Here is a 94,041-nt window from a genome sequence, read left to right as displayed (position 1 = left end):
ACGCCTTAGCTAAGGCGTCCAATACTCTGAATCCTATGTTATGTCGGGTATTCTCGTATTCATAACCGATATTCCCCAACCCTACAATCAGATATTTCATCAATAAAACAGGTTTATCGATCGTTATTTAGCGGCAGCTTGCGCACCACGAGCGGCACGAGTCAAGTTAACCGCACAAACTACGGCATTCTTGGCGTTCATCAATTCCAAACCTTCGAAATGGAGTTCTCCCACTTGCAAGGTTTTACCCAATCCCAAATTGTCGATATTGATTACCAAACGTTCGGGGATATTGGAATAGATGGCTTTTACTTTCAGTTTTCTCATCGACAAACTCAATTTACCACCGGCACGTACACCCTCAGAGTGTCCTTCGAGTTGAACCGGAACTTCCATAACAACGGGTTTCTTATCGGATACTTCCAAGAAATCCATATGCAGAATAGCATCGGTCACAGGGTGGAATTGCAAATCTTTCAATACCGCCATCTTTTTTTCACCATCGATAGTCAACTCGACTGCAAAAATATCGGGAGTATAAACCAATTTACGAACGGCATCCTTAGTCACAGTGAAATCGGTAACGATAATACCTTTTTTACCACCGGGAAGTTCTACCAATTTTTCACAGGGTTTGAGCGCTCCCTGATAAGGCAATTCTACCAACTCGCCACCATTCAGCACTGCGGGAATCAATCCTTGCTTACGCAAACCTTTTACTGCTTTCTTGCCCAAATCGGTACGGGCCGTACCATTTAATTGAAATGTTTTCATCGTTGTGTTGTTTTGTGTTACTCAAAATTAAGCTTTCACTGCTCCTTAATTTCCCATCACACGGAATTTTCAAAAAGCGGGGCAAAGTTAACATTTTATTTTCTTACCCACAAGCCTTTACGAAATTATTCCTCTCGAAACAAAAAATCGGGGAAGCGTTTTTTCTCCGCTCTCCTTTCGCTATCTTTGTCACTATGAAGATAGGTGCTCGGCATAGCCAAATCGGAAATAGAATTTCCGTTTGTCTTTACACTCACCTTTTTGTATCTTTGCAATTCATAATAAAGAATTTAAACACACCAACCACCATGAAAGGAAAAATCTTGGTTACCGGAGGAACGGGATACATCGGGTCTCATTCCACAGTAGAACTGCAAAATGCAGGTTACGAAGTTGTCATCATCGACAATCTATCCAACTCTAACATCGAAGTACTCGACGGAATCGAACGTATCACAGGCAAACGTCCTACGTTCGTTCAAGCCGACTGTACCGATATGGAGGCTTTGCATCAGCTTTTTAAAGAGAATCCCGGAATAAAAGGGATCATACATTTCGCGGCGAGCAAAGCAGTGGGCGAATCGGTTCAAAAACCTTTGCTCTATTACCGCAACAATCTAATGTCTCTTGTTAATTTATTAACTTTAATGCCGGAATATGGCGTAGAAGGAATCGTATTTTCATCGTCTTGTACCGTTTACGGACAACCAGACGTTTTACCGGTAGACGAATCGGCTCCTATCAAACCCGCCTTATCGCCCTACGGCAATACCAAACAGATTTGCGAAGAAATTATTAAAGATACCATTCATGCCAGCGCTCCTTTCAAATCGATCATTCTCCGTTATTTCAACCCGATAGGGGCACACCCAACCGCCGAAATAGGAGAACTGCCCAACGGCGTTCCCCAAAACCTTATCCCATACTTGACCCAAACCGCCATCGGTATTCGCAAAGAATTGAGCGTATTCGGCGACGATTATCATACTCCCGACGGTTCTTGCATTCGCGATTACATCAACGTCGTAGATCTTGCAAAAGCTCATGTGACAGCCATGAATCGTATGCTTGAAAATAAATCGCCCGAAGCTATCGAGATATTCAACCTCGGTACGGGGCGAGGGGTTTCCGTGCTCGAACTAATTTCTGCATTTGAAAAAGCTACGGGGGTAAAAGTTCCTCACAAAATAGTAGGACGTCGAGAAGGCGATATAGAACAAGTGTGGGCTAACCCTGAAAGAGCGAATAAAGTTCTAGGCTGGACAGCACAAGAAAGCATCGAAGACACGCTTGCTTCTGCTTGGAAATGGCAATTGAAATTACGCGAAAGAGGTATTATGTAATGTATAATCATCTATCTTTCTAAAAAACAGAGCCTTTAATAAAGGCTCTGTTTTTTGTTTCTATCAAAGTTATCAGAAAGAAATATCCTCCTGTCTTATTGCATTATATTGCTTTTGTGAGTATGAAGATAGGCTGCGGTTCGGCATAGTCAAATCGGAAATGAGATTTCCGTTTGCATCTGCACTCGCCTTTCGCTATCTTTGCCTTAAACAGAAATAAGAAGATATGCCGGAGGTATGTATATTCTTTGGAATTATAATCAGTTTATAAATGCATCAACGACCCAAAATCCAGTATAACAACAATAAATAATTATTTTATATCTCTTTCGTCAAGCTAAACTCCTTATCGGCAAATAATTCGGCTAACCCGGATATTTGTTTAAACCGTAATAATTCGTCCTTATCCATACCAATATTCCGCATAATCCAGCTATCGGACATACCGGCTTTCGTCAACTCCGAAACAATTTCGCACATCAATTCGATACAATGCGTACCTCTCGCCCTATTATGCCGTATGGTAGAAGCCATTCTGTTCGAAAGGTCTTTATCTATCACCACCACCGGCAACAAACCCTTTTCCCTGTCATATATACGCTTGGAGGTTTTCATAACTTTATAGCGATGAAACCCGTCGACCAGTTCATACTGGTCTTTCTCCGGAATATAATAACACACACAGGGCATCGTATATCCGTCCTCCCAAATAGAAAGTTCGAGTAATTTCATCTCGGGCGGAGCAACAATATTCGGATTATACGTATTGGCGACCACTTTTTCCACGGGAACAGCAATCACATTGTAAACCGGACTTTTATACTCTTCCATTTTTCAAATCAATGCTTTATATTTTTCCATCACTCGTTCTTTTTGTTCTTTCTCGGCCTTATTCAAAGAAAAGCCCATGTATTTGCATGTATGATCGTTTTTAAGAATACATATACACATGCGTTTAAATGTGGGGAGTTCTTTAAATTCGGGGATATCAATATCGTCTAAATATTCCATTCGTACAGGTTTTTTCTCGGTCCTGTAATTGGAATGGTCACCTACGGTAATAGGAATTCCCATCTTTTCCAGCTTTCGAATGGTTTCATCTGCCAGACACCCCCCTTTATCCCGCCAGAAGTTCATACTCACCGACAATTTTCGCTGGTAATTTTTACGAGTGTTTTCCGGAAGCGTTTTCAACAAAAAATCCAAATATCCTTCCCATGTCATATTGGGTGGAAGTTTGATAGAATGCCAGCCCATCATAGATGTATTCCCATACAATCCGGCAAAATTCACCCCATTGACCCGACTTACCATTTTCCCCCACATATCCGGGTCTATCGCACGATACAAACGGAGGCTCGATATGGCCTGCGATATAAACGGGCTGGCCACCCTTTGCTTATCCAACGGGACCCCAGCTCGATAGTAGAGATCGTACAGCTTGTTATAATCCCAATGATACCGGCCGTTAGCGACCCACACGTCGGTCGTCAGCCAATCGTGTATGGGATAGGCATTGCAAATGCCATATTTCATCTCACGAATCCACTTCAAACCTTTATACTTCCTGTAATTCTTATCGCTATGAATCGTGCGCCAACGATTGAAACTTTCTTGTGTGCGAATGCCGATGAGACAACAAGTCCTGCGAGCTGCATTCCGCTTGTGCAACCATTCGGCGAACTTAATCTGAAACTCATAGTCCCATAAATCATCTGTATAAAAATCGAAGTCTTCTTTCGTATAACAGTTTTCTGGTTTTTCTCTTACCCATAACGGGCGCATAGAGTCCTCCCACGGGCGCCAATAGTTTTGATACATCGAAGCACACGTCGTAACCTTGAACGGGACGCAAATCCTATATACATCTAATATATCGGAATTAGATGCCAATACTCTGTCTACATAACGCGTCGTCTCCTCATATTGGACTTCATAGTCGATATGAAATACCCCCAATCTACGATTCAATTTATTCTGGCGAATATAATCGATACATAAATTAAGAAGCACACCGCTATCTTTTCCTCCCGAAAAAGAAACATACACATTATCAAAATCGGAAAATATCCGATTCAATCGCTCCAAAACGACTTCATACACACTGCTTCTCAGATTCTCCATTTGCCTCATACACCATTTTTACATACAATTTCCACGTTTTCAATTCAGAAAATCCACACGCCCGAAAGGCATCAACATGCCGAACATGAGAAATCGCATAAAGAGTGCAGTCTTGGGCAAACTCTTCTTTCGCTTTTTCGATAAGAGAAGTCAACAATTCGGAAGAATCTCCCGCCAAATAGTAATTATCGATACAAGCTCCCGCAGTTTTTCTTTCAACAGGCATAAAACCTTTTACCTCACCTCGTTCCAAAGCGATGAACCAAAGGTGTTTACGAGAGGTTTTAAACGGATAATTATTGTTCTGACGAATAATGGGAACACTCATAACTAACGGTGCAACAAGGGCATATAGCCGCGCATCTGTCCCCGGCAATTTTTCTACTATCATGGTGGAGCATTTTTGTGATTCATTCGAAACATAACATCGGTATGTTCCAAATGCCTCTATCTTATTTTAGTCACAAAAATAAAAAAAGAATGAATATATACAGCAACAAAAATGTCACAATTTCACTATAACAATAATATATAAAATACGATTTATCGTTATTCTATGGGCAAACCGTACATTTAAAATGTTTTAGAACATATCCATTTATATTTTTTACAACACCTAAAAACCTGTCGCGAACAAATTTTTTCACTTAAAAATCATACCTGTCTTATTCCCTTTGTAATCTTTGTTTATTCACAAAAAATTTTTATCTTTACCCATAATTATAAAACTTTCTTAAATAATCGTTTTTTAATTAGAAGTATTTCAATTTTAGAATTATTCTAATTATATTTGTACCAGAATTAAAAACACATCAAAAACAAAGAATGCTATGAGTAGTATTAAAGGAACAAAAACAGAACAGAACTTATTGAAAGCTTTCGCCGGAGAATCGCAAGCTCGTACTCGTTACACTTTTTTTGCCAGCGTAGCAAAAAAAGAAGGTTATGAACAAATCAGCGCCATTTTCATGGAAACAGCCGAACAGGAAAAAGAACATGCCAAAAAGTTCTTTAAATTTCTCGAAGGCGGTATGGTCGAAATCACAGCCTCCTACCCTGCCGGCGTAATCGGAACAACCGCAGAAAACCTGAAAGCGGCAGCAGAAGGTGAAAACGAAGAGTGGGTAGATCTTTATCCCGAATTTGCCAAAATCGCCGACGAAGAAGGATTCCCCGCTATCGCACACACATTCCGTAACGTCTCCAAAGTAGAAGAAGAACACGAGAAACGCTATCGCAAACTGTTATCAAACATCGAAAACGGAACCGTGTTCTCCGACAGCGAAGAAATCGAATGGCAATGCCGCAACTGCGGATATGTGTTCCGTGGCAAAAAAGCACCCGAAGTATGTCCCGCATGCGCTCACCCGCAAGCCTTCTTCGAACGCAAGAAAAATAACTATTAAAATTCAGTTTCAAAAATCTCAAAACAACCCATCGGTCTGCCCTTATCGGGTAGACCGATATTCTTTAATTATGGATATTACAGCATTACGAAACCTCACCTACGGGCTATATGTCGTAGGCACTAATGACAACGGCCGCCCTACGGGGTGTATCATAAATACTTGTTTTCAAGTAACCAGTGAAAATCCCATTGTCGCTATTTCCATGAACAAAAACAATTATACCCACGATATAATCGTACGACATGGGAAATTCAGCTTAGCTATTCTCGCAGAAGAAAGCGACACATCTTTAATCACTACTTTCGGGTTTCAATGCGGTCGAGACCGAAACAAATACACAAATTACGATTATGAGTGGCAAAACGATGTCCCCATCTTATCAGGGAAATTTTCGGGACATATTATCTGCGAAGTATTGCACATTGCCGACAACGAAACTCACGACGTAATTTTTGCCCGCGTCCTCAATACCATTCCCGACAATGGTACTCCTATGACTTACGCCTACTATCACCATGTAATTAAAGGAAAAGCTCCCAAAAACGCACCGACCTACATCAAGGAGGAAAATGTTTCCCCAGAAGATCCGAAACCAAACTCTGGAAAAAAGTACATTTGCGAAGTATGCGGATACATTCACGAAGGAGAATTGCCAGACGATTTCAAATGTCCGGTCTGTCAAGCACCGAGGAGTTGTTTCAAAGAAATTTGATTTACTATGAACCAAATTCCCGATCGAAAGTTCTATTTTCAATCGGGAATTTTTACTGTTTCAAAAGATAGGAACCACCGAGAACCCAATCTAATTCACCAAACTTGCTTTGGCTTATAGTTTACACTATCTTTGCATAAAATGCAAAACAGACGATATTATCTTTTATTAGAACTTTTAATCTTTACACAATGGATTTTATAATCGACAATCATCTGCAAGGCCTCGTTATTGGAATCTGCACATTTCTAATCATCGGAATGTTCCACCCCATAGTCGTCAAAGCCGAATACTATTGGAGTACTCGTTGTTGGTGGTTATTTTTATTTTTGGGGATAGCAGGCGTGATATCGTCTCTATGCATCGAAAATGTAGTTATATCGTCCTTGTTGGGTGTTTTTGCCTTTTCTTCTTTTTGGTCGATTAAAGAAATCTTCGAACAAGAAAAACGCGTGCAAAAGGGCTGGTTTCCCAAAAATCCTAAGCGGACTTACAAATTTTAAAGAGCATACCCATCATATTTAACGCCTTATCCTATACAATACTACAAAAAAGAGCTATCTTTGCAAGAGATATAAATAGATGCCATACTGGCATAATCGAGTGAAACATATCGATTTGCAAGACATTCTATTTTTAGATAGTGTTGTTATGAAGTATCTTTACGCAGTCTTTTTCGCGTTAGTATTCAGTGGCTTCGTCCTTCCAACGGCCGTAGCTCAAACAACTATGGAGAAAGAGATCTGGAAGATCGACGACAACCGTCAAAATGAACCCGTCCAAGAAGCCCCCATAGAGGTTTCGAGCAAGGACGGAAGCATTTATATTCGTACCCCACGCAAAGTACAGGTAATAGTCTACACGATATTAGGACAGATCGTAACCGACCGGACCATCAATCCCGGCCTCTCTGAATTAAAAATAGGTGTCCGAGGTATTTATTTAGTTAAAATAGAGGGACAAACACAAAAGATTGCTCTTTAATATATCCTTTTTACTTCAAATCGATATTACAAAAATAAAACCTTAAACATTGTTTCAATATTTCATGAAATAGTTTAACTTTGTCCCTATAAAGTTAAACTTAAAAACCGAAACAATGGAAAGTATCGATTGGTCAAACCTGTCATTCGGCTATATGCCTACCGACTATAATGTACGGTGTATTTACAAAGACGGGAAATGGGGCGACATTACAGTTACCAGCTCACAAACATTCGAAATACACATGGCGGCCACTTGCCTTCATTACGGACAAGAGGCATTCGAAGGAATGAAAGCCTTTCGGGGTAAAGACGGAAAAATCCGCATTTTCCGTATGGACGAGAATGCAGCTCGCTTGCAAAGTTCCTGCCGGGGAATCATGATGCCCGAACTGCCCACAGAGAAGTTTAACGAAGCCATACTAACCGTAGTCAAGAAGAACGAAAGGTTCGTACCTCCCTACGAAAGCGGAGCTTCACTCTATATACGCCCATTACTAATAGGAACATCGGCACAGGTAGGAGTCAAACCGGCCAAAGAATATTTGTTCATCGTCTTCGTATCTCCGGTAGGTCCTTATTTCAAAGAGGGTTTCAAACCTACCCCTATGGCGATACTCCGTCAATACGACCGCGCCGCTCCACTCGGAACAGGACGCTACAAAGTAGGAGGAAATTACGCAGCCAGTTTAGTGGCTGGCGAAAAAGCCCATGAACTGGGATATTCCGCCGTACTCTATCTGGACGCCAAAGAGAAAAAATATATCGACGAATGCGGCCCGGCCAACTTCTTCGGCATTCGGGGAAACAGCTATATCACCCCGAAATCGACGTCCATTCTCCCTTCAATCACCAACAAAAGCCTCATGCAACTTGCCGAAGACATGGGCATGACGGTAGAAGTACGACAAATACCGGAAGATGAAATCGGGACATTCGACGAAGCGGGAGCTTGTGGAACAGCTGCCGTCATCAGTCCTATCGCCCGTATAGACGACCTCGATGAAAACAAATCGTATATTTTCTCCAAAGACGGTAAACCCGGACCTATTTGCGAAAAGCTATACAATAAGTTACGCGCTATACAATATGGCGACGAACCCGATACTCACAAATGGATTACTATCGTAGAATAACTACAAGATTATACAACGGCAGCCCGGAGAGACACTCTTTCGGGCTGTCGCTTTTATAACACATTTTTTCAGTGACAACCATGAATATCCAACAAATCTTCGAAAAATACTATCAACCCGGAACGCCTCTTTATAACAGCGTATGGTCCCATAGCAAACTGGTTGCCGAAAAAGCCCTGAAACTAGCCCAAGCCCACCCGGAATTAAATATCGATTCGGACTTTGTTTACGAAGCCGCCATGCTTCACGACATCGGTGTATACCTCACCCATGCTCCTTCGATTTACTGTACAGGAGAAGAGCCCTATATCCGTCACGGCATTATAGGAGCCGAGCTTCTTCGAAACGAAGGATATCCCAAACACGCTCTCGTTTGTGAACGACACACAGGAACCGGACTGACGGTCGATGACATCGTCTCCCAAAACCTCCCGCTTCCACACCGTGACATGTGCCCTATAAGTCTCGAAGAAAAACTCGTTTGCTTCGCCGACAAGTTTTATTCGAAATCTACTCCCGACCAAGAAAAACCGTTCGATAAAGTTCGTAAAAGCGTTGCTAAATATGGCGATGCGTCTCTACACCGTTTCGACGAAATGGCCACTCTGTTTTTATAGAAACCTACACAATCAATAAAAAGAAGATACTCTGAACATTGAATAAAATATATTAAATAAAGCCCAAACGCCGATAAGTCATGGAAAATGTGTATTTTTGCGAGTTGATTACAGATTGACAGCCGGATGCCAAAAGACAGCAAAAAATACGCTATACTTTTATCTCTTCTATGCTCCTCACTGTTTGTGTCGCTCATCGCACAAGACAGGCATCCGTCTTATAGCGAAGTGACTTCACTCGATTCCACCACGAGCAAAGATAGTGCTACTTTATTATCAAATAAACCGATAACACTTTTAGACAGTATTTCCAAAGATTCGTTACAATCGGATTCGTTAGGAGTCGATTCGCTTGCCAATGATTCTGTCTCACCCAAGAAAAAGAAAGCCGGTTTGACTTCGGTTGTCGATTACAAGGCCAACGATTCTATCGTTTTCACCCACGGTAACGAGGTGTACATGTATGGAAAAGGGGTAGTACAGTTCGATGGCATGGAGCTCAACGCAGATCAAATCGAGATGAACATGGACAGTAGCTTAGTCTACGCCGTGGGTCGTCCCGACTCTGTGGGAGATATAGTGGGCCGTCCCGTTTTCAAGGATAAAAGCGGAGAGTACGAATCGGAAACCATGAATTATAATTTCAAGACAAAAAAGGGATATATTACCAATATTGTCACCCAACAAGGCGAAGGTTACTTGACAGGCGGACAAACTAAAAAAATGGAGAATGACGAATTCTACATGAAAAGCGGACGTTACACGACATGCGACAATCACGATCACCCGCACTTTTATCTGCAATTAACCCAAGCGAAAGTCCGTCCCAAAAAGAATATCGTAACGGGGCCGGCTTATATGGTACTGGCCGATGTTCCTCTTCCCCTCGCCATTCCGTTCGGCTTTTTCCCTTTCACCGAAAAATATTCATCGGGTATTATCGTTCCCACTTTCGGAGACGAACTGGCACGAGGATTTTATTTGCGTGACGGCGGTTACTATTTTGCCATCAACGATTACATAGACCTTGCACTGACCGGTGAAATTTACACAAAAGGTTCATGGGGTATCAACGCCCGTTCGGCCTATATCAAACGATACAAATATTCCGGTAACTTCGATTTGAGTTTCATCACAACCATTACCGGAGATAAAGGGTTGCCAGACTATTCAAAAATGAAGAACTTCAAAATAGCATGGACCCATACCCAAGACACTAAAAACAACCCGAACATGTCGTTATCGGCAAGCGTTAATTTCACAACCAGCGGATATACCCGAAACGATTTGAACAGCTATTACAATTCCAACAGCTTTACCGAAAACACCAAAAGTTCTACGGTAAACATGACCTACCGTATTCCTAACTCGTCATGGAGTTTTTCGGCAACCGCCAATATCACTCAACGTACGCAAGACTCGACACTAAATGTTTCTTTCCCCAATTTAACCGTGTCAATGGGGCAAATTTATCCATTCAAACGGAAATCGGTCGTGGGCAATGAACGTTGGTATGAAAAAATACAAATGTCGTATAGCGGTCGTTTCCAAAACTCGATTCTCACCAAGCAAGACCAGATACTTAAATCGAATCTGATTAAAGACTGGCGAAACGGTATGTATCACAACATTCCCATATCGGCGACTTTCAATGTGTTCAAATATCTCAACCTGACTGCCAGCTTCAACTTTACCGACCGTATGTACACCAACAAAGTTATGAGAGAATGGGATACTCAGCAGTCAAAAATAGTTCAAGACACAACCTACGGATTTTACAACGTATTTAATTATTACGGTTCGTTAAGCGCAGATACCAAACTGTACGGATTCTACAAACCGTGGAAAATATTCGGCGACAAAGTACAGGCCATACGACACATTTTCACTCCATCTATATCGTTCAGCGCCGCCCCCGATTTCAGTTCTCCCCGATATGGTTTTTGGAAAACACTTTCCTACGTAAACGAACGAGGAGAAACGGTGACCGAAAAATATTCTCCTTTCTCAAACGGAATATTCGGCACAGTGTCACAAGGGAAACAAGGAACAGTATCGTTCTCGGTATCGAACAATTTGGAAATGAAAGTCAAATCGGACCGCGACTCGACAGGAGTTCGCAAAATATCCCTAATCGAAAACCTATCGGCCAATATGAGTTATAATATGGCTGCAGACTCCATGAAATGGAGTAACCTGAACACCTCTATACTCATTAAACTAACCAAAGGGTTTAACCTACAAATGAGTGCGACATGGGATACCTATACTTATCAATTGGACAGTTACGGAAACCCTGTACGAGTGAACAAACCCCGGTGGACCGTAGGCAAGGGATTAGGCCGTTTGTCCAGTACAGGAACATCTTTCTCCTATACCTTCAACAACGATACTTTTAAAAAGAAGGACAAGAAAAAAAACGACAACAAACAGCCTCAACCACAACCCAATACACTGCCACCCGACCCGAATGAAGAGCCGGAAGACGATACAGCCTCGGAAGAATCGGACACACAATTCGGGGCCGACGGTTATGCGATTTGGGAGGTCCCGTGGAGTCTATCTATCAACTATTCGGTCAATTACGGATATGGGTCTTTCAACAAAAAGAAAATGGAATACAACGGCCGGTTTACCCAAAACCTAAGTTTTTCGGGGAATATCAACTTTACGAAAAACTGGTCTTTTAACTTCTCGGCCAGCTATGATTTCGACGCTAAGAAAATCGCCTATATGAACTGTAACATCACCCGAGATTTGCATTGCTGGTCGATGAGTGCCAGTTTCGTCCCTGTGGGACCTTACAAATCATACAATTTCCACATTAGCGTGAAATCGTCTTTATTGCAAGACCTCAAATATGACAAACGAGGAAATTCTTACAGCCGACTCGACTGGTATTAAACCCGGTCGCATTTGTCGCAACCCGTAAAAACCAACACATTTATAAGCTATTTTACCAATAACCATGCAAACCGACAACGATCTTATACTCGACCATTTGAACGACCCGATATTTCATCTCATCGGTGAAGTTGCCGATGAGATGAATCGCCCGTGTTTCGTCATCGGAGGATATGTACGCGATATTTTTCTGAACCGACCGTCCAAAGACATCGACATCGTAACCTTAGGCAGCGGTATAGAACTCGCCGAGGCTGTAACGACCAAACTGGGGAAACGGGCCCACCTGTCGACATTTCGGAACTTCGGAACAGCACAAGTAAAATACAGTGACCAGAAAGAAAATATAGAGATAGAATTTGTCGGAGCTCGAAAAGAGTCATACAGCCATGACTCGCGTAAGCCGATAGTCGAAGACGGAAGCCTGCAAGACGACCAGAACCGAAGAGACTTCACCATCAATGCTTTGGCTCTTTGCCTGAACAAAGAGCATTGGGGCATGCTCGTAGATCCATTCGACGGCATGAACGATCTGAAAAAGGGAATTATTCGCACCCCCCTCGATCCTGACATTACATTCAGCGACGACCCCTTACGCATGATGCGTGCTATCAGATTTGCCACTCAGCTAAATTTCCACATCGAGAAAGAGACATTCGCAGCCATCGAACGAAACCGAAAACGAATCGAAATCATTTCGAAAGAACGCATCATCGACGAACTCGGCAAAATCATACGTTCGGATATTCCCTCTCGGGGATTTATTTTATTAGACGACTGTAAACTGCTGCCTATCATTTTTCCCGAAGTCGCCGCACTCAAAGGAACAGAAACAATCGAAGGACGAGGACATAAAGACAATTTTTATCATTCGCTCGCCGTCCTCGACAATGTGGCACTGCGCAGCCGCAACGAATGGTTACGTTGGGCTGCACTACTCCACGACATCGGGAAACCACGTACCAAACGCTATGATTCCCGCCTGGGTTGGACATTCCACAATCACAATTTCATAGGAGAAAAAATGATTCCCGGTATTTTCCGCAAAATGAAACTACCGCTCAATGAGAAGATGAAATACGTACAGAAACTCGTAGGATTGCACATGAGACCTATCGTCCTCGCCGAAGAAGTCGTTACCGACTCGGCCGTAAGAAGACTCTTGTTCGATGCCGGCGATGACATAGATGATTTGATGCTTCTTTGCGAATCGGATATTACCTCCAAAAACAGAGAAAAGGTGAAACGATTCCGCGACAATTTCGAATTGGTGCGAACCAAACTGCGAGAAATAGAAGAAAAAGACAGCATACGCAATATGAAGCTCCCGATACGGGGAGAAGAAATCATGGAAACCTTCGGGTTACCGCCGTCCCGTCCCGTAGGTGAAATTTTATCGGCTATCAAAGAGGCCATACTCGACGGAAAAATTCCCAATGAATATGAACCGGCACGACTTTTTATGCTGGAAACCGCTGCAACAATGAATTTATTTCCGACAAAGAAATAATATAATATCAATTTTGCCGCAAATACAACACCAATAGCATACAAACAGATACATTTTTATCATTTTTATTGTAAAGTGGAAGTTTTTATAAGAAAATGCTTTCATTTTACGTATTTTGTATTATCTTTGCAACGAAATCAAAGAGAAAGATTACATATTTATAGAGACTTTCCAAAACTCAAAAAACATACTTATCAATGAAAACAACAGAAGTATTGAGCGAATTAAAACGCCGTTTCCCTAACGAACCGGAGTACCACCAAGCTGTGGAAGAAGTGTTATCGACTATCGAAGATGTGTATAACGAACATCCCGAATTCGATCGTTACAACCTGATCGAACGGTTGTGCATTCCCGATAGAATGTTTTCATTTCGGGTAACTTGGGTCGATGACAAAGGTCAAGTCCATACCAATATGGGATATCGTATCCAACACAATAACGCCATCGGTCCGTATAAAGGAGGCATCCGTTTTCACTCATCGGTCAATCCTTCGATCTTGAAATTCCTTGCTTTTGAACAAACCTTCAAAAATGCCTTGACTACTTTACCTATGGGCGGAGGAAAAGGCGGATCGGATTTCAACCCCAAAGGAAAATCGGACATGGAAATCATGCGATTCTGCCAAGCATTCGTTACCGAACTTTGGCGGCATATAGGCCCAGATACCGACGTACCCGCCGGTGATATAGGTGTAGGCGGTCGGGAAGTAAGCTACATGTATGGTATGTATAAAAAGCTGGCCCGCGAAAATACCGGGACATTCACCGGAAAAGGTCTTGAATTCGGAGGCTCACTTATTCGCCCGGAAGCCACAGGATACGGAAATGTATATTTCCTACTCGAAATGCTTAAAACCAGAGGAATAGATATTAAAGGGAAAGTAGTCACCGTATCGGGGTCGGGAAATGTCGCTCAATATACGGTGCAAAAACTTATCTCCCTCGGAGCCAAAGTTGTCACCATGTCCGATAGCGACGGTTATATCTACGATCCAGACGGAATCGATGAAAAGAAACTGGCTTACATCTTCGAACTGAAAAACCTCTATCGAGGACGCATTCGTGAATATGCCGAAGAATATGGCTGTAAATATGTAGAAGGAGGACGTCCGTGGGGAGAAAAATGCGACATAGCCATGCCTAGCGCAACACAGAACGAGCTAGATGGCGACGATGCCCGTACCCTGCTTGCCAACGGCTGTTTCGCCGTTTCGGAAGGTGCAAATATGCCTTCTACCCCCGAAGCTATCGAACAATTCCTCGCAGACAAAATTTTATATGCTCCGGGTAAAGCCGCCAATGCAGGAGGTGTCTCGGTAAGCGGATTGGAAATGACACAAAACTCAATGAAAATAAGCTGGACAGCCGAAGAGGTAGACCAAAAACTGAAACAAATCATGCACGATATTCATGAACAGTGTACCCGCTACGGTAAAGAAAGCGACTCTTATACCAATTATGTGAAAGGAGCCAATATCGCCGGGTTCATGAAAGTAGCCAAAGCGATGATGGCACAAGGGATATTGTAAAATAAACACATAAAAGAGGCAAAAAAGGAACTTATCGTAAAGTTCCTTTTTTTATTCGTAAAAGAATATAGCCTAAATGAGAAGATTCTCCCATAAAAGACTGTCCCAACTCTTATTAATAAGAAATCAGAGATTATCAGAACGGATATCCGATAGCCAAGTGGAATGCGAGACTGTTTTTGAAAGAAGTCATATTATAATATCCTTTCTTTCCGGTATCATAGGGTGCATGTATCCCGATACCTAAATCTCCCCGTAAAACAAGCATACCGATATCGTAGCGTAATCCTATACCTGTACCGAGAGCTATATCTTTGAGAAAAGTTTTCCGGTCGAGTTCTCCACCAGGACGTTTCGGATCTTTTTTCAATAGCCAGATATTACCAGCATCGACGAATGCCGCACCGTGCAAATCGCCCCAAATGGGAAAACGGTATTCGATATTCGCTTCGAGCTTGAAAGTACCTGTCTGGTCGAAATATCCGTCGACATCGTCTTTTGCCGGAATATAACTTCCGGGACCGAGCGAACGTATAGTAAAAGCCCGTATGCTGTTCGCACCTCCGATATAAAATTGTTCGCTGTACGGAACTTCTTTGGAATTTCCGTATGCATGTTCCGCACCTATAAACAACCGGGTCGCCAACCAGTGTTCGGCACGGAAACGGTGATAATATTTCATTTCGGCACTTCCCTTTACGAATTGAGAAAAACTGCTGCCAAAGATATGTTTCTCCCCATGCTGTCCAAAAAGCGATGTTATCCCACTAAGGATATTTCCAGCCGACATTCCCATGAACTGCCAGATAAAGCGGTTATCCACTTCCCGGCCGTATGAGGTGTCGTAAGTATAGGTGTAACTCGAAGAAGGAATGAACTGATCTCGGAAACTGAGGGCAATGGCCGGATTCTCTTCCATCGTTTTATCGAACGATTCGGTCGTATTGAGCAGTTTTGTATATACCAACTTGAATGGCGTAACCGAGTGTCCGGCCCGCAAGGAGGTACGATAGTCGTATGACATCGAACCGTTGAAAGAGACCATACGAAAATAATGAGGCCGATTCATCAAGTTTGCCCCCAATTGGAACCGAGTATAAGCGGGATATTTTCGGGTACGGGGTAGTTGCGGTAGAAATCCCGGCACGATACGGGGATAGGTTAATGACGAATTCAAACCCACTTCGTAAGAGTTGAATAGCGAAGCCTTACCATGCTGCGAGCCTCCGCCTGTCTGCCACTCATAACTCCCGTTGAGTTTGACCGAAAGTTTTTCACCGCCCCCGAACACGTTGTTGTGATTAATACCGAAAATAAGTCCAGGGCCTATATAGCTGTTCGATTTAGACGAAACATTGGCTTCTATGGTCGCTTCGAGTGGCACGTCGAACGTCGCCTGTATCATTACATCGAGGGAATCTTTTCGTATCAATGAATCGAGAGGGGTTACTTCGACAGCGACAGTACGGAATATTCCTAACCGCCCAAGATTGGATTGCGTCTCATTTTGGGTCGCAATCGAATAGATTTCGCCCGGTTTGAAGGTAATATTTTTGGGCAATACCCATTTCTTCAATCGTATAGGCTTGTAATAAGCGACAGTCATGCGAGGGTAGCGAATGGTATCGGGAGTTCCGTCGCCGGTGGCACGGTTGAGTCGAACTGTTACATCTCCCACATAATAAGGTTTGAGCGCTTGTGCCGGAATCCCTTTTTTCAACGTCATTCTCAACGCCACTTTACCCGGAGACAACGTAGTGTCGGCAAGGTATTCGATGTATTCGGGGCGGAAATAAAAATATCCGTTATTTCTCAGTGCGGTAGTAATTCGGTTTCGCTCGAAAGATAAAGAATCGAGGCAATAACGGTCGCCCTTTTGTAAAATCGAAGAACTATTTATACTATCGATAAACCGAGTTACCGGAGTCGTAGGAGCCGGTAATTCTATGGTATCGAGCGTATAGGCTTCGGGAACTTCGATTCGATATTTAATGCGGGCTTTTTTAGGGTTCCGTTTGTTGTATATCAATTCATAATCGGCTTTCGCTCCGAAATATCCGTTATTTCCGAGAATGTCTTTGACTACCCTCATACGCAATTCGGGCTGTACGGTCGAAACAAGTACCGGCTCCTTGGCCAACTTCTCGTATATCCAGTGCTTCACCCCTTTTTCCCGCTTGGGTTCCATGTAATTCCACACCCACAAACCTATGGGAAACGGCGTGCGGATATAAGGAGAGAACAAAGGATTGTTGGGTGCGACGGAGAGAGTAGATCGAACGTCCGATGCAGCTGCATCGGCGATTTTCACACCTGAGTCGGGTATGATTTCCATTTTCTTTACGCCGGTATACAATACTTCATCATCGGCAATACGCTTTGTCGTGGAACAGCCAATCAGTATCAGCAATAGAAAAGCGGCGGTAAATACATTTCGGAATACTTTTTTCATAGGTTCACCCCCTTTCTGCTTTTCCGTGGTCGAAATAGCTCCATCAGATTGAGCAGCCTTTTCTTAACGACAAAACCGACACCGGTTTGAGTGATCTCTCCTTCGAGAATACTTTCATATCCCGTATGCCGGAATATTTTAATATACATGTTATCCCTTTGATTCAAATAATATTCGAGGGAAATGTCGTCTATGAAGTTCTCTTTGAAATTGACATCTGCGTTGTCGTCCGGGCTGAGGCTTCCGCCAATGACGACTTTCACCCTATTGTTAAACAGACTTTTAGCCGCCCTATAAGAATAATCGGTGCGAGTATTCACTCCCGAAGCATCGGTGTAGGAATTAATATCGAAAGACAAATCGATACCTTTCAAGTTATCCTGAGCCCATTGGTTCAATTCTTTTTGCAAGAATGCGTTAAGCGGATTACCCAATAAATCGGATTTCGTAGTCGACGTTCCGGGACCGGTATATGTATTATAAATGAGCAGGCTCATGGCTTGCGAAGCCCGTTGCTCGGCCGTGAGCGATGTCAACTGATTTTGCAGAGTGAGGTCTTCGGGTGCGGAAAGATCGAAAGAAACAGACAAATTTTCCAATGAATTTTTAATGATGATACTGATGTCAAAATTGACTTGCCGGGTATTTTTCTCCTCCTCGGAGATAGTCGTGCGTACGGTCTCGACAGCTGTAATAGACATTTGAGGATCGGCGATATCACCGTTCCAAGACACATAGCTTCCGTCTTGAATTTTAAACAATTTTTCCGATATGATAGGCGGGTTGTAACGGACGAAACCTCCGGTGAGATTGTATCGACCGGTGAAACGGCTGTCGCCCAACGTATTCATGGTATAGGCCAATTCCCCTCCGCCTTGAAGGTCTATCCGATTTTTTCCGTCCACCGAAAGATTCACACCCATTTTAACAGTGGGAGCAATGTTGATATTAACCAATATATCCATGCCCAACACACTGCTCTTTTGCAAAGTATCTTCTTCGGCTATTTCAGTACTGTCGTTGAACGAAACGAATGTAACGATATTGTTCTCTTGTTGTTGAAGAGCGAAAGGAGAATCTTGCATAACGTAGGTTACTTCCGTTCCCGTGAGCAACCCTACATTTCCCCGAATTTTCAGGGCATCAAGCGGACCGGTTACCGCCATGTCCATATCTGCGATAACCGAACCGTAAACAGTCGCTTTCGTACTTCTCGCCGATTTAACCGGTTGGAAAGCCGATGCATATAATCTCAAATCGGTAACGATTTTATCTAATTTTTTGAAATCGATATTTCCATCGATATGCAGTGGATTTTTATTCGCTCCCGTGATCTCATAATTGTCGAATTGCAAAACATTTTGTTCCACTCGAATCTGACTTTGAGGAAATTTCAAAGTGGCTCCCATCGATTTAGAATTAGCCACAGCTTCTTCCATCTGTATGTAACCATTCAGAAGAGGCGTATCGGTACTACCCGTAATTCCCATTTTCCCATTCAAATATCCCTGTAATTGCGCCATTTCGGAAGGGAGGAACGGATTGGCTGTCGCCAACGGGAACTCATCTATGGACAAGTTTAACCGAACGGGATTTTCTGCTTGATTGTCAAGAAGCCCATTCAACGTCAATACTTTCTTATCGTCTATTTCCAAATCGGCTTGTGCTTCCTGACGCCCCAAAGAGTCTAATTGATAATCGACGTTCAGATTAAAATTTCCCACACGTTGTTTCCCATAATATAAATCACTGATCCCCATACTACCGGATACTTCCGTCGCACTCTGCGGAAAGTTTACCAGCAAGTCGGCAGAAATACTTCCGTCGATTTGAGGAGAGAATGGCGATAAAGCCAACCACGGAGCTATCTCCATACCGTTTATATCGACTTTCAATGCCTCTTGATGAAAGAAATCATGTAATTGTTCGTTGTGTAAAGTCTTGATAATAAAATGCCGATCCTCGTGAGTGAGAGCTATGTTGGCATCGAAATGTCGCCCATAGTGGTAGGCAAAAAAATTGTCGGGATTCAATGTCCACGTTTCAAAGCCGATAATCGGATTTTTCGGGAAAAACGACACTTGAATCAATGAATCTAAGAAATCGGCTTGGCAGCCTATTCGGAATCCTTCTTGTCCTTGTCTGTTTTTTTGCACACAAAACAATTTAGTCGTATTCCCGGAAAGGAATCCGTTAAGGATTACAGAGGCTAACTGATCGAGGTTTCCGGGCTTGTTGCCGACTTGAAGAGAGTAATATAATCTTTCCTCCTTTTCACGACGCTCGAATAAAGAGAGTTGGAGGGTATCGATAGTAATCCCCCCGGTCGAAAAGCGGTCTATCTTACCCGTCGTATTCAATAGAGTATCGTTTTGGATATTCAAGTCGATTTGAGAAAATCCCATGTTCATTCCTTTGAGATACTGCTGTATGAGATTATTCCGCTTTGCGTTCGCATGAAACTCAAAAGGAGGCAGAACTTGATGCAACGCTTTCATATCCAATCGCTTTTCTTCTTGAACCGTAGCAATAATAGGTAACGACTGGTTCAGCTTTTCCAAGAAAGAGCTAAATCCTATACTCGAAACAAAATTCATAGCCATGTCTCCGCTTCGGACAGCGGCATTTATGTGCGTAGAGTCTGTTTCAGCCGAAATCGACAATGCATTGGTTTGTAACCTGCTGGTCGGCAAGAGGGCAGAAAAGTCACTTAACCGTATGTCTGCCCGATAAGATTCGCTCATGGGCGAAACATAGCCAGAAAGAGAAAGGCCGGTAGAAACCGAGCATGCTTCGGTTACCAGTTTCAGAGCTTCCAAATCGGTATGAATCTCGCCAGTCAAGTCGGCCGTATATTCTTCGGGAGACAGCGATCCCGATACGGAGAGTCCTATCAACAAATTAGGATCGGTACAAGTTATACCGCCACTCATTTTACCCCTATTCAATTTTGCTTCGATAGACAGTCCGGTATACCGGTAACCCGAATAATCCACGGAATCTATTTTCAAGTCGACAGTCGCATACATACTGGAATCCATCGGATTGTATTTTTCTCCTGAGAACCGGGTCGAAGCAGAGAGTACTCCCAAAGAATCATGAGGCAGGAACGAAGATAGAGGGAATCGATCTATCAGTATCCGTCCATCATATTGCTCTTTTTTAGTATTTAATCGAGCAAGGAGAGTGATGAGGCCATCGCCGGATTCGATTTGGGCTTTCGACCGGATCATCTCCGGTGAAAGTCGGGCATTACCGGTGAATCGGGTCGGCGGTATATGTATTTTTTTGCTTAGGGAGTCCGGCATTACATTCGCAAAGACCGGCGAATTTTTCAGGCGCAGCTCCCATTGGAGACTTCCGTTAATCCGATCTGCTTCGTGCAAATTTTGCACATTGCCTGTCGCTTGGCAAACGAATGTTCCCGGCAGGGATATATCGGCCTTTTCCAAATTTAAATCTCCCAATTTACCGTTCACCGAGATGTTTGAAAGAAAACCGGTCGACAACAACAACCCTCTGGTATAATTGTCGTATTCGGGTAATACCCGAATAATGTCCCCAATAGCGAGCTTAGCCTGTAATCGAGCTTCGACCGGTGTCTGTGAATTTTGTGTGAAAATACCGTTTCCAGCTTTAATCTGCGCCGAAATCTCGGATAAAGCAGTGTTCATCTGAAATTTTTGCAAGGAGATACCTGTCGAATCCATAGTAAAAGTTCCTTGTGTTCGAGTTACGGCTATCCCCGAACGTTCGGTGAACGCCAATTGTTTGATAGGAACGCATATTTCGCTTCCTCGATTATAGAGAGAGTCGATGGCAATCTCAATATTATCGAGAGAAAGATACCCGAAGTCAAGCCCTTTTTGGGGGATTCGGGTCGGCAAGGCATAAAGAGCATGATTCCGATGCAGCCGCAACTTTTGAATTTGTACGGTCCACGGCGGCGAAACGATTGTATCGGCATCATTTTCCTCCGGTTCTGCTTCATTATTTCCACTCCCCGGATAATAACGATAATCTCCTTTGTCTATAATCGCCTCGGAGACTCGAACCGATTGCCCGTATAAATCTATTTCTCCTTGCAAGAGTCTCGCTTTTTGTATCGAAGCATCCAAATTTTCGATAGTAGGTTTCATCTGCATAGAATAATGGATATTCGATAACCCTATTTCTCCTACCGAGATGCTCCAATTCAATGGAGCGCTTTCCGCAGAAACAGTATCAGGGGAACTCTCCGACAAGTTCAAAGTTATTTCCCCTCCGTCCAATCGGGTAGAAGGTAATGAGATGTGGAAATCTTTTAAATTAACGTTTGCTTTCTGTGTGGAGAATTGTTTTATGTTAGCCGATAGTAATAAAGTAGAGTCTGAATTCGAAAAACGAAAAAGTGTTTCGTTCAATGCTATTTTCTGGATTTGAACTTGTCCACGCAAAAGTGCCGCCGGGGCTACCCCTACTTGTATACTTGAACTTTGCAACAGCGTATCCCGACTCGAAGTCAGTAAAAGTATATCGTCGATTTGCAGTCGGAACGGGAATTTAAGAGACAACTTTCCTATGGAAAGCTCCATTCCTGTCGATCGGCCGACATAACCGCTAATCTCATTCTTTCCCCATCGTTGTACTGCCGGGATATAAATAGACAAAGGTAAAGTCAACAATAGCACTAAAAGTGAAATCAATACGATAGCAATATATTTTAGTGCTTTTTTCATTTTGGAGGAATTCTTTTTTGAAGGACTCTATATACACCTTATTTAACTGTATTCCGGTGGCTATTTTATAAACATTGGCACGACAGAATTTGTTTTTAGAATATACAGAAAACCTAAAAAACAAGGTAAATATATGAAAAATTATTTGTACCTCATTGCTTTATTTACAATGATCGCGTTAGGAATAAATTCGGGGCATGGCCGAATCAGAAAGCCGATCAACGACCGGAATACCCCATTCCTATACCGATGAGTTTATCGTAACGTACTCCCTGCGGCCGATGATAAACCTTTACTAAATATTCGTTTACCGTTTCATAATAGTTTCCTTCGATAGGGCCTGCCGAAGCGGTACTCCCTCCATCGGGCAAAAATAGGTATTGATAATTGTAAGAACCCTGTTTCAAGAGCAGGGTTTTCTCATATTTCCCAGAAGCAGGATTATAAACCATTTCGTTATAAGGGGTATACCGATGATTCGTCATTTCGCCATCGATATATATTTTTCCTCCCGGAATCGGATCGGAATCAAGCGTGAAATGCACGACGAAATAATCGGCTTCGGTATTGCTGTCGTCTGCCCCGCTTTGGCGTATGACGAAACGCCCGTTTTGGGTTTTATCATAAAGATAACTCGTTTGCGCTCTGGGAACAGACGTAGCTAACACGACGTGATAATATGGGTCGAAATAGTATATTTTTTCAACCCCTAATCCGGCATAACGGGTAGCTACCATTTCGAACCGACGAAATTCATTCCCCGCTTCGAATATCATATTGCGGTCATGACCGAAAACAATTTGATTCCCTTGTACCCTTAAAGGTCTATTTATAATAACCTCCTTATCCCGTCGGCTATTTTGAAGAATACTTATTTTCAATTCGTTATAAGGATTTTGAACCCGATAATTGTTGGTATTGAGAGCGACTTCTACCTGTTGATGTTCACGGTTATAATCTATATCGGTGCGAGACGTTACAGAAGGAGCAACCAAAACTTGGTTTTCGTAGACCGAAAAACACACTTGCAACAAAATATTTTCCGGTTCGTTTTCAGGATAAACCACAAGCACATAATTACCCGATACTTTAAACTGTACATCGGCATTAGGAAGCGTAATCCTGTAATGCACATAATGCGCGAAAGTCGCAGTAGAAAATTCATATTCTTCGACAGAATTCGTATTGAAGCCATCGAGATATTCCAAATCCGACAAGTCGGAAGGACGCCAATCTGCATTACAATGTATAAGACTGTATTGCAGATAAGTGACATCTTCGGCCAACTCATCGAACGAAATCGTTATGTGTTCGTCGGTATTCAATTCAATAATGGGAGGGAACAATTCCCTACCTTCCACCTCGGTCTGTATAGTTCGAAATCGATCGGAGAAGGCTTGTGTTTCATACGGTTCCGAACGATTTTGGGCCGTTGCAGAAATGCCTCCCAAAAGGACACAAACAGAAATAAGCAATTGAAAAATATAACTTGTTTTCATAACCATTCCATTATCGAGTTACTGATGCAAACATACGAAATTTTACGCCTATATCCTAATATATCCCTTACAGCCATCAATTCTATCGCAATAGAATGAAAATAATTTATAACTCGAATCATACAGAATGCCGTTCGACATGAAAAATAAATATATTTATTTTATCCTACATCTACCTTTCGTTATATTATTCTGTATAATATAGGATTCGTTTCGGCATAGTCAAGCCGAAAATATAATTTTCGCTTGTCTCTGCACTCTCCTTTCACTATATTTGTACCGTATTTTAAAATATAGTTGTGTATGAATTGTAAGTTTTTCACTATCGCTTGTGCTTTATTGTCAATGTCTTTCTGCTCATGGGCAAACGAAAATAAAACGGATTCTGTGGGTTACCAATTTACTGTAACCAAAGAATTGAAGACCAACCCGGTAAAAGACCAAAGCAGATCGGGAACGTGTTGGAGCTTCTCGACTTTATCGTTTATCGAAGATGATTTGTTGCGTCAAGGAAAGCCTGCGGTAGACTTATCGGAAATGTTTATCGTGCGTAACGATTATATAGAAAAAGCGATTAAATATGTACGCATGCACGGCGATATCGCCTTTTCGGCCGGGGGTAGCGCTTATGACGTGCTCTATATCATCGATAAATATGGCATTGTTCCCGAGGAGGTTTATACCGGTTTGAATTACGGGACAGACAAGCACCAGCACGGAGAACTCGACGCTATCCTCAAAGGTTATGTCGATGCTATCATTGCCAACCCCAACAAAAAACTTTCGACAGCATGGCTCGATGGATTCAAAGCCGTGCTGGACACCTATTTAGGCAAAGTTCCCGAGAAGTTTACTTACAACGGCGTAGAATACACCCCTCAATCTTTTGCAAAATCATTGGGTATAAAAGCCTCGGATTATGTTCCGTTGACATCATTCACCCATCACGATTTTTACAAACCTTTTGCCATTGAAGTACCCGACAACTGGTTATGGTCGGAATATTATAATATCCCGCTCAACGAATTGATGGAGACAATCGATTATGCCATCGATAAAGGTTTTACAGTCATGTGGGCTTCCGATGTAAGCGAGAAAGGATTCCAATATCTGAAAGGGTTTGCTGTGGTTCCCGTAGAGAAGAAAAACGAGAACCTGTCTGGAACCGAATTGGCTCGTTGGGTAAAATTGTCAAAATCGGAAAAAGAAGGAGAACTATATAAATTCGAAGAACCGGAAGAAGAACAATACATCGACCAAAAACTTCGACAAGAAGCATTCGATAACTACGAGACTACCGACGACCACGGCATGGTATTCGTAGGAACAGCCGTCGACCAGAACGGTACGAAATATTATAAAGTGAAAAATTCATGGGGTACGGAACAAATTTATGGAGGCTTTTTCTACGCATCAGAAGCATTCGTGAAATATAAAACTATGGATATCTTGGTCCACAAAGATGCTGTTCCCGTAAAGATTCTGAAAAAATTACATCTGAAATAGCACGATGAAACGGCTTCGTCTATCTGGACTTTTGCTGTTGATATTGTGTTTGTCTCTATTGGCTATCCCGTTTTGGAACGACCGAATCGTACGCCGTTATATCGACAAAATATGGTTACACCGGACGAACTCGATCGAGAAGTTGCACGAGTTTGAACAGGAGTATAAAAATTTTGAGTGCGACGTGCTGTTCCTCACCGATTCAGCGACATTCGAGATAGGGCATGACGAACCTTCGGGCGAACCGTTGAAGCCCTATCTCGACTTTTTAGGAGCTAACCCCGACCGAGAACTTTGGCTCGATTTAAAGAATCTGAACGAAAGTAACTGCATACAAGCCGAAACGACACTTACCGGACTACTGGCACAGAGAGATGTCGATAAAGATCAATTGATTATCGAATCTCGTGATTGGAAAGCGTTACATCATTTTACACAAGAAGGGTATTACACTTCTTGCTATCTGGATATTCCCCATATAGACGAATTGTCCGACGCAGAACGTTTACACAGACTGGATTCCATTCAACAAATAGCCCATAGCGGAGCTGTTTCGGCGCTCTCCTTTCCGGCTTCGTATTACGCTTTTCTAAGGAATCTGGATTTCTCGGTAGATTTACTCACTTGGGAACATCGTCGATGGGCTTGGCAATTACCCTTCTTTTCCCGATCAAGGGCGATTCTGAAAGACGGGAGAGTAAAAGTCGTTTTGGTGAAAGAAAAGGGACATTATCACAAATGAATCTTTTTATAAAAATAGGTCAAACACAATCGATATACCCACGCAACAACGATACAAAGCACGAGATACAATAACCCGGATATCTCTGGGGGAAGGGCTTGATCGTGCGCAAGAACTTGTTGCCGCACAAAAGCATGAGTTACAAACAGCGCAGCCGAAAGTTTTCCCATGAAAAGCAGAACGTTTTGAAGAGGTTCCTTTCTGGCAAGCGGGAGAACGGCAGCCACAGGAAAGAGGGCTAATATAGGACTAATCACCCATAAATAGCGATTGAATAAACTCAGAACGAAAAGAACGACTCCCAATGAAATCCATCTCCACGAAATATGTACAGGGTGACGAGACAGGAGAATGCCTACACAAAACACCGGTAACCACCCTATGCTGTTATAACGAAAAGCAAAAACCCAGTTATCCAACCCGAGACTAGACAACACAATGAGCAACGTCCACACCCCTGCTATAATACCCCATAGAACCTTGTCCGATGATTTCCGCAAGAATAATGCGTAAATAACATACAACTGAAATGCCATGCCGAAATACCACCACGGCCCGGCAATGATAAATCTGTCGGCAAGGCCGTTGGCCGTAAAAGTAAGCATAAACAACATGTCGGTCCAAATCTTGTTATTACCCAGATAGGCATAGGTAAAATGCGTATGCCCCGAATAACGGTCGAGGATAAGCAGTAGCGCCATAGGAACGAGCCATTTCCACAGTTGTATGGCTCGGCGCAAAATGATATACCATTTCGATTCCCCGCTGTGGTCATAACGTTTGGAAAGTCCATAACCACTGACAAAGACAAAAATCGAAACTCCGTAATGTCCTAAAAAGGAAAATAGTGATAAAATTATAATGCGTAAATTACCAGACAACATGGCCTCGGTAAAACGGGAAACATTTTCGGGAGCATACTTAAACTCACATTCTGGCGGAAACTCAGGAAACGTATGAAAATAATTATGTAATATAATCAATAAAATACCAATACCTTTTACAATATCCAGATTTTTATCCCGCGTAAATGTTCGTAAATTACCCCCCCCAAATATTCACATTCATTAGCATTATTTATATTCATTTACATTCATCAGATACAAAATAACATGAGATTACATTTCTTCTGATACCTCATTGAGCTTTTCACCGATCAATCGAGCAGCCGATGCTACATAATCGGCACAAGGGCGACGCTTGTAATACGTTTCGGTACGAGCCTCGGGAGTAGGACTATCGCTTTTATGGTCGAGTCCCAACAGCTCTCTGCAAATAATAGAACCGTTTAGGGCCTTCGATTTCTCTGCCAAATCCTGCACCGTGCTGTAAACGATTTTTCGTTTAGTCATATCCGAGGGAACATCATTTTTGTAAAATAACCCAGCAACCATAAACATGCCGCTAACTGCACCGCACACTTCTCTCAATCGTCCCATACCTCCACCCAACGGGGCACTGATAGACGCTGCCAAAGACGGGCTTATATCGAACAAATCGCAATAAGCCAACACAACGGCTTGCGCACAATTATATCCTTCCAGAAAAAACCGACGAGCCTTTTCCGCTCTTTGTTCTACATCTACTCTTTCCATACCGCTACCATCGAATAGGTTCGATTCCGTGAGCCTCTAAATATTGGTTAGTTTGACTGAAATGATGATTCCCGAAGAACCCCCGATGTGCCGACAAAGGCGAAGGGTGTGGAGATTGCAAAACAAGATGCCGACTGCGATCTATAAAATCGCCCTTCCGTTGGGCATACGATCCCCATAGGATAAATACCAAATGCTCCCGCTCTTCTGCCAATTTATGAATAACTGCATCGGTAAATGTTTCCCAGCCTCTACCTTGATGTGATGCCGCTCTGTGAGCCTCAACCGTGAGAGTAGCATTCAAAAGCAAAACTCCTTGTTGCGCCCATCGAGTCAAATTTCCACTCCGAGGAACAGGAATTCCTAAATCGCTCTCGATCTCCTTGAAAATATTTTGAAGCGAAGGAGGAAAAGGAATATGGTCATTAACCGAAAAACAAAGCCCATGTGCTTGACGAGGCTCATGATAGGGATCTTGCCCCAAAATAACGACCTTTACTTGGTCGAACGGGCAGGCGTCGAAAGCCGCAAAAATCTGACTACCGGGAGGATAAACCGTTTTAGTAGCATATTCGTGCCGTACAAAAGCCGTCAGATTTTCAAAATAAGGCTTGTCAAATTCGCTTTGTAAGCGTTGCTGCCAGGTGGATTCGATACGAACATTCATAATAGTCGAATAAGATTTTAACTATATCTGTTTGCAAAGCTACAAATATTTCTTACTTTTGCCACGCAAATGAAGAATTGTTTCTCATTTTTGAGTAGAAACAATCTAGCTTTTTTATATCGGCACCCGTAGTTCAATGGATAGAATAAAGGATTCCGGTTCCTTCGATTGGGGTTCGACTCCCCACGGGTGTACAACGCAAACAGCCTATCTGTAACAGATAGGCTGTTTGTTTTATCGAAAATACATAAGATTACCCAGAATTATTTTGATTGTGTTTTTTAACCCCTCCGTCCTACGGACACCTCCCCTATATTTTGCTGAACAAAACACAGGGGAGGAGGTTGAATACCCTTTTATCGCATTATTTATCGAATGAGATGGATCGTGTTCGTCCTTCTCCCCTGCCGTGTCGTAGCATTACAGGGTGTCACGTTAGCCATATAGAAGAGATATCCGCAGGACGGAGGAAGTTGAAAAGATTATATAATCTTTGATGGAGGGATCAGACGCATAAACGGACAATCTTCATTAATTTCCTACTGAGCCGATATCCCCACTAAATATCGACAAGCCTAACTTTTTTCTTTTATATTCACCTTCTTTCTGTTTTTATTCATCTGAATTTTGTAGTTTGAAACCGACTATGATTCGATACGAAAAATAGACAAGCTCATTTTGTCCTTCTCTCGGCTTACACTATCTTTGCACTATGGAAAATAAAATAGATTGGAGCCGTACAGATGGATTAATTTTCGATATGGACGGAACCCTGTGGGATGCAGTAGACACATATGCCCGCATTTGGAACGAAGTATTTCTGCGAGCAGGAAAAGAAGTTCACATCACGAGGGAAAGCCTCATCGGTAACATCGGTATTCCTATTCCTAAGATTTTGGCAAACCTCTTTCCAGAAATCAAAAACGAAGAGGCAAACCGTTTCTCAAAAGAGTTAGCGAAACATGAACCCGAATTATTGTCCCGTTACGGCGGTACACCCTATCCCGGCGTGGTTTCTGGATTGGAACAACTCTCCTCGAAATACAAATTGTTTTTAGTCAGTAATTGCGACACCCATACTTTACCTATTTTCATGTCTTGTATCGGGATAACCCCTTTCATCACCGAGGCCATTTCATTCGGCGACACACATAAACCCAAGGGTGACAACATGTTATTACTGAAAGAAAAATATCATCTGCAACACCCCCTCTATATGGGCGATATAGAAGCCGACGGGCGGGAAACTCATCGGGCAGGACTACCGTTCGTATATGCCCGTTACGGATTCGGACACACTGATGATTATGAATTAGCATTCGATTCGTTCGAAGATTTTACCAATTTCTTCTTAAAACTTAAATAAAAATGTATTCGAGTAATTTTCAACCCGAGTCTTCGTTACGGTGGAAGAGAGTACAGTCGGTATTACAGTCGATAAATGCCGATGCCGTTTTGTTGAATACGAACGCCAATCTATACTATTCTTCGGGCCGGGTATTCAACGGTTATACCTATATACCTTCGGAGGGTGAAGCGATTTATTTCGTTCGCCGTCCCATAGGGTTGAAAGGAGAAAATGTTCATTATATCCATAAACCCGAACAAATTCCGGCTTTACTCACCGAAATAGGACTACCACTTCCCCGCAAACTCGCAATCGAGTGGGATGCATCTCACGGCGATTTCACACGGTTATCCGCCGTATTTCCCGATGCAGAAATAACGAACGGCTCGGCTGTCATGCGGAAAGTTCGTTCGGTAAAAACCGATTACGAATTGGGGTTATTGCACGAGTCCGCCGTGAAACATGCCGAAGTATATCATCGTATCGAATCGGTCTATCATAACGGAATGACCGATATCGAATTACAGATAGAAATAGAACGCTTGTTGCGGTTGCACGGAAATCTGGGGCTTTTCAGAATAAATGGACAAAGCATGGAGATTTTCATGGGCAATGTCATTTGCGGCGATAATGCAGATACTCCCACACCGTACGATTTTGCTATGGGAGGAGCCGGATTGAGTTGCTCGATACCGGTAGGTTGCAATGGTTCGCTCATTCGTCCGGGCATGGCTGTGATGATAGACATGTGTGGCAATTTCACCGGATACATGACTGACATGACCCGAGTCTATTCGGTGGGGGAATTACCCGACCTAGCTCATCGAGCCCACCAATGTTCCATCGATATTCATCGTGCTGTAAGCCAAATGGGTAAACCGAGCGTAAAGGCGGCCGACTTATATAATCTAGCGATTTCGATAGCAAAAGAGGCCGGATTGGAAAATTACTTTATGGGACATACCCAGAAGGCCGGATTTATCGGACACGGTGTAGGTATCGAAGTCAACGAAGCTCCGGTCTTAGCTCCGCGCTCGAAAGATATTTTAGAAGGGAATCAAGTCATAGCTCTTGAACCGAAATTTGTCATACCCCATGTAGGCGCTGTTGGAATCGAAGATACCTATACGGTCACACCCGAAGGCATGAAGGCCATTACGAACGCTCCGATAGAAATAGTATCTTTATCGTAAAATATCTTTTTGAACCCTTCCGTCATTTCATGACACCTCCCCTATCGCACTTATAGTGCGTAGTGGAGAAGGTTAAAATGCATTATCCGTTATCCCCGCTCTATAAAAATAGGAACGAGGGTAAAGGATAAAGATGTAACCCCGCCGATTTTCTATCGTTGTGCCCTTTTTTCTCTGCGAATAACTTCGTAACTTTAAGCCCCTGAAACTAAATTTTATCTGTTTATGCAACCCTTTATTCATCTGCACGTTCACTCCCAATATTCTATTCTTGACGGTCAGGCTTCGATTCCGGCATTGGTCGATAAGGCTATACGCGACGGAATGAAAGGTTTGGCATTGACCGACCACGGTAATATGTTCGGGATAAAAGAGTTTTTCAATCTGGTAAAAAAGAAAAACGGAGCAACAAAAGATGCCATTAAAGGTGTACAGAAACGAATCGAAGCCATCGAAAGCGGTGCGGAAGAGGTAGAAGACAAAGAAAAAGAATTGGCCTCCCTGCAAGAAGAAAAGGCAAAACTCGAAGCCAAAATATTCAAGCCGATATTCGGGTGTGAAATGTACGTAGCCCGTCGCCGGCTTACCGACAAGGAAGCCACACCGAGGGAAATACGTACTACCGTAGTTAACGAGGTCGAGGGCTTTTCTATTCGTCGGGGAGCCGTCGACGAGGGTGGTTACCACTTGGTTGTCCTTGCAAAGAACCTGAAAGGTTATCACAATCTGGTCAAATTGGTATCGAAAGGCTGGACCGACGGATTTTATTCCCGTCCCCGTACCGACAAATACGAACTCGAAAAATATCACGAAGGGCTGATTGTTTGCTCTGCATGTCTGGGTGGAGAGATTCCGAGAAGAATCCTTACCGGCGATATTCAAGGAGCCGAGGAGGCTATCCTATGGTTCAAGAATATCTTCGGAGAAGATTATTACCTCGAATTACAACGCCACAAAGCTACCGTACCGAGAGCCAACCACGAAACATATCCGCTGCAACAAGTAGTGAACGATCGGCTGATAGAGTTCTCTCGCAAGCATGGAATCAAACTGGTATGTACCAACGACGTTCATTTCGTGGAAGAAGAAAATGCAGAAGCACACGACCGCCTCATTTGTTTGAGTACGGGTAAAGATTTGGACGACCCCAATCGCATGCTATATACCAAACAAGAGTGGTTAAAGACCCAACAGGAGATGAACGACATCTTCTCCGATGTGCCCGAGGCTCTATCCAATACGTTGGAAATTCTCGATAAGGTAGAGTTTTATTCCATCGACCACCCGCCTTTGATGCCCACTTTCCCGATTCCCGAAAACTTCGGTACAGAAGAAGAGTATCGGAAAAAATTTACCGAAGAAGATTTATTCAACGAATTCACTCGGGACGAAAACGGGAATGTCGTTTTGGACGAAGCCGCAGCACACAAGAAAATAGAAAATTTGGGCGGTTACGACAAACTGTATCGTATCAAGTTGGAAGCCGATTACCTGAAAGAATTGACTTTCAAAGGAGCGCACGAACGATACGGAGAGGAACTATCCGACGAAATTATGGAGCGAATCACTTTCGAACTTCATATCATGAAAACGATGGGTTTTCCGGGTTACTTCCTCATTGTACAGGATTTCATCAATGCAGCCCGCAGAGAACTCGATGTCTCGGTCGGTCCAGGACGTGGTTCAGCCGCCGGTTCAGTTGTCGCTTATTGTTTGAAAATTACGCAGATAGACCCTCTGAAATACGATTTGCTATTCGAACGCTTCCTTAATCCCGACCGTATTTCCTTGCCCGATATCGATGTGGACTTCGACGACGACGGTCGTGGGCGGGTATTGCAATGGGTAACTGAAAAATACGGAGCCGAAAAAGTGGCGCATATCATCACCTATGGTACGATGGCTACAAAATTGGCGATTAAAGATGTAGCCCGTGTCCAAAAACTACCGTTGCCCGAATCGGATCGTTTGACTCGCTTGATTCCCGACCGTTTACCCGAAAAGAACGGGAAAGCCCAGAAAATAAACCTGAAAAATTGCATCGAGAACGTGAAAGAATTGCAGGAGGCTTGCAATTCGAGTAACGAACTATTGGCCAATACGATGAAGTATGCCCAAATGCTCGAAGGAAACGTGCGTAATACCGGCGTTCATGCCTGTGGCGTTATCATCGGGCGTGACGATATAACCGATTGGGTTCCGGTGAGTACGGCCGACGATAAAGAGACCGGAGAGAAAATGCTCGTTACCCAATATGAAGGCAGCGTTATAGAAGATACCGGCTTGATAAAAATGGACTTTTTGGGATTAAAAACACTATCCATTATCAAAGAAGCCGTCGAGAATATTCGCCAAACTCGTCACATAGACCTCGATATCGACTCTATTCCTATCGACGACCCCAAGACGTACGAATTATACAGTGCCGGACGGACGACCGGAACATTCCAGTTCGAGTCCGCCGGTATGCAAAAATATCTGAGGGAACTGCATCCCACGACGTTCGAAGACCTCATCGCCATGAACGCTCTTTATCGTCCGGGACCTATGGAATACATACCGCAATTCATCGCCCGCAAGCATGGGAAAGAACCTATCGTGTACGATATTCCTATCATGGAAAAGTATCTAAAAGATACTTACGGAATTACGGTATATCAAGAGCAGGTCATGTTGCTCTCCCGTTTGCTCGCCAATTTCACACGCGGTCAATCCGACGGATTGCGTAAAGCGATGGGTAAAAAACTGAAAGATAAACTGGATGCGTTGAAGCCCCTTTTCATTTCGGGCGGCGAGAAAAACGGACATAAAAAAGAAGTACTCGAAAAAATATGGGCCGACTGGGAGAAATTCGCTTCCTATGCTTTCAATAAAAGCCATGCCACATGCTACTCATGGGTAGCGTTCCAAACGGCATATCTGAAAGCCAACTATCCATCTGAATATATGGCGGCAGTGTTGAGTCGAAACCTCAATAACATCACGGAAATCACGAAATTCATGGACGAGTGCAAATCCATGAAGATTCAAGTTTTAGGTCCCGATGTCAACGAAAGCCAGTATAAGTTCTCGGTAAACAAGAAAGGGAATATCCGTTTCGGATTAGGAGCAATCAAGGGAGTCGGCGACTCGGCGGTACAAGCCATTGTCAAAGAGCGCGAAGCCAACGGCCCGTATAAGGGAATATTCGACTTTGTGGAACGAGTCAATCTTTCGGCTTGTGGTAAAAAAACGATAGAGTCATTGGCTATATCCGGAGCCTTCGATTCATTCAAAGAAATTCATCGGGAAGATTTCACTGCATTGAACAGCAAAGGAGAAATTTTCTTAGAAACATTGGTACGTTACGGTGTAAAAGTACAAAACGACAAAATGTCCCAAGCTACGTCTTTATTCGGAAGCGTAGCTCCCATCGTAACGACCCCGCCCGAAATCCCACGGGGCGTGCCTCTCTCCGACATCGAGCGTTTGGACAAGGAAAGAGAGCTCGTTGGCATGTACCTCTCGGCACACCCGCTCGATGCCTATAAATTGGAATTATTGTACGGCTGCAATACCCGCATGACCGATTTGAAAGACCGAGAATCCCTCTTAAATAAAGAGTTGACATTCGGAGGAGTGGTTGTCGACTACCGAACGGGAATCGGGAAAAGAGGCGGCCAATATGGCTTCCTTAAAATAGAAGACTATTCGGGAGCCGAAGATATACCTTTATTCGGCCAAGACTTCATAGACTACGGAAAGTATGGAGCCAATAACGGAACTTTCGTGTGGATAAGGGCACGCTGTCAACCATCGAAATTCACCCCCGGCCGTATCGATTTGAAAATTTTGGAGATAAAGCTACTATCCGAATTAAAAGGTACTTTACTTAATTCCATCACAATCGAGCTACCGGCCCGATTGGTAAAAAACGGATTCATACAGACACTTTCCGAATTTATGCCCCCGGCACACCAGCACAAGGCAGAATTGAGTTTCAAAATATACGACTCGGAGTTGGATAAATCGGTACGGCTGAGATCGAGGCGCAAACCGACGATAACGGAAGAACTCATCGATTTTTTAAGCGAGAACGACGAGGTCTCTTTCAAAATAAATGAATAATCGTTTGCGACTCAACCAGAGATTACCTACTTTTGTTGTAAAATAAATTGAAACAATAAAACAGTAAAAAATAAAATTATGGCATTGAAAATCAATGATGAAAATGCAAAAGAATTGATTGCCTCCGGCAAACCGGTAGTTATCGATTTTTGGGCGGAATGGTGCGGCCCTTGTCGCGCAATCGCACCTTCGGTAGACGAACTTGCAGAAGAATATGAAGGCAAAGTGATAATCGGGAAATACAATGTTGACGATGACGCCGATTTAAGTGCAGAATACAGTATTCGCAATATCCCCACCTTGCTCTTTTTCAAAGAGGGTAAACTAGTGGACAAACATGTCGGTTCTGCTTCGAAAGCCGATTTGGAAGCTAAAATCAAAGCACTGCTGTAAAAAATCCGAAAAGGAAATCGCATAAACCCCTTGCCTATATGAATACAAGGCGAGGGGTTTCTTTGTCTTGGAATAGAGAATAGTTCTTTACCAGTTAAGATACTCTTTCAAAGTATTTACATAAGCTTCGAAAGCCTCCCTTCCTTTTTCGGTTATTTGGCACGATGTCCTTGTTTTCTTACCGACAAATTCTTTCCTGACCCGAATATATTCGGCTGCCGATAATTTATCTATCTGCACACTCAGGTTTCCGGAAGTCGACCCGGTCTTTTCTTTCAGATAAACAAAATCCGCCTCATCTACCGACAAGAGAATCGACATGACAGCCAACCTCAACTGCGAGTGTAACAATGGATCTAATTCTTTCAACATATCTTTTTACACTTTGCATTAAGAATATGTCCCGGAACAATCATCACGACGACAAACGATCCCCCGAAATAGAGCTGCCACACCATAGGCGTATGTAAAGAAGGCATAGTCATAAACATATAAATAGCCGTGACAAGCGCGAGCAACGGGAAATAAGTAAGGCTGGATTCCTTGATAACCAGACCGGTAATCGACGTACCCATACCACAATACAACAAAGCCAACGGCATCATCAACCCGAAATTGACACGACCGATAACAAACCCCAATACGATCATCGTCAAGACAGTAAGTACAAACAATGCTCCTATGACTCTCCATGTTTCGTTGATCATGCGGTCGGTATAAGTCACTACTTTCGGCCTATTTCTTTTCTCCCGTACGCTACTGACAAGAAATGGCAAAAACATCAAGAACCACCCGGCACTCCACGCACTGTTTCCCGTAAAGTAAACCAAAGCATAGATAACGATCGACAGAATAGCAGCCGTATAGCCATACATCAAAAATTTATTTCCACAGCCACTCCCGATGCTTTGTTTTGTAACTCGAATCATCTGAGCGATGAGTTCCAAACTCTCTTTCTCATTCATTTTCTGTTCTTCCATAAGTCGATTTTTAGATTTACAAATTGGTTTATTTTATAAACTATATAGCTATATACTCTCTTTTCATGCTATAATTACAGCACAAATATAAATCGGTTTATATTATAAACCAAATAATTTTCTAAAAAATTTTTATTATGATATATTTTTCATTGGCAAGAGAGACAACAGACCTTCTCTGTTATACAATTTTCCATACTCTAATAGATAAGAGAAGAAAAGAGATTTCGCTCTTTTCAACTAAAACATTTTACAAATCCAGCTTGTACAAAACATTTCTTTCATCTCGATTTATAAGTAAAGGAGAAACTAAAACAGTTCTGTCGATAATTAATGGATAATCTTTTCAACCCCCTCCGTCACTTCGTGACACCTCCCTAATATGACTAACGCCACACCCCGTAATGCTACGATTCGATAAATAATGCGATAGAAGGGCAGTAAGCCTTCTCCCTTATGTTTTGCCTTGCAAAACATAAGGGAAGTGACACAAATGAATAGAGGGTTATTTAAACTCCTCCCCTGTATTTTGTTCAGCAAAATATAGGGGAGGCGTCACAACGTGACGGAGGGGTTAAAAAACACAATCAAAATAATTCTGGGTAATCTTTTCAACCTCTCTCCTCAGGAACTACTGTTCCTTCGGTCTCTCCCCTATTGCTAACGCAGCACGAACAGAGGAGGAGGTTGAATACTTCTTTATCTTACCGGCAAAAATTACATGATAAAAGAATGTCGCAAAACTCCTCCCTGCCGTGTCCCGTGGCATTACGGGGTGTTTCCGAAGAAATATACCGTAGGGTGAGGGAGATTAATCCTTACAGTCAAAAAATCCTATATACTATCTTTTTTAACCACTCTCCTCGTCGCTACCGCTCCTCCGTTTCTCTCATATGGCTCCGCAACACAGGTGATGTATAGAAATTTAAGCAAGAATCAACCCTTCACCGAAATGTCCGGAATATGTTTATCGACAAGAGACTCATCGCTAAAATTCAAGTTTTCCCTTTACGAATTTTTTACTAAATCACTAAACCACCGACTCTATTTCATAAAAAAGGCGATTCCTTTGCAGGAACCGCCTTCATTGTTACTAACACAAAAAGAATATTAAAGTCCTTTCCCGTGACAATTTTTATATTTCTTACCGCTACCGCAAGGACAAGGATCGTTACGCCCCACACGTGGTGCAGCCTTAATCGGCTCGGTGACCCGGGGCTGTTGAGGAGCAGCCGCAGCGGCAGCCTGTGCCGACTGACCGGGATAATCGTCTTTTTGAGTACGATACTTGCTGTAATCTTCCCTTCGTTCGGGAGCTGCTTCACGCACATCTTGCGGTTCCTGAATATAAATCTGTCCCCGCATGAGAACAGCGATGGCTTTCCGGTTCATCGTCTCGACCATCTCTTTGAAGAGATTGAACGATTCGAGTTTATAAATCAACAGCGGGTCTTTCTGTTCGTAGCTGGCATTTTGCACAGATTGACGCAATTGGTCGAGCTCACGAAGATGCTCCTTCCAAGCCTCGTCGATCGTCATAAGCAGCACAGCTTTCTGGAATTGCTTAACGACCGATTGCGATTCGCTCTTATAGGCTTCGTTTATATCGCAAGCGATACCGAATACACGCTTGCCATCGGTAATGGGCACTCGTATCATACCCGTGGATAGTCCCCGTTGTTCCACAAACGGTTTTATATTCATGTGAGCAATCTCGGCCATACGGTCGCCTTTGCGCTTAAAGGTAGCGACAACGGCCTCATAAAGGCTGTCGATCACTTCGCTCTTTTTCATGGAGCGGAATTTCTCCTCATCGAAAGGCATTTCCACGGCAAAAATCTTGAACATCTCCATCGACAAGTCTTCGTAATCGCTCGTACCGTCATAGGTATCGGCCAAAGACTCTATCGTGTCATAGAACATATTCATAATATCGATGCCGATACGTTCTCCCATCAAAGCATGGTGACGCTTGGTATAAATCACATTACGCTGTGCATTCATCACATCGTCGTATTCGAGCAATCGCTTACGGATTCCGAAGTTATTCTCCTCTACCCGGCGTTGGGCATTCTCGATGGACTTGGAAACCATATTGTGTTCGATCATCTCGTCTTCTTTAAGACCCAGGCGGTCGAGCATTTTCACTACCCGATCGGTAGCGAACAGACGCATAACCGTATCTTCGAACGAAACGAAGAACACCGAAGAACCGGGGTCTCCCTGACGACCGGCACGACCACGCAACTGACGGTCTACACGACGGGATTCGTGACGCTCGGTTCCGATAATCGCCAAACCTCCGGCTTCACGCACGGCCGGCGAGAGCTTGATATCGGTTCCACGACCGGCCATGTTGGTAGCGATCGTGACCGTACCTGTTTGTCCGGCTTGTGCCACGATCTCGGCCTCGCGTTGGTGCAACTTGGCGTTCAATACATTGTGTTTAATCTTACGCAAAGTCAACATACGGCTCAACAATTCCGATATTTCGACCGAAGTCGTACCTACCAATACAGGACGACCTGCTTCTACCATTTTCACGATTTCTTCGATGACGGCGTTGTATTTCGCCCGTTTGGTTTTATATACCCGGTCGTTCATATCGATACGAGCTACCGGCTTATTGGTAGGAATCGTCACGACATCGAGCTTATAAATATCCCAGAACTCCCCGGCTTCGGTCTCGGCAGTACCGGTCATACCGGCCAACTTGTGATACATACGGAAATAGTTCTGCAATGTAATCGTCGCAAAAGTCTGCGTAGCAGCCTCTACCTTAACGTGCTCTTTCGCCTCGATAGCTTGGTGCAAACCATCGGAGTAGCGGCGGCCTTCCATGATACGCCCCGTTTGCTCATCGACGATTTTCACTTTATTGTCGATTACCACATATTGGTCGTTTAATTCGAAAAGGGTATATGCCTTTAACAGCTGATTCACCGTATGAACCCGTTCGGCCTTGATCGCGTAATCTTGCAAGATTCCGTCTTTTTTGGCTTGTTTTTCTTCGGGAGAAAGTCCTTGATTTTCAAGGTCGGAAAGCAGCTCGCTGATATTCGGCAATACGAAGAAATTAGGATCGTCCGATTTCCCGGTCATCACATCGAGACCTTTGTCGGTCATATCGATACCGTTATTCTTTTCATCGATTACAAAATAGAGGTCGTCCGTAATCTCAGGCATACGACGGTTGTTATCTGCCATATAGATAGCCTCGGTTTCGAGCAACAAAGGTTTAATACCCGGTTCGCTCAAATATTTGATAAGCGCCCCGTTCTTAGGTAATCCTTTGAAACAACGATACAACAGTACGGCTCCTTCCTCACGAATCTTTTTATCATCAGAAGCTATCTTAATCTTGGCTTCGGCCAACAACTTCGTAACCAAGTTTCGCTGCATCTTCACCAATTCTTCCACTTTGGGCTGGAACTGCTCGAACATCTGGTCATCGCCTTTGGGGGTAGGACCGGATATAATCAACGGCGTACGTGCATCATCAATCAACACAGAGTCGACCTCATCGACAATCGCATAGTTGTGCATGCGCTGTACCAAGTCGAGCGGAGAGCTGGCCATATTGTCACGCAAGTAGTCGAAACCGAATTCGTTGTTCGTACCGAATGTAATATCGGCGTTATATGCATTACGACGGGCTTCGGAGTTCGGCTCGTGCTTGTCGATACAATCCACCGACAAACCGTGGAACATATAAAGAGGCCCCATCCACTCGGAGTCACGTTTCGAAAGGTAGTCGTTCACGGTTACCACATGTACGCCATTGCCCGACAAAGCATTCAAGAATACAGGGAGCGTAGCGACCAGAGTCTTACCCTCACCGGTAGCCATCTCGGCGATTTTACCCTTATGCAACACGACACCGCCGATCAGCTGCACATCGTAGTGTACCATGTCCCAAACGACCTCGTTACCACCGGCCATCCAGTGATTGGCATAAATAGCTTTGTCGCCTTCGATATGTATAAAATCATGGTCTACCGCCAAGCTCCGGTCAAAATCATTTGCCGTAACCTCGACAGTTTCATTTTGGCTGAATCGACGCGCCGTCTCTTTCATCACGGCGAAAACTTCGGGAAGCGATTCGTCGAGAACATCTTCTATTTTTTTCAATATCTCTTTCTCGATTTTATCGATTTCTTCCCATGTAGACTCGCGTTTATCGTAATCGAGCGTTTCTACATGCTCTTTCAGTTCGGCGATACGTTTACGGTCATCGGCCACCGAATCCTGAATATGTTGTTTCACCACATCGATACGGTGACGCAACTCATCGTTCGACAATTTTTCAAGTTCGGGCGAAATAGCCTTTATTTTCTGAATGTAAGGCTCTATTTCTTTTAAATCGCGCTGCGACTTATTACCGAACAGCTTTTTTAATAAATCATTAAATCCCATATAAAGTATTTGTTTTATTCGTTAAAAATTACCTATAAGGCAAAGGTATAACATACCCTGCAAAAATAGTGCAAATTTTGCTAACTCCGCAAAAAGGAATGAATTAGTATTGTATTTCGGGAAGCGGAGCATCGGCCGAACCATTCGGCGAACGAATCCGCAAAAGGCGAGAAACGGTAGGAGCGATGGCCGTCGCACGCACCGGAGAAGTGATACGTACCGGCTTCACATCGTGTGCCAAAATAAAACACGGTGCAGGAACAGCATTGACACGAACATATTCGCGGGTATCGTTCGCATCCTCATAGACGACCTCCCAACCGGGACACAAATCCAGCACGAGATCACCCGACAGTTTGGGATAATAGCCGTTTCGCATGGCGGCGACACGATCGGTTCCATTACTCAGCAACAGACGTTGCGATGTATAAACGTCTTGTACCCCCGTCATCTGAATCAGAAACGAAGCTGCCCGATTACGCATTTCATCGGCATCGATATCACGCTCCTTAATCAGTTTCCGGTTCAAGAAAATCTGTCGATTCTGGTAACCTATCACCCAATCTCCTTGGCCGTAAAGAGCCATCAGATAAACATTCAGCAATGAGACTGCACGCCGGGGATAAAATTCTCCCGAAGGTATATTATAAATGGGCGACTCTTTCGCCTCCCCCTTGAAATATCCCGTAGAGGTCAAAAAAACGACCGTGTTGGCAAGACCCACTTTCTTGTCTATTTCATCGAGCAGACGGGCTATATCCCTATCCAGTCGCACATAAGTATCCTGCAACTCCAAGCCGTAGTCCTGTATGGTCTTGTTCAGATACACGCCGGCCGTATAACCGACATTCAGCATATCGAGGACACCACGGCGTCCCAAAAGTCCTTTATCCAAGAACTCCACGGCAACATCGGTAATCTCCTGATTAACCAAAGCCGTCGTCTTAAACTGCACGAACTTATCACGGCCGTCTCGGGCAAAAGTTCGTTTAAAAGAAAAATCATTCGTCAGATACGGTATGGCCGTATAACGGTCGGGCGTATAAACCGGAGTCCAAGAAAGCGTATCGATACGAGCCGATAAAGAACGCACATAATTGAATTGTTCGACATAAGCGGGAACATCACGATAATAAGTGGTCGTCGCCCACTTGCCATTCCTATCGTTAATCCAGAAAGCGCAATTAGCCGCATGTCCCGCACTGATAATAGACTGCTGTGCATCGGGCGCTACCGCATACACGCGTCCCAATCCTCCGCTCACGATTTTTACCTCGTCGCTGAGCGTCGAAGTACGAATACGTTCAGGTGAAAAAGTTTCATCGGTATAATTCCCTATCTTGGACGGGTCGTTCAGAATAAACTCTTCCCGCAGAAATGCCGTATTGAAAAAACGCTCCGACGGAATGCCATGAAAAAACGGAGTTGTTCCCGTATACAGAGTAGCCGTTGCCGAAGCCTTATCGATATTCGGGAAATCGAAAACCAAATTTTCACAGACAACTCCCTCTCGCATCAACCGTTTAAAACCCTTTTCCCCGAAAAGGTGTTGCAAGGCTTCCAAATAATCGGTACGCAGTTGATCGACCGTAATACCCACCACCAAACGAGGACTGTTGTCGGCAGACTGCACCAACGGTACGACCAGCAGAGAAAAGAGAATTGTCGCTAATACTTTATTTTTCATCTTTGTTTTTCTCCGTTTTTTTCAAACGAACGGATACCGCCAAATAGGTAAACGAACGAATTACCAATACCAACACTAACGGAAAAAATGCGGCATTAAACTGTTGTGGAATCCAGTGCCAAAGGGCCACAAATAACAACAACCCTGCAAAGTTAGCAAAATGATAGTATCTAACGATACTTTTAAGAGATTTAAACCAAATAAAAAGAGCCATCAACAGCCAAAAGGGATGCAACCAAAACGCTGAATAGTTGGGATAAGTCGCCGGGTGAACAGAAACGAACATAAGGAAAAACACGACTAAGCCGCTCAATCCGTAAATCGAAAACAAGACTGTATCGAATACCCGGGAATACCTTTTTCGGGAAATATCATATACCGACACAGCCGCGACAAAGAAGAAAAACAACCATGCGACGAAAAGGGGCGTCAAATAAAATGGTGTTTCGGGAGGACACGCCGGAACCTCAGGATCGTACAGCACCTCCGTTCGGCTCACCAACGGGACAGCCGCCGAGTCGGGACTCATTTGAACGACCGCCTCGGAAAAAGCTTTCTCTAATATTTCGGGACCGAACATTTGTTCCCGATAAGTCATCGGCCTATCCAAACCGCTTCCCAATGCCAAGTCGATACCGAAAATCAACCACGGGCAAATACCCGCATATCGGTCTATCTCCTCGCGAAAAGTAGGCAAAGACTCCCCCGGCTCTTTATATCGCACCTTGTTATCCAATACCATCTCTACCATATTACGAGGACGGGTAGCACAATTATCGAACAGGAAATTATACCGGTAAACCCGGTTCTGAGGCATGGCATTAACCAACAGAGCCTCGAATAAGGCTCTGCTTTGTATGGGTGTCAAGTTCAACACCTGTTCATCGACCTTCGATTCCCGAAACTGATAATTTAATAAGAAATCGGGAAAATCGTTTATTCCTAAACAATAATCGGTTTCACCTTTCGTAAACCGCCAGATAAAGCCGGGAACATCGAAATTAAACATGCCATAATTGAAAACATAATCGAAACCTCCGGGTCTCTGCTGTTTCACCCGCAGCGCCGTATGACCGAACAATTCATACACCTCCGTTCCGGGTCCGCAAGTCAATAAACTCACTTGTAAAGTATCGGGCAAGATTCCCGGTTTTGATTCCTGCGCTTGTATTTTCTCGTTGGAAAACAAGGCCACAAGAATAAAACCCAGAATTATACATAGTTTCTTCTTCATAAACACTCCACATTATTGCAGCAAAATCGGCGTAAAAGTACAACTTTCCATCTAATTACCTCGGTATGTAACTCTTTTATTTTCTTTGACTTTGATAAATTTCACATTTTTATTTCCACACTCTACCGAATAATTTTTTATCTTTGTTCGAAACACAAAACAGAGTATTATGAAAATCAAAGGTTTACTATTATCTCTATTCGTAACAAGCAGCTTACTCTCGATTGCACAAGACATAAAACTCCCCTCCCCGCAAAAACAGGGCGGAGAACCTCTCTTGCAGGTTCTCTCCAAACGCGCCTCGACACGCGACTTCGATACACAAAAGAATATAGACTCACAAACCCTTTCCAACCTATTGTGGGCGGCATGGGGATACAACCGAGAAGATAAGCGTACGGCGCCTTCGGCCATGAATCGTCAAGAAATTTCACTATATATCGTCACGGCACAAGGGGTCTATCTCTATGATGCCAAACAGAATAAACTGGCGGAAATCGCCAAAGGAGATTTCCGGGAAAACGCAGGCATGCAACCGTTCGTACACACTGCGCCTCTCAACATTATTTTTACTGCCGATTTGGAAAAAGCGCCGGGTAACGACATGATGTTCGTCGATTGCGGATTCATCTCCCAGAACATTTATCTCTATTGTGCCTCGGTCGGTTTGGGTACAGTCGTTCGCGGCTCGTTCAACGGCGATGAATTGGCAAAAATATTAAAGCTGAACGAAAAACAAAAAGTAGTATTGACCCAGACTGTCGGCTATCCGGCTAAATGATTTCTCCGGAAAAACCTTACATCATGCGACGGTTCTCATTTCTCTTTTTTACGATCGTTATATTCCTGTCTTTTTTATCTGGTTGCAAAGGCAAACAGGTCGAATCTGATTACCCGGAAAGTTCTCTTATAGATACATTCGAAGTAAAACAACAACCCCAACCGCGCACAACCGGCTGGAAAAAGAGTCCTGTACGATATTCCAGTTTCCGCAAACTATTCAACGACTTGAACGACAAACATCTTGCTGTTGCCAAAAAGAACGGGATAGAGCCATTGGAATCGCTCGATGATGCCCGGAATTTGGGATTCTGGAAACTTGCTAAAATAGACAGTTGTGAATACTACACCGTCGATAAACTGACTCATTCGATCCCATATCTGACTCCCAAAACCAAATGGTTGCTCATGAAGATAGGCAAAAACTTCCAAGACTCGTTAACGAACCGAGGTTCGGGAGGAAGACAAATTATTCTCACCAGCGCATTGCGTTCCGATGAATCGATAAAGTCGTTACGCCGGCGAAATACAAACGCCAGCGAAAACTCGGCACACCGTTACGGCACGACTTTCGACATAGCCTACAATCGATACAACGTAACCGACTCGACCTATTTCGTACCCTCCGACCGACTACGAATTTTACTCGGCGAGGTTCTGTACGATTTACGCAAAGAACACAAATGCTACATCAAATACGAAATACGCCAAGGCTGTTTCCACATTACGGCGAGATAAATCAAACGACAACCGTACAATCGACCGGCCTTTCGTGAAAAATTATTATCTTTGTCACAACGAAGATACGATGCGGTTCGGCATAGCCAAATCGGAAACAAGATTTTCGTTTGTCTCTGCACTCACCTTTCCGTATCTTTGAGGCGTTTAACAATAATCGACCGATGAAACGATATTTATATGCCCTGCGCTATCTGATTTCGATACATGTGTTGGGACTCATTCTCTTTACGGCATTCCGTCTGATCCTCTTCCTACAAGGGTACGAATATCTCATGGACGAAGAAATTTCGGTATTCACCCGTCTCGAAGCATTCGTCCGGGGATTGTGGCTCGACAATGTCGTAGCCTGTTATATATCGATTCTGCCGCTCGTTATCGTCTCGCTCTGTTCCCTGATAGGATATTTCGGTAAAAACCTGTACCGGGGAATCCATATCTTTTTCTCGGTCTTTTACGTCGTGGCGTTCGCCATATCGGCTGCCGATATACCTTATTTCGCTTACTTCTTCAAACACATCAACGCTTCCATTTTCAACTGGTTCGGCTACACCGGAACGACATTGGGACTTATGTTCGGTGAGTTCTCCTATATCGTCGCATTCGTCTTGTTTCTGTGTCTCTCTTTCCTTTTCGTCTTTCTCTCCCGAATATTATTACATCGGACTTGTCGCGATATACAAAGAGTATCTGCCGAAAAATTTCATTGGAAACCCGAGCTGCTTACACTCCTTTGCTCGACTCTTCTAATAGGAGTATGTTTATTCGGCATACGCGGACGCATGGGATACAACCCTATCAAAGTAAGTGCAGCCTATTATTGCAATAATACATTTTTGAACCAATTGGGTATAAGCCCCTCGTTCAATTTATTGCGCAGTTCGTTAGAGGCTTCCAAATCGGAAAATCGGGAAATCGATTTGATGGACGAGAAAGAGGCGATCTCTACGGTTCGCAGAGAACTGAATATCACGGACTCGCTTCCCGACATATCGCCCATTGCCCGAAAAATAGAAAATCCGGGACAACCCAGCAGCAAAAACGTAGTCCTCGTTTTCATGGAATCGATGTCGGCCGAATTACTGGGGCACTTCGGTAATCCCGAGCACCTCACCCCGTTTCTCGATTCAATAGCCGTCCGGTCGCTTTGCTTCAATCGATTTTTCTCGGCGGGAACTCATACCAACCATGCCATACACTCCGTCTTGTATTCCTATCCGGCTCTGATGAAACGGAATTCCATGAAAGGAGCCGTTATTCCTTTCTTCGCCGGACTACCCACCATTTTACAAGATAACGGATACCGTACGCTTTTTTTCATGACTCATGAGTCGCAGTATGATAACATGAACGGCTATCTGCGAACCAATGGTTTCGACCGCATCTTTGCACAAGAGGACTATCCGAAAGACAAAGTAGTCAACAGTTTCGGTGTCCAAGACGATTTCCTATACCAATACGCCCTGCCCATTCTCACAGAAACTGCCGACGAGGGGCAACCCTTTTTCGCTGTATTGTTAAGCATCAGCAACCACCCGCCGTATGTTATTCCCAAAGATTTCAAGACACACAGTAGTACCGACGAACATCGAATCGTCGAATTCGCCGATCATGCTTTAAAGGAATTTATCGATGAAGCGAAACAACAGGAATGGTTCGACAACACGATATTTGTCTTCGTCGGTGACCACGGGAAAATCGTGGGTACTCCCCGCAGCGATATGCCGCTCAGTTTCAACCATGTGCCACTTTTCATTTATTCGCCTTCATTTATCGAACCCCGACAGATAGAAGACCTCGGCGGACAAGTGGATATAGCTCCCACCGTATTGGGTTTGCTGAACATAGACTATACCGACAACGGATTCGGAGTAAACCTCCTGCAAGAAAAACGTAAAGCGGCATTCTTTACCTCCGACGATGCTATCGGATGCGTGAACGATTCACTGTTCTATATCTATAAACCCAAAGAAAACCAAGAGTGGTTGCTCTCGCAAGAAAGAGCTATCGAAAAGGGGGGCAATATCGACAATCCTGCCGTCTGCCAAGAACTGCGGGAATATGCCTTCTCCATGCTTCAAACCGCACAATACCTCATGAGCAACAACCTCACAGGGAAATATATAGGTTATCAACCCCGTTAAACAACCGACTGTTATGAATAAGATATTTTATACATTCGTTCTTTCGGCGCTCGTACTCCTTTCGGTACAATGTAACCCGAAATCCCAAGAAAGCGACGAACAACTCGAAAACGATTCTATCATCGAGTATGCCGAACTACTCTCTATTACCTGTCATGACGACTACACCGATGTAAAAATAAGCAACCCGTGGGACAGCGCCCGGTTGCTGCACCGATATATCCTCGTTCCCAAGACACAAAACGTTCCATCGAATCTACCGCAAGGAACCGTCGTAAGGACTCCGTTGTCCAATACATTAGTCTATGCCTCGGTACATTGCAGCCTGTTGGAGCAATTAGACGCATTATCGCAAATAGGAGGAGTCTGCGACCTCTCCTATATCAAAACGCCCGCTTTGCTCTCTCGTGCGGAAAACGGAAAACTGACCGATGCCGGAAATTCCATGTCGCCCGACATCGAACGAGTAATGTCGTTGAATCCGGATGCCATCTTATTATCTCCTTTCGAAAACGCCGGATACGGACGTATCGGGAAAATGGGAATACCCATTATAGAATGCGCCGATTATTTGGAAACTTCACCTCTGGGCCGGGCAGAATGGATAAAATTCTTCGGTCTGTTATACGGTAAAGAGGTCGAAGCCGATTCCATTTTTACGGAAGTCGAAAAAAACTATACCGAATTGAGAGATAAAATAGGTGTACTTTCTTCTGCTCCCGTTGTCATCAGCGAATTAAAAAGCGGTTCGGCATGGTATATGCCCGGCGGAAAAAGCTATATGGCCCGTTTTTTCAAGGATGCCGGAGCCGCTTACCCGTGGAGCGACAATACAGAAACAGGGTCTATTCCGCTCTCTTTCGAAACGGTATTCAACCGAGCAGGAGAAGCCGACATTTGGCTTATTAAATCGTTCCACGTGTCGGAGCTTTCCTATCGGACTCTGCAAAAGGAATATGCACCCTATGCAAGGTTCAAAGCCTTCCGGGAGAAAAAGATATACGGTTGTGACTCGTCCCGATGCAACTACTACGAAGAGACTCCGTTTCGTCCCGACCTGTTGTTACAGGAACTCGCTGCATTGTTCCACCCCGGCCTGTTCCCCGACTATCGATTCCGCTACTATCAACCGTTATCCGAATGAACGACAAACCGAACAAGCAACATGAACAACGGCTAATAGTCGTTCTCGTCCTGTTACTTTTGGCATTATGTGCCGCCAATTTATGGTTCGGGTCGGTACAAATACCGGCTTCGGCCGTATGGGATATCCTGTGCGGGAAAGAACCTGAAAAGGAGGTCTGGAAATTCATCGTGCTGGAATCCCGATTACCGCAAATGGCGGCGGCACTCCTGTCGGGAGCCGCATTGGCAATTGCCGGGCTGCTTCTTCAAACGGCATTCAACAACCCGCTCGCCGGACCTTCGATATTAGGAATCGATACGGGAGCCAGTTTAGGAGTGGCTTTGGTCATGTTATTTTGGGGAGGGACACTCGGCGTGTCCGAGGCAACCACCCTCACCGGATTCACCGCCATCATTGCCGGAGCTTTTCTCGGTTCAGTCACTGTATTAGGTACGATACTCTTTTTCTCGACCATTGTCAAGAACAACATCATGCTCCTCATTGTCGGTATAATGGTAGGCTATATTACTTCGTCGGTTATCTCTCTACTCAACTATTTCGCAACAGCCGAAGGGGTACACTCCTATACGATTTGGGGTATGGGAAATTTCAGCGGAGTCACCGGCGAGCAGCTGCCCTATTTCGCACTTTTCGTATCTGTCGGACTTATCATCGCAATACTTCTGATAAAACCACTCAATGCCTTGCTGCTCGGTGACCGTTATGCTGCCAATCTGGGAGTAAACATTAAACTCACCCGCAATCTGCTGCTCATCGTCACCGGTCTGCTCACGGCATCGACCACGGCATTCTGCGGCCCCATTTCGTTTATCGGTCTTGCCGTTCCTCATATCGCCCGACTGTTATTGGGGACATCGAACCACAATACCCTGTTGCCGATGGCCTTGCTGTGTGGAGCCGTAACCGCATTGCTGTGCAATCTCATCTGTATCCTTCCGGGAGAATCGGGCATCCTGCCCATCAATGCCATCACTCCGGTCTTAGGTGCGCCGGTGATTATTTATGTCATCATCAACCAACGAAAAATCCAATATTTCAACTGATGGAGGAACAGACAAACATATTATCGGCACAGCAGCTCTGCATCGGATATAAAACGGGGCACGGACACGTCAAGCAAGTTCACGGCGATCTGTCGTTCTCCCTACGCAAGGGCGAGCTCACCTGCCTGTTAGGCGCAAACGGTTCGGGCAAATCGACTCTGCTACGCACCTTATCAGCGTCCCAACCTTCGTTATCGGGAAAAATCCTGTTGAACGGAAACGAGTTGTCTGTCATGTCAGAGCGGGAAATTTCCCGCCAAATCGGGGTTGTACTGACCGACAAGACACAAACCGGAGGATTGACCGTATATGAGCTGGTCGCCCTCGGGCGGCAACCGCATACGGGATTTTTCGGGAAACTCGACCGACAGGATCGGCAAGTAGTGGACGAAGCTATCGAAGCCGTGGGCATCTCACACAAAGCGCACTCCTATATGGCGCAACTCTCCGATGGAGAAAAGCAGAAAGCTATGATCGCAAAAGTATTAGCGCAAGAGTGCCCTCTGGTTATACTAGACGAACCAACCGCTTTCCTCGACGTGGTGAGCCGCATAGAAATCATGACTCTGTTACACCACATCGCCACGGCCCAAAACAAAGCGATACTACTGTCGACTCACGACATAGAACAAGCGCTGGTGCTCGCCGATTGCCTATGGCTTTTACGGAAGGGGCACGGAATGCGTAGCGGAATAACCGAGGACCTCATTTTGAACGGAGAACTCGATACCTTGTTCGACCGTAAGGAAATTTGTTTCGACCGGGCGCATGGCAGTTACTACCCTTCGGTTCAATGGGAAAAAGAAATTGTCGTAGATGCGACGGACGAAACGCTTCTCCATTGGACAGTCAATGCTCTGAATCGTAACAATTACGGTTGCCGCATATCACCTTGCGAAGCCGATGCATCGCTTCCCCGCCTCACCGTCGAAAGAAACGACTCGCTGTCGTTACACACCGCAACGAACGAAGTGCGATTTACCTCTTTCGCCGCCTTCATTGCATACCTTAAAACACCGACTCAAAAGGGTTGAATGGATTCCGAAGGTTGAGCACTATCAACCATACCCGAAAAATAGCACGGAAAAGGGTCTCAAACTCCTCCTCTACACACTGTAATAACATGTCACCTTGTTCGTAAAACGGCAACCATAGACCGGGCGGCATTCTTTGGAGCGCCGGGAGCACCCAATCGCTCGGCAACAAGATCATATCCCGCCAACATTTTCTTTCGGGTAGTCTCTTCGAACAACGAAGTTAACTCTCGACGAAGATTCTCAGGAGTCGCCCGATAGCCCAATAACTCGCATACGACAGGACTATCGGCTATCAAATTAACCAACGAAACATACGGTACTTTCAAGATTTTCTCGAATGTTTTATAAAACAACTTGCCTCCTCCCAGTCGATAGCATACCACCTGAGGCACTCGCAACAAAGCGGTTTCGAGCGTAGCGGTTCCCGATGTGACCAATGCCACCCGACTCTGTTGAAGCAAACGATAAGTTTTGCCCCAAACAACTTTTACCGAACGGTCCTGCAAATAAGGAGCATATTGGTCGGGAGAAATACCGGGAGCCCCTGCGATAACCAACTGATAGTCGTGGAACGTTTTTGCGGCCTCTATCATTAAAGGCAGATTATGATCAATCTCGGCTACCCGGCTACCCGCCAGCAGAGCTATTATGGGCTTTTTTCCCAAGCCGCACTCCGCCGTAAAATCCTCGAAACTCTCATCGGCATAAGGCCGCACAGCCAATTCATCGACCGTAGGATTTCCTACATACTCCACCGTATAATCATGCTTGGCATAAAACGAAACCTCGAACGGAAGAATGGAATAAAGTCGGTCTACATACCGACGGATACTCTTTACCCTCCATTCCTTCCAAGCCCAAATCTTAGGAGAAATATAATAATAAACCGGAATACCCAAACGACGTTTCACATATTTGGCTATTTTCAGATTGAAACCCGGATAATCTATCAATATAACCACATCGGGACGAAATACGGCAATATCCTGTTTACACAAACGCATGTTCGCCAAAACTTTATCGAGATTCATCAACACCGGAATAAATCCCATATAAGCCATATCCCGATAATGCTTTACCAGCGTACCGCCACAAGAAGCCATCAAGTCACCGCCGAAAAAACGAAATTCAGCGTTCGCATCTTCCTGTTGCAAAGCTCTCATCAAATTGGAGGCATGTAAATCGCCCGAAGCCTCCCCGGCGATAAGATAATATTTCATACCCGATTAGGAATAATTGGTCACGTCATTCGACCCTGACAGCTGTCCCGCTACACGTAACCATCAACATACTACCCGATCCGCCGACAGTCTCATAGTCCAAATCGATACCCACCACGGCATTTGCGCCCAATGCTTCGGCCTGTCGAGCCATTTCTTCAAGAGCCGTATCTTTGGCCTCTCTCAAAACCGCTTCGTAAGAAGCGGAACGGCCTCCGAAAAAATCTCTTACCCCTGCAAGAAAATCACGGAACACATTCGCCCCGATAATAGTCTCACCTGTCACAACTCCCAAATATCTTACAATCTGTTTCCCTTCTACCGAAGGAGTCGTAGTCATTAACATAGCCATCGATTTATTCGTTATTTATCCGATTACAAATATAGCAAAAGGTGAGAGCAGAGGCAAAAAGAAATCACATTTCCGACTTGCCTATCCCGAACCGCAGCTTATCTTCGTACTTACAAAGATAGTGAAAGGAGCAAGTAGTACAAACATACTTGTTCTTTTTTATCGAGTTACATTCTATATTGCAATTACAAAATCAAAACGCCACTCTCCCGAAAGAAAATCGTCAGCCTTCCGCAATAAAGATGCACCGATATCGTTTTTATAATACAATGAAAGCGACAACTTTTGCTTTAATTTTACTGAGTATCTTGACAGGTACATGCCTGACGAGCTGCATCGATGACGATTTCACCACAAATCCGTCGCATGTACTCGCATTCTCCACCGATACGGTTGCTTTCGATACCGTATTCACCACGATAGGTACATCAACTCGTTCATTCCGCATTTACAACCGGAACAAGAAATCGTTGAACATCTCTTCCATCAAACTTGCCGATGCCGAACATTCGGGCTTTCATATCAATGTGGACGGTATGTCGGGCGATAATTTCACCAATGTCGAAATCCGAGGGAAAGACAGCCTATATGTATTTGTAGAAGCCAATATCGATCCTACCAATCAGGACAATCCCATTTTCATCGTCGATTCGATCGTCTTTGTAACCAACGGCGTCCAACAAGACGTAAAGCTGACTGCCTACGGACAGGACGTTATCATCAAAAGAGGGGAAACCTTCACGACCGATACCCATCTGACCGATGAACGGCCATACCTCATCTACGACAGTTTAGTCGTGGCTCCGGGAACGACATTACAAATAGAACCCGGTGCAAGACTGCATTTCCACCATAGAGCTTCGCTGTTGGTACAAGGGAAATTACAAGTCGAGGGGTCGATGGAAGCCCCCGTTCAAATACGAGGCGATCGACTCGACCGGCTCTTTGCAGACTTGCCTTACGACAATCTCGGCGGGCAATGGGGCGGTATCCGTTTTTATCCCGAAAGTTTCGGAAATAAAATATCGTACGCTTATGTACGAGGAATGACTTCGGGTATCGTATTGGATTCGTGCGCTTCGGAAGAGCCTCGTCTCGAAATAGCGAATTCCCGCATACGCAACTCGTCGGGTAACCTCATCACATCGGCATACAGCCGACTAAATTGTTGGAACAGCGAGCTTTCCGATGCCGGAGGAGCCATACTCTCGCTGACAGGAGGAATAGCCGATTTCACCCACTGCACGATCGTCAACTACTATTTCTACGACATTATCACCTCGCCCATCGTAAACATGAGCTATTGTGCCCCGGCCGATACGATTTCGGGAGGTCCCGCCCTTCTGCGAGCCCGATTCAACAACAGCATACTATACGGTAATACATCGGAAATTCCCTCGATCGACCTCACCGGCAGCCATGTATATTTCCGTTCCTGCCTCCTCCGTTCCAACGGAGAAGACGATGACAATTTCATCAATACCGTATGGAACGGACAACCGTTTTTCAAAGCCACTGGCGAAGAACATTACTACTACGATTATCGAATCGGGTCGGATAAATCCGATGCTATCGGGAAAGGAAACCCCGATTTTGCGATCTTCCCATTGGATAAAGATATGTATGGGAACCTTCGTTCCACGAGCGTGGATATCGGAGCTTATCAATACATACCACAAGAAATTCCCGAAGAATAGAGAATGCACATAACATTCAAAAATGCGCAAATAGCACCCTTTTCGGTCTTCCTCCTCTCTTAATAAAAGTTACAAAGTTCAATTACTCACCCTATTTGTATAACAAATTTCTTTTTTCTCTCTCATTTTTCTATTTTTGTAAGAGATATTAAAACCTCTTTCTAAATATTTGCAATCATGAGCGAAGAGATACGACAAATAGCGGAACGGCTCGTTGGCCTTAGAGATGCCTTAGACCTTCGACCCGAAGATATTGCATCGACCTGCAACATCAATTTGGAAACCTATTTAGGTTACGAGTCGGGCGAAAAAGACATTCCGGTCAGTTTTCTGCACCAGATAGCCAAGCACTACGGCGTAGAATTGCCGGCATTGATGTTCGGATACGAACCCCGAATGAACTCTTATTTCCTTACCCGAAAAGACAAAGGTGTCGCCGTAGAGCGTACAAAAGCCTATAAATATCAATCGTTGGCCGCCGGATTCGCCAACCGCAAAGCCGACCCTTTCATGGTCACGGTCGAGCCATCGGCTCCCGAAGCGCCATTCACGCTCAACACCCACCCCGGACAAGAATTTAACCTTGTTCTCGAAGGGAGCATGCATCTACGTATCGGAGAAAAAGAATTAGTGCTGAACGAAGGCGACAGCATTATATTCGACTCTACCCGTCCACACGGTATGAAAGCGATAGACCGACAAGTTAAATTTCTGGCGATCATATTTTAAATGATCTTTCCGTAACAATAGGTATTTCACAAACATCAAGTAAAAAGAGGGAATATTCCCACATAGTCATTATGTTAGAACGCTTTTTAGATAAAACGTCTTTCTCTTCACAGGAAGACTTCATGAAAAATTTTAAGGTAAAAGTTCCCGATTGTTTTAATTTCGGATACGATGTCATAGATGAATGGGCACGTATAGCTCCCGAAAAAAAAGCTCTGCTTTGGACCAACGATCAAGGAAAAAGAATAGATTTTACATTTGCCGATATTAAACGAGAAAGCGACAAAACTGCATCTTACTTCCAATCATTAGGAATAGGGCACGGCGATATGGTCATGCTCATTTTGAAACGAAGATACGAATTTTGGTTTTCTATTATCGCTCTTCACAAACTGGGAGCCGTATGTATTCCCGCCACTCACCTGCTGACCGAGAAAGACATAGTGTACCGATGCAATGCCGCCGACATAAAAATGATTGTATCCTGCGGCGACGGGATTGTAGTCGAGCACATCAACCGGGCCCGACCGTCCTCGCCTTCATTACAACGTTGTGTCTCCATCGGGCCCATCATTCCAGAAGGGTGGGACGACTTCCATAAAGGAATAGAATCGGCTGCTCCTTTCGTCCGTCCCGAATCGGTCAACACGAATGACGATATTTCACTGCTCTATTTCACATCGGGAACCACCGGCGAGCCCAAAATGGTCGCCCATGATTTCACTTACCCGTTAGGGCACATCATCACCGGCTCCTTTTGGCACAACCTGCACGAAGACAGCCTGCATTTGACTCTGGCCGACACGGGTTGGGGAAAAGCCGTATGGGGAAAACTATACGGGCAATGGTTTGCCGGGGCGAACGTGTTTGTCTATGACTTCGAAAAATTCAAACCGGCCGACGTACTCGAAATGATACATAACTTTCACATCACTTCGTTTTGCGCTCCTCCCACCGTATTCAGGTTTCTCATTCGGGAAGACCTCACCAAATACGATATTTCTTCTCTAAAATATTGTACCATAGCCGGTGAAGCTCTTAACCCCAAAGTATACGAAGAATGGCTACGGCTCACGGGTATAAAACTGATGGAAGGTTTCGGACAGACCGAGACGACTCTCACTATCGCCACCTATCCGTGGGTGGAACCCAAACCGGGATCGATGGGAATACGCAACCCGCAATACGACATAGACCTGCTCACAGCCGACGGACGCTCAGCCGAAGATGGTGAACAGGGACAAATCGTTATCCGCACCGATCACGGGAAACCTTTGGGACTGTTCAAGGAATATTACCGTGACCCTCAAAAAACGTATGAAGCCTACCATGACGGTATTTACTATACAGGCGATGTAGCTTGGCGCGACGAGGACGGATACTTCTGGTTCGTGGGTCGTGCCGACGATGTCATCAAATCGTCGGGCTACCGTATCGGTCCATTCGAAGTGGAAAGCGCTCTAATGACCCACCCCGCCGTAGTGGAGTGTGCCGTGACCGGAGTCCCCGATGAAATCAGAGGACAAGTTGTCAAAGCTACTATCGTACTATCGGCCGCATACAAAGACAAAGCGGGAGAAGCTCTTGTCAAAGAGATACAAGACCATGTGAAAAAAGTCACGGCTCCCTATAAATATCCTCGGGTTATCGAGTTCGTCGAAGAGTTGCCCAAAACCATCAGCGGGAAAATACGCCGAGTAGAAATACGAGACAAAGACAAAGTCTAATAACGTAAAACGATCGTCCCATGCAAATCAGTAACGATTGGTTCGTCGCCGAAACAGAATTTGAAAACAAGTCTTTAATCATACGAGGGAGACTATTTCTCGATGCCATCAGGCAATCGGGAAAATTCGCCACACGTATTGCTCTCGTATGGGAATATCAGGGCGATGAAAAAGGCATGCCCACCGAAAAAGAGACGCAAGCGCTCGATAGCCTCAACGAGAAACTGCGCGATATATTGGAAGAGAAAGAAATCGCAATACTAACCGCCATTCATATAGGAGGAAAAACCGCCCGCTATGAATATTACGGAATCTCAGCCGAAAAATTCTCCATCGTCTTGAACGAGACTTTCAGCGAATACCCGCCGCTGCCGATAAAAATTGGAGCGGAAAGCGACCCCGAATGGAACAACTACATCGAAACGATTCAACAATTCGCCATGCAGCCATGAGTTACAAACGTAAACGTATTACCGTAAAAATAGGGAGTAACGTTCTTGCTCGTCCAGACGGTACGCTAGACATCACCCGCATGTCGGCTCTCACCGACCAAATCGCCGAGCTACACAAAGCCGGAGTCGAAATTATTGTCATATCGTCGGGAGCTGTGGCATCGGGCCGCAGCGAATTGAAGATACACCGCAAGCTCGACGCAGTTTCTGCCAGACAATTATTCTCGGCTGTGGGGCAAGCCAAACTCATCAATCGTTATTACGAGCTATTCAGGGAACACAATATAGCTTGCGGACAAGTGCTCACGACCAAAGAAAATTTTTCGACCCGGCGACAGTACCTCACACAAAAACAATGTATGGAGGTTATGCTTGAAAATAAGGTTATCCCTATCGTCAACGAGAACGACACGATCTCGGTTACCGAGTTGATGTTCACCGACAACGACGAACTGTCGGGACTCATCTCTGCCATGATGGACTCCGAAACCCTCGTCATTCTCAGCAATATCGACGGTATTTACAACGGGGCTCCGGGACAAGCGGACAGTAAAGTCATACCGGAAATTCACCCCGGTCAAGAACTGTCGCAATACATACAGTCGGGGAAATCCTCTTTCGGGCGGGGCGGTATGCTTACCAAATGCAACATCGCCCGTAAGGTGGCAGACGAAGGTATAGAAGTCATCATCGCCAACGGCAAGAAAGAAAATATCTTGCCCGATCTTTTACGGGAAAACAGCTCGGCGATTTGCACGCGATTCATTCCCTCTGCCAACCCCATATCGAGCATTAAACGTTGGATCGCCCACTCCGAGGGATTCGCCAAAGGAGAATTACATATCAATGCCGGAGCCGTGAAAGCGATACACTCGCAACAAGCCGTCAGTATATTGCCGGTCGGAGTCACCCGTATCGAAGGAGACTTCGAAAAGGACGACATTGTCCGCATCATCGATCCCGATGGAAATTCCATAGGAGTAGGCCGCATTGCGTTCGACAGCGAAACAGCCCGAGAATTTATCGGACATCAGGGTGCGAAACCTTTCGTCCACTACGATTATCTCTATCTCGACTAACTTTAACGATTCCGATACAACTATACTCGAAAAAAAAGATTACTTTTGCTTTACACACATTATGAGCTATGACCGCCGATGTATCACATATTTTCGAAAACGCACGAGTCGCTGCCCGCAAATTGAATCTCGTCGATACCGAGACTATCGATAAAATACTTCTTGCCGTTGCCTACGAAGCCGAGAAAGAAGTCGATTACATCTTGCAGGAAAACTGTCGGGACTTGGCTCTTATGCCGAAGACAGACCCCAAATACGACCGGTTAATGCTCTCGCGGGAGCGAATTTTAGGAATAACCTCCGATATGAGAAAGGTAGCAGGGCTTCCCTCTCCATTGGGCAGAATATTGGCTTCATTCGACAGGCCCAACGGCATGCGCATCGAAAAAGTATCTGTACCGTTCGGAGTCATCGGCATTATCTACGAAGCCCGTCCCAATGTAACCTTCGACGTTTTTTCTCTTTGCTTGAAATCGGGGAATGTCTGTATTTTGAAGGGAGGTAGTGATGCCCAATATTCCAACAACGCTATTATCAACATTATCAACAAGGTGTTGATAAGTTACGGAATAGACTCTAACACAGTGACTTTACTACCTAACGGTCACAGCTTTACCGACAAGTTATTAACCGCCGTGGGACAAGTCGACCTTATCATTCCAAGAGGCAGCGGTCGATTGATAAATTATGTACGCGAACATGCGCTTGTACCGGTTATCGAAACTGGCGCCGGGATATGCCACACCTATTTCGACAGTGACGGAGATTTGGAAAAAGGCCGCAATATCGTGTTCAATGCCAAAACCCGTCGGGTGAGCGTATGCAATGCACTCGATTGTCTGATTATTCACAAGGAAAGATTATCCGACCTTGCAAACCTCTGTAAGCCGTTGTCTGAAAAAAACGTAATCATATACGCCGACCCGAAAGCCTATGGCGCACTTGCGGGGAAATATCCGGAATCCCTCTTGCAGCCAGCGACCGACGATAGTTTCGGGACGGAATTTCTGGATTATAAGATGGCCATCAAAACCGTCGACTCCTTTGAAGAGGCTTTGGCTCACATAGCCCGCTATTCCTCGAAACACAGCGAAAGTATAATCACCGAAAACGAATCTCACAAACAACGCTTCGCTCACGAAGTCGATGCCGCATGCGTATACACCAACGTGTCTACCGCATTCACCGACGGAGGACAATTCGGATTCGGGGCAGAAATAGGTATCAGCACACAGAAACTGCATGCAAGAGGTCCTATGGCTCTACCCGAGCTAACGACTTATAAATATATTATTTCCGGTAACGGACAAACCCGTCAATAAAACATTATGAGACATTTCACTAACGTACACGACCTCGGAGATTTAAACGCTGCTGTTAAAGAAGCTCTCGAAGTAAAATCCAATCGGTTTGCCTACAAACACTTGGGGCAGAATAAAACCTTGATGATGATTTTCTTCAATTCCAGCCTCCGTACTCGCCTAAGTACACAAAAGGCAGCTATGAATTTGGGCATGAATGTCATAGTTTTAGACGTCAATCAAGGAGCTTGGAAATTAGAGACCGAACGAGGTGTAGTCATGGACGGGGATAAACCGGAGCATTTACTCGAAGCTATACCGGTCATGGGGTGTTACTGCGACGTGATAGGCGTGCGTTCTTTCGCCCGGTTCGAAAGCAAAAGCGACGACTATGAAGAAAAAATTCTCAATCAGTTCATTCGATATTCAGGCCGACCGGTATTCAGCATGGAAGCAGCTACACGGCATCCATTGCAAAGTTTCGCCGACCTCATCACCATCGAAGAACATAAAAAAACAGAACGCCCCAAAGTAGTCCTCACATGGGCCCCTCACCCGAAGGCTCTACCTCAGGCCGTACCTAATTCTTTTGCCGAATGGATTAACCAAACCGATTACGAATTTGTCATTACCCACCCAGAGGGGTATGAATTAGCCCCTCAGTTCGTAGGCAATGCCCATGTGGAATATGACCAGCGAAGAGCTTTCGAGGGGGCAGACTTCATCTACGCTAAGAACTGGGCAGCCTATGCCGACCCACATTACGGACAAGTCATCAGCACAGACCGGGCATGGACGGTAGATAGCGAAAAAATGGCTTTGACCAATAACGCTTTTTTCATGCACTGTCTTCCGGTACGTCGCAACATGATTGTTTCGGACGATGTTATCGAAAGTCCGCAATCATTGGTAATCCCCGAAGCCGCCAATCGGGAAATCTCGGCACAAGTCGTACTGAAACGTATTCTTGAATCCCTCTAATTCTATACTTATGAAACGGCTTTTGACTTTCTTTCTGATATGTTTCTCATTCGTCGAATATACCCGGGCAGAAGATATTATCGACTATAAGTACTGGGACGAAGGGAAATTGACATGGGACGATTTCCAAGATACTCTCAGTCTCAAAGGAGTACCCTCGACTTTTAACGCTTTTCTGAGAATTGAAAAAACAGAAAAACGAGATGGCAATACCCGCACGATCCGTCCCGAAGCGCAAGCCTGTTTCGACAAACGTCATTCTTTCGCCGACCGGCAAATACAAAACGAGAACTTACTGCGATTGTTCCAGCTGAAATACGATTTGCTTGAAATGTATCGGCGAAGATTACAAACCGAATTAAATCTCGGAGTGGTGGGTATTGCCGCCGATAATCGCACCCGGCAATACATGGACCTATACACAGAACAAAGCAAAAAAGCAGAACAAGAAACCGAAAACGGACAGAACGAGATAAAGCTGCAAGAATGGGAGTTCTACGTAACCAAAGAACTGATCGAAAACCCGGCTCCGTCCATTCCTCGAATCTCTCCGCGGCGATTCGGATACGGGTTCTATTTAGGAACCGGCGCCTCTTTCCCGGTCGGGAACATCGCCGACTATTGGGCCCCTGCTTGGCAAATCAATGTCGGATTCGATTTAGCTTATGCCAATACGCATCTGCTCTGCGACTTTTCTGCCGGAACAGCCCGTACCCGTCAGGAAATTACAGTTTCCAACGGACAAATCACGGATACATGGCTTCGAAACGGACATAACACCTATACTTCTATATCCTTAGGTATAGGACAACAGCTTGTCTCCACCAAGTATTTCGCCCTTATGCCTTATGCCGGATGTATATGGTCGGGATACTCCGATCAAGCAAAAATTCAAGAAGGGAGAAACGAAAGAACGACATTGTCCTACACGAATTTTAATTGGACGGCCGGAATATGTTTCGACTATCGCTTCTCCACGACAATATCCCTAGTCCCTTCATTCTGGCGCGGTCATCGTGAAATATTTACCGCATCGATTCGTACAAAGCTATTTATCAATCGGGAGCAATTCCACAACTTCAAAATAGCACCCGATGACAACGGTAGCATGCTGAGAGGCTGTAAGCTGGGATTCTCGGTCGCTTGCCTCGGATTCAGCAGATTACTGCAAATCAAATAAAACTACATTTACGACATGAAACAATATCTCGACCTCTTACAACATGTGCTCGACCACGGCATCCTTAAAGAAGATCGCACAGGGACAGGCACTCACAGTGTCTTCGGTTATCAAATGCGTTTCGACCTGCAAGACGGATTCCCACTCCTCACCACGAAGAAACTGCACTTGAAATCGATTATCCATGAACTGTTGTGGTTTCTTAAAGGCGACACCAACGTGAAATATTTGCAAGAGAACGGAGTCCGCATTTGGAACGAATGGGCCGACGAGAATGGCGACTTAGGACATATCTACGGGTATCAATGGCGTTCGTGGCCCGATTATAACGGCGGACATATCGACCAAATAAAAGAGGCTATCCACACCATACAAAACAATCCCGACTCACGTCGTATCATTGTCAGCGCATGGAATGTGGCAGACCTACCCCAAATGAACTTACCTCCTTGCCATGCTTTTTTCCAGTTCTATGTAGCAAATGGTAAACTCAGTTTGCAACTGTATCAACGCAGTGCGGATATTTTTCTCGGAGTGCCTTTCAATATCGCCTCTTATGCACTATTACTCATGATGGTCGCACAAGTGACCGGGCTCGAAGCCGGAGATTTCGTCCACACACTCGGAGATGCCCATATTTACAACAACCATATCGAGCAAGTGCGGGAACAGCTTTCTCGCGAACCGAGAGACCTGCCTAAAATGAAACTGAACCCCGATGTAAAAAGCATCTTCGATTTCAAATACGAAGACTTTGAATTGACGGATTATAACCCTCACCCCCATATCGCAGGAAAAGTAGCCGTATAAGTATGAGTAAAATAGCATTAATCGCAGCCGTTGCCGAAAAAGGAGCCATTGGCCGGGACCAACAACTGTTATGCCACTTGCCCAACGACTTGAAACATTTCAAAACACTCACGTCGGGACATACCGTCGTCATGGGACGAAAAACTTTCGAATCATTACCCAACGGCGCTTTACCTAACCGCAAGAATATCGTCTTGACACATAACACGTCATTATCGTGGCCGAATGTAACTGTCGTCCATACGCTTGACGAAATACCGATACAAGACACGACAGAAGATGAAATTTTCATTATGGGGGGAGCGACACTATACAACGAAACCATCAAAATAGCCGACACGCTGTATATCACACACATTCACCATACATTCGACGACGCCGACACATTCTTCCCGACCATAAACCCGTCGGAGTGGAAAATCGCGAATTCGCAAGAAATGCCGGCCGACGAAAAACACGCTTATCCTTATACGTTTGTAACCTATACCAGAAGACGGATAGAAAACCGGGAATCTTCCGACAAATAACCGGGTCAATCCCTGTCGATCTGCCTCACATTCCCGTCATTGTCGAATTCCAATTCTACGAGAGGAGCCGTGTTCAACTCCACTTCATATCCCCAATCGTAACGAGCCGCTTCGACAATTCCGGCAGTAGGATACTGTGTAGCGACATAAGTCAACAAATTACCCGGCAAAATATCTATTTGTAAAGCCGACGGTAACACCTGCAAGTTGCCATCTACCTTTTGCCACCCACCGTCCTTATAGAATTTCAATTCGAATCCATTACTCAACCAAACTTTGTAACGGGGCTCTTCATTCTTCTTTTCGGCCTTAACTACCTTTACATCGGAAAAATAAGTACTAACAAATTGATGAACAGAATCAGGCAAGTATTGATAATCCACCCGTTCGTCCTCATCACAGGCACTCAATCCGGCAAGCCCTGCGAACAAAATAAAACTCCACAAAAACGTTTTCATAATCTCCCATTTTAATTTTTATCTTATAACAACATCGTTTGCCAATGGGTCGATTCCTTACAAAATTTAAATAGAATCATGTTACATATAAAATAAGCGAATCAGAATGTAACACTTTTGTAATACAAATCCAACATATTGCTATAAAAATCGGAAATCACAAAAATAATGTTAAATATAATCGTTTTTTCTTGGGTATTTTGTTTGTATATAAAATTATATGCGTACATTTGCAATGTGTTTTTCATGGTATTAGAATTAAGGTTAACAAAGATTGGTTGTCGTGATGACAATCAATTTTTTCATTTTAAACTGTTCCGTTTTTCATCTATACTTTCTCTCATATACTATCCAAGACACTCCATAAGAAATAAGCAGTGGTCTATCTTCTTCAAATGATTGTTGTATCTTTAAATTTTAGGTACATTTGTAATCAAAATCCAACCTTACTGCAATGAAAAAAGCATTATTATCCATCGCACTATCGGCATTTGTTTTTTCACTGATAGCGGGAACAGGACTTTCGGCCGATTCCCCGTTAACCGTATCGCAAGCTCTTGCCAAGAAGAATGACCGGAAATCCTATTATATAAATGGATATATAGTCGGAGAATACAGAGACTACTCCAACAATAAACACTTCTACAACATCGCACCGCCCTTCGATGGAACCTCGGCCTACCTCATCGCCGACGAAATCGATGAAATCGATTTAAGCAAGATGATGCCCGTACAAATCAAGGACTATGTCGATTCGTACAATTTAGATGAAAATCCACAATATTGGCGCAAGCAACTGACCATAAAAGGAACGTTAACCGATTACTTCACCCTGCCGGGAATTAAGAATCTCACAGATTGGATAGCACCCGGCGAAAATGTCACAGACGAAACGAAATACTGGAACTTTTATGAAACTTTTGAAACGAAAAAAGCCTATACTCCCAATAGCACTTTAATGTATGGAGGAGGAATCTATGCCAGTGCCGAAACATGCCGATGGAAATTCGTAGGCGCTACATACGGAGACAGCTCCAACGATATGAAATGGGATAATGCAGCAGCCCACCTACGCCTCACCGAATCGACCTCCGGCGAACCCGGATACATCTACATGCTCGAAGATAAAAGCAACGGAATCGGGTACATACGCTTATGGGCTGCCCGATACAAAGATGATAAAGGTTCTGGTTCTTTCGGTGTATACATATCCAATGACAAAGGAAAAACTTGGGAACCCATTCAAACCAGTATTCCAATCAAAAAAGAGTTGACCGAATACCAATTCAAAGTGATGCGTCCGGGAGAACTACGAATAAAAATAGGTAAAACAGAGAACTCGACGACTGGAATAGACATTGACAATATCCACATCAGCGACTATTATACGACGTCGTCCGTTGAAAACATGTTGTCTCCGACAAATATACGAATATGGAGTTCGAAAGGTCATCTTTGTTTCGACACAAAAATGCCCGAACAAATCGACATCTACCTGATAAATGGCACACTCGTTAAGACTGAACATATAATCGGAAGTGGCAACATAGCCCTACCTGCCGGATTCTATATAGTCTCGATAAAAAACACCGCTACGAAAATTATCGTACCATAAAATAAGAGAGCATACCCCAACACCGATATGCCCTCTTACACCAATTTCTATTCCCGAAATCTATTTTACTTCTTAACCGGTCGGAACAAAACGGCATCGGCCGCTACCACATTATCGGCTCCTTTATTCGATATTTCCACATAGGCATCCCGGCCTTTCGCTAAAGTGTACTTGCCCACATATACCCACTCGCCACCAGTCTGACCGACGACTTCCACATCATCTTTATAGATTTGCTTTTCTTCCATGTTCTTTCCATCGTAGACCCCAACCGAGGTATAAGTTGCAGCACTTTCTAATCGAGGGAAAAACATATATACCTCATACTCTCCTACTACTTGAACATCAGGTATATATTTCACTGTTTTGAGAGTATCACCCTTAGAATCATCTACCAAGAAATTCAATCCATATCCTCGGTAAGTATCGAAGTTAAAGTTCCAGACCCCATTTAGCTCAACACACGATTTATCATCGTTATCCACCAAGATTTCGGGGACACTTCCGTCGGATAGAGGGTCTGTTTTCAAAACTTCCTGCAATCGGGCTATATCCACATCTTGTACATCAATTCCGTTATCTATCGACAAACAGGCAGCCACAGCCGCCGACTGAGCCAACACCATAAAAACAGGCTCCATGCGGATAGACCCGTACGCAATATGCGAAGCCGAAAGGCATACCGGAACAAGTAAATTAGTAACTTCTCTGCGTTTCGGGGTGATAGCCCGATAAGAAATTGGATAAGGAGGAAAACCGCCAATCTCCACATTACCCTCGTTTTTCACCTCGCCACGAACAACGATTCGATCGCAATTATGAGAATCCATCGTATACGCAGCCCAACCGATAACATCGTCGACTACCTCTTTTCCTACACAATGATGTTCGGTCATCACCAAATCTCCTATCATGCGCCGTGCCTCCCTCACATAAAGCTGGTGAGTCCAATGATGATTATCTACATATTCGTCTTTCGGATATCCCCATTTCAACATCTCGATTCTCATAAATTCAGGAACCCGTTCATCATGTCCCAAGAAATAGAAAAGCCCTTTCGTATAGTCCTCATGCGCTTTCCATATCTCGGCTCTACGATCATAGTCGGCTTCGGGATAATCCCAGTTCATACCTATCATATCGGTAGAGATACCGCCGCCATTGTTTATATCGGTTTTGGAATTGGGCATCCGACTCCAAATAAAATAATCATATACCGACTTTCTCGGAGAGACTGCATGCAATCGCAGAACCAGTTCATACCGGGTAGAATCGTAGTTATCTGGCCTGGTGATAGGTATCATATTATTAGGATCATCGGTAAGACAAACTCTGAAATTATAGGCTTGTATTTTTTTATCGCCTGTTCCAATCGGTTGCAATACATCGTGACTGACACCCCAAATCAATCCGCTCGTCGAATCTCCCGGAACCACATACGGGTCTATCGGATCCCAAAATTGATGGCCTCGCATCATCTGAACACCATTATACGTCTCTCCATACACCGAGTTATCTTCTCGTCCCACAGTATAGGAAACCCCGGCATGAGCCATTAAATCTCCTTCATACGAACAATCGATAAAAACTTTGGCTCGTATCTGCTTATTCGTCTTGGGCGAAGGATTTTCCGAGTTTTCCACAACGATCTCCGATATTCGTGCTCCGTCTTTCTTCACTTCGTTCAGCCTATGAGAATACAACACCTCGACGTTGCCCCGCTCGACATAGTCCTTAAAAATATTTTCGGCTACCGATGGCTCGAATATCCACTGTTCGAACTTTCCGTAATGATTTCCTATCCTACGATAGAAATCCCGGGCCAGCCCCGTAACCACGAATTTATTGCCGATATCGGTATAACCAAGTCCACCCGATGTCATACCCCCCAAATGTCTACCGGGTTCTACCAGCAATACCGTCTTGCCTTCCATCGAAGCGGTATAAGCGGCAATGACACCTGCCGAAGTTCCTCCATATATACAAACATCTACACTCTCGGTATTCTTCTTACAACTAACCAAAAGCATCAGCGATATTATCGCCCCCCACAGACCTAAACGTTTCATATATCTACCTGTTTTTATATTATTCTTCTCATTTTATCACTTCAATCTCGACAGCCCCCTTTATATCACGGGAAGAAGATGCCACTTGAAGAGTATATTTGTCGGGTTCTACCACCCAGCGAGAAACCCTATCGTCATACAAAGCAAAATCTTTCACCGGAATTTCCAAAGTTACAGTTTTCTCTTCACCTCTATTCAAAAACTGTTTACGAAAACCTTTCAACTCCTTGACCGGCCGCGATAACGAAGGGCTATCTTGACTCACATAAAGTTGCACAGTCTCGGCGCCGGCCATCGAACCTGTATTCGTAATCTTTACCAGCACCTTAACGGTATCGGCCTCGGCATAGACTTTTCTGTCTGTTGAAACTTCGCCATATTTAAATTCTGTATAAGACAGTCCATACCCAAAAGGGAAAAGCGAAGGTATCTTCCGAGTATCGTGCCAACGGTAGCCCACAAAAATATCGTCCATATAATAAATTGTCTTTCCATCACCGGGGTACGACTTCTCCCCGAAATAATGAGCGCCATTATCTTCTAATCTGCGTGGGATAGAAAACGGTAATTTCCCCGAGGGACTTACTTCTCCGCTAATCACCCGTGCTGTCGCATTACCCGCCTCAGAACCCAGATACCAAGATTGCATCAAACCGTTCACCTTATCTAACCAAGGCATAGAAACAGCATTTCCACTGACGATAATTACACCAACATTTTTATTGACTTTTAAAATTTCATCGAGCAACTTATCTTGTCCGAAAGGCAAATCCATACTTTTTCGGTCGTCACCCTCACAATCCTGTTGGAAATTTTTATTCAATCCGCCAAAAAACAAAACGACATCGGCTGCCTTCGCTACGGCCACTGCACTGCGAACGAGCGAATCGGCATCATACCCCGAAGGCAACTCACGACTATAATCGGGAGCGCCCGATGCGTACCCCATACTATAAACGATATGCTCCGCCCCGTACTTATCGACAAGCCCCTGCAAAGGAGATACTTCGCGATGTGCTTTCAACTCCGACGAGCCTCCTCCCTCGGTCAATTTTTTTACTGCATTTTCACCTATAACGGCTATTTTCTTATACCGACCCGGCCGGATTGGGAAAAAATCTTTTTCATTTTTCAACAAAACAATACCCTCCTCGGCAACTTTTCGGGCAATATCGGTATGCTCCTCGGTCAATTTTCTACCTAACGGTCTTTGCCGATTCATATTTGTCCTAAAACATAAGCGAAGTATCCTGCGTATTTTCTCGTCCAGCAACGATTCCGGAAGCTCCCCTGACTTTATTTTTTCTAAAAAGGGCTTCGCCAAAAAATATTTATCGTAGGCCGAGCTTATCCCCCACGTCAATCCGTTTGTCCAAGTACCCATTTCCAAATCCAATCCGTTCAAGGCCGCCTCATTCGTATTATGAGCCGATCCCCAATCGGTCAACATCACTCCGTCAAAAGCCCATTCTTTTTTCAATATCTCATTAATCAGCGTATCGTTATGCGAACAATATTCCCCTTTATACTTATTGTACGAACCCATCACTGCCCACACGCCTCCTTCTGTCACAGCAGCCTTAAATGCCGGAAGATAGATTTCATTAAGAGCCCTTTCGCTCACGACGACATTTATCGTATCACGCCACTTCTCCTGATTGTTCAAAACAAAATGTTTCACACAAGCAGCAACACCGTTCTCCTGTACCCCACGGATATAGGGAACAACCATAACAGAAGATAAATAAGGATCTTCCCCCATATACTCGAAATTACGTCCGCTCAACGGAGTACGATAAATATTAACTCCCGGACCCAGTATAATATCTTTTCTCCGAAAACGAGCCTCCTCTCCAAGCGCTTTTCCGTACCGATAGGATAATTCAGGATTAAATGTCGCGGCCAAGCAAGTCAATGCCGGATATGCCGTACAAGAATCGTTCGTCCAGTGAGCGTGCTGCCAATCGTCCCAAACAAATTCCATTCTCACACCATGAGGTCCGTCACTCATCCAAATCTCAGGTATTCCCAAACGCGGGCATCCCGGAGTACTGAATTTGGATTGAGCGTGGCACATCGCAATTTTTTCTTCCAATGTCATTCGGGACAATGCATCTTCTATCCGCTCGTCCACCGGCTTGGTCTCATCGAGATAAACCGGTTGCTGAGAAAATGAACAAAAGAAAAAGTAGCATACAAAAATTATGGTTACAAAATATATCTTCTTCATAGATTTTTTCGGTATCTGTTACCTACTAAGACAAAGTGATGAGATACAATCGATTTACAAGATTCAATTTAATGCACCGAATTTATTCGGTGCATTAAATTTCCAAATCAAATAAAATCCATTTATATCGATTTAATAAATATCCTGATAAGCAGCCTCTGAACCCCAGCCCGGATTCGCTGTTAAAACACCTTTGGACAACTCTATTTCCGACAGAGGTATTTGAAGGAATCCGTTCGTCTCAGGACGATAAGTAATTGTTTTCGTGACTGTTTCGGTACGGCTTCGATAAATAACTATGTCTTTTTGATTTTCGTTGAGCACCCGATCGGCATCGTGCCAACGTAGCAAATCATAGAATCGCACACCCTCGAATGCCAATTCGAAACGACGCTCGGCTTTGATATTATCCAATGTAGCAGGAACAGAAGGTAAATTAACACGCGCCCTCACCCGGTCGAGAAAACTCTGAGCCTTTGCTGTCCCGAGGTTCAATTCGGCGGCCATCAATAACACATCGGCAAAGCGAATCAAAACAAGATCTTGTGTATTGTTCAACATATAGTTATCGACCGTATTCCCGTACAATTCCATGCTATAATTGTGCACGACGGTATGTGTCCCGTCGGCATACACATTGATGGGAATATATTTTTTCTGAACATAAGAAGTCTCGTCCACATGTGAATCGGCTCCAAATGTATACAGCACAACCTCATTGCGATTCGTCACGTTAAAAATAGATCCTGTTTTACGAATGTCGTCATCAAACCAATCTTCCCATATTTTAGGGTTTACGGTTCCGAATCCCCATCCTTGCCCGAACGGGAATGTTCTCAAATAATTCTGTCCACGCAAACCAAGATACAAACATATTTGATTACTCTTTTGATACGGATAATCCCAATTCGCGAATTTATTGGAGTATTTAATAGCAAATACCGTTTCTTTATTACCATCGCCTTCCCATTTGAGATTATTGTTTTTAGTAAATTTATAGTCCTGTACATAGGAATAAGGCCACAAATTCCGGAAATCACTGACCAAATCGTGCCCGCTAATAGAAGTATCGGTACATTCGTCAAGCCATGCGATCACTTGATCTTTGGAAATTTCGCCTCCATCAGGCAACGGCAAAGACTCTTTCTGATAATAACCGGTATAGAATAGAAATACACGAGCCATCAAAGCCTGAGCAGCCCATTTAGTCACCCGACCCGATTCTACGGCATCATACCGTTCGGTAGGCAATAAATCTTCTATTGCCTTTTTCAAATCGGCGGCGATAAAAGCATAGGTCTCGGCCGCTGGCGTACGAGGAATATTTACCGACTCGGAAGTAGTAATCAAGCATACATCTCCAAACATTCTCGACAAATCGAAATAGTAATGTGCACGAAGGAATCGTGCTTCTCCTTCCATACGTTTACGATCTTCTTCGCTATTCCACTCCACTTTATCAAGTGCTTCCAAGAACACATTCGCACGAAATATGCCCATATAATTGGTACGCCAAGCCACAGCAAAGCTACTCTCGCTCCATTTTTGACACTGAGCGATCGCTTTGGTAGATATATCCGTTGGACCTCCGCCTCCCAACAAATTGTCCGAACGAAGTTCCGAACTTAAAAAAGAAGTCTGTAACGGATCGGGCATAGCAAGTACGGAATATATCCCTGTTAAAACCTGATCGGCATCTTCTTGTGTAGCTGGATAGTTCTCTATGGTTTTCAAATTAGTAGGCTCCGAATCGAGAAAATCTTCACACCCCGTTAAAAAAAGGCCCACGAATAAGGATAATATTATTTTTTTCATGGTCTGACTATTTTTATGTAGTAATTGCACGGTTTAATCAATAATGTATATTCACTCCAAACATGAAAGAATACGCTGCCGGATAATTCCCCAAATCAATACCTCTTGCCCAAGATTGAGCGCCGGTATATGCCGAGACCTCAGGATCCAAACCGGTATATTTGGTAAATGTGAACAAATTTTGACCCGAAACATATATTCTCAACTTTTGTAAAGGAATCTTGCGGAATACCTTTTTGAAGTCAAAGCCCAAAGTAATATTGGTTATTCTGAAAAAGTCGCCGTCCTCCACATACAAATCGGACACATATTGCCAATTAATAGCTGTCCCATTCAAACTTGGCAGCCAATTCGAGGTTCCTTCTCCATGCCACCGGCCCAACATATCAGTAGTATAGTTACTGGTATTTACGACCGAGTTGACCCGATACGATTTAACAATTTGATTACCGGCCACGCCATACCCTGCAATAGAAAAGTCCAAAGCCTTATACGACAAATTGAGATTGACGCCATAGTTAAAATCGGGATTCGGGTCACCTATCATTTCTCTATCTTCCGTCGTAATCGCTCCATCGTGGTCCAAATCTTTGAAACGAACATCTCCCGGTTTCGCATCCGGCATAATGGGCTTTCCCGTTTCGGGTGAAATGTATCCATTGATCTCCTCTTGGTTTTGGAAGATTCCATCATGACGATAGCCATAAAAATAGCCCAATGGCATACCGACTTCTGCACGATAAAAACGGCCTGTTCCACTGCCCAAGATATTCTCGGAACCTTCTATATATTGATCGGCATTGGCAATCCTCACGACTTCATTTTTGTTATATCCCATATTGGCAGAAACGCTATACCTGAAATCACCGATGTGGTCATTCCAACTCAGTTGCAGTTCCACACCTTTATTTACAATATCTCCACCATTCACCCAGGGTCCGCTGGGTGTACCCCATATTCCCAGCGCATTTGTTTGAACCAACCAATCGACTGTCTTTTTATGATACCAATCGAAATTAATTCCCAAACGATTCCCCGCTAACATCATATCGAATCCGATATCGGTCTGACGAGAAGTTTCCCAAGTCAACTCCTTATTCGAATTGTATTCTATAAATGAGCCTATAAAAGGAGTACCGCTCTTATCCCCAAAATAATAATATGCGGCATTTTGAGAGTTTGCCAATGCCATCGTCCCTAAATAACGAAACGCATCGAGCTTGTTATTTCCGTTCTCTCCCCAACTGGCGCGGATTTTCAAGTAATTCAACACCGATTTTGCATCTTCCATAAATTCCTCTTCCGTGACATTCCACCCAGCCGATACCGAAGGGAAATATCCCCACCGATGCCCTCTGGCGAAATTGGAAGACCCATCGGCACGCATAATGACAGTCGCCATATACTTGTTTTGATAATCATAATTGATACGACCGAAGAAAGAGGCTAATGTCGACACACCCCACGCCGAACCCGAAAGAGTAGTTCTCCCCTTTTCTACGGTCTTGGCGTTTCCTAAATAGGCATGAAAGAAATCGTCAAATTCAACATCTTCGTTCGACCCAGAATAATTTTCTCCCAAACCAGATTTATCTATCGTAGTTCCTAAAAGGGCCGAAAATTTATGTTGGTTATTTATCGAGAAATCATACGAAAGCGTACTTTCAAACTGCCAACCGAGCCCCATACCTCCTTGTTGGGTCACGGTATTCCGATATTTAACTTCGGTACTACCGTTCAAATTATATGCAGGAACATATCCCCGATAAGACCAACTGCTATACCTGATACCGAAATTATTACGCCACCTCAGATTTTTGAGTGGTTCGAGAATCAAATAAAAATTACCGTTGAGAGAATAATTCTTGCTCTGTTTCATTGCACTATTATAGTACATTTTTGCCACAGGGTTAAACTCATCTTTATTTATCTTTACCGGATCTGCAAACTCTCCGGTAGCTTCGTCATATGCTGGGAACAAAGGGCTTGTTTTAAAAGCATTTCTAAAATCGTTCCACGTCGTTTGACCGGTCGCTTGGTCAAGCCCCTTCTTATCGGAGTAAACCATTGTCATCGTTTCCCCCACTTTCAAGAGATCGAGATCTTTTAATTTTATTAAAGTATGTTCCGAATTCAACCGTATCGTATAACGATCAAAACCCGATCCCACTTCGTCATCGGGAACAGCAACCGTCGGTTTCTGAGATGTATAAGAGAAACCCATCGTAAAAGCCGAGTTCTCGGAACCTTTATTTATATTGATAGCATGATTTTGAATGGGGGCATTTTTTTGAGTCATCTCATCTAACCAATTTGTTCCGTCCCACTCGCCGTTATTAATCTTATCCAACATAGGAACCCTTTCGGTATTCAAGTCTGCCTCGGTTATCAAACCTGCTTCTTGCAGCAACATCAGATAATCGCGAGCCCCCGTTGTCTCCACGTTATTTCTGAAATTCTGTATTCCCACATAACCGTCATAAGTAATGTTGGTTTTTCCTTTCTGAGCCCGTTTTGTAGTAACCAATATAACACCGTTGGCAGCCCTCGCTCCATAAATTGCAGCAGAAGCAGCATCTTTTAGAATATCGACAGTCTCGATATCCGATGGATTCAAAGCATTCAAATCTCCCGGTTGTCCGTCGATAATACACAAAGGTTCCGAATCATGCATAGTTCCGGCTCCCCGAATGAGAACATTAAACCCTTCTCCCGGTTTTCCGTTATTCTTTACGATACTCACACCGGGAGTAAGACCTTGTAAACCGCTCAACGGGCTCACCGTATTTTGCTGGGCAATTACATCGCCTTTCACCTGAACGGTAGCACCCGTAACCAATTTTTTCTGCTGTACTCCATAACCGATAGCGACCACCTCATCTAACATGTTTACATTCTCTTCGAGCTCGATATCGATCATTTTCTGTCCATTTACTTTAATCTCTTTGGTTTTATACCCCACATACGAAATTTCCAATATCGCATTCTCTTGTACAGTCAAAGAATAAACTCCGTCGATATTTGTCGCCGTAGCTTTCGTCGTTCCCTTCTCTTTCACGACTGCACCGATCAAAGGTTCTCCTTTGGAGCTAACAGTACCGCCAATCGTCACTGTGTTCTGTGCCGATACCATGGAAGGACACATCATTAAAAAGAAGAAAAGTAAAGCAAAATATCGCAAACTTCTCTTTCTCCGAAAATTGTTTACAGAAATCAAATCCATATTTTTTTAGAATTAAGCGTTAATTATTTTTTTACATACACCATAAAATGACTCTGCGATTTTAATTCATTTTTCACATTTCAAAAGTAGTGTAAAAGATTTTAAGCAATTTGTATATAATACACCAATAGTTGAACCTATGATTTTCTATTTTTAACCACGTTGCAAGAACTTAAAAAAATGTAGCGCCGAAAGTTTTCCCGGCCCCACCACCACGAAACAGAAGCTCGCCTATCCATTTTTACCCCTCGCAAATAACCCGGCTCATATAAATTTTTCCAACATATCCCTAAAACAAAATACGATGCGTATATCCATCGAAAGCCGCTCCGAAAGCCCGATCGGCTCCCGTCTTGTATACAACGCGACAAAAAAGCAACCAAATGCAACATGATTGAAAACCTCGCCTCAAATCCTAAAAAATTGGAATATACTCCACAACCCCCTATCGTCTAAAAGGAATAAATTTGTATTGTCGAAATATACCTATGAATCAAAAATTTCAAACCGATAAACAATTAATCAAATCATGAAAAAGAAAATTTTTACCTTATGTTTGTTCGCCGCGTTCATATTGAACATTTATTCACAAGCACCCGAATCATTTCAATACCAAGCGATTGTATCAGACAATAATACAACATTGGTAAACACCGACGTATCGGTACGATTCACGATTCGTGAAAAAACAGCAACTGGTACGAAAGTATATTCCGAAGTACATCAAACAAAAACAAACAGTTTCGGAATGGTCGCTTTACAAGTAGGAAAAGGAACCGTCGAAACGGGAGACTTTACTTCGATTAATTGGGGAAAAGGATCTTTTTTCATCGAGACAGAAATAGACAAAGGAGCCGGGTTCGTTTCCACCGGGGCACAACAACTTATGAGCGTGCCTTATGCTAAATACGCGAACCAAGCAGGCAAAATCACGTTAACATCAGCCTCAGGTAAAAAATTCACATTAACCATCGATGATGAAGGAAACATTTCTACTCAAAAGATTACCGAAGAATAATTTCCTCTGAATTAAATACCAGATCAGCAATGAAAAAAATATTATTCCTACTGCTTCTATTTCCTCTTTCTTTAAGAGCGAACATACTGATTTCAACTGCATGTTCCGAAGGCGGGAGTACAACATGGACAATCGGCGAAATAATGGTTGCTACGCTATCGGATAATAATTCCGAAAAATCTCTGACACAAGGATTTTTGCAACCCGAACATATTGTACCTTCCGGGATATTCGATATACCCGAAAAGGCCACTCAAATAACAATCTTCCCGAATCCCGCCAAAGAAAAAGTTTTTGTCAAAATAGACGAACCTTTCACATGGTCAATATATGACACACTTGGGAAAATACAATCCACAGGAAAACTATCGGGAACTCCGGGAGAATACATAAACGTAGACAATCTTACTCCGGGATATTATATCCTGACTATTACATCGTCAAAAGGAAGTTCTTCTATTCAATTGATTAAATAACAAACATAGCGGAAATGAAAAATCACATATTATTAATCGTAAGTATCTTAACCGTTATCTCGATAAAAGGTTATGGGCAAAACGGTTTTCCCTACCAAGCCGTACTTCGAGACAATACCGGCACTACAATAAACAACCAAAACATAAATGTCCTATTCTCCATTTATCAAGGGAACGATGAAACTCCCGTATACCAAGAGGAGCACTCCACAACAACAAACGCTGCGGGTCAATTCTCCTTAGAGATAGGAGCAGGGCATTCTTTAATCGGGGATTTTCAATCGATCGATTGGAGTAAAACGCCCAGTTTCATACAAGTCGAGGCCGATTATGGTTCCTCTCACAGGCTGATAGGACGACAAGAGTTACTCAGTGTCCCTTATGCACAATATGCAGACCAATCAGGTACACTGCAAACGACATCGAAAAGCGGGAAAAACTATCAATTGACCGTAGACGATCTGGGGATTCTACAAGTCGTCGAAATTCCCGAAGGATATACCAAACTGGTATTTCAAGACGAATTCAACGGAACCGGATTACCCGATGAAAGCAAATGGGGCTACGAAGTTGGATTCATACGAAATCATGAAATGCAATATTACACCGAGAGACGTGTCGAAAATGTATTTCAAAAAGACGGGATTCTACATCTCAGATGCATCAGCGAAGACACCTTGAAAAATGAAAAAGGCGAAATACTGAATAAAAACATAACCGACGGAAAAGAGTATTACATAACATCAGGTAGCATTACAACCAAAGGGAAACACGCCTGGACCTATTGCCGGGTAGAGGCTCGCCTGAAAGTACCCCAAGCAAGCGGAACATGGCCAGCTCTCTGGATGATGCCCTCCGACAACGTCTATGGCTATTGGCCACGAAGCGGAGAAATAGACATTATGGAATATATCGGAAACGACATTAACAAATTCTATTGTGCCACTCACTACCTCAATGGAGATAAAGGTAGCAATAAAGCGGTAGATAATATAAACGATTGGCACATCATCGCTTTCGAATGGCATGAAGATCGAATGGAATTTTACTGCGACGGACGAATGTTTTATCGGATATTGAATCCCGATACCAATTGGGGAGACTGGCCTTTCGACCAAGATTTCCACCTAATACTCAACTTTGCATTCGGCGGAGGTTGGGGAGGAGAAAAAGGTTTCGACACCAGCGTTTTGCCATTGGATTACCAAATCGATTATGTACGAATTTTTCAATAATACGACCATGAAAAAGAAAATTTTTTATTCATTGCTCATTTGTGCGGCATCAAGTGTGTATGCACAAACGGGAAACGAAATCTCCGGGAAATATACCAAACTTGTTTTTCAAGACGAATTTAACGGAACCGGATTACCCGACAAAAGTAAATGGGATTTTGAAAACGGACATCTCCGCAACAGTGAAAAACAATATTACACGACCGACAGGCTCGAAAATGCCTACCAAAAGGACGGTTATTTACATTTAGTAGCTCGCAACGACAGCTCCTTGATAAATGGGAAAGTGCGTCCTATAACATCGGCAAGTATACATACGAAAAATACCTTCTCCCTAAAATATGGGAAAGTAGAAGTACGAGCGAAATTACCGGCTTGTCTGGGTACATGGGCAGCCATTTGGATGATGCCGGTAAAAAGCACTTATGGATACTGGCCCAAAAGCGGCGAGATAGACATCATGGAACATGTAGGCTACGACCCCGAAAGGATCAACTATGCAATTCATACAGAATCGAATAATCACACGAAAAAGAACGGGAAAGGCTCCAATGCTTTTTGCCCTACATGTTATACCGATTTCCATATTTATGGTTTCGAATGGCACAAGGACCGACTGGAATGGTACTTAGACGGAAGAAAAAGATTGGTCATTACCAAACCTGAAAATGCAACTTGGGAATCATGGCCCTTCGATCAACCGTTTTACCTGATACTGAACCTTGCGTTCGGTGGCGGCTGGGGAGGACTAAAAGGCCTTGATACCGACATACTACCACAAGAATATATCATCGATTATATCAGGGTATATCAATAACTCTATCACTTACAAGAAATCTTATTTAGTACAGAATTTATTAACTTTTAATTTTTATCAAAATGAAAAAGACCTTTTCTCTATTCTTAGCATTCGCTTTGGGAGTCGTCGTACCTCAAACCTTTGCAGCCGACTATTATGTATCACCCACCGGCGATGATAAAGCGGCAGGCACATCGGCCGAAACAGCACTGAAAACAATTCAAGCTGCCATAGAAAAACTGGAAGACAATACACCCACGACAATACACTTGGAAGAAAATGCAACTTTCGACGTATATGGTCCCGAAGCAATTATTATCGGAGCTAAAAAAAACGTGGTTCTTCGAGGGAAAAACACGACCCTGAAATCGGGAGACCAACCATTCTTGGGAGACCGTGTCATCACGATCGGAACCAATACCGATGCAACCATATCCGGACTGATTTTGAAAAACGGTTGTACACGGGACGGTATTCCCGGTGGAGCCATATTCTTTGAAGGAAATGAACTAATCGTAGACAGCTGTACTTTCATCAACAACGAAGCGAATAACAGCGGTGGAGCTATCGCCAGCTGCGGCAAGAATGTAACGATTACTAATTGTGTATTCGACGAAAACCGCATCTTCGGAGGATATGGCGGCGCAGCTATCATTTACCACTGCGGCCTACCCAATAACGCAGAAGAACCGGGTGCTCTAATTATCAGAAATACAGCCTTCACCAATAACATCTCAAAGGCCGATGCAAAAGGCGACATCATCGGATTCCATTATGCTTATCGGGGTTCGGAATACACGCCTCTGTACTCCAACGTCAACTACTTCGAATTGACAAACTGTGTATTCAAAGACAATGAGCCGGGAGTAAGTCCAAGCGTAAGACCGGCTGCCTCTGACATTTATATCAATAATGTGAGAGAAGATTTCGAGATGAATCTCATAAACAACACGTTCTACAAAACCAAAGCGGTTGCCATTCCGTTCTTTTACGAAACTCCCTATCGAATCATAAACAATATATTCTATAACGACAAAGACTTTACGATCATGTCCTCGAATATCTGCGGAGAAAGAGACCCTCTGATCGCCTATAACAATGTTTTCGTAGGAGGATTGGGTGAAAACATGGACGATCCCGCATTAAACGCCGAAAAGGAAAAATACGGGAACGTCGTTTTAGATGCGGTAGAACTAAATAAATTAGGCTTGACTCCTCGTCTGCAAGATGACAATTATGTACCTTACTTGCCTATTACCGACGAATCGAGTATCCTCATCAACAAAGGTCTTTCCAGTACCTCTGGAATGGAAGGATTCGATAAAGAACTCATTCCCGCAACCGATATTAGAGGCTTGGCTACGGTCGACGGTAAGGACATCGGTTCATTTGAATATGGAAGCACATCGGGTATCGCCGGAATAACAGCCGACAAACAAGCCTCGTTCGTCATTTATCGGAATGGCGACGAAGCTATCGTCCGCAACCTCACCGACCAAACTTTGAACTTGTCAATCGTTCTGCTCGATGGCCGTACTATCTACAACGCAGCTCTGAAAGATGAACTTACGATTAACAAATCCGAACTGGAAATACCGAACGGAGTTCTAATTTTCACGGTAAACAACGGTAATCGTTTTGAATCTCAAAAAGTAATATTGTTCTAATAAATCACCGAAACAGGAAGAGCCGCTTAAATATTTTAAGTGGTTCTTCCATTTTTCAATTTCATAAATTCTTGTATCATGATAAATATAAACGTAAAATTTGCTGCTGCCACATTGTTCTTGATGGGCAGTTCATGGACTATCTCCGCACAAGAACTATCGATCTCTCATGCGACTGTCGGTTCATTGGAAACAGAAATAACAGAGGCCCTCGACGGAGCCGATATCTCATCGGTCACAAAATTGACCATCTTTGGAGAATCACTTGATAACACCGATGCTACCTATCTTAAAACCACATTTAAAGATCATCTCGAAGAATTGGATATAACAGGTATAACATTTATCGATAACAGTGTCACGGACAAGTTATGCCAGAAAATGACAACTTTGAAAATCGTGTCTCTCCCTACCGATTTAACTAAAATAGGGAAATATGCATTCGACGGATGTCTAAATCTGGAAACCGTAAACTGGGGACTCGTAGAAAATATCGATGATTATGCCTTCCAAAACTGTGCGAAACTGAAATTAAATTCCTTACCCGAGAACTTAACTCGAATTGGACAATACGGATTCTCGAAATGCGCCGAAATAACGATATCCCAACTACCCGATCAATTAACAGGATTCGGCGTACGGGCTTTCGAATTTTGTTCGAAACTAACTATTAACAAAATAGCATCGTCTGTTACCGACATCAAAGAAAGAGTATTCGACAGAACCGGCATTACCGACTTCACGTTCTCGGAGAATATAGCCAACATAGGAAATCTGGCCTTTTTTGTCGAAGGAAACCCGACAAGAACTTTCACTTGCCGGAAAGAAACAGCTCCCAAATTAGGAGATCGGTCATTCGGTGCTGCATCTGGAATCTCCAATACAACGGTAAAAGTACTTAAAAAATATGCCGACTCCTATACCGCATGGAGCACAGCCGGAATGACATTGGATTACCTGACTCACAAGGTTAATATCTCTGTCAAAAGTAATGGCACGATAGAGGCCAATGGAAGCGGGCTTGTATCCGAAAACAATTCCATCGAAGATGGGACAACTATCGAGGCCTATGAAGGTGAAAGCATTACGTTCACCGTGACCCCGGCAGCCACAGTAAAATTAAACGGAGAAGAAATTAATCCCGATGAAGAAAGCCAAAATTCATATACAATCGCTATAAACGAAGATGATATAAATCTGGAAATAGATTTTTCCGTATCGACTCACATCGAAAAATTAGATGATACAGTAACTTCCTGTAATGTCAAACAAAAAATACTCTATATCACAGGCAAACTGACAACTCCGGTTATAGTGTTTAACTGTGTAGGAAACCAAGTTATATCCACACAAGAACCAATCATAGATTTAAGCCTTCTCCCCACAGGAATATACATCGTTAAAGCCAATCATCAAACGTTCAAGATTATCAATAAATAAAAACTTTAACCTCAAAACGAAAGCCGGATTTTGAAAATCCGGCTTTCGTTTTTTCAGACTCATACGAATCTTTTTATTTATCTCCCTGAACTAAAATAAACTCCGCTTTTTTCACATCATCGGGATTTCCTCCGACAAAGACCTCAAACAAACCGGGATCCGACTCACGACTTCCGTCTGCAAGTACATACTCCAAATCGGCCAATGATAATTCAAACGAGATATCGGTTCTTTCTCCTTTTTTCAAAAAGACCTTTTTGAATCCTTTCAATTCTTTTTCGGGACGAGTTATCTTCGAACAAACGTCCCGGATATACAACTGAACCGTTTCTTCCCCGTCATAATTTCCCACATTGGCGACAGATACATCGATACGAAGTTTCTCACCCGGAAACATAGTATCCTTATCCAGTTTCAATTCTCCATATTCGAAGCGGGTATAACTAAGCCCATATCCAAACGAATACAGAGACACGTTCGGACAATCCAAATACCGCGTTACATACCGCACATTGGGAACATAAGGACGTCCCGTACTCTTGGCATTGTAGTACACCGGTATCTGACCCTCGTTATAGGGGAAAGACATAGTGAGTTTACCCGATGGATTATACTTCCCGAAAAGGACATCGGCTATCGCATTCCCAGCTTCGGAACCCAACTGCCAACACTCTACGATAGTACCTATATTTTCTTTCTCCCAATCGAGAACCAACGGCCTGCCGTTACTCAACAACAGTACAATAGGTTTCCCTGTCTCTTTGATTGCTTTAAGAAGCTCCCGTTGAACACCCGGTAAAGTCAAACGGGTACGGCTGGCAGCTTCTCCGCTCATAAACCGATTTTCACCCACACAAACAATCACCACATCGCTATTTTCTGCCACTTGTACCGCCTCGGAAAAACCGCTTCGGTCATCTCCCTCTATTTCACATCCTTTTGCATAACGGATCCTTACACCCTTGCCGACAGCTTGCTTAATGCCCTGTAATATACCGATCGCATCTTTACCGTCTCCACGAGCGCACCAAGAGCCCAACATATCATCTGGATTATCGGCCAGAGGTCCTACGATTCCGATATTTTTACAGCGATTGTCCAGAGGCAATATACCCTCTCTATTCTCCAAGAGCACAATAGATTTGCAGGCCATCTCCCGAACTACCTTTCTATGTTCTGCCGAAAGTATCTCTGCCTTTTCCCGCTCTGCATCACAATAACGATACGGATCATCGAAAAGGCCCAAATCGAATTTCAACCGAAGAATACGTCTCACGGCATCGTCGATTAAAGATTCTGAAACTACTCCCTCACGAACCAATTTTTCAAGAGACGATACATAACAATATCCTTCCATATCCATATCACAGCCGGCAGTAACAGCCAACTGGGCAGCATCGCACTTATCCTCGGCAACCCCGTGAGGTATTAACTCCGCCACAGAGCCCCAGTCCGAAACCACAACACCCGGAAAATTCCACTCTCCTTTCAATATATCCCGAACCAAATAAGTCGAACCGGTCGCAGGTACACCCATCACCTCATTGAACGAATTCATGAACGTCGCGACACCTGCATCAGCTGCTGCCGAAAAAGGAGGCAAATACAATTCCCGGAGTCTTTGTTTGGAAATATCTACCGTATTATAATCCCGACCTCCTTCTGCGGCCCCGTAGCCCACAAAGTGTTTGGCGCAAGCAGCCATCGTATTGTATGCCGATAAGTCCGTTCCTTGGAATCCCCTTACCCGAGCTTTCGCGATTGCCGAACCCAAATAGGGATCTTCTCCTGAACCTTCCATAACACGTCCCCAACGAGGGTCACGGGCAATGTCCACCATCGGGGCAAAGGTCCACTGTATCCCGGAGGCCGTAGCCTCCTCGGCTGCCACTCGGGCCGATTTTTCTATCAAGTCCATATCCCATGAGCAGCTCTCGGCCAGCGGAACAGGAGAAATCGTCTTATAACCATGAACGACGTCCAATGCAAATATAAGAGGTATATGCAACCTCGTATCGTTTACGGCGATTTCCTGCAAATGACGAGTACGCTCAACTCCTACGACATTGAGCATAGACCCGACCTGACCCGAACGAATCAGCTCTTCTTCATTGGAACACTCGGTAAGTTGTCCGGTAGGATCCTCTTTACTCGATACTTGATTCATCTGTCCGATTTTTTCCGACAAGGTCATCAGACGTAAAACAGAATCCACTCTCTGCTCCGTCCTATCTTCCTTCGCCGCACTCCACACACTCCCGGCGAACAAAAGCAAGAATAGGCACAAAGCCATTCTTTTCATTTCTTTAACTATCATACTCTTCACTATTTAATTTTACATCAAATCTGCCTTTTCACAAGTAATAATGTGAGGACTATGCGCAAATTTAGAAAAATCCTCACTGGCCGGATGCCCCGGAATGGGAATATAATAGCTCTCCTCCTCGTTCCACATATTGGGTCCGAAAACGACATAGCTTATCTTATATTTAGAAATCACCGGATCCAGTATAGAAGAAAAGAAATTGGATATTTTTACCCCTTTCGACCCTGTGTCCGTTAAAGCAGGTAATTTTTTGTTCGCCTCGGCAAAACGGTTCATGGCCGATAACCCCATATTCAATCGTTGTTTATAAAGAGAGCCCGACTCATCTGACTCAAAATCTTGATATAGATTCAACCCTACAATATCGACATACTTGTCTCCGGGATAATACTGGCTTATTTCCTCTTCCGATACGATTCCATACATCGAATATGCATAAAGCACATGATGAATATTTTTTTTATTCCGCAGATAATCGACCGTCATGTGCCATAACCGAACGTAATCTTCCGGAGAACAATGTCCCATGCCCCAATCCATACTGGCTAAATTCGGAGAATGAAACAAATGAACGATAACAGGAATATGTCTGCCATCACTATTTTTCAGAGTCTCCAAAAAAACAGCGACTCGATCTAAATACTGCTCATACTCGACACGGCTCTCATTACCGGACAATACCGAACGAACTACATTTTGAAGAGAATCCTTCCGCAATAAGAAAGATAAAGATGGATTCCAAGAGAGAATCGTCACACCGTTCCTACGATACACCTGCTCTACATATTGTCTGATACGAAAAAACGGTATAGAATCCACATTCAATTCAGAACCCGACTCTATCCCGCCTAAATCCCAATCTACGACCGCAGGGTAATTGCCACAGACACTTTTTACATCGGATCGTCCCGGCTGATTATACCACATGCTGCCGTAAGCTAAGGCATCTTTATGTCCAAGCATTATACCAGCCTCCAAACGGGAAGTTAAATCATGACAAAAATCTTTCAATTCTGCCGAAGCCCTTTCGTCCGAAACAGTCCACGCAAAATTTGTCACACTCTTAGTTTCGTTACAAGCCGAAAGCCAGCCAACCAACGGCAGGCACAAACAAAAAATTGCTTTTGGGAAACTCCACATATCTTTTTTAATTTATCAATTTTTAAGGCTCAAATTTTATATCCTCCCTACTGAAATATATCATTTACACATCGATACAAATGTAGATATTCGCACATTAAACGGGTTGCACAATTCATAGATACTCCTTTTGCAAACGCGCTGCCGGTTGCGTAAATGTTGCAGATGATTAAATTTATGTAGCCTTCCCATTTGCAAGCTATATTATTCGAAAATAAATTGTATTTTTGCGTCAATAGAAAGAGGGACAAAACTAGTCTGCCTCCCACTATTCGGACATTTCCTGCTTTCACATTATATTGCAATTCATTAATACGCAAAGATTTCAATTTGTTCAATTTTAAGCGCCTGCTAACATTATGAATACAAAAAGGCTTTTTCTCTTTATATGCTCCTTATTTTGCTTTATATTAGTTCAAGCCGATACCGATAAATTCTTCGGTTCTAATAACCAACTTTCAAACAGCCATGTCAATCACATCTACCAAGATAAGAAAGGATATATCTGGATATGTACAGAAAATGGGTTAAACGTCTTCAACGGAATAGATTTTAATACTTTCACCCACATAGCCAACGATTCGACCTCATTGGCCAACAATTCGGTGTTATCGGTTTTGGAGGATAAAAAAGGAAGATTCTGGGTAGGGACGACCGATGGTGTACAAATCTTGGATCGCGAAACCGGTAAATTTCAGAAAGTAAACCTTTCTTACCGAAACATTACCAATTTCAGCTATATAAAATGTATTACGGAAGACAGCAAAGGAAACGTGTGGCTATCGACCAATCGTTCAGGTATTATCCGCATCAACGAGAATTCCATGAATGCAGTATATTACATGCAGACCAACAGTAATATTTGCAGCAATAAAATAAATACGATTTATGAAGATCGATTCGGAAATATCTGGATAGGTTCACAAGACAATGGTATAAGTGTATTGAATGTCGATAATCATACCATTGTCAACTATTCTCACGACCCGACGAACCCAAACACATTATCGAGCAACAAGATTTTTTCCATCATAGAAGAGCCTTCCGGGAAAATACTGGTTGCAACAATAGATGGGACCATCGATGCTTTCGATTTCAAAGAACGGTCTTTCCAAAGGAATTACATACCCTCCGTCGAAATGGTATATACTCTATACACCGATAGCAAAAAGAATCTTTGGATAGGAACCGACGGCTTAGGCCTAAAACGATATAACTTCAAAGACAAAACGATTACGACATACGAATCGGAGTTGATCAACTTGGACATGAGAAAAGCCAAAGTACACGGTATATTCGAGGATAAGCAACATAACATTTGGGTCGCCTTATATCAAAAAGGGATATTGATGATTCCGCTCAAAGACAAAATATTCAAAAACATAGGCTTTAATCCTTTCTACACAAACAAAAGCATTGGCAACGAATGTATACTGACAATTCTGGAAGACCATACAAAAGATATCTGGATAGGAACCGATGGAGACGGCATATACAGACTGAATGCCGACCGAAAAGTAAAAGCTCATTATAAAGACGGCAAGTTCCCCGCCAATGTCGTCTTATCCATCTTCGAGGATTCCCGAAAAAGAATTTGGATAGGGACCTATTTATACGGCTTATATCTGTACGACGAATCCACCAACCGCTTTGAAAAAAAGAATTTGCGTTGTAACAACACCGAGGTGAAACATGTAAACGCCATTGCGGAAGATGAAAAGGGCAACCTTTGGATAGGAACCAATGAGCACGGCGTATGTAAATATAACCCGAAAACCGAAAACGCCGATTTCTTGCTTTATGACCTCATGAAATCCAAAAACCAGATACTCAGCAATTCTGTCAACGCCATAGCCATAGATAGCAACTACATCTGGATAGGAACAAGTGTAGCCGGATTAAGCCGGTATGACATGTCCAATGGAAGTTTTGAAGATTATACAGCAGAAAACGGAAAACTAAGTAATAACAACATTTTTGCCCTAAAAGTCGATCATCGAGGAGGTGTATGGATAGGAACCAACTGGGGTCTCAATTATATTAATCCGAATACAGGAAAAATCCTCCAATACACCGAAAAGGACGGACTACCCAATGCAGCCATCAGCGGAATAGAGATCGATGCACAAAATCACCTTTGGATAAGTACTTATTACGGGTTATCTCATTACAACCCTCAACGAAACAAATTTACCAATTATTATACTTCCGATGGGTTGGTAAACAATGAATTTCGAAGAGGTGCTTATTTTCAATCAATAAGCGGAGAAATCTTTTTCGGAGGGATAAACGGACTTACCTTCTTCTATCCCTTCGAGAGCCAACCCAGCTATAATTTATCGAACCTTATCTTTACCGATCTATTCATATACAACGAACCGGTAATTCCCGGAGAATCCGGCTCCATCTTAAAGAAGTCTATCGATTACTCCGACGAAATTCGTCTGAACTATAATATAAAAAATTTCTCCATCGGATTCTCGGCATTGGAATATAACAACCCTAACAATGTCATATACCAAGCAAAACTAGACGGATTTGAAAAAACATGGACGACTTTACCCAACGGAAACAATACCGTAACTTATACAAACCTGAAACCGGGGAAATATACCTTATATATTAAAGCCCACTTACCTCATACCGAACCGATCAGCCGAAAAATAGACATCGTCATCACTCCTCCGTTATGGTTATCTTGGTGGGCGAAAGGTATCTATATTCTCGTCATTCTCGTTGGGGCATATTGTACATATATCAATATTAGGAACAAGAACCTCCGAAAAAAAGAAGACCTGCAAAAGAAAAACGAAAGTAAAATCATGCAGTCCCAACTGCAATTTTTTACCGACATTTCTCACGAAATACGTACCCCTCTTACTTTAATTTTAACTCCGATAGAAGAACTTATCAAAAACACGACAGATGAAAAACTGAAAGAAACCTACAAAATTATAGACCAAAACGGGCATCGCATTTTACGATTGGTCAATCAAGTTATGGAAATGCGTAAACTCGACAAAGGACAAGTAAAATTATTAGCCGAAGAAACAGATGTAAACATATTTATTCAGGAAATCATCGGCTCCTTTAAACACCTTGCCCAAGAAAAAAATATATCGTTCGATGTCCACATTGTCGACAATTTGCCCTTTGTATGGATCGATCAGGAAAAGCTAGATAAAGTCATTTTCAATGTGCTTTCCAACGCTTTTAAATATACCCCGACCAACGGGAAAATTGGAATGGTCGTCGATACGACTGAGTCATTCCTCAGAATCCGTATTTCCGACACCGGTTGTGGAATCCCGAAAGAACTAAGGGAAACGGTTTTTAACCGGTTCTATCAAGTTCCCAACGAAAACAATAAAATCAAAATGGGCACAGGAATAGGATTACATTTGTCTCGTAGTTTAATGGAGATACATCATGGAAAAATATTTGTAGAAGATACAGAACAACCCGGGGCCACATTTACAGTCCTTCTTCCTTTGGACGAAAGCTACCTAAAAGAAGAAGAGAAAAAGTTGGAACACTCCGATCGTAACTTAGCTACACTTGTACAGACTTCTGTCGCACCTTTCTTCTCAAATGAAACCTCCTCAAACACCTTATCCCCTCAAAATAAATACAAACCAAAACTCTTGGTTGTCGAAGATAACCAAGAGATTAGAAATTATATCCACAAAGTCCTATCAACCGAATACCAGATAATCGAAGCGAGCAATGGTAAGAAAGGGCTAGAAATAGCCATCAAAGAAAATCCAGATTGTATCATTTCAGATGTTATGATGCCCGAAATGGACGGAATCGAAATGTGCGATAAAATCAAAAAGAACGAACAGACCAGTCATATCCCGGTCATTATGCTGACTGCAAAAACAGCGATAGAACAACGCATTGAAGGACTAAAAGCTGGCGCAGACTCTTATATTCCCAAACCTTTCAATATAGAGCATTTGAAAATAAGAATCCGCAAACTGATAGAACTACGCCGTATTATGAAAAATAAATACGAGGGTAAATTCAATGAAATCAAAGAAGAAGTAACCAATATAAAATCAACAGACGAAAAGTTTTTGGAGAAACTGGAAAACATTGTAAAAAATAAAATAGCAGAATCAGATTTATCGGTCGAAACGATCAGTCAAGAAATCGGTATCAGTCGTTCTCAACTACAAAGGAAATTAAAACAGCTCACCAATCAAAACCCCAGTGATTACATAAAAACGACGCGATTACGACATGCGGCTTGGTTGTTATCATGCAAAAATTTGAGCGTTTCAGAAGTTTCCTATGCCACCGGATTCTCCTCGTTATCTCACTTCTCAAACAGCTTCAAAGAGTTTTATGGTATGTCGCCCAGCCACTATATGGAAATTCACCGCTCGAACAGGGATTCCGAGAAACCAAAAACAGAAAAATAACAATCTTGATTCCCAATTTACCACAATAAAAAAGCCGTATCTTTCGATACGGCTTTTTCTTATCAAAAATTTATATCGTTATTCCTCATTAAGAGTAATTCTCTTACAAGCAACAGCTGTAAGTTCTTTGTTGCTTGAATGAAGATACTGTTGAATAGTTTGCTTGGGATCTTTCACAAAAGCTTGTTCAAGTAAACAAACTTCTTGATAGAATTTGTTCAGACGACCCTGAGCAATCTTATCGAGCATTTCCTCTTTCTTACCCTCTTGACGAGCCTTATCTTTTGCGATTTCAAGTTCTTTTTCTACCACATCGGCCGGAACTTCATCACGAGAAACAGCGATAGGGCTCATAGCAGCAGCCTGCATAGCCACATCGTGAGCTACCTGATAATCGGTATCGGCGAGGTTAAAACCTACAATCGTAGCCAATTTATTCCCCGGGTGAATATAAGCGGTGGTATAAGGAGCCGAAATAGCTTCGTAGTAACCGAGCTCCATCTTTTCTCCGGTTTTACCGATTTCATCGACAATCAAGTTAGCGACGGGAGTACCATTGACAACCAAAGCCTTTACGGTTTCAAGATCGGTAGCTTTTGCCTCGATGGCAGCATCGAGAATAGATTTAGTCAAGGCTACGAAAGAATCGTTCTTAGCAACGAAATCCGTTTCGCACTTCAAAGCTACGATAGCAGCGAAATCGCCTTTGGCAGCAGCCAAAACGCAACCTTCCGAAGCTTCGCGGTCTTCGCGTTTAGCAGCGACAGCTTGACCTTTTTTACGAATAATTTCTTTTGCAGCTTCGATATCACCGTTAGTCTCGGTCAAAGCATTCTTACAATCCATCATGCCGGCTCCCGTAAGTTTACGTAGCTTGCTGATTTCAGCCATTGTAACAGCCATATACTTAATCTCCTATTTTTATAATTAGAAACGAACAAAGAGTGAAGTCAAAGAAAAGGCTCCACTCTTTGTCTTTGATTATTTTTTATTCTTCTACTTCTTTAACTTCGGCGGCAGGAGCTTCGTCCGTTATTTCGGCAACCTCTGCATCTTCGGCTTTCTTGCGAGAGATACGAGTTTTACGTTCTTTCTTAACAGGAGCATCCTCACCCTCGGCAGGAGCATCAACTTTTTCAGCCTTACGTTCTTCCAAACCTTCGGCAATAGCACCGCATACGGCATCGAGAACCACTTCGATAGATTTCGAAGCATCGTCATTAGCCGGAATAACGAAATCTACATCGTTCGGATTCGAGTTGGTATCTACCATAGCAAATACGGGAATACCTAAACGATTGGCCTCGCGCACGGCAATATGTTCTTTCAAAACATCGACAACGAACAAAGCGGAAGGCAGACGATTCAAATCGGCAATACTGCCCAAAGTCTTTTCCAACTTGGCACGTTGACGAGAGATTTGCAATTTTTCACGCTTAGACAAATTGTCAAACGTTCCGTCCTTTTCCATTTTATCGATGGTAGACATCTTCTTCACAGCCTTACGAATCGTAGGGAAGTTAGTCAACATACCACCCGGCCAACGCTCGATAACATATGGCATATTCACAGCAGAAGCCTTGTCGGCGACAACTTGTTTGGCTTGTTTCTTAGTAGCGACGAACAGAATTTTTTTACCCGATTTAGCGATTGATTTCAATGCAGCTGCGGCTTCGTCGATCTTTGCTACGGTTTTATACAAGTCGATAATGTGGATACCGTTACGCTCCATGAAGATATAAGGAGCCATAGCAGGATTCCATTTTCTTTTCAAGTGTCCGAAATGAACACCGGCTTCCAATAACTGGTCAAAATTAGTAATAGACATTTTTTCTTTGTTTAATTTGTTTACATTCTACTTACACAACCACAAGGTAGTTCCCTATGAAAAGAAAAGTCCTTGCGGTTTGGATACTAAACACAAATATATCTTCGGCGTCAGGCCGTCGCATATTAACGTTTACTGAACTGGAATCTCTTACGAGCTTTGGGACGTCCCGGTTTCTTACGTTCAACGGTACGCGGGTCACGAGTCATGAAGCCCTCCGATTTCAGAGCAGGTTTATCCTCGGGATTGATTTTCACCAATGCGCGGGCAATCGCTAAACGAAGAGCCTCGGCCTGTCCTTTGAAACCACCGCCATTCAGATTCACTTTAATATCATACTTTTCTGCAACGCCCAATTTTTCAAGCGGTTGCTTTACAATGTATTGAAGTATTGAAGAGGGGAAATAAACAGCCAACTCTCTTTTGTTTATCGTAACTACACCCGAACCTTCGCAAACAAATACTCGTGCTACTGCGGCTTTACGTCTGCCTAATGCATTAACTACTTCCATATTACTTATTTAAGGGTGTTAATATCTATTGTTTTAGGGGTTTGTGCAGCATGTGGATGCTCGCTTCCTCCATAAATATAAACGTTTCTCAACAATTGAGCGCCCAATTTATTTTTAGGGAGCATACCTTTCAGTACACGTTTGAATAATCTCGATTCTCCTTTTTTCATCAAATCGGCAGGAGACAATTCTCTTTGACCACCGGGATAACCTGTAAAGTTCAAATAAACCCGATCCGTCCATTTTTTCCCCGTTAATTGCACCTTATCAGCATTGATAATAATTACATTATCGCCACAATCCACATGAGGAGTATAGCACGGTTTGTATTTACCACGCAATATTTTAGCAACTTTTGCACACATACGACCCAAAACTTGATCGGTTGCATCAACCACAACCCATTCTTTTTTAACGGTCGCTTTGTTTGCAGAAATGGTCTTATAACTTAAAGTATCCACTGCTTATTCTTTTAATTATTAAATACTTAACATACACATAGCATTCATGCTTCCGGCCAAAGAAGGCATGGCTACTATTCAAATTTTCTCAAATTTGGGTAATAATCGGACTGCAAAGGTACGTTTTTTATTTGAAAAACAAAAGATTTCGATTTTTCTTTTACAGATTTAAACAAAAAAATCGGTCCGGAAAACCGGGCCGATCCATTATCAGAAAGTATCTTTATTTCACCAGAACTTTCGTTGTTCTATTCCCGACTTTCACAATATAGAATCCGGGTAATAGATCATATTGGTTCTCTCCTACCCCGACAGAATCTTCCAATACCGACATTCCCGAAATAGAATAAATCTCTATCTTAGAAGGAACCTCGGCTTGCACATACAACTTTCCATCTATGGCATAAACCTTAGCACCAGATGCAGAAAGTGAATTTACCCCCGAAGGGATATATTCCACGATCTGCCGGTCCGAAAATTCCGATTCGACTAAATCATCGCCCAGCAAACGATAGGCCGATACCTCATAACCGTATTTATACTGTCCGCATTGCAATCCGGTAAAGGAGTACGAAGTAGTTTCGGAGTCCCTCACAATAACACTGTTTTCCAATCTGGACACCTGAGCACCCGCTTTCAACTTTTGTTTAACGACAATATTATCGATAAAGAAAAGAGCACCGCCATCGGTAGCGAAACGGAGGCAATCTTTTTCAATACCGTTTTTCATTTCCACCGTAAATGTTTTAGACTCCGATTTCTCGAAAGTCAGTGTTTTAGTATCGTTTTCAGAGTAGATATATAAATCGGTCCAACCGCTCGAAACCTTTGCCCATGCTGTCACTGTCACTTCGAATACGGTATCGTTATTCAGCACCAGTTCGGGTGTTTGAAGAGTCGCCTGCCAACCATACCCTCCAAGCATACCGTTTGCCAAACGAAGTCCGCCGCTAAATAACCAATTGGGCAATAAAGTATAATCATCTAGAATCACAAGAGAACTCGACTCAAACTCGTCTGGATTTTCTGGTGTAGCCAAAGTCGTTACTTTCGAAAAATCTTCTTCCAAAACGACATATTCTTCGTCTTCTCTCGCCGTATAAACACTATAATTATTCACTCTATACCCCTCGGCCTTAGGTGTTTTTTCCCAATGTGCCGTGTATGACGATTCTGTTACATCGGTAGCGGCAGCCACAACAGGAGCGACCAATCCTATTACAGCGATTTCGTCAGATGGTTCAGACTGCACTCCATTTTCCGAAGAAGCCTTTACATAATAATAGTAATCCAAATTCTCGTCTAAGCCTTCCACATTATAAGACGTCACACTCCCTACATTCTTATCTTCGAAAACATATACATTTTCTCTGACAGGCATACAACTGTAAGAAATATCATCGATAGCGACACGTCCGTTATTCTTCTGTTCGAACCATATCTTTACCCGATAACAATCGGACGGTAGAGAAGAGGTAAGATCGATATAGCGCCCCGTTTGAAGCGAAGAAGCAAAAGAATAACCCAAGTCCTTCCACTCTACTCCATTAAAATATTCAGCATGAATTTTTGAGCTATTTCCAGAAAGCATAGTTTTACCCCAAAACGAAAAGCTATCCATAGGATCATCTTCCAACGGAGTTACGATAGAGTCTCCCGTAGCATCAAATGCCAATGCAACCGAAGCAGAACTGTAATTGCCTTCATCTGTATACACATGACGAGTCCCATGAGTAACGACATCGACAACCCAACCTTCGGGATATTGAGGATTATCAGAGCTAATCAACGAGTCGGTACAATTAACGGTATCGAAAGTCTCCTTCACTGTTTTCGGAGCCTTCCCATCAGGAAATCGTTTACTATACACGCTCAATAAATAGTCTTTGGCTCGCTCGCTGCTTTCCCAATGAGCCGTAAACCCCTCCCGCGTAAGATCAGTCGCTTCCAACGATTTAGGCGTAGGAATAATTTCTTTTATCCGAACAATCTTTATATCATCAATTAAAACTTTGTCTTCATCACCAGCAGAAAACTGAATAAAACAACGGTCAAAAGTACCTTTTTTAAACTCTCCCGTATAGGTTTGCCAGTCAGTGGTAAGTGTATGTGCATAAGAATCGATAGTGTTATAACCTTCACCCATCACTACATTTATTTTCGATTGATCCCCCTCTTGCAGACGAGCTCGAAAAGAATAAGTAATCACCCCCGAATAATCCCCCTTAGGCGTATTCAAATAACCACCTTCATAGAAATAATAATTATATACAGGAGCTATCGCACAAATTCCCCCAGCCTGAAAAATACCCATACCAGACCAACCCGCTTGTTGGGTATATTGGGCATCGATTGCGCCAGTACTTTCATCTGCCAAATCCTGTTCCGTAGGAGCTGTTTCAGCCCCCTCGACAAATTTGGAAAAATCCTCGTTAATCAATACGACCGGCGTCGATTCCGAAACAACGATCGCCGACACATTCACAGTTAATAAAACTACGAATAAAATACAAAGTAAACCTCTTTTCATAAACTAAAATTTATAGTGAATTTTGGATTTTTCAAAAAACAAATCGAAGAGCACGGATATAACCCAAAGCTCATCTACACTAAAACGAGAGGTTACAAATGTAAATATTATAAATAATAAACAAAATACAACATATCCATTTTCAAAAAATCTATATATTAGATATTATCAAAGGATTATGAACCGAAAATCAGGGGTATGGAGTGGCGTCGGGGACGACGGGGCGAGCTCTCAGGGACGGGAGTTT

The 94,041-nt window shown here is 43.4% G+C and carries 69 protein-coding genes, 1 tRNA gene and 1 pseudogene; 41 read left to right on the top strand and 30 right to left on the bottom strand.

The genetic code is table 11. The annotated features are described in order from the left end of the window. Positions 1–100: pseudogene (locus tag QVD32_RS02200) on the bottom strand (aminoacyl-tRNA hydrolase); the annotation flags it as partial. A 23-nt stretch (positions 101–123) separates the two neighbouring features. Then, complete coding sequence (locus QVD32_RS02195) at positions 124–774, bottom strand: 50S ribosomal protein L25/general stress protein Ctc (RefSeq protein WP_008862767.1); 651 nt, start codon at positions 772–774, stop codon at positions 124–126. 308 nt (positions 775–1,082) lie between these two features. On the opposite strand from QVD32_RS02195, the gene galE reads away from it, so the two are divergent. After that, complete coding sequence (galE, locus tag QVD32_RS02190) at positions 1,083–2,117, top strand: UDP-glucose 4-epimerase GalE (RefSeq protein ID WP_021890918.1); 1,035 nt, start codon at positions 1,083–1,085, stop codon at positions 2,115–2,117. Between the two features lie 318 nt (positions 2,118–2,435). On the opposite strand, the gene QVD32_RS02185 is transcribed toward galE, so the two are convergent. From QVD32_RS02185 to QVD32_RS02175, 3 genes are read right to left on the bottom strand one after another with little or no spacing between them, the layout of a single operon-like run. Beyond that, positions 2,436–2,948 carry an IbrB-like domain-containing protein gene (locus QVD32_RS02185; RefSeq protein ID WP_021890919.1) on the bottom strand — a complete coding sequence of 171 codons (513 nt, stop codon included), beginning with the start codon at positions 2,946–2,948 and terminating at the stop codon, positions 2,436–2,438. Between the two features lie 3 nt (positions 2,949–2,951). Then, positions 2,952–4,241 (bottom strand): DUF3440 domain-containing protein, encoded by a 1,290-nt coding sequence (locus tag QVD32_RS02180; RefSeq protein ID WP_040296187.1) that lies wholly within the window; start codon positions 4,239–4,241, stop codon positions 2,952–2,954. Further along, the gene (locus QVD32_RS02175) at positions 4,213–4,632 is read right to left on the bottom strand and encodes a hypothetical protein (RefSeq protein ID WP_008862771.1); all 420 of its coding nucleotides are present in this window, start codon (positions 4,630–4,632) and stop codon (positions 4,213–4,215) included. Before QVD32_RS02175 ends, QVD32_RS02180 begins: the two co-directional genes overlap by 29 nt. Before the next feature lie 439 nt (positions 4,633–5,071). Between QVD32_RS02175 and rbr the strand changes: the two genes are divergently transcribed. From rbr to QVD32_RS02130, 9 genes are all read left to right on the top strand, one after another. Then, on the top strand, positions 5,072–5,647 hold the full coding sequence (gene rbr, locus QVD32_RS02170) for a rubrerythrin (protein WP_008862772.1): 576 nt from the start codon (positions 5,072–5,074) through the stop codon (positions 5,645–5,647). 70 nt (positions 5,648–5,717) lie between these two features. Beyond that, positions 5,718–6,362, top strand: a complete 645-nt coding sequence (locus QVD32_RS02165) for a flavin reductase family protein (RefSeq protein WP_021890920.1) — start codon at positions 5,718–5,720, stop codon at positions 6,360–6,362. 191 nt (positions 6,363–6,553) lie between these two features. Continuing rightward, positions 6,554–6,865 (top strand): DUF4491 family protein, encoded by a 312-nt coding sequence (locus QVD32_RS02160; RefSeq protein WP_008862774.1) that lies wholly within the window; start codon positions 6,554–6,556, stop codon positions 6,863–6,865. A 226-nt stretch (positions 6,866–7,091) separates the two neighbouring features. After that, positions 7,092–7,346, top strand: a complete 255-nt coding sequence (locus tag QVD32_RS02155) for a DUF6383 domain-containing protein (RefSeq protein WP_195242006.1) — start codon at positions 7,092–7,094, stop codon at positions 7,344–7,346. 88 nt (positions 7,347–7,434) lie between these two features. Next, entirely contained in the window at positions 7,435–8,481 is a 1,047-nt protein-coding gene (locus tag QVD32_RS02150; RefSeq protein ID WP_262483666.1) for a branched-chain amino acid aminotransferase, read from the top strand. An 80-nt stretch (positions 8,482–8,561) separates the two neighbouring features. Further along, positions 8,562–9,098, top strand: coding sequence for an HD domain-containing protein (locus QVD32_RS02145; protein ID WP_118686946.1), 537 nt, complete (start codon positions 8,562–8,564; stop codon positions 9,096–9,098). A 126-nt stretch (positions 9,099–9,224) separates the two neighbouring features. Further along, on the top strand, positions 9,225–12,002 hold the full coding sequence (locus tag QVD32_RS02140) for a putative LPS assembly protein LptD (RefSeq protein WP_118686947.1): 2,778 nt from the start codon (positions 9,225–9,227) through the stop codon (positions 12,000–12,002). A 64-nt stretch (positions 12,003–12,066) separates the two neighbouring features. Further along, positions 12,067–13,512 carry a CCA tRNA nucleotidyltransferase gene (locus QVD32_RS02135; RefSeq protein ID WP_021890924.1) on the top strand — a complete coding sequence of 482 codons (1,446 nt, stop codon included), beginning with the start codon at positions 12,067–12,069 and terminating at the stop codon, positions 13,510–13,512. A 197-nt stretch (positions 13,513–13,709) separates the two neighbouring features. Further along, on the top strand, positions 13,710–15,044 hold the full coding sequence (locus QVD32_RS02130; RefSeq protein WP_118686948.1) for an NADP-specific glutamate dehydrogenase: 1,335 nt from the start codon (positions 13,710–13,712) through the stop codon (positions 15,042–15,044). A 136-nt stretch (positions 15,045–15,180) separates the two neighbouring features. Here QVD32_RS02130 and tamL read toward each other — a convergent pair whose 3' ends face one another. The 3 genes from tamL to QVD32_RS02115 all read right to left on the bottom strand — a co-directional run bounded on the left by tamL (position 15,181) and on the right by QVD32_RS02115 (position 23,713). Next, positions 15,181–17,496: a translocation and assembly module lipoprotein TamL gene (gene tamL / locus QVD32_RS02125; protein ID WP_118686949.1), complete on the bottom strand. Its 2,316-nt coding sequence runs from the start codon at positions 17,494–17,496 to the stop codon at positions 15,181–15,183. Beyond that, positions 17,493–22,214 (bottom strand): translocation/assembly module TamB domain-containing protein, encoded by a 4,722-nt coding sequence (locus QVD32_RS02120; protein WP_195242004.1) that lies wholly within the window; start codon positions 22,212–22,214, stop codon positions 17,493–17,495. The genes tamL and QVD32_RS02120 overlap by 4 nt, the downstream gene beginning before the upstream one ends. Before the next feature lie 218 nt (positions 22,215–22,432). Continuing rightward, positions 22,433–23,713 carry a type IX secretion system plug protein gene (locus tag QVD32_RS02115; protein ID WP_229033604.1) on the bottom strand — a complete coding sequence of 427 codons (1,281 nt, stop codon included), beginning with the start codon at positions 23,711–23,713 and terminating at the stop codon, positions 22,433–22,435. A gap of 303 nt (positions 23,714–24,016) precedes the next feature. On the opposite strand from QVD32_RS02115, the gene QVD32_RS02110 reads away from it, so the two are divergent. Then, entirely contained in the window at positions 24,017–25,219 is a 1,203-nt protein-coding gene (locus tag QVD32_RS02110) for a C1 family peptidase (protein ID WP_021890959.1), read from the top strand. A gap of 4 nt (positions 25,220–25,223) precedes the next feature. Continuing rightward, on the top strand, positions 25,224–25,961 hold the full coding sequence (locus tag QVD32_RS02105) for a hypothetical protein (protein WP_118686951.1): 738 nt from the start codon (positions 25,224–25,226) through the stop codon (positions 25,959–25,961). Here the strand turns inward: QVD32_RS02105 and QVD32_RS02100 are convergent. The 3 genes from QVD32_RS02100 to ung form a co-directional block, all read right to left on the bottom strand. Then, on the bottom strand, positions 25,952–26,968 hold the full coding sequence (locus tag QVD32_RS02100; protein ID WP_271695467.1) for an acyltransferase family protein: 1,017 nt from the start codon (positions 26,966–26,968) through the stop codon (positions 25,952–25,954). The two genes, QVD32_RS02105 and QVD32_RS02100, sit on opposite strands and share 10 nt — an antisense overlap. 111 nt (positions 26,969–27,079) lie before the next feature. Next, the gene (locus QVD32_RS02095; RefSeq protein WP_046415183.1) at positions 27,080–27,556 is read right to left on the bottom strand and encodes a C-GCAxxG-C-C family protein; all 477 of its coding nucleotides are present in this window, start codon (positions 27,554–27,556) and stop codon (positions 27,080–27,082) included. Positions 27,557–27,560: 4 nt separating this feature from the next. Beyond that, positions 27,561–28,223, bottom strand: coding sequence for a uracil-DNA glycosylase (ung, locus tag QVD32_RS02090; RefSeq protein WP_118686953.1), 663 nt, complete (start codon positions 28,221–28,223; stop codon positions 27,561–27,563). A gap of 122 nt (positions 28,224–28,345) precedes the next feature. Here ung and QVD32_RS02085 point away from each other — a divergent pair. The 5 genes from QVD32_RS02085 (at position 28,346) to trxA (ending at position 35,264) form a co-directional block, all read left to right on the top strand. Next, positions 28,346–28,417 (top strand) — tRNA-Arg (locus QVD32_RS02085). Positions 28,418–28,935: 518 nt separating this feature from the next. Further along, complete coding sequence (locus QVD32_RS02080; RefSeq protein WP_118686954.1) at positions 28,936–29,589, top strand: HAD family hydrolase; 654 nt, start codon at positions 28,936–28,938, stop codon at positions 29,587–29,589. Between the two features lie 2 nt (positions 29,590–29,591). Beyond that, positions 29,592–30,764 (top strand): M24 family metallopeptidase, encoded by a 1,173-nt coding sequence (locus tag QVD32_RS02075; protein ID WP_118686955.1) that lies wholly within the window; start codon positions 29,592–29,594, stop codon positions 30,762–30,764. Positions 30,765–30,989: 225 nt separating this feature from the next. Continuing rightward, complete coding sequence (gene dnaE / locus QVD32_RS02070; RefSeq protein WP_118686956.1) at positions 30,990–34,871, top strand: DNA polymerase III subunit alpha; 3,882 nt, start codon at positions 30,990–30,992, stop codon at positions 34,869–34,871. Between the two features lie 78 nt (positions 34,872–34,949). Then, on the top strand, positions 34,950–35,264 hold the full coding sequence (gene trxA, locus QVD32_RS02065; protein ID WP_008862796.1) for a thioredoxin: 315 nt from the start codon (positions 34,950–34,952) through the stop codon (positions 35,262–35,264). An 87-nt stretch (positions 35,265–35,351) separates the two neighbouring features. Here the strand turns inward: trxA and QVD32_RS02060 are convergent, their stop codons facing one another. From QVD32_RS02060 to QVD32_RS02040, 5 genes are all read right to left on the bottom strand, one after another. Continuing rightward, positions 35,352–35,636, bottom strand: coding sequence for a winged helix-turn-helix domain-containing protein (locus QVD32_RS02060; RefSeq protein WP_021891545.1), 285 nt, complete (start codon positions 35,634–35,636; stop codon positions 35,352–35,354). Next, positions 35,630–36,244, bottom strand: coding sequence for a hypothetical protein (locus QVD32_RS02055; RefSeq protein WP_021891546.1), 615 nt, complete (start codon positions 36,242–36,244; stop codon positions 35,630–35,632). The genes QVD32_RS02060 and QVD32_RS02055 overlap by 7 nt, the downstream gene beginning before the upstream one ends. 1,110 nt (positions 36,245–37,354) lie before the next feature. Then, complete coding sequence (gene secA, locus QVD32_RS02050; RefSeq protein WP_008862800.1) at positions 37,355–40,660, bottom strand: preprotein translocase subunit SecA; 3,306 nt, start codon at positions 40,658–40,660, stop codon at positions 37,355–37,357. Between the two features lie 103 nt (positions 40,661–40,763). Further along, positions 40,764–42,347 carry an alkaline phosphatase family protein gene (locus tag QVD32_RS02045; protein ID WP_021891550.1) on the bottom strand — a complete coding sequence of 528 codons (1,584 nt, stop codon included), beginning with the start codon at positions 42,345–42,347 and terminating at the stop codon, positions 40,764–40,766. Continuing rightward, positions 42,337–43,581, bottom strand: a complete 1,245-nt coding sequence (locus QVD32_RS02040) for an Lnb N-terminal periplasmic domain-containing protein (protein WP_021891551.1) — start codon at positions 43,579–43,581, stop codon at positions 42,337–42,339. Before QVD32_RS02040 ends, QVD32_RS02045 begins: the two co-directional genes overlap by 11 nt. Positions 43,582–43,750: 169 nt before the next feature. On the opposite strand from QVD32_RS02040, the gene QVD32_RS02035 reads away from it, so the two are divergent. The 6 genes from QVD32_RS02035 to QVD32_RS02010 all read left to right on the top strand — a co-directional run bounded on the left by QVD32_RS02035 (position 43,751) and on the right by QVD32_RS02010 (position 50,467). Then, on the top strand, positions 43,751–44,362 hold the full coding sequence (locus tag QVD32_RS02035; protein WP_008862803.1) for a SagB/ThcOx family dehydrogenase: 612 nt from the start codon (positions 43,751–43,753) through the stop codon (positions 44,360–44,362). Positions 44,363–44,385: 23 nt separating this feature from the next. Then, positions 44,386–45,099 (top strand): DUF5715 family protein, encoded by a 714-nt coding sequence (locus QVD32_RS02030; protein ID WP_040296270.1) that lies wholly within the window; start codon positions 44,386–44,388, stop codon positions 45,097–45,099. A 164-nt stretch (positions 45,100–45,263) separates the two neighbouring features. Beyond that, on the top strand, positions 45,264–47,243 hold the full coding sequence (locus QVD32_RS02025; protein WP_021891552.1) for an LTA synthase family protein: 1,980 nt from the start codon (positions 45,264–45,266) through the stop codon (positions 47,241–47,243). A 13-nt stretch (positions 47,244–47,256) separates the two neighbouring features. Then, complete coding sequence (locus QVD32_RS02020) at positions 47,257–48,387, top strand: ABC transporter substrate-binding protein (protein ID WP_021891553.1); 1,131 nt, start codon at positions 47,257–47,259, stop codon at positions 48,385–48,387. Next, on the top strand, positions 48,384–49,433 hold the full coding sequence (locus QVD32_RS02015) for an iron chelate uptake ABC transporter family permease subunit (RefSeq protein WP_021891554.1): 1,050 nt from the start codon (positions 48,384–48,386) through the stop codon (positions 49,431–49,433). Before QVD32_RS02020 ends, QVD32_RS02015 begins: the two co-directional genes overlap by 4 nt. Then, on the top strand, positions 49,433–50,467 hold the full coding sequence (locus QVD32_RS02010; RefSeq protein ID WP_021891555.1) for an ABC transporter ATP-binding protein: 1,035 nt from the start codon (positions 49,433–49,435) through the stop codon (positions 50,465–50,467). Before QVD32_RS02015 ends, QVD32_RS02010 begins: the two co-directional genes overlap by 1 nt. A 92-nt stretch (positions 50,468–50,559) precedes the next feature. Here QVD32_RS02010 and lpxB read toward each other — a convergent pair whose 3' ends face one another. After that, positions 50,560–51,690, bottom strand: coding sequence for a lipid-A-disaccharide synthase (gene lpxB / locus QVD32_RS02005; protein WP_118686957.1), 1,131 nt, complete (start codon positions 51,688–51,690; stop codon positions 50,560–50,562). Between the two features lie 25 nt (positions 51,691–51,715). Continuing rightward, positions 51,716–52,036, bottom strand: coding sequence for a heavy metal-binding domain-containing protein (locus tag QVD32_RS02000; protein ID WP_118686958.1), 321 nt, complete (start codon positions 52,034–52,036; stop codon positions 51,716–51,718). A gap of 275 nt (positions 52,037–52,311) precedes the next feature. Between QVD32_RS02000 and QVD32_RS01995 the strand changes: the two genes are divergently transcribed. The 10 genes from QVD32_RS01995 to QVD32_RS01950 all read left to right on the top strand — a co-directional run bounded on the left by QVD32_RS01995 (position 52,312) and on the right by QVD32_RS01950 (position 62,525). Further along, positions 52,312–53,739 (top strand): hypothetical protein, encoded by a 1,428-nt coding sequence (locus QVD32_RS01995; protein ID WP_147401582.1) that lies wholly within the window; start codon positions 52,312–52,314, stop codon positions 53,737–53,739. Positions 53,740–53,916: 177 nt separating this feature from the next. After that, the gene (locus tag QVD32_RS01990; RefSeq protein ID WP_118686960.1) at positions 53,917–54,468 is read left to right on the top strand and encodes a helix-turn-helix domain-containing protein; all 552 of its coding nucleotides are present in this window, start codon (positions 53,917–53,919) and stop codon (positions 54,466–54,468) included. 71 nt (positions 54,469–54,539) lie between these two features. Next, positions 54,540–56,195: an AMP-binding protein gene (locus tag QVD32_RS01985; protein WP_118686961.1), complete on the top strand. Its 1,656-nt coding sequence runs from the start codon at positions 54,540–54,542 to the stop codon at positions 56,193–56,195. Between the two features lie 20 nt (positions 56,196–56,215). Continuing rightward, on the top strand, positions 56,216–56,647 hold the full coding sequence (locus QVD32_RS01980) for a DUF695 domain-containing protein (RefSeq protein ID WP_046412134.1): 432 nt from the start codon (positions 56,216–56,218) through the stop codon (positions 56,645–56,647). Then, on the top strand, positions 56,644–57,726 hold the full coding sequence (gene proB, locus QVD32_RS01975; RefSeq protein ID WP_021891561.1) for a glutamate 5-kinase: 1,083 nt from the start codon (positions 56,644–56,646) through the stop codon (positions 57,724–57,726). Before QVD32_RS01980 ends, proB begins: the two co-directional genes overlap by 4 nt. A 68-nt stretch (positions 57,727–57,794) precedes the next feature. After that, positions 57,795–59,048 (top strand): glutamate-5-semialdehyde dehydrogenase, encoded by a 1,254-nt coding sequence (locus tag QVD32_RS01970; protein WP_118686962.1) that lies wholly within the window; start codon positions 57,795–57,797, stop codon positions 59,046–59,048. 6 nt (positions 59,049–59,054) lie between these two features. Further along, entirely contained in the window at positions 59,055–60,008 is a 954-nt protein-coding gene (locus tag QVD32_RS01965; RefSeq protein WP_021891563.1) for an N-acetylornithine carbamoyltransferase, read from the top strand. Positions 60,009–60,018: 10 nt separating this feature from the next. Then, on the top strand, positions 60,019–61,188 hold the full coding sequence (locus QVD32_RS01960; protein ID WP_118686963.1) for a hypothetical protein: 1,170 nt from the start codon (positions 60,019–60,021) through the stop codon (positions 61,186–61,188). Between the two features lie 15 nt (positions 61,189–61,203). Next, positions 61,204–61,998: a thymidylate synthase gene (locus tag QVD32_RS01955; protein ID WP_118686964.1), complete on the top strand. Its 795-nt coding sequence runs from the start codon at positions 61,204–61,206 to the stop codon at positions 61,996–61,998. Between the two features lie 2 nt (positions 61,999–62,000). Next, a complete protein-coding gene (locus QVD32_RS01950; RefSeq protein WP_195242001.1) occupies positions 62,001–62,525 on the top strand; it encodes a dihydrofolate reductase in 525 nt (174 codons plus the stop codon). A gap of 5 nt (positions 62,526–62,530) precedes the next feature. Here the strand turns inward: QVD32_RS01950 and QVD32_RS01945 are convergent, their stop codons facing one another. Then, a complete protein-coding gene (locus QVD32_RS01945; RefSeq protein ID WP_118686966.1) occupies positions 62,531–62,983 on the bottom strand; it encodes a PepSY-like domain-containing protein in 453 nt (150 codons plus the stop codon). Between the two features lie 454 nt (positions 62,984–63,437). Here QVD32_RS01945 and QVD32_RS01940 point away from each other — a divergent pair, with 454 nt between their 5' ends. After that, positions 63,438–64,598 carry a DUF6359 domain-containing protein gene (locus tag QVD32_RS01940; protein ID WP_021891569.1) on the top strand — a complete coding sequence of 387 codons (1,161 nt, stop codon included), beginning with the start codon at positions 63,438–63,440 and terminating at the stop codon, positions 64,596–64,598. A 65-nt stretch (positions 64,599–64,663) separates the two neighbouring features. Here QVD32_RS01940 and QVD32_RS01935 read toward each other — a convergent pair whose 3' ends face one another. The 4 genes from QVD32_RS01935 to QVD32_RS01920 form a co-directional block, all read right to left on the bottom strand. Continuing rightward, positions 64,664–66,667: an FAD-dependent oxidoreductase gene (locus QVD32_RS01935; protein WP_021891570.1), complete on the bottom strand. Its 2,004-nt coding sequence runs from the start codon at positions 66,665–66,667 to the stop codon at positions 64,664–64,666. Between the two features lie 28 nt (positions 66,668–66,695). Continuing rightward, complete coding sequence (locus tag QVD32_RS01930) at positions 66,696–68,897, bottom strand: beta-glucosidase (protein ID WP_021891571.1); 2,202 nt, start codon at positions 68,895–68,897, stop codon at positions 66,696–66,698. A 132-nt stretch (positions 68,898–69,029) separates the two neighbouring features. Beyond that, a complete protein-coding gene (locus tag QVD32_RS01925; RefSeq protein WP_021891572.1) occupies positions 69,030–70,712 on the bottom strand; it encodes a RagB/SusD family nutrient uptake outer membrane protein in 1,683 nt (560 codons plus the stop codon). A gap of 37 nt (positions 70,713–70,749) precedes the next feature. After that, a complete protein-coding gene (locus QVD32_RS01920; RefSeq protein ID WP_021891573.1) occupies positions 70,750–73,935 on the bottom strand; it encodes a SusC/RagA family TonB-linked outer membrane protein in 3,186 nt (1,061 codons plus the stop codon). Between the two features lie 529 nt (positions 73,936–74,464). Between QVD32_RS01920 and QVD32_RS01915 the strand changes: the two genes are divergently transcribed. The 6 genes from QVD32_RS01915 to QVD32_RS01890 all read left to right on the top strand — a co-directional run bounded on the left by QVD32_RS01915 (position 74,465) and on the right by QVD32_RS01890 (position 80,570). Continuing rightward, complete coding sequence (locus QVD32_RS01915) at positions 74,465–74,953, top strand: DUF8740 domain-containing protein (RefSeq protein WP_021891574.1); 489 nt, start codon at positions 74,465–74,467, stop codon at positions 74,951–74,953. A gap of 29 nt (positions 74,954–74,982) precedes the next feature. Continuing rightward, a complete protein-coding gene (locus QVD32_RS01910; RefSeq protein ID WP_021891575.1) occupies positions 74,983–75,429 on the top strand; it encodes a T9SS type A sorting domain-containing protein in 447 nt (148 codons plus the stop codon). A gap of 14 nt (positions 75,430–75,443) precedes the next feature. Next, on the top strand, positions 75,444–76,664 hold the full coding sequence (locus QVD32_RS01905; RefSeq protein ID WP_021891576.1) for a glycoside hydrolase family 16 protein: 1,221 nt from the start codon (positions 75,444–75,446) through the stop codon (positions 76,662–76,664). A 7-nt stretch (positions 76,665–76,671) separates the two neighbouring features. Next, positions 76,672–77,481, top strand: coding sequence for a glycoside hydrolase family 16 protein (locus QVD32_RS01900; protein WP_021891577.1), 810 nt, complete (start codon positions 76,672–76,674; stop codon positions 77,479–77,481). A gap of 62 nt (positions 77,482–77,543) precedes the next feature. Beyond that, a complete protein-coding gene (locus QVD32_RS01895) occupies positions 77,544–79,130 on the top strand; it encodes a right-handed parallel beta-helix repeat-containing protein (RefSeq protein WP_021891578.1) in 1,587 nt (528 codons plus the stop codon). Between the two features lie 78 nt (positions 79,131–79,208). Continuing rightward, on the top strand, positions 79,209–80,570 hold the full coding sequence (locus tag QVD32_RS01890) for a leucine-rich repeat domain-containing protein (protein WP_021891579.1): 1,362 nt from the start codon (positions 79,209–79,211) through the stop codon (positions 80,568–80,570). 73 nt (positions 80,571–80,643) lie between these two features. Here the strand turns inward: QVD32_RS01890 and QVD32_RS01885 are convergent, their stop codons facing one another. Together QVD32_RS01885 and QVD32_RS01880 are read right to left on the bottom strand one after the other, a co-directional pair. Continuing rightward, on the bottom strand, positions 80,644–82,887 hold the full coding sequence (locus tag QVD32_RS01885; RefSeq protein ID WP_021891581.1) for a glycoside hydrolase family 3 N-terminal domain-containing protein: 2,244 nt from the start codon (positions 82,885–82,887) through the stop codon (positions 80,644–80,646). Between the two features lie 18 nt (positions 82,888–82,905). Next, entirely contained in the window at positions 82,906–84,036 is a 1,131-nt protein-coding gene (locus QVD32_RS01880; protein ID WP_021891582.1) for a glycoside hydrolase family 26 protein, read from the bottom strand. 359 nt (positions 84,037–84,395) lie between these two features. Here QVD32_RS01880 and QVD32_RS01875 point away from each other — a divergent pair, with 359 nt between their 5' ends. Then, positions 84,396–88,463, top strand: coding sequence for a hybrid sensor histidine kinase/response regulator transcription factor (locus QVD32_RS01875; protein WP_021891583.1), 4,068 nt, complete (start codon positions 84,396–84,398; stop codon positions 88,461–88,463). Between the two features lie 78 nt (positions 88,464–88,541). Here the strand turns inward: QVD32_RS01875 and tsf are convergent, their stop codons facing one another. The 5 genes from tsf to QVD32_RS01850 all read right to left on the bottom strand — a co-directional run bounded on the left by tsf (position 88,542) and on the right by QVD32_RS01850 (position 93,794). Further along, positions 88,542–89,366 carry a translation elongation factor Ts gene (tsf, locus tag QVD32_RS01870; protein ID WP_008862823.1) on the bottom strand — a complete coding sequence of 275 codons (825 nt, stop codon included), beginning with the start codon at positions 89,364–89,366 and terminating at the stop codon, positions 88,542–88,544. An 85-nt stretch (positions 89,367–89,451) separates the two neighbouring features. Beyond that, positions 89,452–90,291, bottom strand: a complete 840-nt coding sequence (gene rpsB, locus QVD32_RS01865) for a 30S ribosomal protein S2 (protein WP_008862824.1) — start codon at positions 90,289–90,291, stop codon at positions 89,452–89,454. A gap of 125 nt (positions 90,292–90,416) precedes the next feature. After that, positions 90,417–90,803, bottom strand: a complete 387-nt coding sequence (rpsI, locus tag QVD32_RS01860) for a 30S ribosomal protein S9 (protein WP_008862825.1) — start codon at positions 90,801–90,803, stop codon at positions 90,417–90,419. A 5-nt stretch (positions 90,804–90,808) separates the two neighbouring features. Continuing rightward, positions 90,809–91,264, bottom strand: a complete 456-nt coding sequence (gene rplM / locus QVD32_RS01855) for a 50S ribosomal protein L13 (RefSeq protein WP_008862826.1) — start codon at positions 91,262–91,264, stop codon at positions 90,809–90,811. A 223-nt stretch (positions 91,265–91,487) separates the two neighbouring features. Continuing rightward, positions 91,488–93,794, bottom strand: a complete 2,307-nt coding sequence (locus QVD32_RS01850; RefSeq protein WP_021891584.1) for a T9SS type A sorting domain-containing protein — start codon at positions 93,792–93,794, stop codon at positions 91,488–91,490. Positions 93,795–94,041 lie beyond the last annotated feature (247 nt).

It is taken from the genome of Barnesiella sp., assembly GCF_022723415.1.
Lineage (GTDB): Bacteria > Bacteroidota > Bacteroidia > Bacteroidales > Barnesiellaceae > Barnesiella > Barnesiella intestinihominis.
This window is presented reverse-complemented; position numbering and strand designations above follow the sequence as displayed.

Bases quoted from the DNA above. Each gene is read 5' to 3' on its own strand.
- QVD32_RS02195 (WP_008862767.1), bottom strand. From the start codon at position 774: ATGAAAACATTTCAATTAAATGGTACGGCCCGTACCGATTTGGGCAAG.
- galE (WP_021890918.1), top strand. From the start codon at position 1,083: ATGAAAGGAAAAATCTTGGTTACCGGAGGAACGGGATACATCGGGTCT.
- QVD32_RS02185 (WP_021890919.1), bottom strand. From the start codon at position 2,948: ATGGAAGAGTATAAAAGTCCGGTTTACAATGTGATTGCTGTTCCCGTG.
- QVD32_RS02180 (WP_040296187.1), bottom strand. From the start codon at position 4,241: ATGGAGAATCTGAGAAGCAGTGTGTATGAAGTCGTTTTGGAGCGATTG.
- QVD32_RS02175 (WP_008862771.1), bottom strand. From the start codon at position 4,632: ATGATAGTAGAAAAATTGCCGGGGACAGATGCGCGGCTATATGCCCTT.
- rbr (WP_008862772.1), top strand. From the start codon at position 5,072: ATGAGTAGTATTAAAGGAACAAAAACAGAACAGAACTTATTGAAAGCT.
- QVD32_RS02165 (WP_021890920.1), top strand. From the start codon at position 5,718: ATGGATATTACAGCATTACGAAACCTCACCTACGGGCTATATGTCGTA.
- QVD32_RS02160 (WP_008862774.1), top strand. From the start codon at position 6,554: ATGGATTTTATAATCGACAATCATCTGCAAGGCCTCGTTATTGGAATC.
- QVD32_RS02155 (WP_195242006.1), top strand. From the start codon at position 7,092: ATGGAGAAAGAGATCTGGAAGATCGACGACAACCGTCAAAATGAACCC.
- QVD32_RS02145 (WP_118686946.1), top strand. From the start codon at position 8,562: ATGAATATCCAACAAATCTTCGAAAAATACTATCAACCCGGAACGCCT.
- QVD32_RS02140 (WP_118686947.1), top strand. From the start codon at position 9,225: ATGCCAAAAGACAGCAAAAAATACGCTATACTTTTATCTCTTCTATGC.
- QVD32_RS02135 (WP_021890924.1), top strand. From the start codon at position 12,067: ATGCAAACCGACAACGATCTTATACTCGACCATTTGAACGACCCGATA.
- QVD32_RS02130 (WP_118686948.1), top strand. From the start codon at position 13,710: ATGAAAACAACAGAAGTATTGAGCGAATTAAAACGCCGTTTCCCTAAC.
- tamL (WP_118686949.1), bottom strand. From the start codon at position 17,496: ATGAAAAAAGTATTCCGAAATGTATTTACCGCCGCTTTTCTATTGCTG.
- QVD32_RS02120 (WP_195242004.1), bottom strand. From the start codon at position 22,214: ATGAAAAAAGCACTAAAATATATTGCTATCGTATTGATTTCACTTTTA.
- QVD32_RS02115 (WP_229033604.1), bottom strand. From the start codon at position 23,713: ATGAAAACAAGTTATATTTTTCAATTGCTTATTTCTGTTTGTGTCCTT.
- QVD32_RS02110 (WP_021890959.1), top strand. From the start codon at position 24,017: ATGAATTGTAAGTTTTTCACTATCGCTTGTGCTTTATTGTCAATGTCT.
- QVD32_RS02105 (WP_118686951.1), top strand. From the start codon at position 25,224: ATGAAACGGCTTCGTCTATCTGGACTTTTGCTGTTGATATTGTGTTTG.
- QVD32_RS02095 (WP_046415183.1), bottom strand. From the start codon at position 27,556: ATGGAAAGAGTAGATGTAGAACAAAGAGCGGAAAAGGCTCGTCGGTTT.
- ung (WP_118686953.1), bottom strand. From the start codon at position 28,223: ATGAATGTTCGTATCGAATCCACCTGGCAGCAACGCTTACAAAGCGAA.
- QVD32_RS02080 (WP_118686954.1), top strand. From the start codon at position 28,936: ATGGAAAATAAAATAGATTGGAGCCGTACAGATGGATTAATTTTCGAT.
- QVD32_RS02075 (WP_118686955.1), top strand. From the start codon at position 29,592: ATGTATTCGAGTAATTTTCAACCCGAGTCTTCGTTACGGTGGAAGAGA.
- dnaE (WP_118686956.1), top strand. From the start codon at position 30,990: ATGCAACCCTTTATTCATCTGCACGTTCACTCCCAATATTCTATTCTT.
- trxA (WP_008862796.1), top strand. From the start codon at position 34,950: ATGGCATTGAAAATCAATGATGAAAATGCAAAAGAATTGATTGCCTCC.
- QVD32_RS02060 (WP_021891545.1), bottom strand. From the start codon at position 35,636: ATGTTGAAAGAATTAGATCCATTGTTACACTCGCAGTTGAGGTTGGCT.
- QVD32_RS02055 (WP_021891546.1), bottom strand. From the start codon at position 36,244: ATGGAAGAACAGAAAATGAATGAGAAAGAGAGTTTGGAACTCATCGCT.
- secA (WP_008862800.1), bottom strand. From the start codon at position 40,660: ATGGGATTTAATGATTTATTAAAAAAGCTGTTCGGTAATAAGTCGCAG.
- QVD32_RS02045 (WP_021891550.1), bottom strand. From the start codon at position 42,347: ATGAAAAATAAAGTATTAGCGACAATTCTCTTTTCTCTGCTGGTCGTA.
- QVD32_RS02040 (WP_021891551.1), bottom strand. From the start codon at position 43,581: ATGAAGAAGAAACTATGTATAATTCTGGGTTTTATTCTTGTGGCCTTG.
- QVD32_RS02035 (WP_008862803.1), top strand. From the start codon at position 43,751: ATGAAAATCAAAGGTTTACTATTATCTCTATTCGTAACAAGCAGCTTA.
- QVD32_RS02030 (WP_040296270.1), top strand. From the start codon at position 44,386: ATGCGACGGTTCTCATTTCTCTTTTTTACGATCGTTATATTCCTGTCT.
- QVD32_RS02025 (WP_021891552.1), top strand. From the start codon at position 45,264: ATGAAACGATATTTATATGCCCTGCGCTATCTGATTTCGATACATGTG.
- QVD32_RS02020 (WP_021891553.1), top strand. From the start codon at position 47,257: ATGAATAAGATATTTTATACATTCGTTCTTTCGGCGCTCGTACTCCTT.
- QVD32_RS02015 (WP_021891554.1), top strand. From the start codon at position 48,384: ATGAACGACAAACCGAACAAGCAACATGAACAACGGCTAATAGTCGTT.
- QVD32_RS02010 (WP_021891555.1), top strand. From the start codon at position 49,433: ATGGAGGAACAGACAAACATATTATCGGCACAGCAGCTCTGCATCGGA.
- lpxB (WP_118686957.1), bottom strand. From the start codon at position 51,690: ATGAAATATTATCTTATCGCCGGGGAGGCTTCGGGCGATTTACATGCC.
- QVD32_RS02000 (WP_118686958.1), bottom strand. From the start codon at position 52,036: ATGTTAATGACTACGACTCCTTCGGTAGAAGGGAAACAGATTGTAAGA.
- QVD32_RS01995 (WP_147401582.1), top strand. From the start codon at position 52,312: ATGAAAGCGACAACTTTTGCTTTAATTTTACTGAGTATCTTGACAGGT.
- QVD32_RS01990 (WP_118686960.1), top strand. From the start codon at position 53,917: ATGAGCGAAGAGATACGACAAATAGCGGAACGGCTCGTTGGCCTTAGA.
- QVD32_RS01985 (WP_118686961.1), top strand. From the start codon at position 54,540: ATGTTAGAACGCTTTTTAGATAAAACGTCTTTCTCTTCACAGGAAGAC.
- QVD32_RS01980 (WP_046412134.1), top strand. From the start codon at position 56,216: ATGCAAATCAGTAACGATTGGTTCGTCGCCGAAACAGAATTTGAAAAC.
- proB (WP_021891561.1), top strand. From the start codon at position 56,644: ATGAGTTACAAACGTAAACGTATTACCGTAAAAATAGGGAGTAACGTT.
- QVD32_RS01970 (WP_118686962.1), top strand. From the start codon at position 57,795: ATGACCGCCGATGTATCACATATTTTCGAAAACGCACGAGTCGCTGCC.
- QVD32_RS01965 (WP_021891563.1), top strand. From the start codon at position 59,055: ATGAGACATTTCACTAACGTACACGACCTCGGAGATTTAAACGCTGCT.
- QVD32_RS01960 (WP_118686963.1), top strand. From the start codon at position 60,019: ATGAAACGGCTTTTGACTTTCTTTCTGATATGTTTCTCATTCGTCGAA.
- QVD32_RS01955 (WP_118686964.1), top strand. From the start codon at position 61,204: ATGAAACAATATCTCGACCTCTTACAACATGTGCTCGACCACGGCATC.
- QVD32_RS01950 (WP_195242001.1), top strand. From the start codon at position 62,001: ATGAGTAAAATAGCATTAATCGCAGCCGTTGCCGAAAAAGGAGCCATT.
- QVD32_RS01945 (WP_118686966.1), bottom strand. From the start codon at position 62,983: ATGAAAACGTTTTTGTGGAGTTTTATTTTGTTCGCAGGGCTTGCCGGA.
- QVD32_RS01940 (WP_021891569.1), top strand. From the start codon at position 63,438: ATGAAAAAAGCATTATTATCCATCGCACTATCGGCATTTGTTTTTTCA.
- QVD32_RS01935 (WP_021891570.1), bottom strand. From the start codon at position 66,667: ATGAAACGTTTAGGTCTGTGGGGGGCGATAATATCGCTGATGCTTTTG.
- QVD32_RS01930 (WP_021891571.1), bottom strand. From the start codon at position 68,897: ATGAAGAAGATATATTTTGTAACCATAATTTTTGTATGCTACTTTTTC.
- QVD32_RS01925 (WP_021891572.1), bottom strand. From the start codon at position 70,712: ATGAAAAAAATAATATTATCCTTATTCGTGGGCCTTTTTTTAACGGGG.
- QVD32_RS01920 (WP_021891573.1), bottom strand. From the start codon at position 73,935: ATGGATTTGATTTCTGTAAACAATTTTCGGAGAAAGAGAAGTTTGCGA.
- QVD32_RS01915 (WP_021891574.1), top strand. From the start codon at position 74,465: ATGAAAAAGAAAATTTTTACCTTATGTTTGTTCGCCGCGTTCATATTG.
- QVD32_RS01910 (WP_021891575.1), top strand. From the start codon at position 74,983: ATGAAAAAAATATTATTCCTACTGCTTCTATTTCCTCTTTCTTTAAGA.
- QVD32_RS01905 (WP_021891576.1), top strand. From the start codon at position 75,444: ATGAAAAATCACATATTATTAATCGTAAGTATCTTAACCGTTATCTCG.
- QVD32_RS01900 (WP_021891577.1), top strand. From the start codon at position 76,672: ATGAAAAAGAAAATTTTTTATTCATTGCTCATTTGTGCGGCATCAAGT.
- QVD32_RS01895 (WP_021891578.1), top strand. From the start codon at position 77,544: ATGAAAAAGACCTTTTCTCTATTCTTAGCATTCGCTTTGGGAGTCGTC.
- QVD32_RS01890 (WP_021891579.1), top strand. From the start codon at position 79,209: ATGATAAATATAAACGTAAAATTTGCTGCTGCCACATTGTTCTTGATG.
- QVD32_RS01885 (WP_021891581.1), bottom strand. From the start codon at position 82,887: ATGATAGTTAAAGAAATGAAAAGAATGGCTTTGTGCCTATTCTTGCTT.
- QVD32_RS01880 (WP_021891582.1), bottom strand. From the start codon at position 84,036: ATGTGGAGTTTCCCAAAAGCAATTTTTTGTTTGTGCCTGCCGTTGGTT.
- QVD32_RS01875 (WP_021891583.1), top strand. From the start codon at position 84,396: ATGAATACAAAAAGGCTTTTTCTCTTTATATGCTCCTTATTTTGCTTT.
- tsf (WP_008862823.1), bottom strand. From the start codon at position 89,366: ATGGCTGTTACAATGGCTGAAATCAGCAAGCTACGTAAACTTACGGGA.
- rpsB (WP_008862824.1), bottom strand. From the start codon at position 90,291: ATGTCTATTACTAATTTTGACCAGTTATTGGAAGCCGGTGTTCATTTC.
- rpsI (WP_008862825.1), bottom strand. From the start codon at position 90,803: ATGGAAGTAGTTAATGCATTAGGCAGACGTAAAGCCGCAGTAGCACGA.
- QVD32_RS01850 (WP_021891584.1), bottom strand. From the start codon at position 93,794: ATGAAAAGAGGTTTACTTTGTATTTTATTCGTAGTTTTATTAACTGTG.